The 113,939-nt window shown below is 69.3% G+C and carries 99 protein-coding genes and 1 pseudogene (1 of these 100 running past the window's edge); 40 read left to right on the top strand and 60 right to left on the bottom strand.

Annotated elements, in window-relative coordinates; all coding sequences use genetic code 11:
- Positions 1-579 carry the 5' portion of an S-(hydroxymethyl)glutathione synthase gene (gfa, locus tag DK368_RS15395; protein ID WP_114394856.1) on the bottom strand. 30 nt of this gene lie to the left of the window's left edge, so the window shows 579 of its 609 coding nt (coding positions 1-579); it begins with the start codon at positions 577-579; its stop codon lies beyond the left edge, outside the window.
- A 311-nt stretch (positions 580-890) separates the two neighbouring features.
- The gene (locus tag DK368_RS15390; protein ID WP_114394855.1) at positions 891-1,577 is read right to left on the bottom strand and encodes a fumarylacetoacetate hydrolase family protein; all 687 of its coding nucleotides are present in this window, start codon (positions 1,575-1,577) and stop codon (positions 891-893) included.
- A gap of 266 nt (positions 1,578-1,843) precedes the next feature.
- On the opposite strand from DK368_RS15390, the gene DK368_RS15385 reads away from it, so the two are divergent.
- Positions 1,844-2,530, top strand: a complete 687-nt coding sequence (locus tag DK368_RS15385) for a sensor histidine kinase (RefSeq protein ID WP_162306053.1) — start codon at positions 1,844-1,846, stop codon at positions 2,528-2,530.
- A 39-nt stretch (positions 2,531-2,569) separates the two neighbouring features.
- On the opposite strand, the gene DK368_RS15380 is transcribed toward DK368_RS15385, so the two are convergent.
- The 3 genes from DK368_RS15380 to DK368_RS15370 all read right to left on the bottom strand — a co-directional run bounded on the left by DK368_RS15380 (position 2,570) and on the right by DK368_RS15370 (position 5,604).
- Positions 2,570-3,646 carry a PA0069 family radical SAM protein gene (locus DK368_RS15380; protein WP_114394853.1) on the bottom strand — a complete coding sequence of 359 codons (1,077 nt, stop codon included), beginning with the start codon at positions 3,644-3,646 and terminating at the stop codon, positions 2,570-2,572.
- A gap of 90 nt (positions 3,647-3,736) precedes the next feature.
- Positions 3,737-4,630 (bottom strand): 5'-nucleotidase, lipoprotein e(P4) family, encoded by an 894-nt coding sequence (locus DK368_RS15375; RefSeq protein ID WP_114394852.1) that lies wholly within the window; start codon positions 4,628-4,630, stop codon positions 3,737-3,739.
- A gap of 77 nt (positions 4,631-4,707) precedes the next feature.
- The gene (locus DK368_RS15370) at positions 4,708-5,604 is read right to left on the bottom strand and encodes a LysR substrate-binding domain-containing protein (protein WP_114394851.1); all 897 of its coding nucleotides are present in this window, start codon (positions 5,602-5,604) and stop codon (positions 4,708-4,710) included.
- Between the two features lie 139 nt (positions 5,605-5,743).
- On the opposite strand from DK368_RS15370, the gene DK368_RS15365 reads away from it, so the two are divergent.
- On the top strand, positions 5,744-6,763 hold the full coding sequence (locus DK368_RS15365) for a YeiH family protein (RefSeq protein ID WP_114394850.1): 1,020 nt from the start codon (positions 5,744-5,746) through the stop codon (positions 6,761-6,763).
- Positions 6,764-6,807: 44 nt separating this feature from the next.
- Here the strand turns inward: DK368_RS15365 and hemN are convergent, their stop codons facing one another.
- Both hemN and DK368_RS15355 read right to left on the bottom strand, forming a co-directional pair.
- On the bottom strand, positions 6,808-8,160 hold the full coding sequence (gene hemN / locus DK368_RS15360; protein WP_114394849.1) for an oxygen-independent coproporphyrinogen III oxidase: 1,353 nt from the start codon (positions 8,158-8,160) through the stop codon (positions 6,808-6,810).
- A gap of 103 nt (positions 8,161-8,263) precedes the next feature.
- On the bottom strand, positions 8,264-8,458 hold the full coding sequence (locus tag DK368_RS15355; protein ID WP_114394894.1) for a hypothetical protein: 195 nt from the start codon (positions 8,456-8,458) through the stop codon (positions 8,264-8,266).
- A 103-nt stretch (positions 8,459-8,561) separates the two neighbouring features.
- On the opposite strand from DK368_RS15355, the gene DK368_RS15350 reads away from it, so the two are divergent.
- The 4 genes and pseudogenes from DK368_RS15350 (at position 8,562) to DK368_RS15330 (ending at position 12,053) form a co-directional block, all read left to right on the top strand.
- Positions 8,562-9,200: a ribonuclease HII gene (locus DK368_RS15350; RefSeq protein WP_114394848.1), complete on the top strand. Its 639-nt coding sequence runs from the start codon at positions 8,562-8,564 to the stop codon at positions 9,198-9,200.
- A gap of 97 nt (positions 9,201-9,297) precedes the next feature.
- On the top strand, positions 9,298-10,389 hold the full coding sequence (locus DK368_RS15345; RefSeq protein WP_114394847.1) for a site-specific DNA-methyltransferase: 1,092 nt from the start codon (positions 9,298-9,300) through the stop codon (positions 10,387-10,389).
- A gap of 77 nt (positions 10,390-10,466) precedes the next feature.
- Positions 10,467-10,667 (top strand): annotated as a pseudogene (locus DK368_RS22105) (transposase); the annotation flags it as partial.
- A 1,002-nt stretch (positions 10,668-11,669) separates the two neighbouring features.
- Complete coding sequence (locus DK368_RS15330) at positions 11,670-12,053, top strand: UrcA family protein (protein WP_114394845.1); 384 nt, start codon at positions 11,670-11,672, stop codon at positions 12,051-12,053.
- A 139-nt stretch (positions 12,054-12,192) separates the two neighbouring features.
- Here DK368_RS15330 and DK368_RS15325 read toward each other — a convergent pair whose 3' ends face one another.
- The 3 genes from DK368_RS15325 to DK368_RS15315 are packed head-to-tail and all read right to left on the bottom strand — an operon-like array spanning position 12,193 to position 16,815.
- Positions 12,193-14,472: a GumC family protein gene (locus DK368_RS15325; RefSeq protein WP_114394844.1), complete on the bottom strand. Its 2,280-nt coding sequence runs from the start codon at positions 14,470-14,472 to the stop codon at positions 12,193-12,195.
- Positions 14,469-15,725 (bottom strand): glycosyltransferase family 4 protein, encoded by a 1,257-nt coding sequence (locus DK368_RS15320; RefSeq protein ID WP_114394843.1) that lies wholly within the window; start codon positions 15,723-15,725, stop codon positions 14,469-14,471. Before DK368_RS15320 ends, DK368_RS15325 begins: the two co-directional genes overlap by 4 nt.
- A gap of 46 nt (positions 15,726-15,771) precedes the next feature.
- A complete protein-coding gene (locus tag DK368_RS15315) occupies positions 15,772-16,815 on the bottom strand; it encodes a glycosyltransferase family 2 protein (protein WP_162306052.1) in 1,044 nt (347 codons plus the stop codon).
- A gap of 432 nt (positions 16,816-17,247) precedes the next feature.
- Here DK368_RS15315 and DK368_RS15310 point away from each other — a divergent pair, with 432 nt between their 5' ends.
- From DK368_RS15310 to DK368_RS15295, 4 genes are all read left to right on the top strand, one after another.
- Positions 17,248-19,986: a type I secretion C-terminal target domain-containing protein gene (locus DK368_RS15310; RefSeq protein ID WP_114394841.1), complete on the top strand. Its 2,739-nt coding sequence runs from the start codon at positions 17,248-17,250 to the stop codon at positions 19,984-19,986.
- A 142-nt stretch (positions 19,987-20,128) separates the two neighbouring features.
- Complete coding sequence (locus DK368_RS15305; protein ID WP_162306051.1) at positions 20,129-21,322, top strand: glycosyltransferase; 1,194 nt, start codon at positions 20,129-20,131, stop codon at positions 21,320-21,322.
- 431 nt (positions 21,323-21,753) lie between these two features.
- Positions 21,754-22,776: a UDP-glucuronic acid decarboxylase family protein gene (locus tag DK368_RS15300; protein ID WP_114394839.1), complete on the top strand. Its 1,023-nt coding sequence runs from the start codon at positions 21,754-21,756 to the stop codon at positions 22,774-22,776.
- A 43-nt stretch (positions 22,777-22,819) separates the two neighbouring features.
- A complete protein-coding gene (locus tag DK368_RS15295) occupies positions 22,820-24,214 on the top strand; it encodes a sugar transferase (protein ID WP_205028256.1) in 1,395 nt (464 codons plus the stop codon).
- A gap of 15 nt (positions 24,215-24,229) precedes the next feature.
- Here DK368_RS15295 and DK368_RS15290 read toward each other — a convergent pair whose 3' ends face one another.
- From DK368_RS15290 to DK368_RS15265, 6 genes are all read right to left on the bottom strand, one after another.
- A complete protein-coding gene (locus DK368_RS15290) occupies positions 24,230-25,171 on the bottom strand; it encodes an NAD-dependent epimerase/dehydratase family protein (RefSeq protein ID WP_240002520.1) in 942 nt (313 codons plus the stop codon).
- Positions 25,168-26,178 (bottom strand): hypothetical protein, encoded by a 1,011-nt coding sequence (locus tag DK368_RS15285; protein WP_114394838.1) that lies wholly within the window; start codon positions 26,176-26,178, stop codon positions 25,168-25,170. Before DK368_RS15285 ends, DK368_RS15290 begins: the two co-directional genes overlap by 4 nt.
- 9 nt (positions 26,179-26,187) lie before the next feature.
- Positions 26,188-27,756, bottom strand: coding sequence for an MBOAT family O-acyltransferase (locus DK368_RS15280; RefSeq protein ID WP_114394837.1), 1,569 nt, complete (start codon positions 27,754-27,756; stop codon positions 26,188-26,190).
- Positions 27,757-27,799: 43 nt separating this feature from the next.
- Positions 27,800-28,048: an acyl carrier protein gene (locus DK368_RS15275; protein WP_114394836.1), complete on the bottom strand. Its 249-nt coding sequence runs from the start codon at positions 28,046-28,048 to the stop codon at positions 27,800-27,802.
- 56 nt (positions 28,049-28,104) lie between these two features.
- Complete coding sequence (locus DK368_RS15270) at positions 28,105-30,033, bottom strand: HAD-IIIC family phosphatase (protein WP_205028255.1); 1,929 nt, start codon at positions 30,031-30,033, stop codon at positions 28,105-28,107.
- A gap of 359 nt (positions 30,034-30,392) precedes the next feature.
- The gene (locus DK368_RS15265; protein WP_162306050.1) at positions 30,393-31,433 is read right to left on the bottom strand and encodes a glycosyltransferase; all 1,041 of its coding nucleotides are present in this window, start codon (positions 31,431-31,433) and stop codon (positions 30,393-30,395) included.
- 388 nt (positions 31,434-31,821) lie between these two features.
- On the opposite strand from DK368_RS15265, the gene rfbF reads away from it, so the two are divergent.
- From rfbF to DK368_RS15230, 7 genes are all read left to right on the top strand, one after another.
- A complete protein-coding gene (gene rfbF, locus DK368_RS15260) occupies positions 31,822-32,640 on the top strand; it encodes a glucose-1-phosphate cytidylyltransferase (RefSeq protein WP_476703852.1) in 819 nt (272 codons plus the stop codon).
- Positions 32,641-32,706: 66 nt separating this feature from the next.
- A complete protein-coding gene (locus tag DK368_RS15255; RefSeq protein WP_114394834.1) occupies positions 32,707-33,777 on the top strand; it encodes an NAD-dependent epimerase/dehydratase family protein in 1,071 nt (356 codons plus the stop codon).
- A gap of 9 nt (positions 33,778-33,786) precedes the next feature.
- A complete protein-coding gene (locus tag DK368_RS15250) occupies positions 33,787-34,353 on the top strand; it encodes a dTDP-4-dehydrorhamnose 3,5-epimerase family protein (RefSeq protein WP_114394833.1) in 567 nt (188 codons plus the stop codon).
- 5 nt (positions 34,354-34,358) lie between these two features.
- Positions 34,359-35,702 (top strand): DUF4910 domain-containing protein, encoded by a 1,344-nt coding sequence (locus DK368_RS15245; RefSeq protein WP_240002519.1) that lies wholly within the window; start codon positions 34,359-34,361, stop codon positions 35,700-35,702.
- Between the two features lie 52 nt (positions 35,703-35,754).
- Positions 35,755-37,023 carry a class I SAM-dependent methyltransferase gene (locus DK368_RS15240; protein WP_114394832.1) on the top strand — a complete coding sequence of 423 codons (1,269 nt, stop codon included), beginning with the start codon at positions 35,755-35,757 and terminating at the stop codon, positions 37,021-37,023.
- Positions 37,024-37,204: 181 nt separating this feature from the next.
- On the top strand, positions 37,205-37,552 hold the full coding sequence (locus tag DK368_RS15235; RefSeq protein ID WP_114394831.1) for a hypothetical protein: 348 nt from the start codon (positions 37,205-37,207) through the stop codon (positions 37,550-37,552).
- 88 nt (positions 37,553-37,640) lie between these two features.
- Positions 37,641-39,017, top strand: a complete 1,377-nt coding sequence (locus tag DK368_RS15230; RefSeq protein ID WP_114394830.1) for a DUF6745 domain-containing protein — start codon at positions 37,641-37,643, stop codon at positions 39,015-39,017.
- Positions 39,018-39,070: 53 nt separating this feature from the next.
- On the opposite strand, the gene DK368_RS21460 is transcribed toward DK368_RS15230, so the two are convergent.
- Positions 39,071-39,238: a hypothetical protein gene (locus DK368_RS21460; protein ID WP_155524594.1), complete on the bottom strand. Its 168-nt coding sequence runs from the start codon at positions 39,236-39,238 to the stop codon at positions 39,071-39,073.
- Positions 39,239-39,673: 435 nt separating this feature from the next.
- Between DK368_RS21460 and DK368_RS15225 the strand changes: the two genes are divergently transcribed.
- The 7 genes from DK368_RS15225 (at position 39,674) to DK368_RS22320 (ending at position 44,881) form a co-directional block, all read left to right on the top strand.
- Positions 39,674-40,372 (top strand): ABC transporter permease, encoded by a 699-nt coding sequence (locus tag DK368_RS15225; protein ID WP_114394829.1) that lies wholly within the window; start codon positions 39,674-39,676, stop codon positions 40,370-40,372.
- An 8-nt stretch (positions 40,373-40,380) separates the two neighbouring features.
- The gene (locus tag DK368_RS15220) at positions 40,381-41,103 is read left to right on the top strand and encodes an ATP-binding cassette domain-containing protein (RefSeq protein ID WP_114394828.1); all 723 of its coding nucleotides are present in this window, start codon (positions 40,381-40,383) and stop codon (positions 41,101-41,103) included.
- A gap of 53 nt (positions 41,104-41,156) precedes the next feature.
- The gene (locus DK368_RS15215; protein ID WP_114394827.1) at positions 41,157-42,005 is read left to right on the top strand and encodes an ABC transporter substrate-binding protein; all 849 of its coding nucleotides are present in this window, start codon (positions 41,157-41,159) and stop codon (positions 42,003-42,005) included.
- 30 nt (positions 42,006-42,035) lie between these two features.
- Complete coding sequence (locus DK368_RS15210; protein WP_114394826.1) at positions 42,036-42,950, top strand: helix-turn-helix transcriptional regulator; 915 nt, start codon at positions 42,036-42,038, stop codon at positions 42,948-42,950.
- A gap of 79 nt (positions 42,951-43,029) precedes the next feature.
- Positions 43,030-43,935 carry a formate dehydrogenase accessory sulfurtransferase FdhD gene (gene fdhD / locus DK368_RS15205; protein ID WP_240002518.1) on the top strand — a complete coding sequence of 302 codons (906 nt, stop codon included), beginning with the start codon at positions 43,030-43,032 and terminating at the stop codon, positions 43,933-43,935.
- On the top strand, positions 43,925-44,608 hold the full coding sequence (mobA, locus tag DK368_RS15200) for a molybdenum cofactor guanylyltransferase MobA (RefSeq protein WP_114394824.1): 684 nt from the start codon (positions 43,925-43,927) through the stop codon (positions 44,606-44,608). The genes fdhD and mobA overlap by 11 nt, the downstream gene beginning before the upstream one ends.
- A 150-nt stretch (positions 44,609-44,758) precedes the next feature.
- On the top strand, positions 44,759-44,881 hold the full coding sequence (locus tag DK368_RS22320; RefSeq protein ID WP_275668532.1) for a hypothetical protein: 123 nt from the start codon (positions 44,759-44,761) through the stop codon (positions 44,879-44,881).
- Between the two features lie 76 nt (positions 44,882-44,957).
- On the opposite strand, the gene DK368_RS15195 is transcribed toward DK368_RS22320, so the two are convergent.
- The 13 genes from DK368_RS15195 to DK368_RS15135 all read right to left on the bottom strand — a co-directional run bounded on the left by DK368_RS15195 (position 44,958) and on the right by DK368_RS15135 (position 57,664).
- Complete coding sequence (locus DK368_RS15195; RefSeq protein WP_114394823.1) at positions 44,958-46,211, bottom strand: molybdopterin molybdotransferase MoeA; 1,254 nt, start codon at positions 46,209-46,211, stop codon at positions 44,958-44,960.
- Positions 46,211-46,780 (bottom strand): molybdopterin-guanine dinucleotide biosynthesis protein B, encoded by a 570-nt coding sequence (gene mobB / locus DK368_RS15190; protein WP_114394822.1) that lies wholly within the window; start codon positions 46,778-46,780, stop codon positions 46,211-46,213. The genes DK368_RS15195 and mobB overlap by 1 nt, the downstream gene beginning before the upstream one ends.
- Before the next feature lie 65 nt (positions 46,781-46,845).
- A complete protein-coding gene (locus tag DK368_RS15185) occupies positions 46,846-47,796 on the bottom strand; it encodes an alpha/beta hydrolase (RefSeq protein WP_114394821.1) in 951 nt (316 codons plus the stop codon).
- Between the two features lie 159 nt (positions 47,797-47,955).
- Positions 47,956-49,029, bottom strand: a complete 1,074-nt coding sequence (locus DK368_RS15180) for a formate dehydrogenase subunit gamma (RefSeq protein ID WP_114394820.1) — start codon at positions 49,027-49,029, stop codon at positions 47,956-47,958.
- 51 nt (positions 49,030-49,080) lie between these two features.
- Positions 49,081-49,677: a formate dehydrogenase FDH3 subunit beta gene (gene fdh3B / locus DK368_RS15175; RefSeq protein ID WP_114394819.1), complete on the bottom strand. Its 597-nt coding sequence runs from the start codon at positions 49,675-49,677 to the stop codon at positions 49,081-49,083.
- A 15-nt stretch (positions 49,678-49,692) separates the two neighbouring features.
- On the bottom strand, positions 49,693-52,626 hold the full coding sequence (locus tag DK368_RS15170; protein ID WP_114394818.1) for a formate dehydrogenase subunit alpha: 2,934 nt from the start codon (positions 52,624-52,626) through the stop codon (positions 49,693-49,695).
- A gap of 19 nt (positions 52,627-52,645) precedes the next feature.
- Positions 52,646-52,870: a twin-arginine translocation signal domain-containing protein gene (locus tag DK368_RS15165; protein ID WP_114394817.1), complete on the bottom strand. Its 225-nt coding sequence runs from the start codon at positions 52,868-52,870 to the stop codon at positions 52,646-52,648.
- 122 nt (positions 52,871-52,992) lie between these two features.
- Entirely contained in the window at positions 52,993-53,682 is a 690-nt protein-coding gene (locus DK368_RS15160; RefSeq protein WP_114394816.1) for a TorD/DmsD family molecular chaperone, read from the bottom strand.
- A 334-nt stretch (positions 53,683-54,016) separates the two neighbouring features.
- Positions 54,017-54,811: a DUF3306 domain-containing protein gene (locus tag DK368_RS15155; protein ID WP_114394815.1), complete on the bottom strand. Its 795-nt coding sequence runs from the start codon at positions 54,809-54,811 to the stop codon at positions 54,017-54,019.
- Between the two features lie 15 nt (positions 54,812-54,826).
- The gene (locus DK368_RS15150) at positions 54,827-55,339 is read right to left on the bottom strand and encodes a DUF3305 domain-containing protein (protein WP_114394814.1); all 513 of its coding nucleotides are present in this window, start codon (positions 55,337-55,339) and stop codon (positions 54,827-54,829) included.
- A 33-nt stretch (positions 55,340-55,372) separates the two neighbouring features.
- Positions 55,373-56,395, bottom strand: a complete 1,023-nt coding sequence (locus DK368_RS15145) for a DUF6352 family protein (protein WP_114394813.1) — start codon at positions 56,393-56,395, stop codon at positions 55,373-55,375.
- A complete protein-coding gene (locus tag DK368_RS15140; RefSeq protein ID WP_114394812.1) occupies positions 56,392-56,928 on the bottom strand; it encodes a DUF6505 family protein in 537 nt (178 codons plus the stop codon). Before DK368_RS15140 ends, DK368_RS15145 begins: the two co-directional genes overlap by 4 nt.
- A gap of 1 nt (position 56,929) precedes the next feature.
- On the bottom strand, positions 56,930-57,664 hold the full coding sequence (locus tag DK368_RS15135; protein WP_114394811.1) for a biotin/lipoate--protein ligase family protein: 735 nt from the start codon (positions 57,662-57,664) through the stop codon (positions 56,930-56,932).
- A 123-nt stretch (positions 57,665-57,787) separates the two neighbouring features.
- On the opposite strand from DK368_RS15135, the gene DK368_RS15130 reads away from it, so the two are divergent.
- Entirely contained in the window at positions 57,788-59,806 is a 2,019-nt protein-coding gene (locus tag DK368_RS15130) for a 4Fe-4S dicluster domain-containing protein (RefSeq protein WP_205028252.1), read from the top strand.
- 28 nt (positions 59,807-59,834) lie between these two features.
- Here DK368_RS15130 and DK368_RS15125 read toward each other — a convergent pair whose 3' ends face one another.
- From DK368_RS15125 to DK368_RS15095, 7 genes are all read right to left on the bottom strand, one after another.
- Positions 59,835-60,146: a P-II family nitrogen regulator gene (locus DK368_RS15125; protein ID WP_114394810.1), complete on the bottom strand. Its 312-nt coding sequence runs from the start codon at positions 60,144-60,146 to the stop codon at positions 59,835-59,837.
- Positions 60,143-61,105: a sodium-dependent bicarbonate transport family permease gene (locus tag DK368_RS15120; RefSeq protein WP_114394809.1), complete on the bottom strand. Its 963-nt coding sequence runs from the start codon at positions 61,103-61,105 to the stop codon at positions 60,143-60,145. The genes DK368_RS15125 and DK368_RS15120 overlap by 4 nt, the downstream gene beginning before the upstream one ends.
- Positions 61,106-61,177: 72 nt before the next feature.
- Positions 61,178-62,509, bottom strand: coding sequence for a c-type cytochrome (locus DK368_RS15115; RefSeq protein WP_205028250.1), 1,332 nt, complete (start codon positions 62,507-62,509; stop codon positions 61,178-61,180).
- A complete protein-coding gene (locus DK368_RS15110; protein WP_114394807.1) occupies positions 62,496-62,702 on the bottom strand; it encodes a DUF6494 family protein in 207 nt (68 codons plus the stop codon). Before DK368_RS15110 ends, DK368_RS15115 begins: the two co-directional genes overlap by 14 nt.
- Positions 62,699-64,663 (bottom strand): molybdopterin biosynthesis protein, encoded by a 1,965-nt coding sequence (locus DK368_RS15105; RefSeq protein WP_114394887.1) that lies wholly within the window; start codon positions 64,661-64,663, stop codon positions 62,699-62,701. The genes DK368_RS15110 and DK368_RS15105 overlap by 4 nt, the downstream gene beginning before the upstream one ends.
- 31 nt (positions 64,664-64,694) lie before the next feature.
- Positions 64,695-65,891: a molybdopterin-binding protein gene (locus DK368_RS22315; RefSeq protein ID WP_114394806.1), complete on the bottom strand. Its 1,197-nt coding sequence runs from the start codon at positions 65,889-65,891 to the stop codon at positions 64,695-64,697.
- 16 nt (positions 65,892-65,907) lie between these two features.
- Entirely contained in the window at positions 65,908-66,255 is a 348-nt protein-coding gene (locus DK368_RS15095; protein ID WP_114394805.1) for a hypothetical protein, read from the bottom strand.
- Positions 66,256-66,530: 275 nt separating this feature from the next.
- On the opposite strand from DK368_RS15095, the gene fliG reads away from it, so the two are divergent.
- Complete coding sequence (gene fliG, locus DK368_RS15090; RefSeq protein WP_114394804.1) at positions 66,531-67,553, top strand: flagellar motor switch protein FliG; 1,023 nt, start codon at positions 66,531-66,533, stop codon at positions 67,551-67,553.
- Positions 67,554-67,619: 66 nt separating this feature from the next.
- Here fliG and DK368_RS15085 read toward each other — a convergent pair whose 3' ends face one another.
- The 5 genes from DK368_RS15085 to DK368_RS15065 all read right to left on the bottom strand — a co-directional run bounded on the left by DK368_RS15085 (position 67,620) and on the right by DK368_RS15065 (position 71,464).
- Complete coding sequence (locus DK368_RS15085; protein WP_155524593.1) at positions 67,620-68,030, bottom strand: hypothetical protein; 411 nt, start codon at positions 68,028-68,030, stop codon at positions 67,620-67,622.
- A gap of 83 nt (positions 68,031-68,113) precedes the next feature.
- The gene (locus DK368_RS15080; RefSeq protein ID WP_114394802.1) at positions 68,114-69,115 is read right to left on the bottom strand and encodes a branched-chain amino acid ABC transporter permease; all 1,002 of its coding nucleotides are present in this window, start codon (positions 69,113-69,115) and stop codon (positions 68,114-68,116) included.
- Positions 69,115-70,002, bottom strand: a complete 888-nt coding sequence (locus tag DK368_RS15075) for a branched-chain amino acid ABC transporter permease (protein ID WP_114394801.1) — start codon at positions 70,000-70,002, stop codon at positions 69,115-69,117. Before DK368_RS15075 ends, DK368_RS15080 begins: the two co-directional genes overlap by 1 nt.
- 15 nt (positions 70,003-70,017) lie before the next feature.
- Positions 70,018-70,719, bottom strand: a complete 702-nt coding sequence (locus DK368_RS15070; protein ID WP_205028248.1) for an ABC transporter ATP-binding protein — start codon at positions 70,717-70,719, stop codon at positions 70,018-70,020.
- On the bottom strand, positions 70,712-71,464 hold the full coding sequence (locus tag DK368_RS15065; RefSeq protein WP_114394800.1) for an ABC transporter ATP-binding protein: 753 nt from the start codon (positions 71,462-71,464) through the stop codon (positions 70,712-70,714). Before DK368_RS15065 ends, DK368_RS15070 begins: the two co-directional genes overlap by 8 nt.
- A gap of 284 nt (positions 71,465-71,748) precedes the next feature.
- Here DK368_RS15065 and DK368_RS15060 point away from each other — a divergent pair, with 284 nt between their 5' ends.
- Both DK368_RS15060 and DK368_RS15055 read left to right on the top strand, forming a co-directional pair.
- Positions 71,749-73,011, top strand: coding sequence for an ABC transporter substrate-binding protein (locus DK368_RS15060; RefSeq protein ID WP_114394799.1), 1,263 nt, complete (start codon positions 71,749-71,751; stop codon positions 73,009-73,011).
- Between the two features lie 220 nt (positions 73,012-73,231).
- On the top strand, positions 73,232-74,788 hold the full coding sequence (locus tag DK368_RS15055; protein ID WP_114394798.1) for a dynamin family protein: 1,557 nt from the start codon (positions 73,232-73,234) through the stop codon (positions 74,786-74,788).
- A gap of 325 nt (positions 74,789-75,113) precedes the next feature.
- On the opposite strand, the gene DK368_RS15050 is transcribed toward DK368_RS15055, so the two are convergent.
- Positions 75,114-78,605: an indolepyruvate ferredoxin oxidoreductase family protein gene (locus DK368_RS15050; RefSeq protein WP_114394797.1), complete on the bottom strand. Its 3,492-nt coding sequence runs from the start codon at positions 78,603-78,605 to the stop codon at positions 75,114-75,116.
- Between the two features lie 353 nt (positions 78,606-78,958).
- Here DK368_RS15050 and DK368_RS15045 point away from each other — a divergent pair, with 353 nt between their 5' ends.
- Both DK368_RS15045 and DK368_RS15040 read left to right on the top strand, forming a co-directional pair.
- Positions 78,959-79,267, top strand: a complete 309-nt coding sequence (locus DK368_RS15045) for a carboxymuconolactone decarboxylase family protein (protein ID WP_114394796.1) — start codon at positions 78,959-78,961, stop codon at positions 79,265-79,267.
- A 109-nt stretch (positions 79,268-79,376) separates the two neighbouring features.
- A complete protein-coding gene (locus DK368_RS15040; protein WP_114394795.1) occupies positions 79,377-79,850 on the top strand; it encodes an RNA pyrophosphohydrolase in 474 nt (157 codons plus the stop codon).
- A gap of 45 nt (positions 79,851-79,895) precedes the next feature.
- Here the strand turns inward: DK368_RS15040 and DK368_RS15035 are convergent, their stop codons facing one another.
- The 8 genes from DK368_RS15035 to DK368_RS15000 all read right to left on the bottom strand — a co-directional run bounded on the left by DK368_RS15035 (position 79,896) and on the right by DK368_RS15000 (position 88,389).
- Positions 79,896-81,044 carry a serine hydrolase domain-containing protein gene (locus tag DK368_RS15035; protein ID WP_114394794.1) on the bottom strand — a complete coding sequence of 383 codons (1,149 nt, stop codon included), beginning with the start codon at positions 81,042-81,044 and terminating at the stop codon, positions 79,896-79,898.
- A 116-nt stretch (positions 81,045-81,160) separates the two neighbouring features.
- Positions 81,161-82,171, bottom strand: a complete 1,011-nt coding sequence (locus DK368_RS15030) for a patatin-like phospholipase family protein (RefSeq protein WP_162306049.1) — start codon at positions 82,169-82,171, stop codon at positions 81,161-81,163.
- A 129-nt stretch (positions 82,172-82,300) separates the two neighbouring features.
- Positions 82,301-83,128, bottom strand: coding sequence for a ferritin-like domain-containing protein (locus DK368_RS15025; RefSeq protein ID WP_240002517.1), 828 nt, complete (start codon positions 83,126-83,128; stop codon positions 82,301-82,303).
- Positions 83,129-83,283: 155 nt separating this feature from the next.
- Complete coding sequence (gene atpC / locus DK368_RS15020) at positions 83,284-83,712, bottom strand: ATP synthase F1 subunit epsilon (RefSeq protein WP_114394791.1); 429 nt, start codon at positions 83,710-83,712, stop codon at positions 83,284-83,286.
- 173 nt (positions 83,713-83,885) lie between these two features.
- Positions 83,886-85,316, bottom strand: a complete 1,431-nt coding sequence (gene atpD, locus DK368_RS15015) for a F0F1 ATP synthase subunit beta (protein ID WP_114394790.1) — start codon at positions 85,314-85,316, stop codon at positions 83,886-83,888.
- Positions 85,317-85,367: 51 nt separating this feature from the next.
- A complete protein-coding gene (locus DK368_RS15010; protein ID WP_114394789.1) occupies positions 85,368-86,252 on the bottom strand; it encodes a F0F1 ATP synthase subunit gamma in 885 nt (294 codons plus the stop codon).
- Between the two features lie 47 nt (positions 86,253-86,299).
- Positions 86,300-87,829, bottom strand: coding sequence for a F0F1 ATP synthase subunit alpha (gene atpA / locus DK368_RS15005; protein WP_114394788.1), 1,530 nt, complete (start codon positions 87,827-87,829; stop codon positions 86,300-86,302).
- Entirely contained in the window at positions 87,829-88,389 is a 561-nt protein-coding gene (locus DK368_RS15000; RefSeq protein ID WP_114394787.1) for a F0F1 ATP synthase subunit delta, read from the bottom strand. The genes atpA and DK368_RS15000 overlap by 1 nt, the downstream gene beginning before the upstream one ends.
- 340 nt (positions 88,390-88,729) lie before the next feature.
- On the opposite strand from DK368_RS15000, the gene DK368_RS14995 reads away from it, so the two are divergent.
- On the top strand, positions 88,730-89,065 hold the full coding sequence (locus tag DK368_RS14995; RefSeq protein ID WP_114394786.1) for a hypothetical protein: 336 nt from the start codon (positions 88,730-88,732) through the stop codon (positions 89,063-89,065).
- Positions 89,066-89,123: 58 nt separating this feature from the next.
- Here the strand turns inward: DK368_RS14995 and DK368_RS14990 are convergent, their stop codons facing one another.
- The gene (locus tag DK368_RS14990) at positions 89,124-90,611 is read right to left on the bottom strand and encodes a lipopolysaccharide biosynthesis protein (protein ID WP_162306048.1); all 1,488 of its coding nucleotides are present in this window, start codon (positions 90,609-90,611) and stop codon (positions 89,124-89,126) included.
- A gap of 241 nt (positions 90,612-90,852) precedes the next feature.
- The gene (locus DK368_RS14985) at positions 90,853-91,776 is read right to left on the bottom strand and encodes a diacylglycerol/lipid kinase family protein (protein WP_114394784.1); all 924 of its coding nucleotides are present in this window, start codon (positions 91,774-91,776) and stop codon (positions 90,853-90,855) included.
- Between the two features lie 256 nt (positions 91,777-92,032).
- Between DK368_RS14985 and DK368_RS14980 the strand changes: the two genes are divergently transcribed.
- Positions 92,033-92,821 (top strand): UDP-2,3-diacylglucosamine diphosphatase, encoded by a 789-nt coding sequence (locus tag DK368_RS14980; RefSeq protein ID WP_114394783.1) that lies wholly within the window; start codon positions 92,033-92,035, stop codon positions 92,819-92,821.
- A complete protein-coding gene (locus DK368_RS14975) occupies positions 92,818-93,846 on the top strand; it encodes a glycosyltransferase family 4 protein (RefSeq protein ID WP_114394782.1) in 1,029 nt (342 codons plus the stop codon). The genes DK368_RS14980 and DK368_RS14975 overlap by 4 nt, the downstream gene beginning before the upstream one ends.
- 32 nt (positions 93,847-93,878) lie before the next feature.
- Here the strand turns inward: DK368_RS14975 and DK368_RS14970 are convergent, their stop codons facing one another.
- Positions 93,879-96,131, bottom strand: a complete 2,253-nt coding sequence (locus DK368_RS14970) for a primosomal protein N' (RefSeq protein WP_114394781.1) — start codon at positions 96,129-96,131, stop codon at positions 93,879-93,881.
- Positions 96,132-96,207: 76 nt separating this feature from the next.
- Positions 96,208-97,467, bottom strand: a complete 1,260-nt coding sequence (locus DK368_RS14965) for a Bcr/CflA family multidrug efflux MFS transporter (RefSeq protein WP_162306047.1) — start codon at positions 97,465-97,467, stop codon at positions 96,208-96,210.
- A 375-nt stretch (positions 97,468-97,842) separates the two neighbouring features.
- Here DK368_RS14965 and fsa point away from each other — a divergent pair, with 375 nt between their 5' ends.
- The 5 genes from fsa to DK368_RS14940 all read left to right on the top strand — a co-directional run bounded on the left by fsa (position 97,843) and on the right by DK368_RS14940 (position 101,840).
- Positions 97,843-98,526, top strand: a complete 684-nt coding sequence (fsa, locus tag DK368_RS14960; RefSeq protein WP_114394779.1) for a fructose-6-phosphate aldolase — start codon at positions 97,843-97,845, stop codon at positions 98,524-98,526.
- A gap of 173 nt (positions 98,527-98,699) precedes the next feature.
- Positions 98,700-99,422 carry a DUF484 family protein gene (locus DK368_RS14955; protein WP_114394778.1) on the top strand — a complete coding sequence of 241 codons (723 nt, stop codon included), beginning with the start codon at positions 98,700-98,702 and terminating at the stop codon, positions 99,420-99,422.
- Positions 99,419-100,372 carry a tyrosine recombinase XerC gene (locus tag DK368_RS14950; RefSeq protein ID WP_114394777.1) on the top strand — a complete coding sequence of 318 codons (954 nt, stop codon included), beginning with the start codon at positions 99,419-99,421 and terminating at the stop codon, positions 100,370-100,372. Before DK368_RS14955 ends, DK368_RS14950 begins: the two co-directional genes overlap by 4 nt.
- 114 nt (positions 100,373-100,486) lie before the next feature.
- Positions 100,487-100,777, top strand: coding sequence for a DUF4282 domain-containing protein (locus DK368_RS14945; RefSeq protein WP_114394776.1), 291 nt, complete (start codon positions 100,487-100,489; stop codon positions 100,775-100,777).
- An 82-nt stretch (positions 100,778-100,859) separates the two neighbouring features.
- Entirely contained in the window at positions 100,860-101,840 is a 981-nt protein-coding gene (locus DK368_RS14940; RefSeq protein WP_114394775.1) for a magnesium transporter CorA family protein, read from the top strand.
- Between the two features lie 78 nt (positions 101,841-101,918).
- On the opposite strand, the gene lpdA is transcribed toward DK368_RS14940, so the two are convergent.
- Positions 101,919-103,328: a dihydrolipoyl dehydrogenase gene (gene lpdA / locus DK368_RS14935; protein ID WP_114394774.1), complete on the bottom strand. Its 1,410-nt coding sequence runs from the start codon at positions 103,326-103,328 to the stop codon at positions 101,919-101,921.
- Positions 103,329-103,635: 307 nt separating this feature from the next.
- On the opposite strand from lpdA, the gene DK368_RS14930 reads away from it, so the two are divergent.
- Positions 103,636-105,087, top strand: a complete 1,452-nt coding sequence (locus DK368_RS14930) for a methyl-accepting chemotaxis protein (RefSeq protein WP_114394773.1) — start codon at positions 103,636-103,638, stop codon at positions 105,085-105,087.
- A gap of 70 nt (positions 105,088-105,157) precedes the next feature.
- Here DK368_RS14930 and DK368_RS14925 read toward each other — a convergent pair whose 3' ends face one another.
- From DK368_RS14925 to DK368_RS14910, 4 genes are all read right to left on the bottom strand, one after another.
- A complete protein-coding gene (locus DK368_RS14925; protein WP_114394772.1) occupies positions 105,158-105,361 on the bottom strand; it encodes a hypothetical protein in 204 nt (67 codons plus the stop codon).
- Between the two features lie 71 nt (positions 105,362-105,432).
- Positions 105,433-106,584, bottom strand: coding sequence for a PepSY-associated TM helix domain-containing protein (locus DK368_RS14920; RefSeq protein ID WP_114394771.1), 1,152 nt, complete (start codon positions 106,582-106,584; stop codon positions 105,433-105,435).
- 194 nt (positions 106,585-106,778) lie between these two features.
- Entirely contained in the window at positions 106,779-108,005 is a 1,227-nt protein-coding gene (odhB, locus tag DK368_RS14915) for a 2-oxoglutarate dehydrogenase complex dihydrolipoyllysine-residue succinyltransferase (protein WP_114394770.1), read from the bottom strand.
- Between the two features lie 49 nt (positions 108,006-108,054).
- Positions 108,055-111,003: a 2-oxoglutarate dehydrogenase E1 component gene (locus DK368_RS14910; RefSeq protein WP_114394769.1), complete on the bottom strand. Its 2,949-nt coding sequence runs from the start codon at positions 111,001-111,003 to the stop codon at positions 108,055-108,057.
- Between the two features lie 426 nt (positions 111,004-111,429).
- On the opposite strand from DK368_RS14910, the gene DK368_RS14905 reads away from it, so the two are divergent.
- Positions 111,430-113,757 carry a patatin-like phospholipase family protein gene (locus DK368_RS14905; RefSeq protein WP_162306046.1) on the top strand — a complete coding sequence of 776 codons (2,328 nt, stop codon included), beginning with the start codon at positions 111,430-111,432 and terminating at the stop codon, positions 113,755-113,757.
- The last annotated feature ends 182 nt before the right edge of the window (positions 113,758-113,939 follow it).

Raw genomic sequence — 113,939 nt, 5'->3', positions numbered from 1 at the left:
CGTATGGGAGGCGATCAGGTCCATCAGCGGCGGCGACAGGCAGTCATAGGGTTCCAGCCCCAGATCGTGCAGCCGGACCCGCACATCCTTCATCCGGTCCGGCGGGAAGCCGGATTCGATGATGGAGGAGACGAAGGCGGCGAATTCCGGGGCGCTCCAGCCGTCCTGGTCCGACAGCTCCGTATGCACGAAGTCCAGCCCATAGAAGGGATGCGCCGTGTTCTCGATGCGACCGAACATGTGGACGCCGCAGCCGGTGCAGGCATGGCGCTGGATGGCGGCGGCGGGGTCCACCACCTGCAGCTTCTCGGCATGGGCCGTCACCCGCACATGGTCCCGCGGCACCACGGCGATCATGGAGAAGGTGGCGCCGGACGGCTTCCAGCATTTGGTGCAGCCGCAGACATGGTTGTGGGCGGTGTTACCGCTGATGGTCACCTCCACCCGGTCCTGCGCGCAGTGGCAATGCAGCGTGCCGCCGGCGAAATCCGACCGCCCCGGCTTGACCCCGCCATCGACGGCGGGGTGGATATGGATATCGCTGGCCGACCTGCCGTCGGCATGCTGGTGCAAGACCATGTGCGTCCTCCCTGTTGTGTATTCGGCCTGTCTGAAGTTGGGCCTGGTCTGAGGTTGGCCGTGTGCGTGCGGCTGGTGAGTGCCGCCGGCTGGTCCCGTCTCAGAGCATGGTCGACCGCAGGGGGCAGGCAGGGCGGTAACACCCGAACCCGCCTGCTCCGCGGCCATTGTCGGGGTCTTCCCGGCTGTCGGAGCCTTTCCGGCCCTTCTGGACAACGACGGTAACAGGGGACCTATCGGGCCGCCATGGGCCGATGGTACTATTCCGGCCTGTGGCGGCCGGGCCGGCCGCCACAGGCCTTCGACACGGGTCAGACCACCCGGTTGCGCAGGCGCCCGACGCCGGCGATGGAGGCCTCAATCACGTCGCCCGCCACCACCGCGCCGACGCCGGCCGGGGTGCCGGTGAAGATCAGGTCGCCCGGCTGCAGCACGAACAGACGGGACAGGTGGGCGATGATTTCGGCCACAGACCAGATCATGTCGCCGAGATCGCCCTGCTGGCGCAGGGTCCCGTTGACCGACAGGGCGATGGCGCCGGTGGCCGGATGCCCGATCTCCGTCACCGGACGCAAGGGCGACACCGGGGCGGAATGGTCGAAGCCCTTGCCCACGTCCCAGGGATGGCCCTTGGCCTTGGCCTGGCCCTGCAGGTCGCGCCGGGTCAGGTCGTTGCCGACGCCATAGCCCCAGACCAGATCCAGCGCCTTCTCCACGGCCACATCGCGGCCCGTGGCGCCGATGGCGGCCACCAGCTCCACCTCATGGTGCAGGTTGGCGGTCCCCGGCGGATAGGGGATGTCCGCCCCGTCCGGCATGACGGCGTCGGCCGGCTTCATGAAGAAGAAGGGCGGCTCCCGCACGGGGTCGGCCCCCATCTCGCGGGCATGGTCGGCATAGTTGCGGCCAACGCAGTAGATCCGGCGCACCGGAAACCGTCCATCCCCACCGGCCACGGCAAGGCTCGGCTGGTCCGGTGCGGCAATGACGAAGCCCATGATGCTTCCCTCGTTAACGAATAGGCCGGGGCCAGCAAAGCCCATCCGCACCGGCGCGGCAAGACGGCTGGTGATCGCATCCGCGTGATCGTCGGGGATACCGCGCCGCCGCCGCCCTGAACCCTCTGGTAGGACATCCATCCGGACCCCGGACCCGCGGCGCGCGCTGTGGCATCACTGACCGGCACGGAGGCCGGCCGCACCGGTTGCGATCGTCTGCCTATGCGGAGGGAGTTCAGATGGGGAAGGCCGGGCAGTCTGTCTTGGTGGCACAGGGTCCGGAGGCCGGGCCCGACGATCCGGACATCCTGCGGGCGGAAATCGATCATCTCCGGCGGGAACTGGCCCGGAAGGACCTGCTGCTGCGGGCGGCCCTGCACCGGGCGCGCAGCACATCGGGGTCGATCACCAGCCTGATCAGCCTGCAGATGCGGGAAATGCGCGATCCGGCCGTGCGCGCCGCGCTGGAGCTGACGCGCAGCCGCATCGCCGCCATGGGCCGGGCCCACCGGCTGGTGTCGGACTCCGGCGACGGCAAGTCGCTGGATCTCGGCCGCCTGCTGCGGGATCTGGTGGGGGCCCTGGCCGAGGCGCTGGAGGCGGCGGAACGGCGCATCGCCATCCAGGTCACGACCGATGCGCCGGACATCCTCACCAGCGCGGCCATCCCGCTGGCCCTCATCGCCAACGAGCTGATCGGCAACGCCCTGCGCTACGCCTTCCGCGACCGGCGCAGCGGGCGCGTCCAGGTGGCGCTGCGCGTGGATGGCGGGCGCCTGACCCTGTCGGTGCGTGACGATGGCATCGGCATTTCCGACAAGACCCTGGCCCTCGGCAGCAGCGGCCTGTTCCTGGTGCGGTCCCTGGCCGCCGACCTGGGGGCCCGCCTCGACATCCTCCGCGACGAGGGCACGCTGATCACCCTGACCATGGCCGCCGACCGCGCCGTCTGATCCCGGCCGGACGCCGGTGCCTGCCGCCATCGGCATCCGTCAGAACAGGGCCATCTGCTCCCCCGGTTCCGGCGGCGGGCGGAAGCGGCTGCAATCCAGATCCCAGCCGCGGGCGGCGTAGCCCAGTCGCTTGCAGGCCAGATGGAAGCGGGCCCGCAACATCTCGGCATAGGGGCCGGTCCCCTTCATCCGCGTGCCCCATTGCGCGCGGTAGAGCGCGCCGTCGCGGCTCTGCCGCACCAGGCTCAGCACCCGCTCGGCCCGGTCGGGATAATGGGTGCGCAGCCATTCCGTGAACAGGTCGGCGATCTCCAGCGGCAGCCGCAGCAGGATATAGGCGGCCCGGCTGGCCCCGGCCGCCGCCGCCGCCTCCAGGATGGCCTCCAGCTCCTGGTCGTTCAGGGCCGGGATCATGGGGCTGGCCAGCACGGCCACCCGCACCCCCGCCGCCGTCAGCGCCCGGATGGTTTCCAGCCGCCGCGGCGGGGTCGCGGCCCGCGGTTCCATGCGCCGGGCCAGATCCCGGTCCAGGCTGGTGATGCTGACCGCCACATGGGCCAGCCCCTCCGCCGCCATCGGCGCCAGGATGTCCAGGTCGCGCAGGACCAGGGCTGATTTGGTGACGATGCTGACGGGCTGCCTGAAGTCGCGGCAGACCTCCAGCACCGACCGGGTGATGCGCTCCTCCCGCTCGGCGGGCTGATAGGGGTCGGTGTTGGCCCCCAGGGCCAGCGGCCGGCAGACATAGGTCCGCGACCGCAGTTCCCGCGCCAGCAGGGCGGCGGCGTCGCGCTTGGCGAACAGCCGCGTCTCGAAATCCAGCCCCGGCGACAGGCCGAGATAGGCGTGGCTCGGCCGGGCGAAGCAATAGATGCAGGCGTGCTCGCAGCCGCGATAGGGATTGACCGACTGGTCGAAGGGGATGTCGGGACTGTCGTTGCGGGCGATGATGCGGCGGGCCGTGTCCGTCTGCACCGTGGTGCGCACCGCAGCCTGCAGGTCGGCATGGTCGCTCCAGCCGTCATCGACCAGCACCCGACGCTCCCGCTCATAGCGGGAGCTGTCGTTGCTGATGGCCCCCCGCCCCTTCAGCGCCTGTCGCCGCAGCTCGTCCATGGCCACAGACTAACGGGCGGCGGACAAGAACACAACAGGAACAGAATGGCTGGAGGCTCCGGGCCGGTCCCTGGCGCCGGTCCCGCCGTCTCAGGGACGCAGGGCGCGTGTCGCCGGCTCGGGCAGGGCGTCCAGCCAGGCGCCGTAGCTGGGGTTGGGAATGACGATCCAGCGGGTCCGCCACAGATCCTCATGCGCGGCGGCCAGGCGCTGGCGCTCCTCCGGCCCCTGGCTGCGGGTCACCGGCATGAAGTCGCTGAACTGGTCGCCCACCGACATGACGATGCGGTGGGTGCTGGCCACTGTCTCACGCCGGCTGGCCTTCTCGCTGGGCCAGTCCTTCTTCTGGCCCTTCAGCATCAGGTCGGCCGGATCGACCGGACCCAGGCCGGCGCTGCGCAGATTGGCCAGCGTATCGGCCTGCTGCGGGCAGGCCTCCCCCGGCTGGGCGGCACGCGGACGGCACTCGCGGTTGGTGATGAAGACCACGCGCACCTTGCGCCGGCGCAGCTCGGCCACGAAATCCACGGCGCCCGGCATGGCCTTGGCCGCCCGCTCACCGACCCATTTGTCCCAGGAGTCCAGGTTGAAGGCGCGCTCGCCGGCCAGGATGGCGCGGGCCTGGGCCGGGCTGTTGTCCAGCACCGTCTCATCCACGTCGAAGATCACGGCCGGGGGCTTGCCGGCGCCGCCATCGGCCTGTTCCAGCGCCGCCGAGCCCGGCTCGTCAAGGGCGGCCGGCAGCCGCAGGGCCGCCAGGGCAAAGGATTGCCGCGACAACCGCTGCATCTCCTCCGACACCTGCATGAACAAGGTGGCGTTCAGGCGCGGATCGTTTGCGGGCGCGGCTTGCTCGGCGACCGGTGCGGCGGCCACCGGCGGCGCCGTCCGCACGGTATCGGCGGAACCGGAACTGGGGAGCAGGGCCAGAACGGCGGCGGCGGACGCGGCACCGCCGACCAGGACGGAACGGAACAGGGACATGGCTTTCAACGGTCAGTGACGGGAATAAGGGGCGACCATGCCCCTTTTGCTCAGGCCCCGTCCATGCCCATGGCGTCTCAGCCCGACCAGGGCGCCGCCTTGAGCAGCCGGATCATGGCCTCCGCCGCCTGGGTCCGGTGCCGCTCGCGGTGGGTCAGCAGCACGAAGCGCCGCAGCGGCAGGGCCGGCCCCACCACACGCAGCCGCCCCTCGGTCACCAGCGGTTCCACCACATGGATGGACAGGGCCGCCGCCCCGGCGCCGGCGGCCACGGCGGCACAGACCGCCTCGTTGGAGGGCAGTTCCAGCAGCACCCGCAGCGTCTCCGGCTCCTGGCCCAGCCCGCGCAGCGCCTGGACGAAGGCGGAGCGGGTGCCCGACCCCGGCTCGCGCATGACCCAGTCGGTGCCGCCCAGGTCGCGGGGCCGGGCCGGGTTGGGTTCGGCCGCCCAGGGATGGCCCGGGGCCACCACGATGACCAGCCGGTCGTCTGCCACCGGCAGAGCCTGCAGGGCTGGATCATCCACCTCCCCCTCCACCAGACCCAGATCGGCGCTGCCGTCATGCACGGCGCGGGCGATGGCGCTGGTGTTGCCCACGGTCAGCGACAGCGCGATGCCGGGATGCTGCTGGCGGAAGCGCACCAGCAGCCGCGGCAGCCAATAGCTGGCCACGGTCTGGCTGGCCCCCAGGGTCAGCCGGCCAAGCCGCAGCCCGGCCAGATCGGCCAGCAGCCGTTCCGCCCGGTCCACCCGGGCCAGCACCGCCTCCGCCTCGGCCTTGAACAGGCGTCCGGCCTCGGTCAGCGCCACCCGCCGCCCGACCCGGTGCAGCAGGGTCACGGCATGGCGGGCCTCCAGCGCCCGGATGGCCGCACTGACCGCGGACTGGGTCAGGTTCAACGCCTCGGCGGCGCGGGTCACATGCTCGCGCTCGGCCACGGCCAGGAAGATGCGCAACTGCTCCAGCGTCATGCTCGATCCGCGGCCATGCCGGTCCGGGGGGGCCGGACAATCATTCGATTTCTCCGATCATAACCACAAAAACGATGCGTTGGATTGCTGAATTGCCACAGCGCAGGGTGGCGCCGGTTCCGTCACCCCGAAGCATCTCATGCCGATCACATCCTCCCGTCCACTCGTCACCGGCCTTGCCCTTGCCCTGGCCGTCTCCGCCACAGCCCTTCTGCTTCAGCAGGCCCAGCAGGCCCTGGCCGGCCGGGTCTGGCTGGACGGGCTGGTGCTGGCCATCCTGGTCGGGACCCTGCTGCGCAGCGCCCGGCCCGGCCTGCGTGCCCATGGCGCCGGCATCCATTTCGCCGCCAAGCTGCCGCTGGAACTGGCCATCATCCTGCTGGGCGCCACGCTGGACACCCAGGCCCTGCTGGCGGTCGGGCCGGGGTTGCTGGGCGGCATCGCCATGCTGGTGGCCCTGTCGCTGCTGACCAGCTACGGCATCGGGCGCACGCTGGGGCTGGGCCACCGGCTGGCCCTGCTGGTGGCCTGCGGCAATTCCATCTGCGGCAACACCGCCATCGCCGCCGCCGCCCCCGTGGTCGGGGCCCGGGACAGGGAGACGACGGCGGCCCTGGCCTTCACCGCCGTGCTGGGCGTGGGCGCCGTGCTGCTGCTGCCGTTGAGTCAAGGCCCGCTGGTGTCCAGCCCCAGCCAGTACGGGGTGCTGGCCGGCCTCACCGTCTACGCCGTGCCGCAGGTGCTGGCGGCCACGGCGGCGGCCGGCGCCGTCAGCCTGCATCTGGGCACGCTGGTGAAGCTGGTGCGGGTCATGCTGCTGGGGCCGGTGCTGCTGGGGCTCAGCCTGCTGGGCAGCCTGGGCGGCGGGCCGCGCCGGCGCGTGGACGCGCCGCGCACGGCGCTGCTGCCCTGGTTCATCCTGGGATTCGCCGCCACCGCGGCTCTGCGCGCCGCCGGTCTGGTCCCGGCGGCGGCGGCGGAGCTGGCCGGGCTGGGCAGCCATGGCCTGACCCTGCTGGCCATGGCCGGGCTGGGCCTGAGCGTCGATCTGCGCACCCTGGCCGCCGCCGGCGGGCGGGTGGTCCTGGCCGCCAGCCTGTCGCTGCTGGCCCTGCTGGGGTTCAGCCTGGGGCTGATCGCGCTCTTGCACCTGCCCTGACGGAGACGGGGGAACCGGGGCGCAGGCCCCGGCCGCGCGGCCGCTCAGATCGCCTTGCTGTGCCGCCCGCCCTCGGGGTCGAGATAGGCGTCGAACAGGGCAGCCACGCTGCGGACAAGCGGCCGGGCCGCCTCGCGCACCTGGATGTGGGTGCCCCGCACCTCCACCAGCCCGTCCGCCACCAGCCGTTCCAGCTCCGCCGCCGCCGGCAGCACCAGGGCGCTGTCCAGCCCGTAGCGGCCCGCCACCGCGGCCACATCCACCTCGAACCGGCACATGACCCGCTCGATCAGCTCGGCCCGCAGCCGGTCCTCGACGCTGACGGCGAAGCCGCGGCCCACGGCCAGCCCGGTCTGCTCCACGGCCTTCAGATAGCCGGGCACGGGCACCACATTGGCGACGAAGCCCTGCGGCAGCCGCCCGATGGCCGAGGCGCCCAGCCCGATCAGCGCATCGGCCCCGTCGGTGGTGTAGCCCTGGAAGTTCCGGCGCAGCGTGCCGGTGCGGGCGGCGATGGCGATGGCGTCGTCAGGGCGGGCGAAATGGTCCATGCCGATCCGCACATAGCCGGCAGCCAGCAGCGCCTCCTCGATGGCCACAAGCTGGCGCAGCCGCTCGTCGGCATCGGGCAGGTCCACCTCCTCGATGCGGCCCTGATGGGCCTTGAAGCCGGGCATATGGGCATAGCCGAACACCGACAGCCGGTCCGGCCGCAGGGCGACCGCCTTCTCCACCGTATCCAGGCAGCTGGCCACGCTCTGGCGCGGCAGGCCGTAGATCAGGTCGAGATTGATGCCGCGCACGCCGGCGGCCCGCAGGCCCTGCACGGCCGCCGCCGTCTGTTCCGGCGGCTGGATGCGGTTGATGGCGGCCTGCACCGCCGGATCGAAGCTCTGCACCCCCAGCGAGGCGCGGGTGATGCCCCCCGCCGCCAGCACGGCCGGCATGGCGGCGGTCAGGGTGCGCGGGTCGATCTCGATGGCCAGTTCGGCATCGTCGGCGAAGCGGAAGCGCTGGCGCAGCCCGTCCATCAGCGCGGTGAAGGCGTCCGCCGGCATCAGCGTCGGGGTGCCGCCGCCGAAATGCAGATGCGTCACCCGCGGCCCGTCCGGCAGCAGCCCGGCCACCGTCTCGGCCTCCCGCGTCAGCCCGGCCAGATAGTGGCGGATCGGCTCGTCCTGGCGGACGATGGTGGTGTGGCAGCCGCAATACCAGCACATGGAACGGCAGAAGGGCACATGCAGATAGAGCGACAGGGTCGCCGTCGGCTCCAGCCCGGCCAGCCAGCCGCGATAGGTCTCGTTGGTCACCGCCGCGGAGAAATGCGGCGACGGCGGATAGCTGGTGTAACGGGGGACGCGCTGGCCGCGGTACTTGGCGACGAGGTCCGGATGCATGCTCTCACTCCTTGCGACGGGCGGGAGGATGCGTCGGTTGCCGAACAATCGCTTTGATCTGGCGCAATCCGCCGACCGATCGGCTGACAGGTCAGCCAGCGGGTCAGGCCGCCTGCTGCTGCGCCCGGTCTCCCAGCCTGGTGCAGGGAAGGGCCATGTCGCCCGCCCACTCCACACTGTAATCATCCTCGCCCAGACGGGCCGTGAAGCCGGGGCCGGGCAGATGGACATGGGGTGGATTGTGGTCCTGGGGGAACAGGCAGAGCGAACAGTTGCTGAAACGCCTGAGCGTCGGCACCACCCGCCTCTTACTTGTATAAGTATTTCTACATATAAATCAAAGGATGCAGATCCCACAATCCCCTTGCCGCCGGCCGGCCGCTGGGGCAAACCCCTGCCCCATGCCCGATCTCTCCCATGAACACCGTCTCGGCCATGCCTCCACCGCCCTTGTCTGCGGGGTGGACGAGGCCGGGCGCGGTCCGCTGGCCGGCCCGGTGGTGGCCGCGGCCGTGATCCTGCCCACCGGAACCGGCATTCCCGCCTGGTGCGCCGGCATCGACGACAGCAAGGCGCTGAAGCCGGCCCGGCGCGACGCGCTGTTCGACACCATCACCGCCAACGCCCTGGCCTATGGCATCGGCAGCGCCAGCGTGGCGGAGATCGACGAGATCAACATCCTCCAGGCCACCTTCCTGGCCATGCGCCGGGCGGTGGAGGCGCTGGGTCCGGCCCGGATGGTGCCGGCCGTGGCGCTGGTCGACGGCAACCAGCGCCCGCCCTTGCCGGTGGCGCGGGTGGAATGCCTGGTGGAGGGCGACGCGCTCAGCCTGTCCATCGCCGCGGCCAGCATCCTGGCCAAAGTGACCAGGGACAAGATCATGGGGGAACTGGCGGCCCGATACCCCGGATATGGGTGGGAGCGTAATGCCGGCTATGGCACCGCCCAGCATCGCGAGGCCATCCGGCGGCTTGGTGTTACGCCGGAACATCGGCGTTCTTTTGCGCCCATTTCGCAACAGCTTTCCCTAAGCGTCTGACTCCTCTGACTCTTCGCTTGAACTTTGCCGTTGACGGCGAGTCCGGCTCGACTCATTGTCGCTCCGATTCGCCCCCCGATTCGATGGCAAAAACACCATGGCCGAGACCCTTGCGACCAACCGTATCCTTGTCGGCGACTGCGTCCAGCTGATGCGCGATCTGCCGGCCGGCTCGGTCGACATGGTCTTCGCCGACCCGCCCTACAATCTCCAGCTCAACGGCGATCTGATGCGCCCCAACCACACCCGCGTGGACGGTGTGGACGAGGAGTGGGACCGGTTCCAGGATTTTCCGACCTATGACCGTTTCACCCGTGACTGGCTGGCCGCCGCCCGCCACACGCTGAAGGATGACGGCACGCTCTGGGTCATCGGCAGCTACCACAACATCTTCCGCGTCGGCAGCATCCTGCAGGATCTGGGGTTCTGGGTCCTCAACGACATCATCTGGCGCAAGTCGAACCCCATGCCCAACTTCAAGGGCCGCCGCTTCGCCAATGCGCACGAGACCATGATCTGGTGCAGCAAGTCGAAGGACGCCAAGTACTACTTCGCCTACGAGGCCATGAAGGCCCTGAACGAGGATCTGCAGATGCGCAGCGACTGGACGCTGCCGCTCTGCACCGGGGCCGAACGTCTGCGCGACGAGACCGGGCAGAAGGCCCACCCGACGCAGAAGCCGGAGGCGCTGCTCTACCGCGTCATCATGTCCTCCACCCGTCCGGGCGATCTGGTGCTGGACCCCTTCTTCGGCACCGGCACCACCGGCGCCGTGGCCAAGCGGCTGCAGCGCCGCTGGATCGGGCTGGAGCGTGAGCACCAGTACGCCCGCATCGCCAACGAGCGCATCGCCCAGGTGGAGCCGGTGGCCGAGCCGGACCTGCTGGAGGTGCCGTCGAAGCGCGCCCAACCGCGCGTGCCCTTCGGCAATCTGGTGGAGCGCGGCTATCTCCAGCCCGGCACCATGCTGTTCGACCAGCGCCGCCGCATCATCGCCAAGGTCCGGGCCGACGGCACGCTGGTGGCCCAGAACCACACGGGCGAGCACAAGGGCAGCATCCACCAGGTCGGCGCCGCCATGCAGGGCCTGCCGGCCTGCAACGGCTGGACCTTCTGGCACTTCCAGGAGGGTGGCCGCCTGGCCCCCATCGACGTGCTGCGCCAGAAGGTGCTGTCCGAGCGGCACTAGGGTCGAAACCCGCACAGCATGTTGAAATTGCGCTGAGAATGCGATTCCAAGGTGTTGATTAGGCCTTGGCGGAATGAATGCGGGAGAGTTGCTGGCTATCGGACGCGGCGTGGGCAGCGATTGAGCCGCACCTTCCCGAACACAGGTATTGTGCGCTGCGTGTTGATGACCGGCGCATCATCAGCGGGATCATCCACGTCCTGAAGAGCGGCTGCCGCTGGAAGGACTGTCCGCCAGAATATGGCTCCCCGACCACGGTTTACAATCGCTTCAACCGTGTGATCGCCACCCTCGCCGGCTATCTTGTTACCGGCAGGAGTGCAGCGATGCCGTTGGGACTGCTGGCCGGGGCAGGAACCGCTGTCATGTTGGCGGGAAAATTGATGGTCCGCGTTCAAGGCCGCTATTTTGCCGCCCGTGGTGCTGCCATTCGTGTTGCTGATACCGTGGCCATAGCTGTTGCTGTGTATTTTCTGCTCGATGCGCGGCCGTCCTGACCGGCCGCGGCACCGGCAGCCGCCGCCCCCCCCCCCCCCCCCCCCCCCCCGGGGGGGGGGGGGGGGGGGGGGGGGGGGTGGGGGGAGGGGTGGTGGTGGTTTGTGCGGCGGCGGCGGGGCGGGCCTGCGCGGCCGGGGTCCCGGCCGCCGCCCCCCCCCCCCCCCCGGCGCCTATGGACGATAGGGCTTCGCTTTACCTTTATCTTCACAGCGGCGGGTCGTGGCGGAGAGGGGACGGGAATCGTGGACTGGAGTGAGACTGCCCGGATCGATCTTCAGGCTGCCCGCGATCTGATTGCGGAAAGCCATCCCGGCGCCGCCCGGTCCCTGCGTCGCAGGGAAGTGGTACGGTGCCCGCGACGGGACGCCCCCTCCATTTCCAGAAATTATCACTAGAACAAAATAATATTATGCGCCAACCCAAATAGCGTCATCCCGCACAGGGTGAATCGCTGAACTCTTGTCATCGCCCTTACTGCCGTATACGCATCCGGCTGGGCTGAGTTTTTTTCTGCCATTTATCCGCGTTGCGGTTCATCCTGATCCGGCAAGAAAAGCCCCGGCCCGAGCGCCGCTGGGCGAAGGCTGCATAGCAGCCCGGGGCAACAAGCCCCACCTGTCCACCGCTTCTTCGCCGGCTGCCGTCCTGATGGCGGTCCGGGCGGCGGACCGATCGCGAGACCCGCGTCACCGGCACGACACCGACGTCCCGTGTGACGTGACACCAGATGAAACGCGGCGCCGGCCCGCGGGGATGGCGGCCGCCTTCCAGGGAGATGGACCATGCGCCCTCTGTTCGGCAGCGCCGTTCTGGCGCTCGCTCTGCTGTCCGCATCCGCTTCCGCCCAGACGCTCCCCGAGGTCGTCACCAGTGCGGGGCGTGACTACACCAACAGCACGGGTTTCCGACGGACTGTCGATATCCGCGACATCGATCCCTCCGCCCCGGATGCCCGGCGCCAGATTGTGCATCGGGTCCGCATGGCCGCCTGGGATGGATGCAGAGAGATCCACCGCGATGAACCACCGGCGCAGACCCTGGCGTCCTGTGGGATCTGCGTCCGGGCCAGCGTTGCCATGGTCCGCCCGCGGATCGACCGGCTTCTCGCCGATGCCAGCGCCGGCCGCCTGGCCGAAACGCAGGTGGCGCTGGTCGGGCAGCGCTGACCGGCAGCGAAGGGGGGCGCCGCCCGGCCGCGCCGTGCCGGCGGGACCTCCGGGGCGGTGCCGCGAAGACAGCCCCGGCGGGAACCCGCCGGGGCGTCGGTTCGGCCACAAGCGAACGCGGAGATCAGTGCGCGTAGTATCAGTCCGCGTAGTACTTGTTGGTGCCCTTCAGATAGGCCCCCGTATAATAGTCGGTAAAGAGGGCGTTGCGCTCGACATCGACCACGCTCAGCATCACGCCCATGACGTGGACGCCGGCATTGCGCAGTTCCTCCAGCGAGCGGATGGCCGTCTTGCGGTTGGTGGTCCTCCAGCGGCAGACGAACACGGTCTGGTCGGCCGCCGCCGCCAGGATCTTGCTGTCGCTCAGCGCCATGACCGGCGGGCAGTCGATCAGCACCAGATCATAGCTCTGCGACAGCTGCATCAGCAGCCGGCCGAAGTTCGGCGTGCGCAGCTGGGCGCTGCCGTCGAAGGCGCCGCGGCCGGCGGCGATGTAGCTCAGGCCGGTGGAGGCGTCGGTCTGCACCGTCTCGCCGATCTCGGCCCGGCCCAGCAGCAGATCGACCACGCCCACCTTGTTCTCGCCGCCCAGGCTCTTGTGGACGTTGGGGTTGCGGAAGTCGCAGTCGATCAGCAGCACCCGCTCGCCATGCATGGCGCACATCCGGGCCAGCCAGATGGTCAGGGTGGTCTTGCCCTCGTTGGCCAGGGACGAGGTCAGGGCCACGGTGCGGGTGCGGCCGCCGCGGGTGCTGAGCCAGATCTGCGAACGCAGGGCGTTGACCGCCTCCGCCGCCTGGGACAGCGGTTTCTGGATGATGTAATTGGCCACGGCCTTGTCGCCCTTGACCACTTTGCGCAGGTCGGGGACCAGGGCGATGACGGGGGTGCCGGTGGTGTTCTCCACCTGCCGCACGTCGCGGAAGCCGTTGTCCAGCTTCTCGACGATGCCGACCACGGCCAGCCCGGCCACGGTGGCCACCACCAGGATGCCCAGGAACAGCAGCTTCTTGCTGGCTCCGGCCGGGTCGGCGGGCACCAGGGCGCGGCTGATGATACGGGCGTCGGCCTCCATCATCTGGTGCTGTTCGCCGATCTCCTTCGACCGGGCCAGGAAGGTCTCCAGCAGGGTGCGGCTGGCCGTCGCCTCGCGCTCCAGTTCACGCAGCTTCACCAGGTCGCCGCTGATGTCGCCGGCGCGCCTCTCCACGGCGCTGAGATTGCCCTGCAGCGAGTTCACCCGGGCCTGGGCCGAATTGACCTCCGAGCGCAGGCCGGCCAGCCGGCGGCTGATCTCGGCATTGACCTGGGCCGTGGCGCCCTCCAGCTCGGCCTTCAGCGCCACCATCTGCGGATGCCGGTCGCCCAGGGACTGGGACAGGTCGGCCATGCGCCGCTGCAGCTCGGCCTCCTTGCCGATCAGCTCGCTCAACAGCGGCGAGGCGATGGCCTGCAGGGCGGAGATGTTGCGGCTGCCGGTGCCGGCGGCGGCCTGCGCCTCGTTCAGGCGGGCGCGGGCATCGGCCAGCTGCGCCCGGGCCTGGGACAGGTTGGCGTTGCTCTCCGAGATCTGCTGCTGGAGGATGGTGGTGTCGTCCTTGCCGGCCACCATGCCGGACTGGGCGCGGAAGCTCTCCACCGCCTGTTCGGCGCTGACCACCTGCGAGCGCAGCTCGCCGATGCGCTCCTCCAGCCAGGTCGTGGCCCGCTGGGCCGCCTGGTACTTGGCCTCGTACTGGTCCACCAGATACAGGTCGGCCACGGTGTTGACGATATCGGCCGACAGCTGCGGATCCGTGCTCTCATAGGCCAGCAGGATGGTGTAGGAGCGGGCGATCTGCGTCGCCGTCAGCGTCTGGGCGATGCCGGAGGCGATGGCCAGGGCCTTGGCCTGGCGGTCGTCCGGGAACACGCAGTAATCCGCCATGCCCAGGGCCGAGAACAGGCCGTCGCGGCCCCCCGCCCCCAACATGCCGCCCACGGCGTTGCACACCGACATGGCCCGCGTCGGCGTGTTGAACAGCGGATGGTCGACGAGATTGAGCTTGTTGACGACCTTCAGCGCCATCTCGCGCGATTTCAGGATCTCCACCTCGCTCTGGATGGATTCGGCCGTGCTGCTGATGCCCTGGACCAGTTCCTCCACGTCCAGCAGCTTGGGCCGCCGGCTCTCGATGAAGACCACGGCATCGGCCATGTAGGTCGGCGTCAGGTTCAGCACGGCCACCAGCCCCACCGTGCCCAGCAGCAGCAGGGTGCCGATGAACCAGCCGAGGCGCCGGCGGAAGATCCGCAACAGGCCGCTGAGGTCGAAATCCAGGGTATCGCCGGCGGCGGCCCGGGGGCCGCCATCCTGGCCGCGCACCACCGTGACGGGGGCGAGGCGGGCCGCCGGACTAGAGGTCTGCTGTGTCATGCCCGTTTCCGTGAGCTGGTCTGAACCTTGGGTTCCACATCGATGGGCTGGCCGCGCAGGCCGGCGAACAGGGCCAGCAGCCGGTCGCGGCTGTGCCGCCAGGCCAGGTCGCGCTCCAGCCGGTCCTTGCCGGCACCGCCGATGGCCCGCCGCCGCGGCTCGTCGCGCAGCAGGTCGATGATGGCGTCGGCGAAGGCCGCCGCTTCGTCCGCCGGCGATCCGCCATGGGGCACATAGTGCGCGCCATCCCCGGCCGACCGCCGCGTCTCCGTCAGGTCGAAGGCGACGATGGGCAGGCCGAAATGCATGTACTCCATGATCTTCGTGGCCGTGCTCTTGTCGGCATAGGGGGTGTAGGGGTTGGGATCGACCGCCAGATCGGCGGAGGACAGCACCCGGCTGATGGTGTCGTTGCCGACGCGGCCGGTGAAGGTGATGAGATCGGCCACACCGTCCGTGTCCGCCATCCGGCGGATGCGCTCATAGGCCGGACCGCCGCCCATCAGCACGCAATGCACGGCCCCCGGCCCCATCCGGTCACGGATGCGGCGCAGGCTGCGCAGCAGCACATCGACCCCGTCCTGCTCGCCGATCTCGCCCAGGAACGCCAGCAGGTGGCGGGCGCCCCGGCGCAGGCCGGGGTCCGGTGGCAGGATCTCGAAACGGCTGGGGTCGGGGGCATTGCGCACCACGACCACATCGGCAGCCGCCTTGCCGCCACGACCCAGGGCCACTGCGGCATAGCTCTCATTGGTGCTGATGACCTTGTGCGCCACGGCGAAGGTCATTTTCTCCATGAAGCGCAGCAGGGTCAGGAAGCCGCCCGACGCTTTGTTGAACTTCGCCGTGTACATCTCCGGCGACAGATCATGGTGATCGAAGACGATGGTCTTGCCCAGCAGCCGCCAGACGCCGGCGATGGGCCAGTAGATCTCGGGCGGATTGCACAGCACCAGCACGTCGAAGCCGCGGCCGCGCACCGCCACCACCAGCGACAGCCAGAGCAGGCTGAAGAAGCTGACGAGATATTCCAGCAGCAGCCCGGCCACCCCCTCGCCCTCGATACCCTGGCTGTAGCGGTGGATGGCCACCCCCTCCAGCTCCTCATAGGGCTTGGTCCATTGCCGGGCGGCGGGAGAGATGACGCTGACCGCATGCCCGGCCCGCTGCAGCGTCGTCGCGTGCTGCCAGACACGCCGGTCATAGGGAACCGGCTGGTTCTCGACATAGATCAGGATGGACGGAAGAGCCATGGTCGCTCCGGTGTCGCGGGCGCCGGCCGGCTGGCCGGGCCAGGCTTCAGGACAGGCGCGTGAAGATCTCGGTGCGGACGCGCGTCAACAGCGAGCCGCGATGGGCCAGGTCGGTGGTGCGGAAATAGGATCGGGTGGCCGCGGCCAGCCGCGTGTTCGGGTCGCGTGGCCGCCGGGACAGGCCCAGGCACAGGCGCACCCCGTCGCCGATGCCGCGCAGGGTCTGCGGCAGGATGCCATTGTACAGCCCCTTGGCGATGTAGCCGGCGGCGTAGAGCAGCACCTGTTCCGGCCGCCGGTTGTACTTGTAGGTGACGTACAGGCGGTTGCGCACCAGGTAATAGAAGCGCTCACCGCCCCAGTTGACCCGTGCCTCCGGCGCCACCTTGTGGCGCACGGTCACGTCGGGAGTGTAGCGGATCTCATAGCCCAGATTGACGATGCGCAGGCACAGATCCAGTTCCTCCCAGCAGAAGAACAGCCCGTCATCATAGCCGCCGGCCCGGTCGAAGGCGTCGCGCCGATAAGCGTGTCCGGTGCCGTTGAAGCGCGGCACCGCATGCGCGACCCTCTCATCCCGCTCGATGGAGCGCTTGGACACCCAGGTGCGCCGGTCGAAAGCGCCGGTGAAATAATTGACGACGCGGAAGGCCAGGGCGCCCAGCCCCGGATCAGCGGCGAACAGATCCGCCGCCCGCCGCAGCGCCAGCGCGTCCGGCAGGACGGCATCATTGTCCAGCGCCACCACCAGCGGGGCATGGCCCAGCCGCGTACCGATGTTGCGGCCGCCCGGCACGCCGGTATTGTGACCGACCTCGTGATAGACGACCCGGTCGGCATGGGCGTCGCGGTAGGCCCGCATGCCGGCCAGCGTTTCGGGCTTGCTGCCCTGGTCCACCACATAGACGCGCACATCCACCTGCCGCTGGGCCAGAACGCTGTCCAGGGTTTCGATGGTGTCGTCGAGACGGTCCCAGCACAGAACCACGACATCGATCTGCGGCAGGTTCCCCGTGGCTGCGCCTGTCGGCGCGCCTGCGGCATCCGGTGTCGGCGCGCCTGCGGCGCAGGGCCCGGCGAGGTCGGACATGGTCGGCCATCCCTTGGTCTTGGTCCAGAGCGGGGTTCTGGTGATCAACCCCCATCGCCCACGAAACGCGGCAACGGTCACCCTGGTCCCGCTCCACGCCCGCATTGAACCGGCAGGACACCCCCCGTCACAACGCCGCGAAGGCGTTAAATCGGGGAACCAAGCGGTAGCCCTGTAAGTATTTAGAAAGTCGAACCGAAATCTTCATATCCCGCCGACGGAGTAGCCGGTCCGGAAAGGTCACAGACATTTCCCGGCCTCAAAGCCACTCCACGCCTTGCCCGTTGCTGCGCCACAACGGATCGCGTGGATTTTATGCGTTTTCGCAGACTTACTCTCATCTACAGGATTACCACTTATAGGTCACAACGCCGATAGTGGTAACTCGATTAGCTTGACCGCGGTTTTCGGGACACAGCGGAGGAGCTGATTATGACCACTGTGATCACTTTGCGCTCCGGCGTGACGACACAGGAAATTCTGTCGGCCATCGAAAAGGCCGGCACTGACACCCGGATCGTCTTCCCCAAGGACGAAGTGATCCGGGTGGACCAGACGCTGGCCGTTGATCTCAACGGCCAGTCGATCACGGTGGATCTCAACGGCTCCACGCTGCAGCAGGGCGCCTCCATGGGCAGCGTGTTCAAGGTCATGGGCGGGCTGGAGACAACACAGGGCGTCTCCGCCGTCACGGCCAAGGGCGACCAGACCGCGGTCACCTTCAAAAGCGCACCCCAGAACATCCAGGTCGGCGACTGGATCAAGATCGGCGCCGACGACAAGCTGCCCGGCGGCACCCACACCAGCACCAACGCCGTGCGCATCGGCCAGGCCACCAAGGTCGTGGCCATCCAGGGCAACACCCTGATCTGCGAGCCGCCGGTGGAAGATGCCGGCCTCTACAAGACCAACATCCGCGCCGCCGCCTTCGAGCCGGGCGCCTTCGCCCTGCAGAACGGCACCATCAAGGGCAACGGCGTCAGCGGTTCGCCGCTGGTCAGCATCAACAGCACGGTCGGCCCGCAGGTGGACAAGGTGATGGTGCGGGACGGCGGCGGCCCCGGCATCGACTTCGTCAACACGGTCAATGCCAAGGCCACCAACGTGGCCGTCATCGATCTCAAGGACGATATCGCCAACGGCCATTACGGCTACGGTGTCCACTCCGCCCAGTCCTACGGCACGCTGGTGGACGGCATCTATGGCCAGAACACCCGCCACACCACCGACAACAACAGCGGGTCAGACCCCGCCAATTCCGACATCGTCAAATATGGCGGCGACCTGCACATGACCGTGCGCAACGCCGTCACCTATGACAGCAGCAGCGGCTCCTATTCCACCCATTCCGAGGCGAACCACACCCTCTACGACCATGTCTTCGCCTTCGGCGGCAGCCAGCTGGCCGTGCTGCGCGGGCTGGACGTGACCATGCAGAACAGCGGGGCCGACAGTTCCGGGCGCGGCGTGCAGCTGTTCCGCTATGGCGACAACGATGCCCAGCGGCTGACGCTGGACAACATCACGCTCAACGACATCAAGGACAAGACCGTCTACACGGCGGGCGCCGTCACGGACAGCAGCGTGACGAACTCCAGCTTCGACACCAAGATGTCCTACAAGATCTATGACAGCAGCGCGGTGGAGGTGGCCAACGTCGCCCAGAGCACCTCGGCCATCGGCGAGAACGATACCGTCACCGGCAGCGCCAAGCTGGACATCCTGCTGGGCGGTGCCGGAAACGACACCCTGTCCGGCCTTGGTGGCGATGATGTGATCTGGGGCGGTGTCGGTGCAGACACCCTGACCGGCGGCAGCGGCCGCGACCACTTCATGTACAATGACATCAGCGAGAAGGGCGACGTCATCACCGACTTCCAGACCGGCAAGTCCGGCGACGTGCTGGACCTGGGCGCCCTGATGGTGCGCTCCGGCCTGATGTTCAAGGATGCGGTTGGCGGCGGCTATCTCAAGCTGGTGCAGTCCGGCGCCGATACGCTGGTGCAGATCGATGTGGACGGCGGCGCCGGCAAAGGGGCGCCCGTGACCCTGACCACACTGAAGGGGGTGCAGGCCACGGCGCTGACGGCGGAGAACATCAACACCGCCATGGGCGGGACCGGCGGCACGCTGGTCCCGGCCACGCCCCCCACAACGCCGACCACCCCGACTACACCGACCACGCCCACGCCCCCCACGACCCCCACCACCCCCATGGCGCCGGATCTGCTGAAGGATCAGGCGGTGAAAGTTGGTGCCTGGTTCAAACTGGCGGTGCCCGGCTATGACAGTCTGGGCGCCGGCACCAAGGTCAGCATCGTCCAGGCCGATGGCGGCGATCTGCCCAGCTGGCTTGGCTTCGACGGCAAATACATCACGGGCCAGGCCAAAAGCTGGGACATGGGCACCCTGGACCTCAAGGCCGTCATCACCACCGCGTCTGGAACCAAGATGGCGGACGCCTTTGCCCTGACCGTCAACAGCACCGGCACCCTTCCGGCCGCACCGGGCACACCGGCAACGCCCACCGCTCCGACCACGCCGACGGTGCCCACCACCCCTACGGCGCCGGATCTGCTGAAGGACCAGGCGGTGAAAGTTGGTGCCTGGTTCAAACTGGCGGTGCCCGGCTATGACAGTCTGGGCGCCGGCACCAAGGTCGGCATCGTCCAGGCCGATGGCAGCGCGCTGCCCAGTTGGATCAACTTCGACGGCACGTCGCTCACGGGCCAGGCCAAAAGCTGGGACATGGGCACCCTGGACCTCAAGGCCGTCATCACCACCGCATCCGGCACCAAGGTCGAGGATGCTTTCAGCCTGACCGTGAACAGCACCGGCAAGCTGCCCCTGATCGCCGAGCCCGCCCCGCTGCCGGCGCCGGTTGCGCCTCCCGGCATCATCGCCGACATGGCGGTGAAGACGGGCAGCTACTTCAAGTTCGATGTGCCGGAGCAGAAGTTCGGCCATGACGCCACCCTGAAGCTGGCGGTGGACGGCAAGGACGGCCTGCCTTCCTGGATGAGCTACAATGGCGACCATCTGACCATGACGCCGAAAAGCTGGGACAGCGGTACGCACGAAGTGGTGGTGACGGCCTATGACGGCCACGACACCGTCATCGGCCACGACACCTTCCTGCTGCATGTCAACAGCAGCGGCCTGCTGCTCTGACAGGCCCGACGGCTCGCGCATCCCCCCGTTTCCCTGGCCCCGGCGGTTTCCGCCGGGGCTTCTTTCTTTCGGACGATCAAACGGATGCGCCATCGCGGACGCCCCGCTGTTTCCCCAGGATCAGGGAAAATGGAGCCCCGCCATGACCAAGTCCCCCCGCCCTCCCCTCGCCATGTATCTGCCGGACTTCGCCATGGGGGGCGTTGCCGCCGTGGTGCTGCGGCTGGCCCGCGGATTGGGCGCGCACGGCCTGCCGCCGCTGCTGATCGTCGACCGCGACCAGGGGGAATTGCGCGGCGAGGTGCCCGCCGGCTGCCCCGTCCTGTCCCTGGAGGCCGGGCGCAAGCTGGAGGCGCTGCCCCGGCTGGCCCGTCTGCTGCGGCGGCAACGCCCGCAGGTTCTGATCAGCCATCTGGGGCATGGCAACATCATGGCCACCCTGGCCGCCCTTGGCACCGGCACCAAGGTGGTGGCCTGCCAGCACAATGCCCTGTCGGCCCAGACAGCGGCCAGCGATTCGCTCTCCCATCGCCTCCTGCCCGGTCTCTACCGCTGGACCCAGCACTGGACGGCCGGCTATGTGGCCGTGTCCGAAGGAGTGGCCTGCGACTGGGCGGCCACGGCCTGCATCCCGCGGCGTCGGATCTGCACCATCTACAATCCGGTCGTCGATGAGACCTTCGCCGCGCGGGCGGCCGAGCCGGTCGAGGATCCGGCGTTCGGATCATGGTACAGCCCCGCAAACAGGGACCATCGGGTTCCCGTCCTGGTCTGCGTCGGCCGGCTTGAGGATCAGAAGGACATCCCCACCCTGCTGCACGCCTTCGCGCTGCTGCGCCGGCAGCGCGCTGCACGGCTGGTGCTGGTGGGCGACGGCAGCCGCCGCGGCGACCTGGAGCGGCTGGCCGCGGATCTGGGCATCGCCGGCGATGTCTGGTTCGCCGGCACCCGCGCCAACCCGCTGCCCTTCATCCGCCAGGCCGATCTGCTGGTCCTGTCCTCCCGTTTCGAGGGGTTCGGGCTGGTGCTGGTGGAGGCTCTGGCCTGCGGCACCCCCGTCGTCAGCACCAACTGCCCGCACGGCCCCGCTGAAATTCTGGAGGGCGGACTGCTCGGCGCCCTGGTGCCCGTGGGCGAGGCGCCGGCCCTGGCCAAGGCGCTGGAGGGCACCCTGGAGCAGCCGCCGGACCGCGCCGCCCTGCAACAGCGGGCCGCCGCCTTCACGGCGGAGGAAGCCACCGGTGCCTATCTCCGGCTGCTGCTGCCGCTTCTGGCCCCGCGCACGCGGACGGGCGAGCCCCGTTCGGCCGGAGCCACACTGCTTCCGGAGCGGTGATCGCCGCGCGGGGGATGGACAGACACCACCTCTCCTACCCCCATCGCCAGGGACAATCCATAATATTTCCCAATAACTCACCCGTTCAGGTGATTTTATGACCCCAAACCAGCCCTTTCTCGCGTGTAAAAGCAGTGCATTAGCGGATTAATTAGAAAACATATCACGACAGCCGTATCATCCCATTATTGGCACTGCGCCGCACAATCAACCTATATTACTGTTCGCAATCGCAGACTTATGCGATAAGGACGCTTCGTTCATTTGCATTTCCGCAACACAGAGCGAACGTTCTCACGACAAGCCGGATCAAACGTCGGAGCCGACCTGTTCAAGCGTGCATTGGCTGATCAGCGGGGATCACGCGGCCACGGCCCGTCCCTGCGCCAAGGCTGGCTCCGCGCCGACCATTCTTCGCTTCTGGAGGCCCCATGAACCGCAAGCAGTTGCTGTCGAAATTCACCGACCGGAAGCGATGCCTGGTCACCGGCGGGGCCGGTTTCCTCGGCTCCCATCTGTGCGAACGCCTGCTGGAGCAGGGGCACGAGGTGCTGTGCGTCGACAATTTCTTTACCGGCAGCCGGGCCAACATCGCCCATCTTCTGGACAATCCGCGGTTCGAGGTGATGCGCCACGACATCACCTTCCCGCTCTATGTAGAAGTGGACGAGATCTTCAATCTGGCCTGCCCGGCCAGCCCTGTGCACTACCAGCACGATCCCGTGCAGACGGCCAAGGTCAGCGTGCATGGCGCCATCAACATGCTGGGGCTGGCCAAGCGCACGGGCGCCAAGATCTTCCAGGCCTCCACCAGCGAGGTCTATGGCGATCCCACCGTGCATCCGCAGACCGAGGATTACCGCGGCAACGTCAATCCCATCGGGCCCCGCGCCTGCTATGACGAGGGCAAGCGCTGCGCCGAGACGCTGTTCTTCGACTATCACCGGCAGAGCGGCGTCAACATCCGCGTGGTCCGCATCTTCAACACCTACGGCCCGCGCATGCATCCCGCCGATGGCCGCGTGGTCTCGAACTTCATCATCCAGGCCCTGTCGGGCGAACCGATCACCCTCTATGGCGACGGCAGCCAGACGCGCGCCTTCTGCTATGTGGACGATCTCATCGGCGGCTTCCTGAAGCTGATGAATGCGCCGGACGAGGTGACCGGGCCCATCAACATCGGCAACCCGGTGGAGACCACGGTGCTGGAACTGGCGGAAACCATCCTGCGCCTGACCGGGTCCGCGTCCCAGATCGTGTTCCGGCCTCTGCCGGTGGACGATCCGATGCAGCGCTGCCCCGACATTACCCGCGCCCGCACCCTGCTGGACTGGGAGCCCCGGGTTCCCCTGGAGCAGGGCCTGCGCAGCACCATCGCCTATTTCCAGCGGGTCCTCGGCGTCAGCAGCCCGGCGGCTGGCCTGCAGGAACTGCCGCGCGCCGCGGCCGGCTGATACCGGCGGCGCGGAACGAAGGACGGGTAAGCGGAACGGCATGATGACACAGGCGCTTTCGACTGAAGACCGCGCGATCGACCAGGAACCGGTGGTCGTGGCGGAACGCCCGGCCCAGGGGCGGCGCGCACGCTATGGCCTGTTCCAGGTCAGCCAGTTCGGCATTGAACTGACCATGATGGCCACCCTCACAGCCCTGGTGTCCTGGCTGTTGCCGTCGCGGATATTGCCGGCCGATCTGGGCAGCGCCACCGCCGTGCAGAGCGGTGTCATGGCGGTGCTGCTGCTGCTGCCGGTCTGGCATCTGGCCCAGGGGCTGTACCGCAGCGGCGCGCCTGTGGCCGCCGTGCGGGTGCAACGGCGGCTGGCCGCGGTGGCGGCCGCCTTTTCCCTGGTCGCCGCCCAGGCGGTCCTGACCTCGTCCGGCCCGGCCGGGCTGTTGCTGCCGCTGACGCTGCTGCTGGTCAGCCTGACCGTCGGGCTGGTGATGGAGGGGATGGTCCGGCCCATGCTGGCCGGCCTGTTCCGCGCCCGGGTCCCGACCCTGCTGCTGGGCGACACCGGCTTCCGCCAGACCGGTGCCGATCTTCTGACGGCCGGAGCTGATTTCGGCGGCATGGTACTGGCGCGCGCCAGCATGGATGACACGTCCTTGTCCTGGCCGGATCCGGCCGGCAGGGGCAAGGCCATGCCGGCCGCGACGGGGCCGGTCACTGCCGTGCTGCTGCCGGCCCCGGCCCGTCCCGACGGGGCCATCATGGATCTGCACGATCTCGGCGGTTTCGTCGGCCTGGTCTATCGCCGGCGCCAGGCCAATCCGGTGGCCATGGCGGTGAAGATCGCCCTGGACAAGCTGGTGGCCGGGACCGCCCTGCTGGCCTTCCTGCCGGCGCTGCTGGCCATCATGGCGGCGCTGAAGCTCACCAGCCCCGGCCCCGTTTTCTACAGCCAGACGCGGATCGGCCAGCATGGCCGGCCCTTCCGCATGTGGAAGTTCCGCACCATGCGGGTGGATGCCGAACAGCATCTGCAGGCCTATCTGGACACCAATCCCGACGCTCTGCAGGAATGGAAGACCTATTTCAAGCTGAAGAAGGACCCGCGCATCATCCCCGGCGTCGGCAGCTTCCTGCGCAGATCCAGCCTGGACGAGCTGCCGCAGCTGTTCAATGTGCTGAACGGCAGCATGAGCCTGGTGGGGCCTCGGCCCTTTCCCACCTACCATCTCGACCAGTTCCCGCAGGACTTCCAGCGGCTGCGCGCGACGGTACGGCCCGGCATGACCGGCTTCTGGCAGATCTCCGCCCGCAGTGATGGCGATCTGCGGGTGCAGGAGGCGCTGGACAGCTACTATATCCGCAACTGGTCGATCTGGCTGGACCTGCACATCATCGCCACCACGCCCTATGCCATGCTGGCCAGCAAGGGCGCCTATTGAGCGCCAAGGCGGGATCTAAGGGCCGCACCGCCCGGCATAGGCCTCGATGGTGCGGGCCAGCCCGTCGCGCAGGCCGGTCGTGGCCCGCCAGCCCAGAAGCCGTGCCGCCGCCTCCGTCTCCGCCGCCCGCACCATCTCCAGCGGACGGTCGGCCTGCCCGCCGAACCGCAGCAGATCCGGCCGCCCGGTCAGCGCGCCGACCAGGGACAGGCAGTCGCGCACCGTCGTCAGCCGGCCCGTGCCGATATCGATGGAGGCGGCGCCGGGATCGGGGGCCAGCCCGGCCCGCACGAAGGCCTCCGTCACATCGTCGACATAGACCCAGTCCACCGGGCGCACGCCGCTGCTGAGGGTCGCCGGCGCGCCGCGCAGCAGCGCCAGGATGGTGGCCGGGATCACCTTGTAGTCCTTCTGCCCCGGCCCATAGGTCATCATCAGCCGCAGCACCACCGCCGGCAGCCCGTGCAGGGCGGCCAGCATGCGGGCATAGCCGGCCGACATCCATTTGGCCGCCGCATAGGGGCTGGAGGGGACGGCGCTGCCGGCCTCCCCCATGGGCTCCTCCATGCTGGCCGTCAGCACCAGCCGTCCGGTGCCGAAGCGGTGGACCGCCTCCATGACCAGCAGCGTGGCCATGACATCGTTGCGGATGCTGTCGGGGATCAGCGCGATTTCCCGCCCGCCGCGGCTGTCGCTGGTCAGGTGATAGACCAGGTCCGGCCGCGTCTGGGCGAACACCGCCTCCACCTGCGCCCGGTCGGCGGCATCGCCGCGCCAGGGCCGGATACCCGTCTGCCCGGCCCAGTGCTCCGGGCTGGCGCTGCGGGAGAAGGCGATGATTTCGGCCCCGGCCGCCGCCAGCCGCCGGGTCAGATGCGCTCCCAGGAAGCCGCTGGCGCCCACGACCAGCACCCGCCGTCCGGCCAGGTCGGCCTCATGATCCGTGCCCCCGCTCATTGCACCACCGCCGGGATCGGGCTGGCATTGGCGGCGCGGCTGGTCAGGTTGGGGGCGGCACCGTTGGGCGTTCCCCGTGCCTGCAGCCGGTCGGCGATCTGGCGGGACAGGCGCCGGACCGCCGGCCAGTGCAGGTGGAAGGCGTCATAGAAATCGGCCGGCCGGTAGCCGGGTTCGGTTTGCATGGCGATGACCTCGGCTTCGTAGGGGCGTAAATGCGTCCGCAGCAGCGACACCACCGCCTCGGTTTCCGTCCGCATGGCGGGATAGGCGGCGAAATAGGCGGGGTGGACGGGGGCGAAGACGACGACGTAATGGATGCCGCGCGCGGCCATGCGCCGGGCCAGTTCCACCAGCGGCGCGATACAGTCGCGCTCCACGGCGATGGGGCCGTAGAACAGGCCGCGATCCCGCTGGGATCCGATCGGGCCGCTGCCGAAATGATCCAGCGCCAGCTCACCCCCGCCCAGGCGCCGCTGCTGCGGCAGGTCCCTGGCCGTGCGCAGATAGCGGTAGGGCGCGAAGTAGCGGAGATAGAAGGGCAGCGCCGGGTCGCGGCCGAAGGCATAGGCGGCGGCGTCCTCGCGGTCGAACATCTCCGCCGGTTCGCTGTGGCACCGGCGGAAGTCGGGCAGGTTGGTGATCTGGATCACCGTGCGCACATTGGGAAAATGGTCGAGATAGAAATCGGCCACGAACCGGGTCTGGTGCGTCTTCAGGAAGGCCGTCCCGCCGTTCAGCACATGCGCCTCGCCGCCGGCCATCGCGACAAAGGCGCTGCCGTCGAACTGGCGCCAGGTCATGGACGAGCCGATGGCCAGCACCGTGGGGTCCAGGTCGGGCCGGGCGCGCAGGAAGGCCAGCTTCTCGTCCAGATGCTCCAGCCGGGTGATGGCCGGTGCCGGCACGCGGTCCGGCGCCAGCCCCAGCGCCGCATAATATCCGCCGGCCAGCAGCGCCAGTGTCCCGGCGGCACCGCCCAGCAATCCCACGAGATAGCGGTGCATGGCGGCCTCCTAGAAGGTGAAATACAGGAATTCCGTCGGATTCATCGACAGGGCCTGGATCAGGGTCAGACAGCCGATCACGCCCAGGGCAATGCCCTGGGCCAGCGTGGGCCGCCAGCGCGGAACCCCAAGGGACCAGCGTGGCCGCGGGGTCGGGACGTCCGGGACCGGAACCGGCGCCGGCTCATGGCCCAGCCGGTCGCGCCCCAGCCACTCCACGCTGTTGGGCAGCATCCAGACGATGGCGAAGCCGCCGGCCAGCAGGATCAGGCTCAGCTTCGGCAGGCGCAGCAGCTCGGCCAGCGACCCGTCGGGGCCCAGGCCGGCCATGCCGGTCAGCATGGTCATGGCCTGGCCGACGCTGGCCGCCTTGAAGAAGACCGAGGCCACGGTCACGCAGAAAAAGGTCAGCAGCACGCCGACCGGCCGGAACAGCCGGCCCGTTTCCGCGCCGATCCCCCGCCTCTGGCGGATGCTCCGCCAGCCATGGTTGATGGTCAGGTACAGCCCGTGCAACAGCCCGAACACCAGGAACTGCCAGCCCGCGCCATGCCAGAGGCCGGCCAGGGCCATGGTGGCGATGGTGGGCCAGGCCAGCAGCACCAGGAACGCGCCGGCGGAGGCCTGCTTCCGGCGCAGCAGCGGCTTGCCGGCCCGCAAGCGCCGCTTGGTCAGGGCCAGGACCATGGGGTTGTAGATATAGGCCGTGATCCAGCGCGTCAGCGTCATGTGCCAGCGCGACCAATAGTCGATGATGCTGGGCGCCTTGTAGGGGCTGTTGAAATTGATCGGCAGCAGGATGCCGAACAGCAGCCCCAGCCCCACCGCCATGTCGCTGTAGCCGGAAAAGTCGAAATAGAGCTGCAGCATATAGGCCAGGGCGCCGACCCAGCCCTGCACCAGCGTCGGCACGGCGCCGTCCAGGGCCGGACCATAGACGTCCAGGGCGACGGGCGACAGATTGTCCGCCAGCACCACCTTCTTGAACAGGCCGATCAGGAACAGCGTCAGGCCCAGGGTCATCCTGTCCGGCTGCGGCCGCGATGTTTCCGGCCGCTGGAACTGGACCAGCATCTCCTTGTGGTGCACCAGCGGGCCGGCGATCAGGTGCGGGAAGAAGGTGACGAACAGGGCATAGCGCCAGAAATCCGGGTCCTCCGAGGTGCCGTCATAGGCATCCACCAGGAAGGCGATCTGCTGGAAGGTGAAGAAGGAGATGGCCAGCGGCAGGATGATGTGCGGGATCGGCACATCCAGGGCCAGCAGCGTGGCGATGCTCTCGGCCAGGAAGCCCGCATATTTGAACCAGCCCAGCAGCGCCAGATTGGTGACGATGCCGAAGACCAGCAGCGGCGTGCTGGCCTGCCGCGCCAGCCTGCGTCCAACCAGGAAGTTGAAGACCAGCGAGCCCAGCAGCAGCGGCAGGAACTCCAGCCGCCAATAGCCGTAGAAGGCGACGGAGGCGCAGGCCAGCCAGATGATGGCGGGCCGGTGTCCGGCCACACGCCCGATCAGGAAGAAGCCGGTCAGCGTGACGGGCAGGAAGACCAGGATGAAGTCGGGCGAGTTGAACAGCATGTCCTGCGCACTCCCGGACAGGCGCCCCCGGCCGCCGGGGCGGTCAGGCGGCCGCCTTGCGGCGGGCGATCAGCCGGGCGAAGTCGCCCAGAGTGTGCAGCCCGTCGAGTTCCGACGCCTTGAACTTCACGCCGAAGCGCAGCTCGGCGGCGACGATGACATTGATGTGGTTGAAGCTGTCCCAGCCCGGCACATCCCGGGCCGACAGCTCCGGCCGGGCGACCAGGCCGTCGTCGTCGAAGACGTCGCGCAGGATGGCGGTCAGCCCGTCATAGATCTGTTGTTCGGTCATCGCAGAGGGTCCTTTGTTGGCAAGGGTCGGTTGCGGAGCACGGGCCTCACCCGGACTCAGACCGAAAGCGCCAGGGTGAAATGCCGGGGCTGCGGCAGGACGGCCGTGCGCAGGTCCAGGCTCCAGCCCTGGTCCTCCGCCGAAGCGGGCAGGGCCGTGAAGCCCAGGCCGGGATAGAAATCCCGCACCATCCCGTTCCGGGCCGTGGGCCGGTAATGGCCGACCAGCCGCTCCACACCCCGCCGGGCGGCGGACGCGGCGACCACCGACAGCAGGGCCTGCTCCACCCCGCGGCCCAGCACGCGGCAGCTCATCAGCCAGCTGTCCAGATCCAGCGTCCGCCCATCCTCGACCCGCCGGCCGATGACGACGGCGATGATGCCGTTATCGCCGAAACGGTCCTTCAGCCGGGCGGCAAAGGTCAGCACGTCCGGGCTGTCCCGCAGATCCCGCACCTCCGGCTCGGTGTAGCGGCGCGTGGTCAGGTTGAACTGGTTGGTCTTGTTGATCAGCTGCGTCACCCGGGCCAGGGTGACCGGGGTGACGGGCTCCACCGCCAGCACCATGTCCAGATCGCGCAGGAAACTGTCCATGTCGGTGGCGGCGGCCTGTCCCTGCCGCCGCTCGGCATTGGCCTGGTACTGCCGTGTGCGGCCGGCATCGTCGGCGGTGAAGGCCACCGGCTCGAAATAGCCGGCATCGGCCAGGGTCTGCCCATAGAGTTCCGGCGCGTCGGGCACCTCCGGCACGGCCACGGCGGGCAGGCTGCGCCGCATCAGGTCGCGCTCCACCGGGTTGTCGTCGAAGAAGACCAGACTGTCGATGCCCAGCTCCAGATCGCGGGCGATGCGGCGCAGGGCGGCGGGCTTGTCCTCCCAGTTGGCTTCGAAAGCGGCGATGTCGCTGCGCGTCAGCACCATGTCGGGATGCTCGCGGAAGACGGCCTCGGCCACCGCGGGCGAATTCTTGGAACTGACGGCCAGGATGACCCCCCGGCGCGACAGCTGGCGCAGATGGCGCTGGAAGGCGACGAAGGCCTCGCCGGCGGCGCTGCCCTGGCCCAGCACGATGCCGCCCAGCCCGTCATCGCCGATGACGCCTCCCCACAGGGTGTTGTCCAGGTCCAGCACCAGAACCTTGCGCGACAGGCCGCGCAGCGACGCCAGCACCCGCCCCACCTGCTCGCCGTACCAGGGCGCCGCCGCCGGAGAGATGGCCTGCTTGGCATGGTGCCACAGGCGTGCATCGCCCACGCTGCGCCGGCCGATCTCGGCCAGCGACCGGCCCAGGTCCAGCAGCAGCACCCGCTCCCGGGCCGCCGCCCGCACCAGGGCTTCGTCCAGCCGGGCCGCCAGCGCTCCCGGCGCCGCCGGCACCAGCCGCTCGAAATGGCCGAAGGCCGGCGGCTCGGCCAGGGGCATCAGCTGCTGCAGGATCACGGCCCCCGTGCGCTCCCGCGCCGTGCGCCACAGCCCCACCATCTCCTCGGCGCGGGCGGCCAGGGCGGTGTCCGCCTCCTCCGCCGTGGCCGACAGCGGCAGGTCGGGCAGCAGCTCCGCCGGATCGACGGCCAGCAGGATCACATCCGGGCGCTGCCGGTGCAGGTCGGCGGCGGGGTCGAGGATCTGCTGCCGCCATTGCCCATAGGGGGCCTGCCAGCAGCGGACCCGCAGCCCCCGGCGCAGGCCGGCCACGCGGATGGCGGGCAGCAGATGCTCCAGCGTCCCGGTGCCCAGCACGGCCAGGGTCAGCTCCGCACCCCAGGCCGCGTCCGGCAGACCCTGCACCGCCCGGTCCAGGGTGCGCGTCTGCAGGAAATCCAGGCGCTGATTGGCCAGCATCCGGGCCGTCCCGGCGGCGGCGCCCGCATCTGCATTCCCATCGGCGCCCTTGGCGGCAGCCGCGCGCAGCGCCGTCACGGCGGTGGAGAACTCCACCGCTTCCGGCAGCCAGTACAGGTCGAGGGTCGATGTCGGCAGGGTCATGGCGGCACGATCCTGGTGGAAGACAGCTCTGGTCCGGCCGGGGCACATATCGCCCCGTCATCCCCCGCCGGGACCCGTGTCCACGGCAGGCGGATCTCCCGCCCCCCCGGCGAAGGGGGGACAGCCCCTGAAATCAGGGCCCCTGATCTCAGGGTGGCGTCATCTCTGACACCGGCAGGACTGCGGCAGATGCGGTCATCATCGTGACGTCCGGTGAAGTCGAAGGGATTTTACCGTTTGCCGGGAAGGAAACGCAGCATCCAGGGGAGTCGGCGCGAACTCATGCAGGGGAACCCCGGCGGGCAGAGGGGGTACGATCCCTGACCTTCGCAATAGGGCTAAGGGCGCCCTCCGCCGTTTCACACCCCCGCGGCTCGTGCCGGGCGCTCGTGCGGTCGCGGGCGCGGCCGGGCGTTGGCAGGGGTGGCCACCGGCGGCAGCCCCGGCCCGGCCAGATGCTGCGTCTCCGCCAGCAGCGCCGGCTCGGCGGTGGGCGGGATCCGGGGGCGGAAGAACAGGCCCGCCACCGTGCCCGACAGCACGGTCCAGGCAGCCAGCGGCTTACCCTGGACCAGGGCCTTGAACACCAGCCGGGTATTGTCGATCAGGGTCATCAGCGCTTCCGCCGGCGGATAGAAGCGGCGGCGCAGATAGAGGGTGTTGCGGAACAGCAGACGCATGCGCCGCAGCCGGGCCGGATCGGTCTCCGTCAGCGGATGCAGCGGCCGGGAAATGGCGCGCAGATGCACGGCCTTGCTGCCGGCCAGCATATAGGCGGGCCGCTGTTCGGTGATGCGCAGGGTGAAGTCGCTGTCCTCGCCCCACATGAAATAGTCGGGCGGTGTTGGCGGGAAATCGCGCAGGGTCGAGCGCGGGAACAGGTTGGAGATCAGGGCGGAGCGGCGGATCTTCACCATCCCATGGTCCATCTTCTCGGCCCAGGAGGCATAGTCCTCGTCGCTGTCGCGCCAGGCGATCTCCGGCGTGTTCATGGGCCGGCCATCGGGGGCGCGGACACGGCTGCACAGGAAGCCGATCTCCTCCGGGCTGCGGAATTGCGTCCGCGCCGCCTCCAGCAGCAGCTCCAGTGCCGTGGAATCGGGCAGGACATCGTCATCCATGACCCACAGCCAGTCGGCTCCGCCGGCATAGGCATGCGACATACCTTGCCAGAAGGCGCGGGCCGGCCCCCGATTGACCGCGAAGCGCAGATAATCGGTGTCCCGCGTCAGCAGGCCGGCCTGGCACATGGCTTCGAAACTGCCGTCGGTCGAGCCGTTGTCCAGGATCACGATCCGGTCCGGCGGCCGCGTCTGGGCCTGAATGGCCGCCAGGCATTGCGCCAGCACGTCCTTGCGGTTGAAGGTGACGACCACCGCAGCGACCACGCCCGTGCTCATGACTCCCCCGGTTCCCGATCCCCTCTCTGGGCCTGCAACGCAGCCCGATCGGGGGGGAGCATAGCGACGCCCTATCGGCATCTGGGGTGGAAAGGGGGAGCACGGCCCGGCGCACCCGGCTTACTCCGCCGCCCCGCTTCCATGGCCGCGGCGGGCGGACCGGCGACAGGCCGCCCGATCCCCCGATGGATGAGCCCATCCGCTCCGCATTTTTCCAAATAAAGGGCAAGTCTTCTCGGTTGGCGGCACTGCCCACCCCGATCGGGGCACAGAACAGAATACGCCGAATACGCCGGTGCGGACGGCGCGTTTTCACGGCATAGCTGCTGGACCGGAGCACGGCCCGACGTTTTGCGCCGTCCATCTGCGCGTCAACAGACCGGGGGACATGATGAAGGTGGTTATCCTGGCCGGTGGATTTGGCACCCGCATCAGCGAGGAGAGCCAGATCCGGCCGAAACCGCTGGTCGAGATCGGCGGACGCCCGATCATCTGGCATATCATGAAGATCTACTCGCATTACGGATTGAACGACTTCGTCATCCTCTGCGGGTACAAGGGCGAGATGCTGAAGCAGTATTTCCGGGACTTCATGCTGTCCACCGGGGATGTCGTCTTCGATCTGGCCCGCAATGCCATGACCATCGTCCCGCGTGAGGTCGAGCCCTGGCGCGTCACCCTGGTCGATACCGGCCAGGCCACCATGACCGGCGGCCGTCTGAAACGGGTGGCCCACCTGCTGGACGACACTTTTTGCCTGACCTATGGCGACGGCGTCGGCGATGTCGATATCGCCGCCCTGATCGCGCATCACCGTAGCGGCGGGCACCTGGCCACGGTCACCGCCGTGACCCAGCCCGGCCGCTTCGGCGCCCTGCATCTCGTCCCCGGCGACCCGCTGGTCCAGGGCTTCCGCGAGAAGGGGCCGGAGGATGGCGGCATGATCAATGGCGGCTTCTTCGTGCTCGACCCGCGCGTCATCGACCTGATCGACGACGACCAGACCGTGTGGGAGCAGGAGCCGCTGGAACGCCTCTGCGCCATGAACCAGCTCCAGGCGTTCCGCCATCACGGCTTCTGGCAGCCCATGGACAGCCTGCGGGACAAGATGGTGCTGGAGGATCTGTGGAAGTCCGGCAAGGCGCCCTGGAAGGTCTGGGACCGCGCCCCGGCCCCCGATGCCGCCCGGCACGCCCGCACGGCCTGACGCCCCCCGCGCCGGCGGTGCGCCGGTGCTTCCCTTTCCCGCAGTCCCTGTTCTGGGAGGATCGACGTGAAGATTCTGGTGACGGGTACCGATGGCTATATCGGGGCGGTGCTGGCCCCCCTGCTCCAGGCCGCCGGCCATGAGGTGACGGGGCTGGATGCCGGCTTCTACCGGGGCGGCTGGCTGTTCGACGATCTGTGCGACCGGCCGCGCACGCTGACCCGCGACATCCGCTCGGTCACGGCCGACGATCTGCGCGGCTTCGACGCCGTGGTGCATCTGGCCGAGCTGTCGAACGATCCCCTGGGCGCCCACAATCCCGAGATCACCTACGACATCAATTTCCGCGGCAGCATGACCGTGGCCCGGGCGGCCAAGGCGGCGGGCGTGCCGCGCTTCGTCTACGCCTCCAGCTGCTCCGTCTACGGCGCCGGCAACGACGACATCAAGACCGAGGACTCCGCGCCCAATCCGCAGACCGCCTATGCCGAGTGCAAGGTCCGCTGCGAGCAGGGGTTGGCAGAACTGGCCGGCGACGGCTTCATCACCACGGCCCTGCGCAACGCCACCGCCTTCGGCGCCAGCCCGCGCATGCGCTTCGACATCGTGCTGAACAACCTGTCGGGCCTGGCCTGGACCACCGGCCGCATCGCCATGACCTCGGACGGCAGGCCCTGGCGGCCGCTGGTGCATGTGCGGGACATCTGCCGTGCCATCCTCTGCACCCTGGCCGCCCCGGCCGAGGCGGTGCGTGGCCAGATCTTCAATGTGGGCGACGACGCCCAGAACTACCGCGTGTCGGAGATCGCCGAGATCGTGGCCGCCGCCTTCCCCGGCTGCGAGATCAGCTTCGGCCCGCCCGGCCCGGACAACCGCAGCTACCGCGTCTCCTTCGCCAAGATCCACAGGCATCTGCCGGATTTCCGCTGCGACTGGTCCGCCGAGCGCGGCGCCCGCGAGCTGTACGGCATCTTCAGGCGCATCGGCATGAGCAGGGAAACCTTCGAGGCTCCGGCCTTCACCCGCATCAACGCGCTGAAGCAGCTGGTCGCCTCCGGCCAGCTCGACCCGGTCTTCCAGTGGCGCGGACTGGACGAGACGCCGGCCGCGGAACCGCGGATGCAGGCGGCGGAATAGGGGCGGGCGATGCGGTTCGAGCCTCTGCCCATCACCGGGGCGGCCCTGGTCCGGCTGACGGTGCATCGGGATGGCCGCGGCGGCTTCGCCCGCACCTGGTGCGGCGACAGCTTCCGGGCGGCCGGCATCGACTTCACCCCCGTCCAGGGCAACAGTTCCTGGACGCGGGGCCGGGGCACGCTGCGGGGCCTGCATTTCCAGCGCGCCCCGCACGCCGATGCCAAGGTGGTGCGGCTGGTGTCCGGCCGCATCCACGACATCATCGCCGACCTGCGGCCGGACAGCCCCAGCTTCGGCCGCTGGCACGCGCTGGAGCTGTCGGCGGACAGCGACGCCATGCTCTACATCCCGCCCGGCTGCGCCCACGGCTTCCAGCTGCTGGAGGAGGAGGCCGGGGTGGAATACCTCATGGGCGCCCGCTATGTGCCCGACCTCTATGACGGCTGCCGCTACGACGATGCGGCCCTGGGCCTCCGCTGGCCGCTGCCGGTGACCCAGGTCTCGGACAAGGACCTGTCCTGGCCGCCGCTGGCCGGCCGCATGCCCGGCTTCCCCACGCATCAGGCCGCGGAGTGACGCCCATGGATGGTCCCGCCCTCTCCCCGCCCCCGGCCGCCGACAAGGATATCGGCGCCTGGATGCACGCCCTGGCCGCCGAGCTTTACCCCATCTGCCGCAGCCTCACCGGCGCGGGCGTGCGCCGGACCCTGGGCCGCGTGGCGGCGGAGATCCCGCTGACCCTGCACGAGGTGCCCAGCGGCACGCCGGTGCTGGACTGGGCGGTGCCGAAGGAATGGACCATCCGCGGCGCCCGGATCGAGACGCTGGACGGGCGCCGGCTGGTGGATCTGCGCGACCACGCGCTGCATGTGTTGAATTACAGCGGGCCCGTGGACGCCGTGGTCAGCCGCGCCGACCTGGCGGCCCATGTCCACACCCTGCCGCAGCAACCGGACCTGATCCCCTACCGCACCGCCTATTACGCGGAGACCTGGGGTTTCTGCCTGCCGCATCGGCTGTGGGAGGAGATGACCGACCCGGAGTACCGCGTGGTCATCGACAGCACGCTGGCCCCCGGCCACCTGACCTATGGCGAGCTGCACATCCCCGGCGAAACCGGCGACGACATCCTGCTGTCGGTCCATGTCTGCCATCCCCAGCTGGCCAACGACAACCTCTCCGGCCTGGCGGTGGCCACCGCGCTGGTGAAGCGGGTCCTGGAAACCCCCGGCCGCCGGCTGGGTCTGCGCCTGCTGCTGCTGCCGGCCACCATCGGCGCCATCACCTGGCTGGCCCGCAACGCAGAGGCCGCGGCCCGCATCCGCCACGGGCTGACGCTGAGCTGCGTCGGCGATCCCGGCCCGGTCCATTACAAGCACAGCCGGCGGGAAACGGCGGACATCGACCGGGCCATGGCCCATCTGCTGCGCCATGCCGGGGTGGAGCACGGTCTGCTGCCCTTCAGCCCCTACGGCTATGACGAGCGGCAATATTGCTCGCCGGGCTACGACCTGCCGGTGGGCTGCTTCATGCGCGGCGTCCACGGCACCTTCCCGGAATACCACACCTCCGCCGACAATCTCGACTTCATCACCCCCGCCGCCCTGGACCAGTCCTACCGGCTGCTGGCGCAGCTGCTGGACCTGCTGGACGCCGATGTGACCTATGTCCGCCGCGACGGCCGCGGCGAGCCGCAGCTGGGCCGCCGCGGCCTCTACCGCCAGATCGCCGGCCAGAAGGAGCAGGGCCGGTCCGGCGGCGGCCTGGACCAGATGGCCGTGCTCTGGGTGCTGAACCTGGCCGACGGCCGGCACAGCCTGCTGGACATGGCCGAGCGGGCCGGCCTGCCCTTCGCCACGCTGAAGGCCGCCGCCGACGCCTGCCTGGCCGCCGATCTCATCATCCCCGCCGGCACCGCCGGCTGATCCCTTCCCCGCGCCGCCCCCAAGGGGGGGCTCCGACCGTTTGAGGACAGACATGAGCGCCATCACCCAGTGCCGGTCCTGTGGCAGCACCCATCTCCTGCCCCTGCTCGATCTCGGCCGCCAGCCCCTGGCCAATGCCCTGGTGGATCTGGACAGGATCGACCAGCCCGAGGATCTGTTCCCGCTGGAGGTCTGCTTCTGCACCGGCTGCGCCCTGGTGCAGGTGACGGAGACGGTGCCGCCGGAGGTGCTGTTCGGCCGCGACTATCCCTACTTCTCTAGCTTCTCCCCGGCGCTGCTGGCGCACAGCCGCGCCCACGCCCTGGATCTGGTGGAGCGGCGCACGCTCGGACCCGGCACCCTGGTGGCCGAGGTGGCCAGCAATGACGGCTATCTGCTGCGCAACTTCGCCGCCGCCGGCATCCCGGTGCTGGGCATCGACCCGGCCAGCGGCCCGGCGGCGGCAGCCCGTGCCATCGGCGTTCCCACGGTGGAGGATTTCTTCAACCGGACCCTGGCCGAGCGTCTGGCCGCCGAAGGTTACAAGGCCGATGTCATCCTGGCCAAGAACGTGCTGGCCCATGTGGACGGCATCAACGAATTCGTGGCCGGCTTCGCCGCCCTGCTGAAGGATGACGGCATCGCCGAGTTCGAGTTCCCCTATCTGCGCGACCTCATCGAATCCTGCGCCTTCGACACCATCTATCACGAACATGTCTTCTACTACGCGCTGACAGCGCTGGAGCCGCTGTTCGGCCGGCACGGGCTGCATCTCAACGACGTGGTCCGCCTCGACATCCATGGCGGCTCGCTGCGGCTGACGGTCAGCAAGAATCCCGGCCGGACCGCACGGCTGCAGACCCTGATGGACGAGGAGCGCCAGCTCGGCATGCACGAGGAGGCCTATTACGCCTCCTTCGCCCGCCGCGTGGCCGCCGTGCGCGAGAAGCTGCTGGCGCTGGTGGCGGACCTGCGCGGCCAGGGCAGGCGCATCGCCGCCTATGGCGCCGCCGCCAAGGGCGCCACCCTGCTGAACTATGCCGGGCTGACGCGGGCGCAGCTGGATTTCGTCGTCGACCGCAACACCCACAAGGTGGGCAAGGCCATGCCGGGCGCCAAGCTGCCGATCCGCCCGGTGGAGGACCTGCTGACGGAGAAGCCGGACCATCTGCTGATCCTGGCCTGGAACTTCGGGCGCGAGATCATGGAGCAGCAGCGGGCCTATGCCGACCAGGGCGGCAGCTTCATCCTGCCGATCCCCGAACCCCACATGGCCCGGCCCGGCGACAATGCGGCCGTCGGGCCGGTGGCGGCCGAATAACGGGGCGACGGGACGGCAAGGCCGGGTGGAGACGCCGGGCGGGCATTCCCCGCCCGTCCAGGTTACCCCGCGTGCCCCGGAAGGCAGGGCGGGCATTGGGGCGCATGCTCCTGTTTAAGAACAACAAGCGACCGGTACCCGGCCGACCGACCTTCCCTTTCTTGCCCTGTGGAGATGCGTCATGGTCATGCCCGTCCCGACCCGCCCTGTTCAATACCGTCAGGGCGACGTCCTGCTCACCCGCATCGACAATCTTCCGCCCACGGCACGGCCCCTGCGGCCGGAGCAGGACCGTGTGGTCCTGGCCTATGGCGAGGTCACCGGCCATGCCCACGCCATGGGGGCGGCCCGCGTCTGCTATTTCCGCGACGATGGCGGCCGCCGGGCCTTCATCCAGGTCAGCGGCGACGGTCCCACCGCCCTGTCGCACGAGGAACACCGGACCATTCCCGTCGAGCCGGGCCTCTATGAAGTGACCCAGCAGCGCGAATACGAGCCGAAGGCCCAGCCCCGCGCCATCGCCGACTGACCATGGGCCGGCTGGCCATGGGCCGACTGACGATGGGCCGACTGATGGGTCAGCCCGAAAACGGGGGCGGCGGCCAAGGGGACCACCGATGGTGATGGAGGAAACGGGCCGGCCTGTCGAAGGCCCGCCGCCCGTCTGGCCGGACCACACGGCCTGGCGTGACCGGCTGGTCTGGCGCACGCGCAGCAGCCGGACGGCGGCCGAGGCCGCCATCCGGGCCGCCTATGAAGCGGCCGACCTGCCCCCGCCCAGGGCCATCCTCTGGGCCGGCGGCCCGCGGGACGCCCGGACCCTGCTGGAGCGCACCGCCTGGCGTCGCATGGGACCCTGGCTGCTGCTGGTCCTCGGCCTGCTGATCGCCGCCATGCCGCTGATGGAAACCCGTCCCGGCCTGGACGGGCTGCGGCTGGAGCTGCCGCACGGTGCCCTCATGGTGCTGGGGCTGGCCTTTCTCACCGTGCTGATCTTTGCCCAGCTGCTGTCCGGCGCCCTGGCCGGCCCCGGCCGGCTGACACCCTGGCTGATGATTCCCGTCCTGGTGGGGCTGTCCTGCATCGGCCTCGGCGCCGTGATGCAGGGAGACCTGTCGCTGCCGCCGCTGACGGCCCTGGGCGGCCTGCTGGCCCTCACCGCCCTGATCCTGTTGACGCTGCCGCGGCCGACCCGGCTGCACGGCACGCCGCTCCTGTTCGGCCGCAGTGCCGGGCCGCGGCTCAGCCGGGCCTTCCACCGGCTGCTGGACCGCACCCGCCGCACCGTCCACCCCGCTCCCTACGGGCTGGAGCTGGGGGACCGCATCTCGGCCTTCGTGCGGCTGCTGGCCGTGGTCTGTCCCCCCAGTTTCGACACGCCGATCGCCTTCTATGCCCTCGACCGGCTGGTGCGGATCACGCTCGCCCCCGAACGGACCGGCGATGCCGAGCGGCGGCTGGCCGCCTTCGCCGACCTTGCCTGGCGGGTGGACGGGCTGTGGAGCTTCACCGGCGTGGCCATCGCCATGGAACCGCCGGTGGAGGTGCATCTCGATGAGCGCGGCCGGTTCCATCGGGCCGACGGGCCGGCATTGCGCTGGCGCGACGGGTCGGCCCTGTTCGCCATCGACGGCCGCTTCGCCAGCGATCCCTCGATCCTGGTGGCACCGGACGAGCTGACGGTGTTCCAGATCCGGCACGAGCCCGATCCCGGTCTGCGCCGCGCCCTCATCGCCCAGTACGGGCCGGAACGTCTCATGCGCACCCTGGGGCGCCGGGTCAGTGTCGATGCCGTGGGCGAACTCTGGCGCATCGACGATTTCGACGGGGAGCCGCTGGTCATGGTGCGGGTGCTGAATTCCACGCCCGAGCCGGATGGCAGCTACAAGCCCTATTGGCTGCGGGTTCCGCCGGGAACCGCGGGTGCCCATGCCGGCATCGCCTGGACCTTCGGGCTGACACCGGGCCGCTACGCCCCGCAGATCGAAAGCTGAAACAGGCCCTCTTCCCGCATGCCCGTCCCGCGCCGGGCCGGCGGGGGGCAGGCTCACAGCAGGGCGTTCAGGCACAGCACCATGATCAGCGCCACCGACAGCACGGTCGTGGTTTCGACCAGATCGGTCATGCTGGGCATCGCATCCCACAGGCGGGCCAGCCGGCCCTGCGGCGCACGGATCTTGGCGGATTTCGGCGTGGTCAGCGTCAGGATGGTCATCGGTCGCGTCCTCATGTCCGGGTTGGCGGCGCCGTCCGCGCCTGTCCGACAAAAAGCAAGAGGCGTGCCAACCGCCGGAAGCCTCGGTTTTCCTTGAAAAATTCAGACATGCTGGGGGTGGGGCGCGACAAAATGACGGCCCCCCGCAGCAAGTCGCGGAAACCACCACCCGCCTGTCCGATGGGCGCCGGCCTCCGTGTCCGGAACCGGACACCCCTGTCCGGGAACGGACAGAACGCATGCGCGCATGCGTGCGGCAGTGAACGGCCCGCCGTCATGGCCGGTCTTGCATTTTTCCCCATTTCCGCCACGTCCTCCCGTGCAAGGGAGTTCTTGCGCAAATCCTGGAGTTTATGCAGGGTCCTGCAGGATTGACGGCAGGGCAGGCAGGCCCGGCCGGGGACCTGATCGGGCGGGGCGTGATCGGGGGCGAGTATGGGTGACGCCTTTGCGGCGGCGCTGGCGCTGATTGCCGGCGCGGACGAGACGCTGGTGGAGATCGTGCTGCTGTCGCTGCGCGTCACGCTCAGCGCGCTGCTGCTCGCCTGCGTCGTCGGCCTGCCGCTGGGGGCGCTGCTGGGCATCGTGCGCTTTCCCGGCCGCGGTCCCGTGGTGGTGCTGATCAACGCCCTGATGGGATTCCCTCCGGTGGTGGCCGGACTGCTGGTCTATCTGCTGCTGTCGCGCACCGGCCCGCTGGGGGCGCTGGGCCTGCTGTTCACCCCCGGCGCCATGATCCTGGCCCAGTCCATCCTGATCCTGCCCATCGTCACCAGCATCACCCGCCAGGTGGTGGAGGATCTGTGGGCCGAATATGGGGAGCAGCTGCGCTCGCTGGGGTCCGGCCGCCTGCGCGCCGTGCCCACCCTGCTGTGGGACGGGCGCCATTCGCTGGTGACCGGCGTGCTGGCCGGCTTCGGCCGCGCCAGTGCCGAGGTGGGGGCCGTCATCATCGTCGGCGGCAACATCGCCGGCCACACCCGCACCATGACCACCGCCATCGCGCTGGAGACCTCGAAGGGCAATCTGGCCCTGGCCCTGGGGCTGGGCCTGATCCTGATGCTGCTGGCCCTGGCCATCAACGCCGCGGCCTATGGCGCCGGCCGCGCCGCCCGCCGCAGTGCCGGGCTGTGAGGTCGCCCATGCGCGCCGATCCCGCCATCCTGCCGCTGGAGGTCGCCGATCTGGGGTTCCAGGCCGACGGGCGCTGGCTGCTGCGCCAGGTCTCCTTCCGCATCGAGGGCGGGCGCAGCATCGTCCTCGGGCACAATGGCGCCGGGAAAAGCCTGATGCTGCGCCTCTGCCACGGGCTGCTGACCCCGGCGGAGGGGCAGGTGCGCTGGCGCGGCCCCGGCGGCGGCGACAGCGTGCGCAAGCATGCCATGGTGTTCCAGCGTCCGGTGCTGCTGCGCCGCTCGGCGCGGGACAACCTGCTGCACGCCCTGGCCCTGGCCGGGTTGGACCGGCGCAGCCGCGCCCTGCGGGCCGATGCGGCGCTGGACCGGTTCGGCCTCGCCGCCCTGGCCGGCCGCGCCGCCCGCGTGCTGTCGGGCGGCGAACAGCAGCGTCTTGCCATCGCCCGCGCCTGGGCCGTCCGGCCGCAACTGGTCTTCCTGGACGAGCCCACGGCCCATCTCGATCCCGCCGCCACCCGGGGGGTGGAGGCGGCGCTGGAGGTGTTCCGCCAGGAAGGCACGGCCGTGGTCATGACCACCCATGATCTGGGCCAGGCCCGCCGTCTGGCCGATCAGGTGCTGTTCCTGCATCAGGGCCGCCTGCTGGAGCAGACGCCGGCCCCCCGCTTCTTCGACACGCCCCGGACACCCCAGGCCGCCGCCTTCCTGCGCGGCGAGCATATCGACTGACCACGCGCTCACCACACCCGCCGTCAACGACAACCAAGACCGAGGGACCCACCATGTTCCGCACCCTGACCCGCCGCCATCTGCTGGCCCTTGCCGCCGCGACCGGCTTCGCCACCGCCGCCCTGACCGGCCCCTCCGCGGCCCTGGCCGCCGACAAGCCCTTCATCACCGTCGCCTCCACCACCAGCACCGAGGCGTCGGGCCTGTTCAAGCATCTGCTGCCGGCTTTCACCGCCAGGACCGGCATCGAGGTGCGCGTGGTGGCCCAGGGCACCGGCCAGGCCCTGCAGACGGCCAAGGACGGCAATGCGGACGTGGTCTTCGTCCATGACAAGAAGGCCGAGCTGGAGTTTGTGGCCCAGGGCTTCGGCGTGAAGCGCCAGGATGTGATGTACAACGACTTCATCCTGGCCGGCCCCAAGGCCGATCCCGCCGGGATCAAGGGCGGCAAGGACATCGTCGCCGCCATGAAGACCATCGCCGGCAAATCAGCCCCCTTCGCCAGCCGCGGCGACGACAGCGGCACCGACCGGGCTGAGAAGCGCTTCTGGAAGGAGGCCGGCGTCGCGCCCAAGGGCGACTGGTACCGCGAGCTGGGCGCCGGCATGGGCCAGACGCTGAACACCGCCGCCGCCATGGATGCCTACACCCTGTCGGACCGCGGCACCTGGCTCAGCTTCACCAACCGCCAGAACCTGGAGATCGTGGTGCAGGGCGATCCGCGCCTGTTCAACCAGTACGGCGTCATCCTGGTCAACCCGGGCCGGCATCCCACCGTCAAGGCCAAGGAAGGCCAGGCTTTCATCGACTGGCTGGTGTCCAAGGATGGACAGGCCGCCATTGCCGACTACAAAGTGGGCGGCGAGCAGCTGTTCTTCCCCAATGCCGCCTCGGGCTCCTGATCCCGGGGCATCCTGCCTGACGGACCCGCCATGGCCCCTTCCGCCCCGACCGACTACCTCACCGTCAAGGAGGTCGCCGACCTTCTGCGCCTCAAGGAGCGCAAGGTCTACGATCTGGTGAAGGAGGGGCGGATTCCCTGTCTGAAGGTGACGGGCAAATGGCTGTTCCCCAAAGGGCAGGTGGAGCATTGGCTGTCCAGCGGCCGCCGCGCCCTGGACAGCGCCGGCGCGGTCCCGGCGGCGCGCCCGGCGGCACCGGCCATCGTCGCCGGCAGCCGCGATCCCTGGCTGGACTGGTGCATCGCCCAGTCCGGCTGCGGACTGGCCACCATGGGCGGCGGCAGCCTGACCGGGCTCGACGCCGTGCTGGCCGGGGAGGCTCTGGCCGCCGGCATCCATCTGCTCGACGCCGCCAGCGGCGGCTACAACGCCCCCTATCTGGAGGGGCGGGGCGGCACCGACGGGTTGGTGCTGCTGGAATGGGCCAAGCGCGAACAGGGCCTCGTCCTGCCCCCCGGCAACCCCAAATCCGTCCAGGGGATCGCCGATCTGGCCCGCCCCGACATCCGCACGGCCCTGCGCCCGGCGGAAGCCGGCGCCCATGTGCTGCTGCTGGCCCTGCTGGACCGTGCCGGCCACGGGCCGCAGGCGCTGACCACGGACGGCACCATCCAGGCCAGCGGCTTCGAGCTGGGGCTGGCCGTGCTGGACGGCCGCGCCGACACCGGCCTCGCCACCCGGGCCGTGGCCCGCCGCCTGCACCTGGATTTCCTGCCCCTGGCCTGGGAACGGTTCGACCTGCTGGTGGGCCGCCGCGACTATTTCGAGCCACCGATGCAGACCCTGCTGCACTTCGCCCGCGGCACCGCGGCGGTGGCCAAGGCGAAGGACCTGTCGGGCTACGACCTGACCGGCCATGGCAGCGTTCGCTGGAACGGCGCCTGACGCCCCTGCCCTGTTGACAAGCGGCGGCGGCTTGGCCTCCCCTGACCCTGTGACCATCGCCTGGGGAAAGCGCCTGCCCGTGTCCTGTCCGACCGATTTCAGCGGCCGCCTGCCGGCTTTCCTCGTCCGGCCCGCGCCGGATGATCCGCGCCTGACCGAAACCGTCAGCGGCATCGACCAGACCGGGGCGGCGGTGGACGCGGCGGTCACCGTGGAACGGCCGCTGACGCTCTATCTCAACGGGCAGGAGATCGTCACCATGATGACGATCGGCGACCATCCCGAGGATCTGGCCCTGGGCTATCTGCTGAACCAGAACATGCTGCGGCCGGACGATACGGTCACGGCGGTGCAGGTCGATCCGGAGTTGGATGTGGTCGTGGTGCGCACCGAACGGCGCACCGACTTCGAGGAAAAGCTGAAGAAGAAGACCCTCACCTCCGGCTGCGCCCAGGGTACCGCCTTCGGCGACGTCATGGAGAAGTTCGAGACGGTGCGGCTGGCGCCGGACGCGCGCCTGCGCACCTCCTGGCTCTACAGCCTGCTGCATCAGATCAACACGGCCCCCAGCCTCTATCTCACCGCCGGGGCCATCCATGGCTGCGTGCTGGCGCAGGAGGACCGGCCGCTGGCCTATATGGAGGATGTCGGCCGTCACAACGCCGTGGACAAGATCGCCGGCTGGATGTTTCGCCACCGGGTTCCGGCCGATGACAAGATCTTCTACACCACCGGCCGCCTGACCTCGGAAATGGTGATCAAGACGGTGCAGATGGGCATTCCCATCCTGGTCAGCCGCTCCGGCTTCACCGCCTGGGGGGTGCAGCTGGCCCGTCAGGCCGGGCTGACCCTGATCGGCCGCGCCCGTGGCAAGCGCTTCGTCGCCCTGTCCGGGGCCGGGCGCATCGTCTTCGATGCCGACCCGGCCTATGCGGAGGAGGAGTCCGCCCGTCACCGCCGCAAGGGAGGCCGCGATGAGGACTGACAGCACCAGGCTGGTGGGCGTGCTGCTGGCCGGCGGGCTGGCCCGGCGCATGGGCGGCGGTGACAAGGGGCTGAACCGGATCGGCGGCCGCTCCATCCTGGAGCGGGTGGTGGCCCGCCTGCGGCCGCAGGTGGAGCTTCTGATCCTCAACGCCAATGGCGATCCCGCCCGCTTCGCCGGGCTGGAGGCCCTGCGCGGCCTGCCGGTGGTGCCCGACGGGCTGCCGGGCCATCCCGGCCCGCTGGCCGGCATCCTGGCGGCGCTGGACTGGACGGCGGCGCAGGCGCCCGAGGCCACCGACGTGCTGAGCGTCCCCACCGACTGCCCCTTCCTGCCCCGCGATCTGGCCGCCCATCTGGCCGGCGCCCGCGACGGCGCCGGGGCCGAACTAGCCTGCGCCCGCTCCGGCCCCTTCCCGAACCGCGGGGTCGAGGACGGCAATGACGACTGGCAGGCCCATCCGGTGGTCGGCCTGTGGCCGGTGGCGCTGCGCCACGACCTGCGCCGCGCCCTGGTGGAGGAGGATCTGCGCAAGATCGACCGCTGGACCGCCCGCTACAGGCTGGCCTATGCCGATTTCCCCGCCGATCCGGTCGATCCCTTCTTCAATGCCAACCGGCCGGAGGATCTGGCCGAGGCCGAGCGGCTGCTGGCCGCCCATCCCCGGCTCTGACACCAGCGGCCGGGCGCGCCGGATCGTTCCGTCGCGTCACCGACCGGCGGACCGAACCTTTCGTGCAGCCTTGTCGCCGGCGGCGGCGCCCCCTATGATCCAGGCAAACGGGCGCAACCGCCCCGCCCTGCTTTCCCCGGGAGTTCCGCCATGAAGGCTTTCCTGACCGCCATCGTCGTCGCGCTGGGCATGGCTGCCGGCGCCGCCCTGATCCTGGGCGAGGTGCAGAAGCCCGCCGAGGAGGGCTTCGCCACCCAGGGCGTGCGGCTGTAACCCCCGCCCCTGACGGCCCCGCCCGTCGGCGGGGGCCGGGTGAGGGGAAAGCGGCGGCAAGCCGGGCCGGTCCCCGCTACAGCAGCAGCCCCAGCGGCAGGCAGCACAGGGGATCCCCCGGCGCCACGCGGGTACACTCCTCCGGCAGTTCCACCAGCGCATCGGCGGCCACCATGCTGGACATGATGCCGGCGCCCTCACGCGGGAATTTCACGGCCTCCAGCGTGCCGTCCGCGGCCGTGTGCAGCTGCACCCGCACATATTCCCGCCGGTCCTTCTTCTTCCTGTAATCGAAACCCGCCCGCACCGGGAACCGCGGCGGGTCCAGCGGTTCGGCCCCCTGCAGCCGCTGCACCAGCGGGCGCACCAGGCAGAGGAAGGTGACCATGACCGCCACCGGATTGCCGGGCAGCCCGGCGAAGGCCGTCTCCCCCACCTGCCCCAGCGCCACCGGCCGGCCCGGCTTGATGCCGACGCGCCAGACATGCAGGCGGCCCTGGGCCTCGACCGCCGCCTTGACATGGTCCTCCTCGCCGGTGGAGACGCCGCCGCTGGTCAGGATCAGGTCATGGTCCGGGGCGGCGGCGGCCAGGGCGGCGGCGATGCCGTCGCGGCTGTCGCGCAGGATGCCCAGGTCGGTGACGCGGCAGCCCATGCGGGCCAGCAGGGCGGCAAGGGTGAAGCGGTTGCTGTCATAGATGGCCTGCGGCGGCCGTTCCCCGCCCGGCTCGGCCAGCTCGTCGCCGGTGGAGAAGATGGCGACGCGCAGGGGCCTGCGCACGGGCAGCACCGTCAGCCCCAGGCTGGCCGCCAGCCCGATCTCCTGCGGGCGCAGGCGCCGGCCGGCCGGCAGCGCCAGGCTGCCGCGGGCCACATCCTCGCCCGCCGCGCGGGCATTGGCGCCGCGTTTCAGGCCGGGGCGCAGGATGACGCGGTCGCCGTCCAGCACCGCATCCTCCTGCATCATCACCGTATCGAAGCCGTCCGGCATGGGCGCGCCGGTGAAGATGCGCACGGCTGTGCCCGGCGGCGCCGGCCCGTCCAGCCGCTGTCCCGCCGCCACCCGCGCCGCCACCGGCAGCGCCGTCTCCCCCGCCGCCGCCAGATCGGCGAAGCGCACGGCATAGCCGTCCACGGCGGAATTGGCGAAGGGCGGCACATCGACCGGGGCGATCAGATCCTCGGCCAGCACCCGGTCCAGGCACTGGCGTAGCGGCAGCCGCTCTTCCGCCGCCACCGGACCCAACCGGCCACGGATCAGGGCGACCGCCTCGTCCAGCGGCAGCAGCGGCCCGCCGAAGGCGAAGCAATCATCGCTGAGCTGGGCCATCAGCCCGCCTCCCCCGTTCCCGACCCCGCGTCGGTCCGCCCAAACTTGGTCAGGCGGACGTTGGTCAGCCCGACGTTGGTCAGGATGAAGTCGGCGATTGCCTCCACATCGTTGAGGTCCAGCACCGGCAGCGCACAGCCGGGGATGGGGCCGTCACTGGCCACGGCGACGATATGGGGATCGTCCGGGTGCAGCAGCGGCTTGCCGTTGGCGGCGCGCCAGATCTCCAGCTTGGGATGGCTGTCGCGCTTGAAGCCTTCCACCAGCACCAGATCCACCGGCGACAGCTTGGCCACCAGCTCGGCCAGGGTCGGCTCGGGTGCGCCGCGGTTCTCATGCATCAGCGCCCAACGGTTGGCGGAGGACACCAGCACCTCTGTCGCCCCGGACATGCGGTGGACATAGGAATCCTTGCCCGGCTGGTCCACATCGAAAGCATGGTGCGCATGTTTCAGGGTGGACAGGGTGAAGCCGTGGGCCAGGATGGCCGGGATCAGCTTCGCCATCAGCGTGGTCTTGCCGCTGCCGCTCCAGCCGGCCAGACCGAAGAGTCGGTGTATCTGGGTCATGATGCGATCTGGGTCATGGTCCGCCCAGTCTAGCCCGGAAGTCCCCGCCCGCACCATGCGGGCGCTCAAACAGGCGGCAGTTTTTCCAGGAAGCCGGTGAGGACCGGCATCAGGCCGGGATGCAGGGGCCGCGACGGATCACCATAGGCGGCGATGTTGGCGGCGCGGTCGGCGGGTGCCGTCTTCAGCACATGGTTCATGCCGTCCAGCATCACCGCCGTGGCATCGGGACGGGCGGCGGCCAGGGCGCGGAAGTCCGCAGCCCCCACCAGCAGGTCGGTGCTGCCGCCGACGATCAGCACCGGCAGGCGCAGATCCGCCAGCAGGGCGGCCGGATCATGGCGCAACCAGCTGATCATATAGGGCTGCACGCTGGGCCGGTAGAGCATGGCCAGCGGCGGCGGCACCTCGGCCACCGTCTTCCCCTGTTCCAGGCTGGTCAGGATGCTGTCCGCCTGCGCCCGCAGGTCCGGGGGCATCGGCGCGGCGGCCAACTGCGCGCGGATCACATCGCCCGCCTTATGCCCGGCCCCGTTCAGCAGAACCAGACCGGCGAGCGGCACCCTGCCAGCGGCGGCCGTGGCGATCAGGGCGCCTTCGCTGTGCCCCAGCAGCACGATGCGGCGGACACGCGGCTGCTGCCGCAGCCACCCGGTCCAGGCCACCAGATCGTCGACATAGGTATCGAAGCGCAGGTCCTGCTCCACCGCGCCGGCGGCCGCCGAGGCGGCAATGGCCCGCTTGTCCATGCGCAGGCTGCCCCAGCCCGCCTGGGCCAGCCCCTCGGCCAGCAGCTTCAGACTGTCGTTGCGCATCTTGGGATTGTTGCCATCCCGGTCGGTCGGACCGGACCCCGCATGCAGGATGACCACATCCATGGGACCATCACCCGGCGTGGTCAGCAGCGTCCCGAACAGCGCACCCGTGGGCGTCGACAGCTGCACCTCCGCGGCTTGCACCGGATGAAACAGACAACCGACCAGCAGAAGCAGAAGCACCAATGGACGCCGGAGCATGATCACGACCCTGAGGTGAAGACCGGCCGACGATGCACTTTTTTTTCGGAGGTCCGTAAATACCCGATTGCGGCACCCGATCATCCGCCCCCCCCCAGCGAAACGGGCGCCGGGGTCTCCCCCGGCGCCCGTCTGGCGGACCCCACCGCTGGCTGCGGCCTATTCGGCGGCCACGGGATGCGGCTTCGGCGGATCGTTGCGCGGCCCCAGCATGTCCTGCACCCACAGATCATGGTGGGCGCGGGCCCAGTTGAGATCGACCTCGCCCGACCCCATGGCGGCGAACGCCCCCTCCATGCCGACGGAGCCGATATAGATGTGGGCCAGCACGATGGCGATCAGCCCGACCGCCACCACGGCGTGGACGATCTGGACCAGATGCATCCCGTCCATGCCGGTGAACCAGAAGGGGAACATCAGCGTATAGCCGGTGACGGACAGCAGCGCCCCGCCCAGCACCACGCTCCAGAAGATGCCCTTCTGGCCGGCATTGAAGCGGTGGGCATGGGGATGGCCCTTGCCGACCAGACCGCCGCCCTGCTTCAGCCAGTCGATATCCCCCCTGTCGGGAATATTGTCCTTGACCCACAGGACGAACATCAGGATGACGCCCAGGGTGAAGGGGAAGGACAGGTAATTGTGCGCGAACTTGCCGGCCGCGGACAGGGCGGTGAAGGTCTCCGGCCCCACCAGCGGCAGCAGCAGCGTGCGGCCGAAGGCGATGTTCAGGCCGGACAGGCCCAGGATGATGAAGCAGCTGGCGCTCAGCCAGTGGGCGAAGCGCTCGAAACCGTTGAAGCGGCTGATGGTCTCCCCGGCCTGCCCCTGCTCCATGCGGATGCGGCCGCGGATGGCGAAAAAGCCCATCAGCACGACCAGCATGCCCAGGATGATGACGCCGCCGATAACCGGCATGTCCTCACGGCGGAAGTCGCGCCATGCCTTGCCTTCCGGCTGGATCAGCAGGGCGGCCTTCTTGTCGGGGATGCTGACGCGGCCGGCCACGTCGCCCTTCAGCTGCTGGAACAGCTGCACCTCCTGTTCGGAGATGCTCTGCGGCTGCTGGCCGGTGGGGGTCTGCCCCAGCACGGGTGCGGCGGACGGCGCGGCGGCTGCCGCCGCGGTTGCCGCCGTCCCGGTCTGGGCCAGGGCTGGTGCTGACGCCAGCAGCGGCAAGGCCAGAAGTCCGGCGGCCAGGCGGGTAACCGTGAGGCGGGTGAGCTTGGTGATCATGGGTATCCTCCATCCCGCCCCTGTCCCCGGGGGGAAAGGGGCGGCGCTGCCTCAGGCCGCGCTTGCATCCTTGTAGGCCACGGACCAGCCCCAGGCGCCGGTGCCATAGCCGCGGGTCACCACGCGCTCCTTGTAGATGGAGGCGATGATGTCGCCGTCGCCGGCCAGCAGGGCCTTGGTGGAGCACATCTCGGCGCAGAGCGGCAGCTTGCCCTCGGCCAGGCGGTTGGCACCGTACTTCTCATACTCCGCCGGGGTGACATCGTCCTCCGGCCCGCCGGAGCAGAAGGTGCATTTGTCCATCTTGCCGCGGCTGCCGAAATTGCCGAGCTGCGGATACTGCGGCGCCCCGAACGGGCAGGCATAGAAGCAGTAGCCGCAGCCGATGCACAGATCCTTGCTGTGCAGCACCACCCCGTCGGCCGTGGTGTAGAAGCAATCCACCGGGCAGACGGCGGCGCAGGGCGCGTCCGTGCAGTGCATGCAGGCCATGGAGATGGAGCGCTCGCCGGGCGTGCCGTCATTGATGGTGACGACGCGCCGGCGGTTGATGCCCCACGGCACCTCATGCTCGTTCTTGCAGGCGGTGACGCAGGCGTTGCACTCGATGCAGCGCTCGGAGTCGCAGAGGAATTTCATCCGTGCCATTGTTCGTCCCTCCGCTTACGCCGCCTCGATGCGGCACAGCGTGACCTTGGTTTCCTGCATGAAGGTGGCGGGATCGTAGCCATAGGTGGTCAGCGTGTTCACGCTCTCACCCAGCACGATCGGATCGGTGCCCTTGGGGTAGTTGCCGCGCTGGTCGGCCCCCTGCCAGAAGCCGGCGAAGTGGAAGGGCATGAAGGCCACGCCCTTGCCCACGCGCGCGGTGACAAGGGCCTTCATCCGGGCCTTGGCGCCGTTCTCCGGCCCATAGACCCAGACCATGCCGCCGTCGCGGACGCCCAGGCGCCGGGCATCGTCCACATTGACCTCGACGAACATGTCCTGCTGCAGCTCGGCCAGCCACTTGTTGGACCGGGTCTCCTCGCCGCCGCCCTCATATTCGACCAGACGGCCGGAGGTCAGCAGGATGGGGAACTTGTCCGCCAGCTTCTGCTCCACCGCCTTGGTCTGCACGGTGCGGCCGATGTTCAGCACGCGGAAATCGCGGCTGTCGTCGCGGGTCGGATACTGGGCCACCAGATCCGGGCGGCTGGTGTAGATCGGCTCGCGGTGGACCGGGATCGGGTCGGGCAGGTTCCAGGCCACGGCGCGGGCCTTGGCGTTGCCCATGGGCGAGCAGCCATGCAGCAGCGCCACGCGCTGGATGCCGCCGGACAGGTCGGTGGTCCAGGACACGCCATCGGGGCTGGCGCCGCCGACGCGCTGGATCACGGCCAGCTCCTCGGCCGTCAGGTCGCTGTCCCAACCCAGCTTCTTCAGCATGCCGTAGGTGAATTCGGGATAGCCGTCCTCGATCTCGGAGCCGGCGGAATAGCTGCCGTCGGCCAGCAGGCTCTCGCCGTTGCGCTCCACGCCGAAGCGGGCGCGGAAGGCGCCGCCGCCCTTCATGACATGCTTGGAGGTGTCATAGAGCACATGGGTCCCGGGGTGCTTCAGCTCCGGCGTGCCCCAGCACGGCCAGGGCAGGCCGTAATAGTCCCCGGCCACCGGGGAACCCTCGCGGCCCAGCAGGGTTATCTTGTCGAAATCGGCCTGATGCTTCATGTGCAGCTTCAGGCGTTCCGGCGACTGGCCGGTATAGCCGATCGACCAGCAGGAGCGGTTGATCTCCCGCAGGATGTCCTCGGGCTCGGGATGCACGCCGTCGACCTTGATGTTCTTGAACATCTGGTCGGCGAAGCCCAGCCTGCGCGACAGCAGGTACAGGACCTCGTAATCGTCCTTGGACTCGAAGATCGGCTTCACCACCTGCTCGCCCCATTGCAGCGAGCGGTTGGAGGCGGTGCGGGACCCGGCCGTCTCGAAATTGGTGCAGATCGGCAGCAGATAGGTGCCGTCCCTGCGGTCGGACAGGGCGGCGAAGGTGGTGGGGTGCGGGTCGGCCACGACCAGCAGCTCCAGCTTCTCGATGCCGGTCTTGACCTCGGGCATGCGGGTGACGGTGTTGCCGCCATGGCCGAAGACGACCATGCCGCGGATCAGGTCCGGCTGGTCCACGTCCTTGGCCTCGTTCAGCACGCCGTCGAACCAGCGGGTCGTCGGGATGCCCTTGGCCTCCATCAGCTTCTTCTTGGCATCGCGCGGCATGTCCGCCTTGCCGAAGCGGTTCAGCAGATACTCGTAATCAACCTCCCAGGCGCGGGCGAAGTGCTTCCAGGCCCCTTCCGCCAGCCCGTAATAGGCGGGCAGCGTGGTGACATCCAGGCCCAGGTCGGTGGCGCCCTGCACGTTGGTGTGGCCGCGGAAGATGTTGGCGCCGCCGCCGGCCACGCCGATATTGCCCAGCGCCAGCTGCAGGATCGACAGGGCGCGGACATTGGCCGTGCCCACGGTGTGCTGGGTGATGCCCATGCACCAGATCAGGGTGCTGGGCTTGTTCTTGGCCATGATCTCGGCGATGCGCCGGACCTGCTCACCCGGCACGCCCGTGACCCGCTCCACCTCGGCCGGCGCCCATTTGCCGACTTCCTTGCGGATCTCGTCCATGCCGTAAACGCGCTGGCGGATATATTCCTTGTCTTCCCAGCCATTCTCGAAGATGTGCCAGAGCATGCCCCAGATCAGGGGAATGTCGGAGCCGGGGCGCAGCCGCACATATTCGGTGGCGTGCGCCGCCGTGCGGGTGAAGCGCGGGTCCACCACGATCATCTGGGCGCGGTTCACCTCCTTGCCGCGCAGCACATGCTGCAGCGACACCGGGTGCGCCTCGGCGGGGTTGCCGCCCATGATCATGATGGCTTTGGAATTGTTGATATCGTTGTAGCTGTTGGTCATGGCGCCGTAGCCCCACGTGTTCGCCACGCCGGCGACGGTGGTGCTGTGGCAGATGCGGGCCTGGTGGTCGACCGTATTGGTGCCCCAGAAGGCCGCGAACTTGCGGAACAGATAGGCCGCCTCGTTGGTGAACTTGGCGGAGCCCAGCAGGAACACGCTGTCCGGGCCGGAGGCGTCGCGGATGGCGGTGAGCTTGCTGCCGATCTCGTCGATGGCCTGGTCCCAGCCGATGCGCTTCCACTCGCCGCCTTCCAGCTTCATCGGATATTTCAGGCGGCGGTCGCCATGCACCAGCTCGCGCACCGAGGCGCCCTTGGCGCAATGGGTGCCGATATTGATCGGGCTGGTGAAGCTGGGCTCCTGCCCCGTCCACACGCCGTTCTGCACCTCGGCGGTGACGGTGCAGCCCACGGAACAGTGGGTGCAGACGTTCTTCCTGATCTCGGTGGGGACGCCGGGAATGGTCGGGCCGGCCTCGGCCTTGCGCACCGTGGTCAGGGACAGGGTGCCGACGGCGGCCAGTCCGCCCGCCGCCAGACCGGACCGGCGCAGGAAGCTGCGGCGGTCCACCGGGGCGCCAGCGACGCTGGCGAAGGCATCGGCGATACGGCTGCGGGACGCGGACGGCCGCGGCGCGGCGCTGCGCTTGATCAGCATGGGTCGTGCCTCCCCGATCTCAGTACCGGTTGGTCCGGTAATAGGCTTTGACGTGCTCGGTTTCCCGATAGCGGGCCTTCGTGCGCTCCGCCCCGGTTTCCTTGGCCTGGGCCGGGCCGGCCGCCAGCAGCGGCGCGGCCACGGCGGCCCCGGCGGCCGTGCTGCCCAGCGCCCGCAGGAAGTCGCGGCGCTCCAGCCCGGAACCTCCGGCCGTGTCGTCCGCCTGACCGTTCTTGACCGACATCGTCCTACCCTCTCCCTGAAAACCCGCCGCGGCCGTTCCGGCCTTTGAACGGCGGGCGCCGGCCGGGTCCGAACCCCGGATCCTTGCCGGCCCTGACACACGAATACGTCCTGGCCGCCCTCTCAGGCCGCCAGGACGAAGGCTTGCGCCTCGATCTCCATGAACAGCCGCCCGATGGCCCCCACCGGGGCATAGAGCGCGGCGCCCTCGGCCCGTTCCAGATCGGCGAAGAAGCGGCCGGCCCAGGGGGCGATGTGGCGGTCGAAGAACTGGCGCTGCTGCGGCAGACCGGCCGCGAACTCCCCGGCGATCAGCCCGGCCATCATCTCGGCCAGACTGGCCATGTGGTCCTCGGGGTCGGACGATCCCTCCGCGCGGCCGATGCCCAGGCGCGCCATGTCGGCGCGCAGCCGGGCCAGCGGCTTCTCGTTGAGGAAGCCGGTCAGATAGAAGGAGGCATAGGGGACAAGCTCCCCGCGCGCCACCCCGATGAACAGCCGATGGTATTCACGCTCGGCGGCATGGGGCGTGGCGGTGGCGGCCCGCCGGGCCAGCTCGCTCAGCGCCATGCCCAAAGGAGAGGCATCGCCTGACAGGGCGGACAGGCGGCGCAGCAGATCGGCATCGGGCGCCGCCGCCAGCAGGCCGCCCAGCAGCGACCAGAGCCGGGCGCGCAGCAGGTCGGCCTCGTCAAGAACGGGCCGGGCAGCCGCAGCCGATGGCGCCGCCGGTGCAGCAGCCGGTGCCGCAGCCGGTGCCGCGGCCGATGCGGTGCGCGCAAACGCGGCACGATTGTCCGGCGCGTCCGACACGTCCCCTTGCCTCCCTCGATCATCGCCAGAAATGGACATCAGCACGGGCTTCCCGGTCTGCGAAAGCGGTTCTGCCCAACAGACAGGCATCAGGCCCGTATCATGAAGATGTTAGTGCGACAAAAAACGTCAAGGCAAGGGGCTTTCGAGGTTAATGCTTCGTTCAGCAAAATACCGCGCGGCCGCGCACCAAGTTAATAATGGCTCGCAGTAAAATTTGCATGTTTCTGCAAAGTCTTTCTTTGGTTTCCACCAATGACGGGATGCAACGGGCCGGACTCCGACGGAACGGCAACTACGTCAACGGCCGGTCGCGGACACGCTGCCGGCGGCATCACCGCGGCACAGCCCCACCATGGCGGCGGCGGCGCGGCGGGGTCCCGGGCGGAGCGGCCTCGACCGGGACGGGGGCGGCCGCTGGAACCGGCGGCACAGGCGGCACCGACTGCGGCAGGGGCGGCAGCACAGCCGGAGCGGATGCGGGCGGAGCGGACGCCGGCAGCGGTTGCGGGCGGGACAGGTCCGGCTCTCCCGGCCCGGTCTCCTCCGCCGGTCCCGCGGACGGGCGCGCCGGCTCATCGTCCCCCCCGGCGGCGGCTGCCGTCTCCGGCCCGGATTCGGCCCCGGGCCGCTCGCCCGTCATCCCGTCCATGGTCTTGAACAGGGCGTCCACCGCCTTCTTCACATCGTCGGTGGGCAGCAGCTGGCCATAGCCGGGCGCGTTGAAGTCCCAGTCATACTCGGCGAAGGTCCTGTAATTGGCGATGGCGGGGTCGGCGGCCCACAGCTTGCGCAGAGCGGCGTTCTTCAGCGCCGTCGGCACGCCCTTGCGCAGGAACTGGGTGAAGTCGCTGTCGGCCCCCAGGCTGTCGATGGGGGGCAGACTGTCCAGATCGACGCTCTCCTCGGCCGCTGCACCGGCCGCCGGCACGGCCCCGGCCGCCGCCGCGTCCGCCGCGCCCCCATCCGGTGTTCCCCGGGCCGCCCGGCCCTGGACCGGCGTCCCCTCGCCCGCCACCGGCCCCACTCCCGCCACCGGCGGTGCCGGCGGTGCCGCCGGCCGGGGCGCCCGCGCGTCGCGCTTCAGCCGCGACCAGCGGGACAGGAAGCTGCTCTCATCGTCGCTCATCGCCGGCTCCGGGCGTTACAGGTCGCCGCCGGGACCGCGGCGCCGTCCCATGGCCAACGCTTCCGGGTCGGCCTTGTCGCGCTTGCGCTTGAACCGCGGCCGCTCCACATGGTGCGTGGCGAAGAAGGCGGCCACCCAGTCGCGCACCAGCGCCGGCATCGGCACGGCCTCCATCAGATCGTCGCCGCTGTCGGCATGGGCATGGGCCTCGCCGGCATCGACCGTGGCCAGCAGCAGCGCCCACCCCGACGGCGTCTCGCCCCGGCGCAGCACCACATAGACGGCCGGGGCCTGGCTCTGCACCGCCGGCTCATAGGTTTCCGTCTCGGCCGAATACAGCGTGATGTCGGCGGTGCCGGCATAGAAGGTGGTCACGCCGTCCACCTCGGACAGCACGGTCCAGGGCGGCGTCTGCGGCGATCCGGGCAGCACGCCGGCGATGCGCCAGACCCAGTCGGCCCAGCGGCTGGCGGCGGGCCGCCGCTCCACCACCACCCCCACCGGCATGCGCTCCACGACCATGCCCATCGGCCTTCTCCCTCCGGCGGTCCGCCGCCGGTCTCAATTGGCGCCGCCCTCGCGGAACGGCAGGTTCAACAGCAGGTTCTGCGGCTTCAGCCGCAGGGTCCTGGCCCCGGTCATGGCCATGGCCAGATAGACCGGCCGCCCGGCCACCCGCTCCAGCATGTCGCCGGGATCGGCGAAGTCCAGCCGGAACAGCGACAGCACCCGCGCCAGATCGGCCTGGGGCACGTCTTCCCCCCGCCACATGGCATTGAGGCTGCGGCTGGCCTCCCCGTCCAGCCCCACATGCCAGACCCAGCGCGCGTCGCGGATGGTCTGCACCGGCTGGATGGAGACGCGGACGCCGGTGAAATGGGCGACCCAGCGTTCCAGCACCCGCGCCAGCGCGTCCAGGCCGGGCCGGGTGAAGGCCACGTCCAGCACCATGTCGAAGCGGTCGGACCGCTCCCAGTACTGGTCGGCGCTCTCGGCGTGCAGCACATCCAGATCGACGCTGCGCGGCGCCGTGCCGGCCTGGGCCAGCAACTGGGCCAGAGTGCCGAAGCCGCCGGTGGTGGCCCGCTGCTCCACCACCTCCTCGTCGGCCAGCAGGATGCCCCCCTCCTGGATCGACACGCGCTGGGCCCGGAACAGGCATTCCGCCGCGCGCAGCAGCAGCGGATCGGCGCAGCCGTCCAGCATGTTGCGCAGGATCAGATGCACCAGCTGGTCCAGGAACAGGGCCGGCACCCGGCCGACCCCGCCGCGCATCAGCCCCAGATAGGCGGCCTCCAGCGTCGGCTGGGCCAGCAGCCGGTCGCGGAAACCCAGCCAGACCGCGTAATTCTCCCGCCCGTCCGCATCCTCGATGGCGGCCAGCGTGGCCTCGTCCACGCGCAGGGTCGGGTCGGCCAGCAGCGCCTGATGCAGCGCCCGTTCCCGCGGGCCGGACTCCGGCACCGGGGCCATCTCCGGCCGCGCCAGGAAGGCGCGCAGGAAATCCGGCGTGGCCACCAGCCCGCCATTGTCGGCCCTGTCCAGCAGATGATGGCCGGAACTGATCCAGAAATCGCGGCTCACGCCCCATCCTCCTTGCCGCCTTTGCCGGCGGCATTCTGTTCCGTATCCGGAACAATCGTCCAGATGCGGGCATGATCCCGCTCGCCGGGCGGCGGCACCACCCGGAAGGCCTCGCGGATCTGCCCGTCCGCCTCCACGCGCCGCGACACGGCCAGCAGCGTGCCCGGCGGATGCTCCCGGCACAGCTCGGCGGCGAACGCCACCTCCTCCGCCGCCGCCGCCCGGGCCATCTCCGCGGTCGGGCAGCCGAAATCCTCGACCAGCCGGCGGGCCAGCGCCCGCACCGCCGCCGCCGCCTCGTCCGCCGTGGCCGTGGCGACGGTGACCATGGTGGACCAGCCCAGACTGTCCAGGCCCAGGAAGCCGTTGCTGAAGGCCTGCCGCCGCTTGCCCGTCAGCGCCGCCGGGTCCCCGCCCAGGAAGGCGAAGGCGCCGGACACGGCCCATTCCCCCGGCTCGGCCGCCATGTCGAACACGAAGCGGTCGGAGGCGTCCAGCCGCAGCGTGCGGGGCAGCGTGCGCGCCGCCTCCATCTCAGAGCGTCCAGCTCGGGCGGGCCTGGGCCGCCGCCAGGCTCTCCCGCCGGGGCCTGGCCGATCCCGGCTCCAGCAGCAGCAGATCGCCCGTGAGCGGGTCCAGCCCGTGGCGCACGGACCCCCGGGTCCGGGCCGGCGTCAGCCGCGTCAGCCAGTCCTGCGCCAGCGGCTCGAACCCCTCCTCCAGGAAGCGGCTGACATGCAGCAGCAGGTGGCGGCTGAAGGATTCCAGCAGCGGCAGCGGCTCCACCGCGCCGAATCCCTCCTCATACAGGGCCGTGCGCTCCGGCGTGCGGCCGGGATCGGTCAGGTCGGCCGGAAAGGACAGGCGCAGCTGCACCCCGGCCACCAGCCAGTCCGGCACCGCCGCCTCCGTGCTCAGGGCGGCGGCGGTCACGGCCACGCCGCCCACCAGCGCCCCGTCCACCAGGATGCGGTCGGGCCAGTCGAATTGCGGGTCCTTCTGCGGCGGTCCCAGCGTGCTCAGCGCATCGGCCATGGCCAGCATCATCACCGGCCCGATGCCGCGGGCGCGGGCCAGCGGCAGCTCCGGCTCGAACACCACAGCCACGTCGAACCGGTCGGGGCGGGTGCCGTAGACCAGGGTGGCGGCCCCGGCTTCGGCCTCAGCTTCGGCCACGGCCCGCAGCAGCGCATCCGACGGGCCGCAGCACACCGGCTGGAACGGCGGCGGAAGGCTGACCACCGGCGATGCGGCGGGCAGTCTATTCATTTATGCCATCCTCCCAATTGTCGGCCGGCGCAATATCTGTTCTCTAGGTGAACAAGACAAGGGACCTGGCCGGACCGGCGCCGGGCCTCTGCACCGACGTGGAAGCAAAGGGACGCGCCCATCATGAAGTTGAACGGCCGCACGGTGCTGCTGTGCTCCTGTGAAGGCACCATGCCCCTGGATGCCGCCGCCCTGGGCAAGGCCTGCGGACAGGCCGCCCCCACCCTTTCCCACCAGCTCTGCCGCGGCGAGCGGGACCGGCTGGCCCGGGCGGCGGGGACCGCCGGCCCGCTGCTGATCGCCTGCACCCAGGAACGCGCCGTGTTCGAGGAGACGGTGGAGGAGGTCGGCGGCGACCCGGACGCGCTGACCCTGGTCAATATCCGCGAGCGCGCCGGCTGGTCGGCCGAGGCCGCGGCGGCCACGCCGAAGATCGCCGCTTTGCTGGCGGAGGCGACGCTGACCCGGCCGGAGACGCCCCTGGTCGGCCTGACGTCGGAGGGCGTGGCCCTGGTCTATGGCCGCGACGAGACGGCGATCGAGGCCGCGCGCCAGCTGGCCGACCGGCTGGATGTCACCGTGCTGCTGGACCGGCCGGGCGCAGTGCTGCCGCCCGCCAGCACCGACTTTCCCGTGCTGAAGGGCCATATCCGCATCGCCAAGGGCCATCTCGGCGCCTTTGAGATCATCGTCGACGATTATGCCCTGCCCGCCCCCTCCTCCCGCCGGGCGCTGGCCTTCGGCCCGTCCCGCGACGGGGCCAGCAGCCGCTGCGACCTCATCATCGACCTGACCGGCGGCACGCCGCTGTTCTCCGCCGCGCACAAGCGTGACGGCTATCTGCGCGCCGACCCCGGCAGCCCCGGCGCGGTGCAGGCCCTGCTGGCCAGGGCCGCCGATCTGGTCGGCCAGTTCGACAAGCCGAAATATGTGGATTACCGCGCCGACCTCTGCGCCCATGGCCGCAACCGGCGCACGGGCTGCACCCGCTGCCTGGAGGTCTGCCCCACCGGTGCCATCACCCCCGACGGCGACCATGTGGCGCTGGACCCGTTCATCTGCGCCGGCTGCGGCAGCTGCCATGCCGTCTGCCCCACCGGCGCCGCCAGCTACGCGCTGCCGCCGGCCGACACGCTGCTGGAGCGGCTGCGCACCCTGCTGGAGACCTACCACACCGCCGGCGGCCGCGATGCCGTGCTGCTGGTGCATGAGGCCGAGCATGGCGCGCCGCTGATCGACCTGCTGTCGCGCTGGGGCGACGGGCTGCCGGCCCGGGTCATCCCCGTCGCCGTCAACGCGCTGACCCAGCTGGGCATCGAGTTCTTCGCCGCCGCCCTGGCCTATGGCGCCGCCGAGGTGCGGCTGCTGGCCTCCACCCGCCCGCGCGACGACATGCTGGCCACGGCCAAAGTCCTGGGCCTGGCGGAGACGGTGGCCAGCGGGCTGGGCTACGGCTCCGGCCGCTGCGGCATGCTGGAGGCCGACGATCCCGACGCGCTGGCCGGCCTGCTGGCGGCCCTGCCGGCACGGGCGGGCGGCAGCGCCCGTCCCTTCCTGCCTATGGGCGACAAGCGCGCCCTGATGAAGCTCAGCCTGCGCCAGCTGCACGCCGCGGCGCCTGCCCCGGTGGAGGTGCTGCCGCTGCCGCCGGGCGCCCCCTTCGGCACGCTGGACATCAACGTCGATGGCTGCACCCTGTGCCTGGCCTGTGTCCAGGTCTGCCCCACCGGCGCCCTGTCCGACAATCCCGAGCGCCCGCAGCTGGCCTTCACCCAGGATGCCTGCGTGCAGTGCGGCCTGTGCAAGGCCACCTGCCCGGAGAAGGTCATCAGCCTGCGCCCGCAGCTGGATTTCACCGGGACCGCCCGCAGCGCCGTGCCGGTGAAGGAGGAGGAGCCGTACCACTGCATCAGCTGCGGCAAGCCCTTCGGCACCAGGGCCACGGTGGAGAAGATCGTGTCCAAGCTCCAGGGCAAGCACTGGATGTATGCCGGCGCCAGCGCCGGGCTGGGCGACAATCCCATCGACCGCGTGCGCATGTGCGCGGACTGCCGCGTCGTCGCCCAGGCCAGCAGCAGCATCGATCCCTATGCCGGCCCGGACCGCCCCCGCCCGCGCACAGCGGAGGATTACAAGGCCTGACCGGGCCAGTGCGGCGGCAAGCCCCCGCTCAGAACTTGCCGCCGCGCACCACCTCGACCCGGCTGCTCATCAGCAGCAGCCCGTGGCTTTCCAGCAGCGGCTCCAGGGCGGCGACCAGGGTCTGGGCCTTTTCCTCGGCCATCAGCGCCATGAACAGCAGCTTCGACTGGGCGCCGGTCACCTGATCCTCGCTCCAGCGCCCGCCGGCACCGCTGCCGCCCAGGGCGGGGAACAGGGTGTAGCTGGTCACGCCGGCCGCCGCGGCCAGGGCGGTCAGGCGCGGCAGCAGCGGCGCATCCACCAGCACTTCGATCTTGCGGCGGGGAACGGTTCCGGTCATGGGCTGGCCATCCGCAGGGCAAGGGCGGTGTAGAGCGGGAGCCCCACCGTGATGTTGAAGGGGAAGGTCACCGCCAGGGACATGGCAAGATAAAGCCCCGGATCGGCCTGGGGAAGGGCCAGGCGCATGGCCGCCGGCACGGCGATGTAGGAGGCGCTGGCCGCCAGGATGCCCAGCGCCGCCGCCGATCCCGCCTCCAGCCCCAGCGCGCTGCCCAGCAGCACGCCGATGCTGCCATGGACCAGCGGGAACAGCAGCCCCAGCAGCGCCAGCCGCGCCGTCAGCGCCCGCGCCTCGCGCAGGCGGCGGGCGGCCACCAGCCCCATATCCAGCAGGAACAGGCAAAGGACGCCGCGGAAGGCCGTCTCGAACACCGGCGCGATGGGGGCAAAGCCGGGCTTGCCGGCCACCAGCCCGATCACGAAACTGCCGGTCAGCAGCACGACCGAGCCGTTCAGCAGCGTCTCATGCAGCAGGGCGCCCTTGGGCTGCGCCTCGACCCGGGCGGCGCGGCGGGCCAGCATCAGGCCGACGATGATGGCCGGCGTCTCCATCAGCGCCAGCACCGCCACCATATAGCCGGCCGGCGGATGCCCGGCGCTGGTCAGCACCTCGGCCCCGGTGACGAAGGTGACGACGGAGACCGAGCCGTAATGGGCGGCGACCGCGGCGGCATTGACCCCGTCCAGCCGCCCGAACAGGCGCAGGGCGGCATAGGCCGGCAGCGGCAGCAGGCAGCTCAGCGCCAGCCCGGCCGCCGCGGCCAGGGCCATGTCGGTGGACAGGCCGCTGGCCGCCACCTGCACCCCGCCCTTGAGGCCGATGGCCGCCATCAGATAGAGCGAGATGCCCTTCGCCACCGCCTCGGGAATGGCCAGATCGGAGCGGGCGAAGGCCGCCGCCGCGCCCAGCACGAAGAACAGGATCACCGGAGACAGCAGCGCATCGATCCCCGCCATGGGTCCTCCATTTGCAACCTGCGCAGGATTGACCATGACCGGCCGCCCCTTGTCCAGAAGCCGTGCGCAGGGTCACCGGCCCGCCCCGGCCCGCTTGATGAAGGCGATCAGGGCCGCCCGCTCGGCCGGGTCGGGGATGGTCTGCACCGGCATCTTGGTGCCGGGGGTGACCGTGTCGGGGCCGCGGGCGAACAGATCGTCGATGGCCGCCTCGGTCCAGACGATGTGGCCGCTGCGGAAGGCCGGGGAATAAGGGTAGCCGGGAACGGCGCCCATGGGCCGACCGATGACGCCGTACAGCGTCGGCCCCGCCCGGTTGCCCCCGTCCGGTGTCAGCGTATGGCAGGCGGAACAGCGCTTCCACAGCCGCTCCCCCACCGGGTCTGCGGGCAGTCCGGCCTCGGCCGGCAGGGCGCGCACGGCCACCGGCGCATCGCGTTCCCGCCCCGTCTCCAGGCTCCATTGCCGGATCATGCGGTCAGTGCCGCCGGCCAGCACCGTGCCGCCATCGGCGGAGAAGGCCACGGCCCACAGCGGTCCGCGGTCGCCGCCCAGGCGCCAGCGCACCGCCTGTCCCTGCCACACCGTCACCGCCCCGTCGATGCCGGTGGCGGCCAGATGCGGGCCGGACCAGGCCAGCGCCAGCAGCGGCCCCGGCACCGGGGCCGTCAGCACCGTCTCCGGCCCGGTCTCCGGTCCCGGTGCGGCCGCCCGGCCCCCCGGCAGCGGCCAGATCCGCACGGCACCGTCCGCCCCGGCGGCGGCCAGCCTCGTCCCGTCCGGCGACAGGGCCAGCGCATGGATGGCGGTGCCGCTGCCGGCCAGGGTCGCCAGTGCGGTTCCGTCTGCCACGCGCCACAGCCGCACGGTCCCGTCGGCCCCGGCGCTGGCCAGCAGGGTGCCGTCGGGGGTGAAGGCCACGGCATCGACCGGCCCGCGGTGCCCCTCCAGCGTGCGGATCGCCGCCCCCGTCTCCAGGTCCCACAGCCGCACGCTCCGGTCCCAGGCGGCCGAGGCCGCGCGGCGGCCGTCCGGCGACACCGCCAGCGCCACCACCCGGCCGGCATGCCCGGTCAGCCGCCGGACCGGCGTGGCCCGGTCGAAGGACCACAGGGCCAGGCTGCCATCGTCGCTGGCGCTGACGAACCCGCCCGGCACCGGCGCCACGGCGTTGACCGCCGCGTCATGGCCATAGAGCACGGCCTCGGCCGCCCCGGTCTCCAGGTTCCAGCGGATCACCGAATAGTCGAAGCTGGCGCTCAGCAGCGTGTGGCCGTCCGGGGTCAGGGCCAGGCCGCGCACCGGCCCGCCATGGCCGACGAATTCCGCCGCCGCCGGCCCCGCCAGCAGCGCCAGCGCCGCCGCCAGGACGGCCGCGAGAGGACGCCGCCTAGTCCAGCGCAATCTCGTCCACCACCTCATGGGTCAGGCCGGCCGCCTCCACCGTCAGCACCATCCGGGCCTTCAGCGTCTCGCTCCCGCTCAGGCGCCCCTCGGCCAGGGCCTGGGCCACGGCCTGCTCGATGGCGCGCTGGCTGGTCACGCCCACCTGTTTCAGGAATTTGCGCAGCTCGATGTTGAAGACATCCTGGTTCATGTCGGCTCTCCCGGTTTGAAGCCCAGCGCGGCCAGACGGCCGCGCATGCCGGCTTCGGTCAGCAACGACAGGAACCGTTGCACCGCCGGCCTGTCGCGCCGCGCCTGCGGCACCACGAAGTCGTACTGCTCGTCCTGCACCGGCAGGAAGCCCAGCCCATAGTCGCGGGCCACCGTGTCGATGGCCATGCCCCAGTCGGCGCGGTCCTGGGCCACGGCGGCGGCCACGGCATTGTGGGAGCGGGCCTGGTTCCAGTAGCCCGGCGGCCGCACCCCGGCCAGCAGCCGGTCCAGCAGGATGCGCGTGCCGGCCCCGGCATTGCGGTTGACCATCAGGCAGTCGGGATCGGCCAGCGCCGCCCGCACCGCCGCCGCCGCATCCTCCTGGCCGGCGAAACGGGGATCGCCGGGCCGGAACACCAGCCCCTGCCGCCGGCCGTAGCCGCGCACCAGCTCCAGCCCCGGCGCCAGGAAATCGACATTGTAGCGGCCGCTCTGCGGGTCCATCAGGTGGATCGGGGCCAGATCGCACTCGCCGCGCCGGGCCGCGGCCAGCCCGCCCATGCTGCCCACGGCCAGCAGCCGCACCGACAGGCCGGGCAGCGCCCCCAGCAGCAGGTCCAGCCCGACGCAATGGCTGCCGATGATGACCAGATCGGCCGGCTTCAGGTCATGGCCGATCAGCTGGACCGTGACCCGTGTCCCGGCCTCCACCATCTCGGTCTGCGCCGGCACGGCGAAGAAGCCGTCGGCCTGGGCGAAGCCGGTGACGGCGCCCGACCCCTTGGCCAGGGGATAGGCGGCCAGCCCCGCCTCGGTCCGCACCAGCCCGGCCATGACATATTCGGTGCGGCCCCGCTCCGACGGCAGGCGCAGCGGCAGCACCGCCTCCACCGTCTCCGCCGCCGCGGCCGGCAGCCCGGCCAGGGCCCGGATCACCGGGGCCACGAATTCATGGAAGGTGAAAATGGCGCTGGTGGGGAATCCCGGCAGCAGCACCAGCGGCTTGCCCTCGACCACGGCCAGACAGACCGGCTTGCCCGGCTTGATGGCCACGCCATGCACCAGGATGCCGGGCGGCCCCAGCCCGGCGATGATGCGGTGGCTGACATCGCCCGCCCCCTTCGAGGTGCCGCCGGACAGCAGCAGCAGATCGGCGCCGTCCAGCCCCTGCCGCACCCTGGCCGCCAGCACCGTCTCGTCGTCGCCGGCGATGCCCAGCGGCACCGGCTCGCCCCCGGCCTCGCGCACGGCGGCGGCCAGGATGGCGGCATTGCTGTCATAGACGGCGCCCGGCCGGATCGGCTGGCCCGGCGCCACGATCTCGTCGCCGGTGGACAGGATGGCGACCCGGGGCCGCCGCACCGCCGTCACCTCCGCCTGGCCGATGGCGGCCAGCACGCCGATCTCGCGGCTGGTCAGCCGCTGTCCCCGGCGCAGCACCGTCTCGCCCCGGCCGATGTCGCTGCCGGCGGACGCGATGAACTGGCCCGGTGCCGCCGCCCGGCGCAGATGCAGCCACAGCCCGTCCGCCGCCTCCTCCAGATCGGTGTGCTCGACCATGACCACGGCGTCGGCCCCGCGCGGGACCATGCCGCCGGTGGCGATGACCGTGGCCGTGCCGGCGGCCACCGCGCCCGTGGGCGCCACACCGCAGGCCAGCACCTCCGGGTTCAGGCGCAGCCGCACCGGTGCTGTGTCCGAAGCCGTGGCCGTATCGGCGGCGCGCAGGGCGAAGCCGTCCACGCCCGAACGGTCGAACAGCGGCACGTCCACGCCGGCCCGCACATCCGCCGCCAGCACCCGGTCCAGGGCGGCATCCAGCGCCACTGTCTCGTGCCGCGGCGTCAGGTCCAGATGGGCATGGAACCGGCGCGTGGCCTCCTCCCGGTCGACCACGGCCAGGAACTGCTCCTGCCGGGCGGCGCGGCGCAGGAAGGCGCCGGGATCGGACTCGGACATCACATGCATCCCCAACCTGACACCGCCGGCGTCACAGATCCGCGGCATCGAACAGATGAACCTCCACCGGGGTGCCGGGGGCATAGCCCTCCGCCGCCGCCGGCACCAGCACGAAGCCGTCGGCCTGGACCAGCGTACCCAGCCCGAAGCCCAGCGGCAGCGGCAGCACCGACTGTCCGGCCAGCCGCACCGGCACCAGCTCCACCACCCCGATCTCAGAGGTCAGCTTGCGCCCGCCCAGCGGCAGGCGCACCCGCCGGTGCGGCAGGGCCGGGTCCAGCCCGGCCAGCCGGCGCACGGCCCGCCCGGCCAGCAGCTCATAGGCGGTCAAGCCCGCCGCCGGGCTGCCCGGCAGCAGCAGGACCGGCACCCCGTCCACATGGCCGGCCCCGGCCAGTTCGCCGGGCCGCAGGGCCACACCCTGCCAGTCCAGCTCCCCCACCCCGGCTAGCAGGATGGCTGACCGGTCCAGCGAGCCGGGGCTGGCCCCGCCGCAGACCAGGATCAGGTCGGCACCGGGATCGGTCAGCGCCGCCCGCAGGTCCACCGGCTGTCCCGCCCCCGCCGGCCGCACATGGCGCTCCAGCACGCCGCCGTCGCGGGCGATCAGGCCGGGATAGAGCAGCCCCGCCGCATCGACACTGTCCGGCAGCGCCGCCGGGCCGGCGGCGACCAGATGCCGGCTGGCGGAGATCAGGCGCACCCGCGGCTGCGGCCGCACGGGCAGGCTGGACAGGCCCAGCGCCGTGGCCAGCGTCAGATCCATGCTGCGCAGCCGCCGGCCGGCCTCCAGCACGACGGCGCCCGCCGCCACATCCTGTCCCGGCCGCTCCACCCCGTCGCCGGCGGCCAGATTGGCCAGCACCTCCAGCACGCCCCCGGCCAGCTGGGCCAGATGCAGCGGCAGCACGGCGTCGGCCCCCGCCGGCAGGGGCCAGCCCGCGGTGACGGGCAGGACCGTGCCGGGCAGGCAGGCCATGTCCGGCATCTGCAATGTCAGGGTGGCCGGGTTGTAGGCGCTGGCGCCGACACTGTCCTCCGCCCGCAGGGCGAAACCGTCCACCGCGGCCCGCGCCGCCGGCGGCAGCGCCAGCGGGGCCGCCACGTCGCGCGCCAGCACGCGGCCCAGGGCCGCGGCGGTCTCCAGCTCCTGCGGCCGGTCCAGGGGCCGCTGCCGGATCAGCTGGTCGAGGGCGGTCTGGGCGGCCGCGAGCGGACGGGTCTGCATGGCGGCCTGCCGGGGGTCAGGCGACGGGCTTGACGGCGATGGTGGTCAGGGCCTGGCGCACCTGCTCGATGCCGGCATCGTAGTTCTTCTCGTTGCAGGCCTTGTTGCCGGCGGCCAGCAGGTCGCGGGCCGCCTTCTTGGCGTCGTCGGCGGCCTTGCTGGGGCCGATGGCGTCGTTGAACTGGGCCACCAGGGTCTGGCACGCCACCGCCTTGGGAATATCGGCCTTGGCCGCCGGCTGCTGGGCCAGGGCTGGCGCCGCGGAAAGACACAGGACCGACAGAAGCAGGCCGGCCAGGGCGGCCTTCTGCGGGGCGGCGGTACCCGGAACGGGTCGGGCGGCGGTGCGCACGGACATGGACATGCTCTCGATCTCCCTTTCGCCGCCGGCCGTCCCGGTCCGGTCGGGTGGCAGCGATCATGGCGCCCGATCCCGCCCCTGGCAAGGGCACCCGCCCGGGGCCGCGTCCGGCCGCATGGTTAATCCCTTGTTCAGCAGCGCCGGCGCAGGATGGGGGCGCGGGGATGGCTGCCGCCGTCCTGACCGTTCGCAGTGGATTCACCCCGCCGTCCGGGTGTGTTAGCCTGCGGCGCTAACCCCGTTCGGAGTACCGGCCCAGCGCCGCAGGAGTTGCCCCCATGGCGATGCGAGTTCGCGAAGACTATCGCGGTCTGACCGGGCCGGAAAAGGCTGCCATCCTCATGCTCGCCCTGGGGGAGGAGATCGCGTCCAAGCTGTTCTCCCTGATGGGCGATGACGAGATCAAGGAGCTGTCGCAGACCATGGCCAATCTCGGCTCGGTCAGCTCCAATCTCGTGGAACGGCTGTTCGTGGAGTTCGCGGAGCAGATCAGCTCCACCGGCTCGCTGGTCGGCACCTTCGATTCGACCGAGCGCCTGCTGACCAAGGTCCTGCCCAAGGACAAGGTCGACCAGATCATGGAGGAAATCCGTGGTCCCGCCGGCCGCACCATGTGGGACAAGCTGACCAACGTCAACGAGCAGGTCCTGGCCAATTATCTGAAGAACGAATATCCGCAGACCGTCGCCGTGATCATGTCGAAGATCAAGGGCGACCATGCCGGCCGCGTGCTGCAACTCCTGCCCGAGAGCTTCGCCATGGAAGTCATCATGCGCATGCTGCGCATGGAGGCGGTGCAGAAGGAGGTCATCGACGACATCGAGCGCACGCTGCGCACCGAATTCATGTCGAACCTGGCCCGCACCAACCGCCGCGACGCCCACGAGATGATGGCGGAGATCTTCAACAGCCTGGACCGCAACACCGAAGCCCGCTTCCTGGCGGCGCTGGAGGAGCGCAACCGCGACAGCGCCGAGCGCATCCGGGCGTTGATGTTCACCTTCGAGGATCTGTCGAAGCTGGACCCGGCCGGGATCCAGACCCTGCTGCGCAGCGTGGACAAGCAGAAGCTGGGGCTGGCGCTGAAGGGCGCCTCGGACACGCTGAAGGACCTGTTCTTCACCAACATGTCCGAACGCGCGGCCAAGATCATGCGCGAGGACATGGCCTCCATGGGGCCGGTGCGTCTGCGCGACGTGGACGAGGCGCAGATGTACATGGTGCAGCTGACCAAGGACATGGCCGCCCGCGGCGAAATCGTCATCGCCAGCGGCAAGGGCGAGGACGAGCTGGTCTACTGATCCCCGTCCCCCTGATCCCCGTCCCCCTGATCCGCGTCGGCGCAATCCGCACCGGGGGGATCGGCGTCAGGGGCGCGCCGGCTCCACCTTCGGCACGGGAACGCGGGTCGTGACCGGATCGGTCGGGAATGTCGGCTGCACCGCCGCCAGATCGCGCGTGTCGGCCACGACCTCCCGGCCCAGATCCACCAGATCGAAGCGGTCGGGCAGACCCGGGGCCGGGCAGGAGGCCGAGCGCAGCCGGATCATGCGCCTGTCGGGCAGCGGCCGCTCCCAGGCGAATTCCTCGCAGTGCCGCCCGTCGGGGACCGTCACCATGCGGCCGGTGGCATAGCCGGCATAGTTGCCCACGGCGCTGCCCGGTGCCGCACCGAAACGCTGCGGCGCCACCGGCGGCGGGACAGGCGGCGGCGCGGCACAGCCGCCCAGACCCACCCCCAGCACCATGCCCAGCAGGACCATCCGTCTGCACCGCATGCTCCACTCCCCCGCCCGGTCCAGGACAGGGGATGCCACCCCTTTGTGGCGAAAACCGGCCCATTGGGGGGACGCGCGCCGGGCTACAGCCGCACCTTCAGCCGGTGCGCGATCTCGCCCATGATGCCGCGGCGGAACAGCAGCACGCAGACCACGAAGACCGCGCCGATGACCACCGTCACCGGCAGGCCGGTGGCCGCCAGATAGTTCTGCAGCATGACCACGACGAAGGCGCCGACTGCCGGCCCGCTCATGGTGCCGATTCCGCCCAGCAGCGTCATCAGCACCACCTCGCCCGACATCTGCCACTGCACGTCGGTCAGGGTGGCCAGCTGGAACACCAGCGCCTTGATCCCGCCGGCCAGCCCGGCCAGCATGGCCGACAGCACGAAGGCGCCCAGCTTGTACCGGGCCGTGTCGTATCCCAGCGAGATGGCCCGCGCCTCGTTCTCGCGGATGGCCTTCAGCACCTGGCCGAAGGGCGAATGCACCACGCGGTGGATGAACAGCACGGCGCCGACGAACAGGGCCAGCACGGTGAAATACATGGCCGTCGGGCTGTTGAGATCGATCAGCCCGAACAGCGCCCCGCGCGGCACGGCCTGGATGCCGTCCTCGCCGCCGGTGAAGGGCGATTGCAGGAAGACGAAGAACACCATCTGCGACAGGGCCAGCGTGGTCATGGCGAAATAGATGCCCTGGCGGCGGATGGCCAGCGCGCCCACGGCCAGCCCCATGACGCCCGCCGCCGCCATGCCGGCCAGCAGGGCCAGCTCCGGCGTCAGGCCCCAGACCTTGGCGGCATGGGCGGTGACATAGGCGGCCCCGCCGAAGAAGGCGGCATGGCCGAAGCTCAGCAGCCCGCCATAGCCGATCAGCAGGTTGAAGGCACAGGCGAACAGGGCGAAGCACAGCGCCTTCATCAGGAAGACGGGATAGACCAGGAACGGTGCCAGCACCAGCAGCACCAGCACGGCACCGGCCAGCACCGGCAGGGCGCGGTCGGCCCGCGACCGGGCCGGCACGACGCTGACCGTCACCGGGGCGGCGGCCTTGGCTTCGCGTCCCGTATGCTCGGCAACCATCAGGCGGTCCTCCCGAACAGGCCGGCGGGCTTCACCAGAAGCACCAGGGCCATGATGACGAAGATCACGATGTTGGCGGCCTCGGGGTAGAAGACCTTGGTCAGCCCCTCCACCAGCCCCAGCCCGAACCCGGTCAGCACCGCCCCCAGGATCGAGCCCATGCCGCCGATGACCACCACGGCGAAGACCACGATGATGAGGTTGGACCCCATCAGCGGGTTGACCTGGTACATGGGCGCCGCCAGCACCCCGGCGAACCCGGCCAGCGCCACGGCCCCGGCGAAGGTGACGGTGACCAGCCGCGGCACATTGATGCCGAAGGCCTGCGCCAGCTGCGGCTTCTCGGTGGCGGCGCGCAGATAGGACCCCAGCTTGGTGCGCTCGATGGCGTACCAGGTGCCCAGACAGACGATCAGGCTGATGACCACCACCCAGGCCCGGTATGTCGGCAGATACATGAAGCCCAGATTGGTGCCGCCCTGCAGCAGGGCCGGCACCGGATAGGGCTGGCCGGACACGCCGTACCAGTGGCGGAACAGCCCCTCGATCACCAGGGCGACGCCGAAGGTCAGCAGCAGCCCGTAGAGCGGGTCCATCTTGGCGATGCGCTTCAGCATGGTGCGCTCCAGCGCCACGCCGATGCCGGCCACGGCCAGCGGCGCCAGGATCAGGGCCGGCCAGTAGCCCAGCCCCAGCTGCTGCGACAGCAGCAGGGCGACGAAGGCCCCCACCATGTAGAGCGCGCCATGGGCGAAGTTGATGACGCCCAGCATGCCGAAGATCACCGCCAGCCCCAGACTCAGCAGGGCATAGAAGGCCCCGTTGATCAGGCCCAGCAGCAGCTGGCCGAACAGCGCCTGGGGCGGGATACCGATCAGGTCCATCATGGCTGTCCCCTTCCCCTAGACGCCGAGATAGCGGGCCAGCGTGTCGGCTTGCGCCTCCAGCTGGTCATTGGGGATCATGTCCACCACCCGCCCGTCCTCCATGACGTAATGGCGGTCGGCCAGGGTGGCGGCGAAATGGAAGTTCTGCTCCACCAGCAGGATGGTGAAGCCCTTGGCCTTCAGCCCGGCGATGATCTGCCCGATCTGCTGCACGATGACGGGGGCCAGCCCCTCCGTCGGCTCGTCCAGCAGCAGCAGGCGGGCGCCGGTGCGCAGGATGCGGGCGATGGCCAGCATCTGCTGCTCGCCGCCGGACAGTTTGGTGCCCTGGCTCCCGCGCCGCTCCCGCAGCCGCGGGAACAGGGCATAGACCTCCTCCGTCGTCAGCCCGCCGGGCTTCACCTCCGGCGGCAGCAGCAGATTCTCCTCCACCGACAGGCTGGCGAAGATGCCGCGGTCGTCCGGCACATAGCCGATGCCCTGGTGGGCGATGCGGTCGGGCCGCCGCCCGATCAGCTCCGCGCCCTGGACCCGGATCGAGCCCTCCTGGCGGTCCAGCAGGCCCATGATGGCCTTCAGCGTCGAGGTCTTGCCCACGCCGTTGCGGCCGATCAGGGTCACCACCTCGCCATGGTCGACCGTGAACTCGACCCCGTGCAGCACATGGCTTTCGCCGTAATAGCCGTGCAGATCGTGGACGCGCAGCATCTCATGCATGGCCGGTCCCCATATAGGCTTCACGCACCTCCGGGTTGGCGGAGACCTCGGCATAGCTGCCTTCGGCCAGGATCTCCCCCCGTTGCAGCACGGTGATGCGGTCGGACAGGTCGGCCACGACCGACAGATTGTGCTCCACCATCAGCACCGTCCGGCCCGCGGCCACGCGGCGGATCAGGTCGGCGGTTCGGCCCACATCCTCATGCCCCATGCCGGCCATGGGCTCGTCCAGCAGCAGCACGTCCGGGTCCAGCGCCAGGGTCGTGGCGATCTCCAGCGCCCGCTTGCGCCCATAGGACAGTTCGGCCGCCGGCACCGCCTCGTGCACCAGCAGGCCCACCTGCTCCAGCAGATCCCGCGCCCGCTCGTTCAGCCCGTCCAGGATGCGTTCGGACCGCCAGAACTGGAAGGTGGTGGGCGTCTTGCGCTGCAGGGCCACCCGCACATTCTCCAGCACCGTCAGGTGCGGGAATACGGCCGAGATCTGGAAGGAGCGGACCACGCCGCGCCGGGCGATGGTGGCCGGCGGCACATGGGTGATGTCGTCGCCGTGATAGAGGATCTGGCCCGCCGTCGGCGTCAGGAACTTAGTCAGAAGATTGAAGACCGTGGTCTTGCCGGCCCCGTTGGGGCCGATCAGCGCATGGATGCTGCCGCGACGGACCGTCAGGTCCAGGTCCTTCACCGCGGTGAAGCCCTTGAACTCCTTGGTCAGCCCGCGGGTCTCCAGGACGTAGTCCGTCATCGTCCCCCCCTGTGCGGGTTTGCCACCGGCTTTCGTGCCGGCTTCGCTGCCGGGCCCGCCGTGGCGGACCCGTCGTTTCCTTCCCTGTTCGCCCATTAGGCCGCAAGGCGGGGATCGCCGCAAGCACCCTTCCGCGCCCCGGACATGAAAAGTGATTCATCTTGCAGGATCAGCCGTCTGTCCCCTTGGAAGCCGGGCCGGCCTTGGGCATAGTTGGCGCTCGACAGGGGCCGACCGGACGCCGGCGCAAGAACCCCTGCGTTCCACCACGGGAGGAGACGCGCATGCGCACATCTTTTGCGACGACCCTGCTGGCCGGTGCCGCCCTGGCGCTGGTCGGGGGGCTGGCCGGCGGACCGGCCGGTGCTCCGGCCGCCTGGGCCCAGGCGGCGGGCGCCGGGATTTCCGGCGATGTGGTCAAGATCGGCATCCTCAACGACCAGTCCGGCCCCTATGCCGATTTCGGCGGCAAGGGCTCCGTCGCCGCCGCCCAGATGGCCATTGCCGATTTCGGCGGCACGGTGCTGGGCAAGAAGATCGAGCTGGTCAGCGCCGACCACCAGAACAAGCCCGACATCGGTGTTTCCGTGGCCCGCCAGTGGTTCGACGCCGAGGGCGTGGACATGATCGGCGAGCTGACCACCTCCTCCGTGGCCCTGGCCGTGCAGGAACTGGCCAAGGAGCGGGGCAAGGTGGATATCGTGGTCGGGGCCGCCACCTCGCGCCTGACCGGGGATGCCTGCTCCCCCACCGGCTTCCACTGGGCCTACGACACCTATTCCCTGTCGCGGGGCACCGGCGGCGCCGTGGTGCAGTCCGGCGGCAAGACCTGGTACTTCCTGACCGCCGACTATGCCTTCGGCCACCAGCTGGAAAAGGACACCGGCGAGTTCGTCAAGGCGGCCGGCGGCAAGGTGGTCGGCTCGGTGCGGCATCCGCTGAACACGGCCGATTTCTCCTCGTTCCTGTTGCAGGCCCAGTCCTCCGGTGCCCAGGTCATCGGCCTGGCCAATGCCGGCACCGACACCACCAACGCCATCAAGCAGGCGGCCGAGTTCGGCATCACCCAGGGCGGCCAAAAGCTGGCCGGCCTGCTGTTCACCCTGACCGACGCCCACGCGCTGGGCCTGCCCACGGCCCAGGGGCTGACGCTGACCGAGGGCTTCTATTGGGACCGCACCGACGAAAGCCGGGCATGGTCCCAGCGCTACTTCGAGAAGATGCAGCGCATGCCCAACATGATCCAGGCCGCCACCTATTCCTCGGTCCTGCACTATCTCAAGGCCGTGCAGGCGGCCGGCACCGACGAGGGCAAGGCCGTGGCCGCCAAGATGAAGGAGCTGCCGGTCAAGGACGTGTTCGTGGGCGAGAATGGCGGCAAGGTCCGCGCCGACGGCCGCATGACCCATGACATGTACCTGTTCGAGGTCAAGAAGCCCTCGGACAGCAAGAAGCCGTGGGATTACTACACGCTGGTCCGCACCATCCCCGGTGACGAGGCCTTCCTGCCCCTGGACAAGAGCGCCTGTCCGCTGGTCAAGGGCTGATCCCACCCCTCCCCGGCCGCCCGCGCACCGGCGGCCGGGGGGACGGCATGCCGACCCCCTGCACTGCCGTGACCGGTCACGATCGCGGCGGACATGGCCGAATTCGTTCGCAGATGGGCACACCGCGGGCTTTCGCGCGTTCATCCTTGTGACGGGGCCGATCGGGCCTGTCCGTCCCGGCCGGTCCGGGGCGTGGGCGACAGACGGGGACCCGCGAGCCATGGCCAACGCCGCCACCCTCCGCATCAAGAATCTGCGCAGCCATCTGGGGGCCGAGAATCCCGACCTGGTGCCTCTGGTCGATGCCTATGCCCGCATGGACGGGGTGCTGCGGCGGATGCGCCTGTTGCAGCGGGAGGAGACGCTGACCAACCGCATCGGCTGGTGGCCGGTGGTCAGCGCCGTCGGCCTCTACTCCTCCGGCAAATCCACCCTCATCAACGACCTGCTGGGGCAGACGGTGCAGCGCACCGGCAACCAGGCGGTGGACGACAAGTTCACCGTGCTCTGCCACGGGACCGAACTGCGGGAACTGCCCGGCACGGCCCTGGACGCCGATCCCCGCTTCCCCTTTCACGCCATGGGCAACGAGATCGAGAAGGTGGCCCCCGGCGAGGGCAAGATGGTGGACCGCTATCTGGCCCTGAAGACCGTGCCCAGCGACCGGCTGCGCGGGCTGATCCTGGTGGACAGCCCCGGCTTCGACAGCGACAAGTACCGCGATGCCACCCTGCGCCTGATCGACCATATCCTCGACCTGTCCGACCTGACGCTGGTGCTGTTCGATGCGCGCAAGCCCGAGCCGGGGGTGATGCGCGACACGCTGGACAAGCTGGTGGCCCGGGTCAAGGACCGGGCCGACGCCAACAAGTTCCTGTTCGTGCTGAACCAGATCGACGCCACCAGCCGCGAGGACAATCTGGAGGAGGTGGTGGGGGCCTGGCAGCGGGCGCTGGCCAGCGTCGGCATCGCCGGCGGCCGCTTCTATTCCGTGTTCAGCGAGAAGGCGGCCGATGGCAGCACCGTCACCACCCGCCTGCGTGAGATTCGCGCCCGCGACATGGAGGAGATCGCCCGCCGCATCCGCGAGGTGCCGTCGATCCGCGGCTACCGCGTGGCCAACGGGCTGGAGGCGGTGTCCAAGGACCTGCGCGAGGAGGTGGTGCCGCTGCTGACCCGCGCCCTGAAGCGCTGGCGCACCGTGGTCAATGGCGTGACCTGGGCCGCGCTGGCGGCGGCGGTGGCCGCCGGGCTGCTGCTCTGGCTGTTCTACGGCCCGCCGCCGGACCTCATCTTCGACAGCCCCTGGCCCAGTCTGGTGGCGGTGGGGCTGCTGCTGGCGGTGCTGCTGATCCGCCAGGTCACCGCCCGCTTCATGACCCGGCGGCTGGCGGCGGAGCTGCCGGCGCTGTTCGGCGGCTTCCAGCTGCGCCTGCGCGACGCCTTCGTCGCCTCCACCCGCTGGGCCCTGCTGCGCAAGCGGCCCAAGGGCTGGAGCGGCTGGACCGAACGCCGCCTGCGCGGCATCCATGACACGGTGCTGGCGGAGGTGCGCAAGCTCAACGACCGCTTCGCCCGCCCCGGCGCCCCGCCCGCGTCTGCTCCGGACGGCGAACCCGTTCCACGGACGGCCGACACCCCCGCCCCGGTCCCCCGCGCTCCGGACCGCCACGCTCCCGACCGCCACGCTCCCGACCAGCGCCCGACGGACTCCGGTATTACGGTCGTGCGCGACGACCGGGCAGGCCAGAACCGCCCGGGCGCCGCCCTGCCCTGACTGCGCGCCGCCAACGCATCAGCCCCTGCCCCTAGTGGACAAAAATCCTATTTCGTGCTTCCCTGATCTGGACCGCCTGACGGCGGCCCGGATCTTGGACAGGGTGAAAAGACAGGCGGACGGCGCGGCAAAGGCGACAGGAGACGAAAATGTGGACCCATGTCACCTTAAGGACCACAATCCCATAAAATCAGCGGCTTGCGGCGCAACACCCGTCACCTTAGCGTCACCTTAAGGTTACGTTAGTCGCCTTTGCGTCGCCCCGGGGTTACCTTTGCGTCGCCTTTGCACGGCCAGTGTCACTGCCGGTCGGGATGGCCGCGGCCTATTCCGCCGCCTGAGCCACCGGCGGCGCCGGGGGGCGGCGCCAGGCGGAGAGGAGGTCGGCTTCGCGGGCCTTGGCCTTGGCCAGGTTGGCTTCCTTGACGTGACCGAAGCCGCGGATGGCGTCGGGGATGGTGGCGATCTCCACGGCCAGGGCGTAGTTGGCCGGGGTCAGGCCGGACAGCAGCTCCTCCACCACGGCGCGGTACGCCTCGATCAGCTGCCGCTCCATCACCCGCTCGGGATTGCGGCCGAACGGGTCGAGCCGGGTGCCGCGCAGGCGCTTCAGCCGGGCCAGGATGCGGAATCCGGTCAGCATCCAGGGACCGTATTCCTTTTTCACCAGCCGGCCGCTGGCGGGATCGCGCGGGGCCGTGGCCGGCGGGGCCAGATGGAACTTCAGGCGGTAATCGCCCTCGAACTGGCTGGCCACCTGCTTCAGGAAGGACGTGTCGGTGTAGAGGCGCGCCACCTCGTACTCGTCCTTGTAGGCCATCAGCTTGAACAGGGCGCGGGCCACGGCGCGGGACAGATCCTCGCGGCCGGGCGCCAGGGCGGCCTCGCGCGCGCGGACCTTCTCCACCAGGGCGCGGTAACGGGCGGCATAGGCGGCGTCCTGATAGCCGGTCAGGAACTCCACCCGGCGGGCCAGCATCTCGTCCAGCGTGTCGGACACGCGGCGGTGGGCGGTGAGGTCGCCGTCCGCGGCCTTGGGGAAGGCGGCCTCCAGCACGCGGGGCAGGTCCAGGGCGGCGCGGCGGCCCCAGCGGAAGGCATCGGTGTTCATCTTCACCGCCGCCCCGTTCATCTCGATGGCCTTCTCGATGGCGGCGGCCGAGGTGGGCACCAGCCCCTTCTGCCAGGCATAGCCCAGCAGGAACAGGTTGGTGGCGATGCTGTCGCCGCAGAGCGCCGTGGCGATGCGGGTGGCATCCAGGGTGAAGACGCGGTCGGCGCCGCCGACCGCCTGGCTCACGGTGCGGGCCAGGCTGTCGCCCGGCACGGTGGCATCGGGGTTGGTCAGGAAGGCGGCGGTGATGGTGTCGGTATGGTTCAGCACGGCGCTGGTGCGGCCGGCCGCCATCTTCGACAGGGCGTCGGCATTGGCCGCTACCACCAGATCGGCGGCCAGCACCAGATCGGCGCCGCCGGCGACGATGCGGTTGGCATGGATCTGGTCCGGGCGCTCGGCGATGCGCAGATGGCTGGTGACGCTGCCGCCCTTCTGGGCCAGACCGGCCATGTCCATGGCGGTGAAGCCGCGGCCCTCCAGATGGGTGGCCATGCCCAGGATGGCGCCGATGGTGACGACGCCGGTGCCGCCGATGCCGGTGACCAGGATGTTCCAGGGCCGGTCCAGCACGGGGATCGCCGGTTCCGGCAGATCGCCCCAATCGGCGCCGCCGGCCGCGGGCCTGGGCTTCTTCAGCTGCCCCCCCTCCACGGTGACGAAGCTGGGACAGAAGCCCTTGAGGCAGGAGAAATCCTTGTTGCAGCTGGACTGGTCGATCTGGCGCTTGCGGCCGAATTCCGTCTCCACCGGGGTGACGGACAGGCAGGAGGATTGCTGGGAGCAGTCGCCGCAGCCCTCGCACACCAGCTCGTTGATGACCACGCGCTTGGCCGGGTCGGGGAACTTGCCGCGCTTGCGGCGGCGGCGCTTCTCGGCGGCGCAGGTCTGCTCATAGATCAGGATGGAGACGCCGGGCACGGTGCGCAGATCGCGCTGCACCTGGTCCAGCTCATCCCGGTGGTAGATTTTGGTGCCGTGGGGCAGGCCCTGGCCCAGCCCGTACTTCTCCGGCCCGTCGCTGACCACGACGATGCGGGAGACGCCCTCCGCATCCAGCTGCTGGGCGATGTCGTGTACGGACAGGGTGCCGTCCACCGGCTGGCCGCCGGTCATGGCCACGGCGTCGTTGTAGAGGATCTTGTAGGTGATGTTGACCTTGGCGGCCACGGCGGCGCGCACCGCCAGGATGCCGCTGTGGAAATAGGTGCCGTCGCCCAGATTGGCGAAGACATGGGTGTCCGTCACGAACGGGGCCTGGCCGACCCAATGCACGCCCTCGCCGCCCATCTGGCTGAACAGGTCGGTGTTCCGCCCCATCCAGGTGACCATGTAGTGGCAGCCGATGCCGGCCAGCCCGCGGCTGCCCTCGGGGATCCTGGTGGAGGTGTTGTGCGGGCAGCCCGAGCAGTAGAAGGGCGTGCGTGCCACCGTGGCGGCCGCGGTGGTGCGGGCCTGCTGCGCCTCGATGCGGGCCAGCCGCTCGGCGATGTGGGAGTCGGGGCCGAAGCCCAGCAGGCGCTGGCCCAGCACCCGGGCGATGTCGATGGGGTTCAGTTCCGCCTTCTCGGTAAAGAGCGGCCGGCCGGTCTCGTCGGTCTTGCCCAGGATGCGGGGGCGGCGGGACCAGTTGAACAGCTGTTCCTTGATCTGCGCTTCCAGGACGGCGCGCTTCTCCTCCACCACCAGGATCTCCTCGGTGGTCTCGGCGAAGGCCTGGATGCCCTGGGGCTCCAGCGGCCAGGCCATGGCCACCTTGTAGATGCCGAGGCCCAGCCGGCGGGCCATGGCCTCGTCGATGCCCAGCTCTTCCAGGGCCTGACGCACATCGAGATAGGACTTGCCGATGGTGACCAGCCCCAGGCGCGGCCGCTCATGTCCGAACACCACCCGATCCAGCCGGTTGGCGCGGGCGAAGGCGCGGGCGGCCGGCAGCTTCCAGTCCAGCATGCGCGCCTCCTGGATCAGCGGCGTGTCGTGCAGGCGGATGTTCAGCCCGCCGGGCGGCAGGGCGAAATCCTCGGGCTCGACGATGGACAGGCGCTCGGGATCGACCTGGACGATGGCCGTGGTGTCGATGGTGTCGGCGATGGCGGTGAAACCGACCCAGAGGCCGGCATAGCGGCTCAGCGCCCAGCCGATCAGGCCGTAATCCAGGAATTCCTGCACGCCGGCCGGATTGATGACCGGCATGAAGGCATGCATGAAGGCCTGGTCCGACTGGTGCGGCAGGGTGGAGGATTTCGAGGCGTGGTCGTCACCGGCGATGGCCAGCACGCCGCCGAAGCGGCTGGTGCCGGCGAAATTGGCATGCTTCAGCGCATCGACGGAACGGTCGACGCCCGGCCCCTTGCCATACCAGATACCGAAGACGCCATCGACCTTGGCCCCGCCCCAGAGATTGACCTGCTGGCTGCCCCAGACCGCCGTGGCTCCCAGCTCCTCATTGACGCCCGGCTGGAACTGGATGTTGCCGTTGGCCAGGAAGCGCCGGGCCTGCCACAGCGCCTGATCATAGGCGCCCAGCGGCGAGCCGCGATAACCCGAGATGAAGCCGCCGGTGTTGCGCCCGGCCGCCCGGTCGCGCTGCCGCTGCAGCAGCGGCAGCCGCACCAGCGCCTGGGTCCCGGTCATGAACACCCGGCCCTTGTCGAGGGCGTACTTGTCGTCCAGCGATACGGTGGCCAGCGTGCGGTCTGCCATCGTCGACGTCCCCTTCCCTGTGGCGGGCCTTCTGGCCACACCCGTCCCTGTTATCTGGGGCAGATGGTAGGGGAGAAAATAGGTCAATGCCACTGACTTATTTTCAGTCCGAAGCAGCGCAGCAACCGTCGTGGATCGTGCAAAAATCCGGTGCAATGATCCGATATATTGCTGCTGCGGTGCGGCTTTGCGCCGCAGCGCTGATTCCAGCGCCTCTGCCGGGATCGCAGATGTGCGTCCGGTGGTCTCCGGGCTGGCGAAAGACGGGGTTGGCGGCTCCCCCGGTCCCGGCCACTGTGGACAACTGGCCGGCGACGGATACGGCCGGAGGAACAACCCTGGAGGACACGCCGATGTACGACATGCAGAACATCAAGAAGCTGGGCACGCTGGGCAAATTGGCACCGGAGGCCATGGAGGCGTTCAAGGCCTTCGACCAGGCCGCCCTGGCCGACGGGGCCATCCCCCGGAAATACAAGGAGCTGATGGCCCTGGCCGTGGCCCTGACCACCCAGTGCCCCTATTGCCTGGAGATCCACCGCAAGGCGGCCCTGGCCGCCGGCGCCACCGAGCAGGAAATGGCGGAAACCACCTTCCTGGCGGCGGCCCTGCGCGCTGGCGCCGCCGTGACCCACGGCACCCATCTGGTGGATCACGGCTGAGGCGCGGACTACACTGCGGGTGGGGATGGGCACTGGTGCCCATCCCCTCACCACTCCCACGACCGCCGGCCCCGTGGCCTGCCCTCTGCACCTGATTGGACCCGCGTTGATGACCGATGCGCCCCTTCCCTACCGCCGCAATGTGGGCATCATGCTGCTGAACCGGGCCGGACTGGCCTGGGTCGGGCGGCGCAAGGACACGCCCGATGCCTGGCAGATGCCGCAGGGTGGCATCGACCCGGGTGAGGACCCGCGTACCGCGGCCCTGCGCGAACTGGAGGAGGAGATCGGCACCGCCCGGGTGGCGGTGCTCGGCGAAACGGCGGGCTGGCTGCGGTACGAGTTCCCGCCGGAGCTGCAGCGCAAGGGCTGGATGAAGCGCTTCGCCGGGCAGGAGCAGAAATGGTTCTGCTGCCGCTTCCTGGGCCGGGATGCCGACATCAACCTGGAAACCGAGCATCCCGAGTTCGATGCCTGGCGCTGGGTCCCGGTGGAGGATCTGGTCGGGCTGATCGTGCCGTTCAAACGCGCCATCTACGAATCCGTGGTGGCGGAGTTCCGCCCGCTGGCCATACCGGGCTGACGGCCCGGACCGGGGCCGATCCCACCCCGGAGGCTTGCCAGGCAGTTACGGCTGACGCAGCAGGCGCAGACGGTCCATGCCCTCCGCCGTAGCTGCTTCGCCGGCGGAACCGCCCACATTGGTGGCCAAGGCCATGGCATAGCCGCGGCCCGGCACCACCCGCGCCGTCAGCATCCACAGCGTGTTCGATCCGGCATGGCCATAGGCCGGCCGGCCGCCGGCCCAGTCGGGCCTGCGCACGCCCCAACCCAGGGCATAGTCGGATAGGCCTGGCGTCAGCAGCCGGCGCCAGCTGTCGGCGCCGAGGAAGTCGTCCTTGCCATCGGCCCCGTCCAGCACCCGCTTCAGGAAGCGGCCATAGTCGCGCAGGGACAGGTGTACCGTCCCGGCCGGGCCAAGGGCCGGCGGATTGTCGGCCTTGCCGCCGGCCGGATCCATGGGCGTGACGCCGGTCAGCCGCGACAGCAGGCCGGCCTGATGGCCCCAGGGCTGGTCGCCGCCGGTCGGGGCACCGAAGCCGGCGCTGTCCAGCCCCAGCGGCTGGAACAGCTCCGTGCGCATGAGGTCCTCCCAGCTGCGGTCGGTACGGCGCTCCAGCATGGCCCCGGCCATGACGTAGCTGGCATTGGAGTAAGCCCAGGCACTGCCCGGTGGCGTGACCGGGCTCGCCCCCGTCACCTCCCGCACCAGGGCCAGACGCAGGTCCGGCAGGGGCCGGTCGTTGCGCCAGAAATCGGCCCAGACCGACAGGCGGGAAATGTCCTCCGGCACACCGGCCCGCATGCCCAGCAGCATCTCCAGCGTCACCGGTGCCCAGGCCGGCTGCATGGCGGCGGCAAGGTCGGGAAAGACCTCCGCCAGCGTGGTGTCCCAGCCGATGCGGCCCTGCTCCACCAGCCGCGCCGCCAGGACCGCCGTCATCGCCTTGGTGTTGGAGCCGATATGCCAGAGGTCATCCGCCGTCACCCGATCAGGCTGGCCGCGGCGGCGCAGGCCGGTGGCGGCCACCTCGACACGGCCATCGGCATGGACGATGGCGGCCCCCAGGGCCGGTACGCCGTTGTGGCTGCGGATCAGCTCCAGCTCGGCCTCCAGCCCGCCGGCGGAGACCGGTTGCCCTTCCTCCGCCAGCCCGAGACCGGGCCTGGCCAGCAGCAGAACCCCCAGCACCGCCAGAAACCGCCCCACGCCCATTGACCCTACTCCCGCGCCGAGAACCACTAAGGATCGTGCAAAGGTGGTCAGCCGCAGCCAGAACGCAAGAGGCGGAGACGAAAGAGGCGACGATGCCCGGGCCGCGGCGCCGCGGATCAGCCATGGACGGCCAGCCAGGACTCGGCCTGAGCCCTGCCGAGGGACTTCAGGGCGATGAGATGCTCCAGATCGGCGCGCAGCCCGTCGGCCCCCAGGGCCGCCGCCGCATGGGCATCGATGGCCAGCCGTTGCAGGGCGCCGGCGCGGCCCAGACGGGCCAGTGACTCGTCGGCCCGCTCATATTCATCCTCCAGCGCCCGGCTGAAGACGATCTGGCTGAGACGGGCCTGGATTGCCGGAGCGGTAACCGGTGTTTCGCCGCTCCCGACGGGCAGAGCCTGCACCAGCAGGATGGGAGAGCCGGCCGGCAGCAGCGGCCGGATCGGCGGATTCAGGGTGAAGCCACCATCCCAGTACGCCTCGCCCCCGATCTCCACCGCCCGGTGCAGCATGGGCAGGGTGGTGGAAGCCAGCAGTGCGTCAAGATCGATGTCGTCATTGTCGAACAGGCGGGGCCTGCCATCACGGACCCGGGTGGTGGAGATGACCACCCGAGGCGCGTCGGCGCGGCGCAGGGCGGTGAAGTCCAGCTCCTCCTCCAGAATGGTGCGCAGGGGATTGAGGTTCAGCGGATTGAGCTGATAGGGCGACAACAGACGGGAGGTGAGTCGGAAGGCGGTGGAACCAACGCTCCGGGCCAAACCGGCCCCCGGCAGGTCCAATCCCAGCAGGCCGCTGCCGGCGGTACCGACCCGTGTCCAGATGCGGGCCAGGCGGTCGCGCGCACCCTCGGCTCCGCCCGCAGCCCAGCCGGTGGCGAGCGCCACGGCATTGACCGCGCCGGCACTGGCCCCGGTCAGGCCCAATGGCTGGAAGGCCCGCTCCTCCAGCAACCGCTCCAGCACGCCCCAGGTGAAGGCACCGAAGGCGCCGCCCCCCTGCAAAGCCAGAGCCAGTCCGCCGGCGGGTGGGGCCAACGGGAGGGGCGCCGACGGTGCTGCGACCGGCGCAGCATTGGCCGCCGTGATCCGCCGCGCCCAGCGGCGCAAGACTCCCAGGAGTGCCATGGATACGCCCCCGCCGGCTCCCAGCGGCATGACGTCATGCCGCTGCCGGGTTCACACTGTGGCGGTGGGCGCAGGCGGCAGCAAGCGGGAAAGACCCCGGGACCGGGGCCTCTGTCCTGACCGCCGATATCAGGCCGCCAGCCTGCCTTCGGCACGCTTGCGCATGCGGTTATAGGCGAACTTGGCCGCCATATCATGCAGCCAGCCCTGAGGCTTCAGACCACTGGCCTTGAACACCATGGCCACCATGCGGTCGAGATGCTGCGGGCGGTAATAGCTGTAGGCCAAGCGGGTATATTCGCTGTAGTTCTCCGCCCGGTCATAGGGACGAGTCCAGTGGTTGGCCGCATAATAGGCGTAGGACAGCTCGTCGTCCTCCGTCTCATTGATGCGCGACAGGCTGATCCACAGGCGCTGCAGCCGGCCCAGCTTCTCCTGCTCCAGATAGTGCTTGAGGTAGTCGTAGAACAGCTTGTAGTGGCGCAGCTCGTCCGCCGCGATCAGACGGCAAATCTCCTTGAACACCGGCTCCTCCGTCGAGTCGCCCAGCGCCAGATAATAGCTGCTGGTGCCGGTCTCGACGATGCAGCGGGCCACCAGTTCACCGGAGCGGGAACCGCGTGTGGACGCGGTCTGCTCGGTTTCGATCTTGTAGCCGTCGCGGAAGCGCTTCACCGCATCCTGAAAATTCCAGCTGGGATCGATGCGCTCGGCCCAGCGGCCCAGGGCCTCGCCATGCTGCACCTCTTCCACCGCCCAGTCGCGGGCCACCTGCTGGAACTCGGGGTCGTCGTGGAAGACGTTGCAGAGATACTCGGCGTAGATATGGCCGTTGTACTCGACCAGAGCCGCAGCCTTGGCCACCCGCAACGTCTCCGGCGCAACCTTGGACGGGTCCAGTGTGTCCCAGGGGAGTTCGTCGATGGTCCAGTGCTTGTAGGCCATGTTCCGCGCCATGCCGTTGTTACAGTTTGAAGTCAGCTCGTTTTAACAGGCTGCGACCGGTTTGCACTCCGCCAGATTGGGATGCAGATCAAAAAAAGCAACAGGGCAAAAAACAAACGGGGGCGTTGTCGCCCCCGTTCCGAATACACATCCCGGCGAAGGAGCGATCAGTGCAGAACGGTGCCCTGAAGGTCCAGCTTGGCCTGGGCCACGGCGGCTTTCTGCTCGGCAGCCTTGCGCTCGGTCTCACTCTGGGCCGCATCGGCCTCGGCGCGGGCCGCCTGCAACGCCGACTCCAGGGCCGCACGGTCAAGGCCGCGCAGCGTGTCCACATCACCGGCTTCCTCGGCCAGCACGGTGACGCGGCGACCGGTCACCTCGCAGAACCCGCCGGCCACGAAGATGCGGCGGCTGATGGTCGTCATGTCGTTGTCGTAGACGTCGATGACGCCCGGCTTGATGGTGACGATCATCGGCGCGTGGTCGGGCAGCACGCCCAGCATGCCATCGGCGCTGGGGACGACCACCATGAACACCGGCTGCGACACCAGCAGCTTTTCCGGCGACACCAGTTCGAACTCAACCTTGTCGACCATGGCTCAACCCTCAATCCTCGGTCCCGCCGTCCAGAACAGAGACCGGCCGCGGGCCAGTCCCCGGGCCGGCGCCGGGTAGAAAAAACCCTCTCCACCGGGGGAGAGGGAGAACACCCGCCCCCGGACCGGGGACGGGAGGGCGGACCCGCCGTAGCAGGCCCGCCCGTTCCGACTTACGCCGCTTCGGCGGCCATCTTGCGGGCCTTCTCCACGGCCTGCTCAATGGTGCCGACCATGTAGAAGGCGGCTTCCGGCAGGTGGTCGTACTCGCCGTTGACGATGCCCTTGAAGCCCTTGACCGTGTCTTCGATCGACACCAGCACGCCCGGAGTGCCGGTGAACACCTCGGCCACATGGAAGGGCTGGGACAGGAAGCGCTGGATCTTGCGGGCGCGGGCCACGACCAGCTTGTCCTCTTCCGACAGCTCGTCCATGCCCAGGATGGCGATGATGTCCTGCAGCGCCTTGTACTGCTGCAGCACCTGCTGGACCTTACGGGCCACGCTGTAATGCTCTTCACCGACGATGCGCGGGTCCAGAGCACGCGAAGTGCTGTCCAGCGGATCCACGGCCGGGAAGATCGCCATTTCGGCGATGGCACGGCTCAGCACCGTGGTGGCGTCCAGGTGGGCGAAGGAGGTGGCCGGCGCCGGGTCGGTCAGGTCGTCGGCGGGCACGTAGATGGCCTGCACCGAGGTGATCGAACCCTTCTTCGTGGAGGTGATACGCTCCTGAAGCGCGCCCATGTCGGTGGCCAGCGTCGGCTGGTAGCCCACCGCGGAGGGAATACGGCCCAGCAGCGCCGACACCTCAGCACCCGCCTGGGTGAAGCGGAAGATGTTGTCGACGAAGAACAGCACGTCCTGACCTTCCTCGTCGCGGAAATACTCCGCGAGGGTCAGGCCGGTCAGGCCGACGCGGGCACGGGCCCCGGGCGGCTCGTTCATCTGCCCGTAGACCAGGGCCACCTTGGAGCCCGGGCCGTCGGTCTTGATGACACCCGACTCGATCATCTCGTGGTAGAGATCGTTACCCTCACGGGTACGCTCACCCACACCGGCGAAGACCGACACGCCACCATGGGCCTTGGCGACGTTGTTGATCAGTTCCTGAATGGTCACGGTCTTGCCGACGCCGGCACCACCGAACAGGCCGATCTTGCCGCCCTTCAGGTACGGAGCCAGCAGGTCGATGACCTTGATGCCGGTGACGAGGATCTGGGCTTCCGTCGACTGCTCGGCGAATTCCGGTGCCTCGCGGTGGATCGGATAGAGCTTGTCCAGGACCACCGGGCCACGCTCGTCCACCGGCTCACCGATGACGTTCAGGATGCGACCCAGCGTGTGCGGGCCGACCGGCACAGTGATGGGGGCACCGGTATCGGTGACCTCCTGGCCGCGCACCACGCCATCGGTGCTGTCCATGGCGATGCAGCGGGCGGTGTTCTCGCCCAGGTGCTGCGCCACCTCGAGCACCAGGACCTTGCCGTCATTATGCGCATGCAGGGCGTTCAGGATCGGCGGCAGATCACCAGGGAACTGCACGTCCACGACGGCGCCCAGCACCTGCGTGATACGGCCGACCGCGTTGCTCGTAGTAGCCATGGGGTAAGCTCCCTCGGAACCAAACGTCTCGTGTTCGTCTCGTAAGACCGGTTACACCGCCTCGGCGCCGGAAATGATCTCGATCAGCTCTTTGGTGATCGAGGCCTGGCGCGTGCGGTTGTAGACCAGAGTCAACTTCTTGATCATGTCGCCGGCATTCCGGGTCGCATTGTCCATGGCGGTCATCTGCGCGCCGAAGAACGATGCCGCGCTGTCGAGCAGCGCCGAGTAGATCTGGACGGCCAGATTGCGCGGCAGCAGATCGGCCAGGATACTCTCTTCGCTCGGCTCGAACTCGTAGACGGGCTTGGCCTCGGTCGAGGCCGCCGCCTGCGCTTCCGGCGCGGCAAAGGGCACGATCTGCTGATGCGTCACCACCTGGGTGATGGCCGACTTGAACTTGTTGAAGATCATCGTGGCCACGTCGAACTCGCCGGCCTCGAACATCTCCAGGATCTTGGTGGCGACGCGGTCCGCATCGGCGAAGGACAGCCGGCGCTTGCCCACCTCCTCGAAGGAGGCGACGATCAGCGTCGGGAACTCGCGGCGCAGCACGTCGCGGCCCTTGCGGCCCACGGTCAGCAGCTTCACCGTCTTGCCCTCGCCCTGAAGCTGGACGATGGAGCGCTTGGTGGCGCGGACGATAGAACTGTTGAAGCCGCCGGCCAGACCGCGGTCCGCAGTCATGACCACCAGCAGGTGGACCTTGTCGGAGCCCGTGCCCGCCATCAGACGCGGACCGCCGGCCCCTGCCGCCACATTGGCGGCCAGAGACCCCAGCATCCGACCCATGCGCTCGGCATAGGGCCGGCCGGCCTCCACCTGCTCCTGGGCGCGGCGGAGCTTGCTCGCCGCGACCAGTTTCAGGGCGGAGGTAATTTTCTGCGTCGACTTGACGCTGGCAATCCGGTTTCGGATGTCCTTCAAGCTCGGCATGACGGCCCTACGCTTTCACACAGCCCGTGGGATCGGGTCTTGTCCGATCAGGCGAACATCTTGGTGAAGTTGTCGAGGAAAGCGGCAAGCTTGCCCTCGATCTCCTTGCTGATGGCCTTTTCGGTGCGGATGGCAGACAGGATGTCGGCACCCTTGGTCCGGATCTCGTCCAGGAAGCGCGCCTCGAAGCGGCCCACATCCTCGGTCTTGACCTTGTCCAGATAGCCCTTCACGCCGGCGAAGATGGCAACCACCTGCTCCTCGACCGGCATCGGGTTGAACTGCGGCTGCTTCAGCAGCTCGGTCAGCCGCGCACCACGGTTCAGCAGGCGCTGGGTGGTGGCGTCCAGATCCGAAGCGAACTGGGCGAAGGCGGCCATCTCGCGGTACTGGGCCAGTTCCAGCTTGATGGTGCCGGCAACCTGCTTCATCGCCTTGACCTGGGCTGCCGAGCCGACGCGCGACACCGACAGACCAACGTTAATGGCCGGACGGATACCGCGGTAGAACAGGCCGGTTTCCAGGAAGATCTGACCGTCGGTGATCGAAATCACGTTGGTCGGAATGTAAGCCGAAACGTCGCCGGCCTGGGTCTCGATGACCGGCAGGGCGGTCAGCGAGCCGGAACCATGATCGTCGTTCAGCTTCGCAGCGCGCTCCAGGAGACGGGAGTGCAGATAGAACACGTCACCCGGATAGGCTTCACGTCCCGGCGGACGGCGCAGCAGCAGCGACATCTGACGGTAGGCGACGGCCTGCTTGGACAGATCGTCATATACGATCACGGCATGCATGCCATTATCGCGGAAGAACTCGCCCATCGTACAGCCCGTATAGGGCGCAAGATACTGCAGCGGGGCAGGCTCGGAGGCCGTGGCCGCGACGACGATGGAGTATTCCATCGCGCCCGACTCCTCCAGCTGCTTCACGATCTGGGCAACCGTGGAGCGCTTCTGGCCGACGGCCACATAGATGCAATAGAGCTTCTTCGACTCGTCGTCGCCGGCATTGACCTTCTTCTGGTTGATGAAGGTATCCAGGGCGATGGCGGTCTTGCCGGTCTGACGGTCGCCGATGATCAGTTCACGCTGGCCGCGCCCGATGGGCACCAGCGCATCAATGGCCTTGAGGCCGGTCTGCATCGGCTCATGCACGGACTTGCGCGGAATGATGCCCGGGGCCTTCACTTCCACGCGCTTGCGCACGACGTCGGTCAGCGGCCCCTTGCCGTCGATCGGATTGCCCAGACCGTCCACCACGCGGCCCAGCAGGCCACGGCCCACCGGCACCTCGACGATGGCGCCGGTCCGCTTCACGATATCGCCTTCCTTGATATCGCGGTCGGAACCAAAGATCACCACACCGACATTGTCGGTTTCGAGGTTCAGGGCCATGCCCTGCACCCCGCCGGGGAACTCGACCATCTCGCCGGCCTGAACCTTGTCCAGACCATAGACGCGCGCGACACCGTCGCCGACCGACAGCACCTGGCCGACCTCGGCCACATCAGCCTCGGTGCCGAAGTTCGCGATCTGCTGCTTCAGGATCGCGGAAATCTCAGCGGCGCGGATTTCCATTATCCAACCCCTTTCATGGCGAGTTTCAGCTTGGTCAGCTTCGTGCGCACGGAGCTGTCGATCATGCGCGATCCGACCTTAACGATCATGCCCCCGATCAGCGCGGGATCCACGCTCACATCGACGGCCACCTTGGCGCCCATGGATTGGCGCAGCGCGCCGGTCACAGCCGCCAGCTGATCCGGCGACAGCGGCCGCGCCGCCACAACGAAGGCAGTCTCCTGACCACGCCGCAGCGCCAGCTTACGCAGATATCCGTCGATCATGCCCGGCAGGGAGAACAGGCGACGGTTTTGCGCCACCAGACCGACAAACTTGCGGACCAGATCCCCCATCCCGGCCGCCTGCAGCACCGCACCAATGGCACGGCCCTGCTCTTCGCGGGTGAGCAGCGGGCTGGAGACCAGACGCCGGAGATCGGCGCTTTCGGCCAACATCTGCCTCAGAGTGGCCAGATCCTGGGCCGTCGGGTCCAGAACCTTCCCCTCGTCCGCTAGGTCGAACAGCGCGGTCGCATATCGCGCCGCAAGTCCGGATACGCCTGTTCCTTCGGCAGCCACCTGGAACCTCGGTTTGTCCGCAGACCTGAATGATTTCAGGACTTTAGCAATAATCGGGCACTCCGGGGAGGGACCCCCCCGGCGTTGAGCGAGCGAGCATGTAACACAGAGGCCGCGGCGGTGCAACTGCAACACAGGCCCGAACCGCACGCGAACCGTGAAATCCGGATGCATCCGGAGCACTGGCGGAGGAGTGCGGCGTGGCACCGCCCACTGGCCCCGACCTATCCATTCGACATGACGGCGGGACGCTGTTCTGCCCTCCGCCTTAAGCGCCCCTTAATCCTTGCAGCCGCACTGTGGTCCACAGCAACACCTCTTGCCGGATGGTCCCTTCGCCATGACCGTGGTCCCCTTTACCACCGCCCGTTTCACCCCTGCCGACCTGGCCGAGTGGAACACGGTCGCCCAGCCGAAACTGGCCCGCGGCCTATGGGAAGCGGTGGAGCGCAGCTCCGGCCCGGACTTCGACCGGCTGGTGGTCCGCTTCCCCAATCTGGAGCGTCCGGTGTTCCGCTTCGAACGTGATCGGCGCGGCACCTATCGGCTGCTGTTCAATGACCGGCGTGGCTGGTACGAGATCGGCTCCGGCAGCACCGCCGAGGATTGTCTGGCCGTCTGGAAGGGCCGCCTACCCCGCACCGAAACCAAGGCCGCCGAGGCCCAAACAGTCTGATGCCGCTTGCTGCGGTGCGGCAAGATGCTGCGCCGGGTAGAGGCACTGTCGGGGCGCGTTATTCGGCCGCGAGGGGACGGCGGGGTCCCAGTGCGCTGCGAACGAAGCCAAGAAGCCGGGTTAATGGCCCCCGATCGACCAGCCCCACCATCATGATATAGAGGACCGACCCGACCAGGGTCAGCAGCAGGATGGCCTCGGCGTTGCCAAGCCATGCCGGACTGTCGGCACGGGCGGCCATCAGCGCCGCCGCCATCAGGCCGGAGGCCAGAACCGGCAGCAGCGCGGGCAGCATCTGGTCCGACACCGGGATGCCGGCCACGCGGGACACCACCAGGGCATTGAACGGGACAACGGCCACGAATCGGGCCGCCCAGGCCAACATGGCCGCCAGGGCTCCATAGGGGCCAGCCAGGAGCAGCAGGCCAAGGCTGACCGCCAGCCCCAGCACATTCTGCCAGGCCAGCAGGCCAGGTCGGCCCACCGCGGTCAGGGCCACTGTGCCGAACTGGCGCAACAACTGCACCATGGCGACGACACACAGCACGCGGATCAGCGGCACGGACGGTTCCCAGACCGAGCCGAGGCAGACGGCCACCACCTCCGGCGCCAGGGCGAACAGGCCGGCGAACAGCGGCTGGGTCACCAGGGCGGCCAGTTCGGTGGCCTCGCGGAAGCCGCGCACCAGGGCCGCACGATCACTTTGGCGGCGCGCGAACAGCGGCAGTGCCAGTTGGTGCAGGGCCGATCCCAAGAGGCCGCGTGCCGTGTCGACGACGCGCATGGCCACGGTGAGATAGCCCACCGCCGTAGTGCCCAGTATCAAGCCCGCTGCCAGCACGAACAGACGCAGATTGGCCTGCCAGAGGAAACCGGCGGTGAAGGCTGGCAAAGCGAAGCGCAGCAACTCCAGTAAATGTCGTTGGCTGACACGCAGCTGCAGGCGGTGTGGCGGATGCAGACAAAGCGCCAGGGCCGATCCGGCCGTCATCGCCACCTGCTGCGCCACCAGGGCCCAAACGCCGAAGCCGGTGAGAGCCAGGACCAGACCAGCCACCGCGCCGGCCATCCGGCCCGCCAGGGACCGGGTCGCCACACGCTTGAATGCCAGGTCCCGCCGCAGCAGCGCCGCCAGCACCCCATTGACTCCGGCGAAAGGCAGGCAGAGCGACATGACGCCCAGAACGGGAGCCAGTCCCGGCGCGGCGAAAGACTGCTCCAGTGCCGGCCCGGCCAGCCAACAGCCGGACATCAGCGCCACGCCGGCACCAACACTGGTCCAGAAGGCACTGTCGGCATGGGCAGCGTCCAGGTCGGGGCGTTGCACCAGCGCGTCATGGAACAGCATCTCCACCGCCGCATAGAGCAGAAGCACGATGCTGAGGGCCAGTCCGGCCACGCCGAACTCCTGGGGCCCGATCAGCCGGGCCAGGATCAGGAGCGTGGCGAAGCTGATCAGCGAGACGCCCCCGCTTTCCAGCGCCACCCAGACGAGATTGCGGGCGGCGGCGGCGCGATTGCTGCTGCGGACGGGCAGACGTGGCATCACAGGACACCCCATAGGGCTCGAACGGGTCGGAAGACGGGCAATGGCTGCCCCGGACGCACGACCTGCGCAGGCACGGCCTTGAACATCCCGTCAACGCAGTCGGACCCCTGGGTAACATCGCACTGCAGCACAGGGTTCACGATGCACCCTTTTTGTCCCCGATCCCTAGAATGCAAACAGAGGGGTTACCGGGTCTTCCGTTCCGCCAGTCCCCGTCGATGGGATCAGACCGGACAGCTTAGGCCAGCACCTGAAGGGGGAAGGGGGCGATCTCCGCCGTCAGCGGCAAACGGGCGATGATGTCGCCATCCCCCTGTACCGGCTCCCCCGCCGGGCCATCGATACGCACACGGATGGCCGTGAGGACACGCACGTCCGCCCGGCGCACCGTGCCCCCCAGCACCAGACTGGTGGCATAGGACAGGGCCGCCAGCCGACCCGGCCGCAGGTAAAGACAGAGCTGAAACTGCGCCCGGGCCAGATCGGCCTGCGGCGCCAGCACGAAGCGGCCTCCATAGAAATGGCCGCGGCAGAGGATGACCGAGGCGGCCCGGTACTGCTCGCTCCACCCGTCGGGCCGTGTCACCTCCACCGCATAGTCCAGCCCCGGCCCCCGCAGGATCCCGGCCCAGCCGCCCAACACATAGGCGCCGCGGCCGAGTCGGCGTTTCAGCGCCGGATCCATGCCAGCCACCACCCGCGCATCCAGCCCGACTCCAGCCATCTGCACGAACAGCCGGCCATTGGCCCGGCCCAGGGCGATGCTCCGCGGCGGTGCCTGCACCAGCCGCAGGGCCAGATCGGCCGGTTCCCGCGGCAAGCCCAACTCCGCCGCCAGCACATTGGCCGTCCCCAGCGGGATGATGCCCAGCGGCAAGGTAGGCGGCCCCGACCTGGCCAGCCCATTGACCACCTCGTTGATGGTGCCGTCGCCACCGGCGGCCAGCACGGCGTCAAATCCCAATGCCGCCGCTTCGGCCCCAGCGGCGGTGGCCAGCCGCTCAGCATCACCAGCGCCAGCGGTCTCGCGCAGTTCCAACCCGGCCCCGAGGGCACGTAGCGCCCCCAGCGTTCGGGGCAGCAGGCCCGGCCGGCGCAGGCCCGCAGCAGGATTGTGGATCAGCAGGAAGCGGCGGGACCATGGCGGAACATCGGATAGCATAGGGAGAACTCGCCGGGCGAAGAGAGCAACGAGGGAAGCGATAGTTAATGATTATGACGAATAAATTACTTATTCATTGCACATCAATTTCTGGTATGAGAAATTTCAGAGAAGACAATAGATAGTGACGCCAGAGGGTTTGTCCAGAAACCATAACCCCTGTATACCGGCCTCAACTTGAGGGATGACAGATTCTCGTCTTTGGCCGCCATCCGGACAAAGACGGCTGGGACGAGATATTCAGGGGAGTCTGGATATGGAGCAGGAGCAGGGCATTACCCGCTACCGCAGCATCTGGCTGTCGGACATCCATCTGGGGACCCGCGGCTGCCAGGCGGACTATCTGCTGGATTTCCTGCGCCATACCGAGTCCGACTATCTGTATCTGGTGGGCGACATCGTCGATGGCTGGCGCCTGAAGAAAGGCTGGTTCTGGCCGCAGAGCCACAATGACGTGGTGCAGAAGATCCTGCGGCGGGCGCGCAAGGGCACCCAGGTCTTCCTGATCCCCGGCAACCATGACGAGGCCTTCCGCGAGTTCGTCGGGCTGCAGTTCGGCGGGGTCACCATCCTGGAGGACACCATCCACATCGCTGCCGACGGCAAGCGCTACCTGATCATCCATGGCGACCAGTTCGACGCAGTGGTGCGCTATGCCCGCTGGCTGGCCTTCATCGGCGATGCCGCCTACACCACGCTGCTGGGCATCAATACGCTGTTCAACACCGTGCGCCGCAAGCTGGGCTTCTCCTATTGGTCACTGTCCGCCTATCTCAAGCACAAGACCAAGAAGGCGGTGGAGTTCATCGGCGACTATGAGACGGCGCTGACCGACGAGGCGCGGCGGCGGCAGGTGGACGGCGTGATCTGCGGCCACATCCACCATGCCGAGATGCGCGACATGGACGGCGTTCTCTACGTCAATGACGGCGATTGGGTGGAATCATGCACCGCCTTGGTCGAGCACGCCGACGGTCGGCTGGAAATCCTGCGCTGGGCCGACATCATGCGGGCCCGTGGCGCCACGATGAAGGCGGCGGCGTGAGGCTGGTCATCGTCACCGACGCCTGGCACCCCCAGGTCAACGGTGTCGTCCGCACCCTGACCACCACCGTGGCTGAGTTGGAGCGGATGGGCCACAGCGTCACCGTCATCGGGCCGGACCGCTTCCGCACCCTGCCCCTGCCCTCCTACCCCGAGATCCGTCTGGCCCTGCGGCCGGCACGGGCATTGGCGCGGCTGATCGAGGAGGCGCGGCCGGAGGCCATCCACATCGCCACCGAGGGGCCGCTGGGCTTCGCCGCCCGCACATACTGCCTGAAGCGGCAGATCCCCTTCACCACGGCCTACCACACCCGCTTCCCCGAATATGTGCGTGACCGGGCGCCGGTGCCGCTGGCGCTCACCTATGCCCTGGTGCGGCGCTTCCATGCCCCGGCCCATGCAGTCATGGTGGCGACCCCCAGCATCGAGGCTGACCTCAAGGCGCGCGGCTTCACCCATATCCGCCGCTGGTCCCGCGGCGTGGACACCGACCTGTTCCATCCGCGCGACAAGGGATTCCTGGATCTGCCACGGCCAGTCTTCCTCTATGTCGGCCGGGTGGCGGTGGAAAAGAACATCGAAGCCTTCCTGGCACTGGATCTGCCGGGGTCCAAGCTGGTGGTGGGCGACGGTCCGCAGCGGTCGGCGCTGCAGGCCCGCTATCCGGAGGTGACGTTCGCCGGCGCCCGGCAGGGTGAGGATCTGGCCCGGCATTACGCCGCCGCCGACGTTTTCGTCTTTCCCTCACGCACCGACACCTTCGGGCTGGTGCTGCTGGAGGCGCTGGCCAGCGGCCTGCCGGTGGCCGCCTATCCCGTACCCGGCCCGTTGGACGTCATCGGCACCAGCGGCACCGGCGTGCTGGATGCGGATCTGCGCTCAGCCAGCCTGAAGGCGCTGGAACTCGACCCGGCCCGCTGCCGTAACCATGCCCTCACCTTCTCCTGGCGCGCCTCGGCCGAACAGTTCCTGGCCAATCTGCGCCCGCTGGACCCGGAAGAGGCGTCGCACATCCAGGCGGCGTGAGGTGGACGTGGGAAAATCCGGCTGCCCGTCTGTCACATAAAGCTGTAGGGATCGATGTCCACCTGGACACGGATCTGGGCCGGGATTTCCACCCGGGCCAGCCAGTCGGCCAGGATCGGTTGCAGGGGCAGCTGCTTCGGCCCTTTCAGCAGCAGGCGGCGACGGTGGCGCCCGCGCAGCACGGCCAGCGGCGCCGGGGCGGGGCCGAGGATGGTCAGCTCCGCCCGCTCGCGCGGGGCGGTCCGGCCCAGACGCAGAGCCACCTGATCCACCAGCCGGTCGTCCTCGCCCGAGACGATGAGGGCGGCCAGCCGCCCGAACGGCGGCATCTCCAGCATCTGCCGGCCCTCCACCTCCTGGGCCAGGTAACTGTCGCGGTCATGGGCGGCCAGGGCCTGCATCACGGGATGCTCGGGCATGTGGGTCTGCAGGAACACCCGTCCCGGCCGGCTTTCGCGCCCGGCCCGGCCGGCCACCTGATGCAGCAGCTGGAAGGTGCGCTCGCTGGCGCGCAGATCGCCGCCGGACAGGCCGAGATCGGCATCCACCACCCCGACCAGGGTCAGCAGCGGGAAATGGTGGCCCTTGGCCATGACCTGGGTCCCGATCATCAGATCGACGGCATGGTCCTTGACCTGTTCGATGGCCAGCTGCATGGCGCGGGGGCCAACCAACGTGTCGCTGGTCAGCACGGCGGTGCGGGCATCGGGGAACAGCTCCGCCACTTCCTCCGCCACCCGCTCCACGCCGGGGCCGCAGGCGACGAAGCTGCCCTCGGTGCCGCAGTTCGGGCACTCGTCCGGCGCCCGCGCCGTGTAGCCGCAATGGTGGCATTGCAGCCGCTTGGTCAGCCGGTGCTCCACCAGCCAGGCCGTGCAGTTCGGGCATTGCAGCCGGTGACCACAGGCCCGGCACAGGGTCAAGGGCGCATAGCCCCGGCGGTTCAGGAACAGCATGGCCTGTTCCCCCGCCGCCAGCGTCTCCATCAGGGCGGCCTTCAGCACCGGGCTAAGCCAGCGCCGGGCCGGCGGCGCCGCATCGGGTTTGCGCAGATCGATCAGGGTCACGTCCGGCAGCTGGGCCCCGCCATGGCGGGCCGGCAGATCGATGCGGCCGTAGCGCCCCTGCTCGGCATTGGTCAGGCTCTCCAGCGAGGGCGTGGCGCTGACCAGGACGATGGGGATGCGGCCGAGATGGGCGCGGGTCACGGCCATGTCGCGGGCGTGGTAGATCACGCCCTCCTCCTGCTTGAAGGCGGCCTCGTGCTCTTCATCCACCACGATGGCGCCGAGCGCGGGATAGGGCAGGAACAGGGCGGACCGGGCGCCCACCACCACCCGCGCCTCGCCATGGGCCACGGCCCGCCAGGTGTGGCGACGCTGTTGGCCCGACAGGTCGGAATGCCATTCGGCCGGACGCACGCCGAAGCGCCGCTCGAACCGGTCGAGCCACTGGGCCGACAGCGCGATCTCCGGCAGCAGCACCAGCGCCTGCCGCCCGCTGCGTAGGGCCGCCGCCACCAGTTCAAAATAGACCTCGGTCTTGCCGGAACCGGTGACCCCGTCCAGCAGGGTGCAGGAATAGCCGCCCTGCTCCACCGCTGCCCGCAGGACATCGACGGCGGCCTGCTGCTCGGCGGAGAAGACCGGACCGGGCCGGTCATGATCGGGAACCGCGAAGCGCGGCAGGCTGCGCATGGGCACAGGCAGCAGCACCCCGGCATCGGCCAGCCCGCGCACCACCTGGGGTGTGCAGCCCGCCTCCTCCGCCAGATCGGCGGCCGGGCGCGGCATCCCCTCGCATGCCGCCAGCACCTCCAGGATGCGGCGGCGGGCCGGGGTCAGGCGCAGATCCGCCGGAGCGCCGCCCTCGGCCAGACGATAGCCGGTCAGCAGGCGCGGCTCCTCCAGCGCGGCGGAGACGCTGACGGCCATGCGCAGCACGGCCCCCGGCTGGCTCATGGTATAAGCGGCCACCCAATCGATGAAGCGGCGGCTGACCTCCGGCATGGGCGGCAGATCGAAGCGGCGCAGAACCGGCTTCAGTTTCGCATCCGAAACGACTTGTCCTTCGGGTTTCGGCAGCGCCGGCCCCCAGACCACGCCGAACAGGCGGCGGGGTCCCAGCGGCACCTCCACATAGGCGCCATCGGGCAGGTCCATGCCGTCGGGCACGCGATAGTCGAACGGCTCGGGAAAGGGCAACGGCAGCAGCACGCGCACGCGGTGTGCGGGCGCATCCTCCGCCGTCAGGGCAAATCCCGTCTCCGCTCCCGCCTCTGCCACGCCATCCTCTCGTCCCTGCGCCGTCCTGCCGGTGGTAGCATTCTCCGGCCCCGGACGGAACCGGGGCCTGGCAGCATCAGGCGATCCGGCCCAGCAGCAGCCGGTTGACCGCCACCCCGGCCAGACCGCAGGCAGCGATGATGGCGCACATGGCCAGCGGCGTACCGGTGCTGAGCAGGCCCACGGCACCGCCGACCAGGGCGCCCAGGCTGAGCTGGATGGTGCCGGCCAGGGCCGAGGCGGCGCCGGCCATGGTCGGGAACTTCTCCAGCGCCGCGGCCATGCCGTTGGCCCCGACCACACCAGTGGTGGCGAGATAGAAGAACAGCGGCACGGCCACGCCGGCGATGCCGCCCGCCCCGCCGCCCCAGATCCCGCTGCCGCCGCTGGCCAGCAGCACCAGCCCCAGTACCGCAGCGGCCTGGGTACCCCGGCGCAGCAACAGTCCCGGCCCGTGCCGCATCACCGCTCGGGCGTTGAAGCTGTTCACCGCCATCATGCCGATGACATTGACGCCGAACAGGAAGCCGTAATAGCGGGCCGGAACCTGGAAATACTCGATATAGACGAAGGGCGTGCCGGAAATGTAGGCGAACATGCCGGCATAGACGAAGCCCGAGGACAGGGTGTAGCCGAGGAAACGGCGGTCGGCCAGCAGCAGCCCATAGCCGCGCAGCATGGCCAGCGGCCCGGCACTGCGGCTGCGGCGGGCGGCGGGCAGCGTCTCGGCCAGGGTGGCGAGGCCCCCCAGGGCCAGCAGGGCGAAACCGACCTGCACCCAGAAGATGGTGCGCCAGGTGGACAGTCCCAGCACCTGTCCGCCGGCCAGCGGCGCCAGCATGGGCGCAACCCCCATGACCAGCATCATCAGCGACAGGGTGGCGGCGGCGCGGTCACGCGTAAAGCTGTCGCGCACCATGGCCCGGGCCAGCACCGGGGCGGCGCATGCACCGATCCCCTGCAGGAAGCGCCAGGCGCTGAGATGGTCGACATCACTGGCCAAAGCACAACCGGCGCTGGCCAGCCCGAACAGCAGGATGCCGGCCGCTGCCGGGCGCTTGCGGCCGAAACGGTCGGCCAGCGGCCCCCAGACCAGTTGGCCACCACCAAACCCGAACAGGAACCAGGAAAGGGTCATCTGCACCGTGCCCTGTCCCACCCCGAATTCACGGGCAATGACGGGCAGGGCCGGCAGATACATGTCGATGGCCACCGGCCCGAAGCTGGTCAGCAGGGCCAAGATGGGAATGAACCAGGGCTTCAGCGCCGCTGCGTCCGGCTGTGCCGCCTGCGTCACCGTCTCTCCCGCTACCGCTTCGCCCACCCCGCCAGCCATGCCCCGCCCCGCTTGGTCCTCACAGGCCATGGCATGTAGCAGCGGTAACCGGTCGCAGGCAGGGCGGCGACCGCGATGCAGCCATGCAGCGGGGGATACGGGCCGCCCGGTCGTGACCATCCTTGATGAGATGCAGTATTTCAGTTCTGAGGAGTTCAGCGTCCTGATCCGGTCGGTCCACCGTAGCCACCGGCGACAGCTGCCGATACTGATGATCGGCACCGGTCTGTCACTTCCCCGGTCTGAGCTCCCGTGTCCCACGCATGGCTGGGACGGAAGATGGCCTGTCCTCTCGACTCCACCGACCCACACGCGGTAAAGGAGCGCCAGATCCGCCGGCGCCTCCGGGCGCCCCAGCCTTGCAGGACCCGCCCCATGAAGTTCTTCGTCGATACCGCCGACCTTGCCGACATCCGCGATCTGGCCGCCACCGGCCTGCTGGACGGCGTCACCACCAACCCGTCGCTGGTCGCCAAGGCCGGCCGCAACTTCATCGACCTGATCGCCGAGATCTGCGAGGTGGTGCCCGGCCCGGTCAGCGCCGAGGTCGCCTCCACCGATTTCGAGACCATGCTGAAGGAAGGCCGGTATCTGGCCCGGATCGCGCCGAACGTCACGGTCAAGGTGCCGCTGACCCCGGCCGGCTTGAAGACCTGCCGCGTTCTGGCCGACGAAGGCACCATGGTGAATGTCACCCTGTGCTTCTCCGCCGCCCAGGCCATCCTGGCCGCCAAGGCCGGCGCCGCCTTCGTCTCCCCCTTCGTCGGCCGTCTGGACGATATCGGCCAGAACGGGCTGGGGCTGATCCAGGAGATCGTCGAGATCTACAACAACTACCCGGCCTTCACGACCGAAGTGCTGGTGGCGTCCATCCGCAACCCGACCCATGTGGTCGAGTCGGCCCGCATGGGCGCCCATGTGGCCACCATGCCGCCGTCGGTCATCCGCCAGCTGGCCAACCACCCGCTGACCGACAAGGGCCTGTCCCAGTTCGTGGCTGACTGGGCCAAGACCGGCCAGGACATCCTCAGCCAGCCCCTGCCCAAGCGCGGCGAATAAGTCACAGTGCGGCGGGCCGGAAGGGACCACCCCTTCCAGCCCGTCCCCGGTGCAGCAACTGGCATGCTAGACAGCAGGGAACCGCACACGCCCGGTCCGCTCCGACCAGGGAAACCATGGGAGGAACCCCCATGGCAGACGGCGGAAGGGAACGCCAAGGGGGGATTGACGGCATGATCCGCGAGTCCGGCCAGACCACCAGCCCCCTGGACGATGCGCTGACGGCGGAGGATGTGGCCGCCTTTTTACGCGACCACCCGGATTTCCTGGTTCATCACCCCGAGCTGATCCCCCATCTGGTGCCGCCCGCTGTCGATCGCGGCCAGGGCGTGATCGATATGCAGGCCTTCCTGCTGGAGCGGCTGCGCGGGGAGGTCGGACGCCTTTCCGACCAGCAGCGCGAACTGATCGCCACCACCCGCGCCAACATCAACAACCAGAACCGTGTCCATGCCGCCGCCCTGTTCCTGCTGGACAGCGGCAGCCTGGCCCAGCTGATCCAGGCCATCGGCACCGATCTGGCCGTGCTGCTGGATCTGGACGTGGCCGCCCTGGCGGTGGAGAGCGTGCCGGAAACGGTGACCCCCATCGACCGCGCAAGGCTGCGCCTGCTGGAATCGGGGGGCGTCGCCCGTCTGCTGGGCCGGCGCCATGTGCTGCTGCGCAGCGACATCCAGGGCGGAACAGACCTGTACGGCCTGGAGACGGTGCGGTCCGACGCGCTGGTGCGCCTGACCCTGCAGCCGGAGGCACCACCGGCCCTGCTGGCGCTGGGCAGCCGCGAACCGGACATGTTCCATCCCGGCCAGGCCACCGAGCTGCTGCAGTTCCTGGCCCATGTGGTCGAGCGCTGCCTGCGCTGCTGGCTGGTGGCCCGGGACGGCCCGCCGCCATGACCAAGCCAGCCGCCGCCTTGGGCTTTTCCTGCGCCGCCGACCTCGATGAGACCATCGGGCGCTGGCAGCGCTGGCTGGCCACGGAGAAAGGCTGCGCGCCGCTGACCCTGCGCAGCTACACCACCGATCTGGCCCAGTTCCTGGCCTTCATCACCGATTACCGCGGCCGGCGGCCCTCGCTGAACGACCTGGGAGCGCTGACCCTGGCCGATTTCCGCGCCTGGCTGTCGCACCGCGCCGGCGACGGCGCCACCGCCGCCACCCGCGCCCGCGGCATCGCCGGGGTGCGCAACCTGTTCCGCTGGCTGGACCGGGCCGGAATCGTCCACAACCCGGCCATCGGCACCCTGACCGCCCCCAAAGTCAAACGCCCGGCCCCGCGCCCCCTGGCCGTGCCCGACGCCACCAGCCTGCTGGACGAAGCGGCCCTGGTGCCGGAGGCACGCTGGGTGGGGTTGCGCAACCGCGCCCTGTTCACCCTGCTCTATGGCTGCGGCCTACGCATTTCCGAAGCGCTGGCCCTAAACCGGGCCGACCTGCCGGCCGGGGCGGCGACGGTGCGTGTACTGGGCAAGGGATCGAAGCAGCGGCAAGTGCCGGTGCTGCCTGCCGTCCATTCGGCGCTTTCGGCCTATCTCGACGCCTGTCCCCATGTCACCGGGCCGGACGGGCCGATCTTCGTCGGAGTCCGTGGCGACCGGTTGAATGCCGCCGTGACCCGCAAAGCCATGCAGACCCTGCGCGGCCTGTTGGGCTTGCCCGACAGCGCCACCCCCCATGCCCTGCGCCACAGCTTCGCCACCCACCTGCTGGGCAGCGGCGCCGACCTGCGCGCCATCCAGGACCTGCTGGGCCATGCCAGCCTGTCCACCACCCAGCGCTACACCGATGTGGACGCCGAAACCATGCTGGCGGTCTATGACAAAGCCCATCCCCGTGCGCGGCGGTAAGCGGATACCGCAAATGCGGAGTCCGCGGTGGACGGATGCTGCACTGCGGCGATTGGCATTGCGGAGTGATCCTGGCAGGATGAACCCTCAACAATTTCGGGGGGACATATCCGAATGTTTGGATTTACTTTCAAGGACCTCTTCCGCTTCGACAAGATGATCGCGGCGGCGCTGATCAAGCTGATCTACTGGATCGGGCTGGTGCTGGGCACGCTGGGGGCCATCGGCAGCTTCTTCGCCGCCTTCACCGGCTATGGCGGCGGGCTGGGGCAGGCGCTGGCCGTGCTGGTCGGCTGGGCGGTCGGCGTGCTGTTCTGGCGGCTGGTCTGCGAGGCCTGGATCGTGCTGTTCGGCATCTATGAACGGCTGGGCGAGGTAAAGGCCGTTCTCAGCCAGGGCCGGTGACACCCGGACACCCCGGGGCGTTTCATCCGGGCGATTTCATGCCCGGTCGTGCGAACGGCCGGGCACCTGACCAGGGACCGGAATGCTGACCTTCCATGCTTTGGCCCAGGGCTGTCTGGTGCCGGTACAGTCCACCATCATTGGACCGGATGTGCTGTGGGTCGATCTGCACAATCCCACGCCGGACGAGGAGACGCTGCTGGAGCAGCAGATCCATCTGGATGTGCCGACGCGGGCCGAGATGCGCGATATCGAGGCGTCGTCGCGCCTCTATGTGGAACGCGGCATGCTGATGATGACCGCGGACCTGGTGGCCAATGCCACCGGCCCCGACCCGCAGATCGAGCCGGTGACCTTCATCATCACACCGCAACGCCTGATCACAGTGCGTTATTGCGAGTTGCGGTCCTTCGCCCTGTTCCTGCAAGGGTGCAGCCGCCAGCCCATCCCGCGGCCGGATCCCTGGGCGGTGCTGCTGGGCCTGCTGGAGACGGTGGTGGAACGGCTGGCCGAGTCGCTGGAGCGGGTGGGCGATGATCTCAATGACTTGACCCGCCGCATCTTCCGCAAGCGCGGCAACCACATCGCCAGCGCGGCCCAGCCGCGGGCCGACCTGTCGCTGATGCTGGAACGCATCGGCCAGCACCATGATGTCGTGTCCAAGGTGCGCGCCAGCCTCCTGACCCTGTCGCGGCTGGCCGGCTTCGTGCTTCAGCGGCGCGAGGCTCAGCGGCTGACGGCGGAAACGGTCGCCCGCCTGGAAGCGCTGAAGGTGGATCTGGCCTCGCTGTCGGAACATGACGGCGTGCTGTCGGCCAAGGTGGACTTCATGCTGGACGCCACGCTGGGTCTGATCAATGTCGAGCAGAACGGCATCATCAAGATCTTCTCGGTGATGTCCGTGATCTTCATGCCGCCGACCATGGTTGCCAGCATCTACGGCATGAATTTCGAGTGGATGCCCGAACTGAAATGGCCCTGGGGCTATCCGGCGGCGCTGCTGGTGATGCTGGCGGCCGCCGTCCTGCCCTACCTGTACTTCAAATGGCGGCGCTGGCTGTAGGGGGCGCCGGACAAGGGGGGGGTGACCGGAGGGAACCCCGATCGACCCCGATTCCCCGTCCCGATCCGGGCAGCCCGATCAGATATGGATCGGGCGGCCGTCCACGGCCAGGCAGGCCTCCTTGATGGCCTCGGTCAGGGTCGGGTGGGCGTGGCTGGTACGGGCCACATCCTCGCTGCTGGCGCCGAACTCGATGGCCAGCCCCAGTTCCTCGATCATGTCGCCGGCATTGGCGCCGATGATATGCGCGCCCAGCAGCTTGTCGGTCTTGGCATCGGCCAGGACCTTGACGAAGCCCTCGGTCACCTGCATGGCACGGGCGCGGCCGTTGGCGGTGAAGGGGAACTTGCCGACCTTGTAGGCGATGCCGGCTTCCTTCAGCTGCTCCTCGGTCTTGCCGACGCTGGCGATCTCCGGCCAAGTGTAGACCACGCCGGGGATGGCGTCATAGTTGATGTGGCCGGACTGACCCGCCATGACCTCGGCGGCCACCACGCCCTCCTCCTCGGCCTTATGGGCCAGCATCGGGCCGGCGATGACGTCGCCGATGGCCCAGATGCCCGGGACGTTGGTGCGGAAATGATGATCGGTGACGACACGGCCGCGGTTGTCCAGGGCCACGCCCACCGTGTCCAGCCCCAGCCCCGCCGTATAGGGGCGGCGGCCGATGGCCACCAGCACGATGTCGGCCTCCAGCGTCTCGGCAGACCCGCCCTTGGCCGGCTCCACCGTCAAGGTCACCGTCTCACCCTTTACGGTGGCGCTGGTGACCTTGGTGCCCAGCTTGAAGGCCAGCCCCTGCTTGCCCAGGATACGCTGGGACTGCTTGGAGACCTCGGCATCCATGCCCGGAAGGATGCGGTCCAGGAACTCGACCACGGTGACCTGGGCGCCCAGACGCTGCCAGACCGAGCCCAGTTCCAGCCCAATGACGCCGCCGCCGATGACGACCAGACGGCCCGGCACCTTGTCCAGGTCAAGCGCCCCAGTGGAGCTGACGATCTTCTTCTCGTCGATGGCCACGCCCGGCAGCGGCATGACATCAGAGCCGGTGGCGATGAGGATGTTCTTGGTGGTGACGGTCTCGGCCGAGCCATCCTCCTTGGTGACCTTCACCACGCCGGCAGCCTCGATGCTGCCCTTGCCGATGAAGCGCGTGACCTTGTTCTTCTTGAACAGGAATTCGACGCCGCCGACATTGGCGGCCACCACGCCGTCCTTGTGCTTCATCATGGTCGGCAGGTCCAACTCGACGCCGGCGACCTTCACGCCAAAGGACGCCAGGCTGTGCTTGGCCTCCTCATACTTCTCCGACGCCGTCAGCAGCGCCTTGGACGGGATGCAGCCGATATTGAGGCAGGTGCCGCCCAGGGTCTTCCGCATCTCCACGCAGGCCGTGCGCAGGCCCAGCTGGGCCGCGCGGATGGCGGCCACATAACCGCCGGGACCGCTGCCGATGACGACGAGGTCGAATTGGGTGTCAGCCATGGAAAAACCGTCCGTGTGGATGTGGCCGGAAAGGCCGGGAAAGGATAAGTGCGACTTTATGACAAGGGGGCGTGCCCATGTCCACATACCGCCCCTGGTTGCCTGCCGTGGTCATAGGTCATGGCTGTCCGCCCGGCCGGGACCGGGAGTCACCCGACGGAGCTCCCCTCCCTACCAATGGCTATCTATCCGCCTGATCGGAATGAGGGGAGATTAATCGATAAGCAACGACACAAATGCTAAGGGTCGCCGGCGCAGACGTGCCGATTCGATCACAGGCACGGGTCCGTTCAGGGGGAATGACATCATGGCGGATGGGTCCTTTACCGTTCCGGGTCTGGGGCCGAAGCCGGCGCCGGGGGCCAGCACGGGATCCGGGGCACAGGCCGTCACGGCCGTGGCCGAACTGGCGCAGGAGGTGGGCAGCCTGGGCGTCGCCATCGCCGACGTGGCCGGCCATGTGGACGATGTCAGCGGCCGCATCAGCGCCCAGGCCATGGTTTTCGATGCCTTGCGCCGCGATGCCGCCGGCATGACCCGCGGGACCGGCCATGTGGCCGAGGCGGTTCAGGCGGCCCGCGCCGCCACGGCCAGCGCCCGCACCGAGGTCCAGGACAGCCGCGAGCAGGTCGACCGGGCCCTGGGCGACATCCGCGCCCTGACCGAGGATGTGAGCGGCATCGAAGGCCAGTTGGGCGGGCTGACAGCGGCGCTGAACCGGGTCGGCAAGGTGGCGCACGAGATCAACACCATCGCCAAACAGACCAACCTGCTGGCGCTGAACGCCACCATCGAGGCCGCCCGCGCCGGAGCGGCGGGCAAGGGCTTCGCGGTGGTGGCGCAGGAGGTCAAGGCCCTGGCCAACCAGACGGCCCGCGCCACCGAGGAGATCGACGCCACCCTGCGCGATCTGACGGAGCAGGTGAAATCGCTGGCCAGCCGCGGTGCCGCCAGTGTGGCCAAGGCCGCTTCCGTTCGCGCCGACACCAACCGGCTGGGTCAGGTGATGCAGACCATGGCCGTGGCCATGGGCGAGGTGGATACGCAACAGGACCGCATCGACAGCGCCACCCGCAGCATCGGCAGCACCATCCAGGCGGTGGAGCAACGCATCATGGACATGGCGGCGGGCGTCAGCCAGTCCAGCGGCAGCCTCAATCAGGCGCGCGACCGGCTGAACGGGCTGCTGGCCGCCAGCGAACGGCTGATCGGCCACACGGCGAAGCTGGATGTGGACACGGTGGACACACCCTTCATCCGCGCCGCCTGCGACACGGCCGCCCGCATCGGTGCCGCCTTCGAGCAAGCGCTGGCCGAGGGCCGCATCAGCCAGGCCGACCTGTTCGACAGCGAATACCGGCCCGTGGCCGGCAGCGACCCGGCCCAGGTGCTGACGCGCTTCACCACCCTGAGCGATACGCTGCTGCCGCCGCTGCAGGAGCCGGTGCTGGCCCTGTCGGACCGGGTGGTGTTCTGCGCAGCCGTTGACCGCAACGGCTATCTGCCGACGCATAACCGCAAGTTCAGCCAGCCACAGCGGCCCGGCGACTCCGCCTGGAACGCCGTCAACAGCCGCAACCGCCGCCTGTTCAACGACCGCGTCGGGCTGGCGGCCGGGCGCAACACCCAGCCCTTCCTGCTGCAGGCCTACCGCCGCGACATGGGCAACGGCAACTACGCCCTGATGAAGGACGTCTCGGCCCCCATCCTGGTGCAAGGGCGCCATTGGGGCGGACTGCGTATCGCCTACAGGGTGTGAGCTGGAGCAACGTAGGTGGTAGGGATAGGCGTAGCGCCCACCCGCGACTACCGCTCCGTTTCCCCACCCGTCAGCAGCGTCGCAGAAGCAGGGCCCAGCCGATGACGGCAACCGGGACCAGCAGGGCGGCCCAGGACACCAGATCGAGCAGCCCGTTGCCCAGCAGGGCGGCGACCAGTCCCACCAGCGTGACGGCTGCGATCAGCGCCGGCATGGCGAAGATGGTGCGCAGTCCGGCCGGCCGGGACAGGGAGTTGGGCCGGCCAGCCGGCATACGGCGGGCAGCCGTTCGGCCGGCCGGCCGGGCGGCTCTTTGAGCGATCTGTTGGGCGGGCGGGCGCATGCTCATCGGCCGCCCCCCGCCGTCAGCGGTGCGCCGCCGGCTTCCAGTTCCAGCACACGCCGGTTCAGGCTGGTGCGCCGACGGCCGAGCCAGAGATAGACACCGCTGCCCAGGATGACGATGGTGACGGCATCCAGCACGGCCCAGAGGATCTTCAGCGGCAGCCCGCCATAGTCGCCGAAATGCAAGGGCTGCGAAAGGCGCAGCGCCGTCATGTACCAGGGCATATGGACCACGGCCGTCAAGGCACCGGTCCGGGCATCGACCAGGGCCGGGGTATGCAGTTGCTCCGTGAGCGGCGTCGCCCCCTTCAGCCAGACGGCGTAATGGTGGTTGCTGCTAAAGAGTACGCCGGGAAAAGCCACGAATTGCGGCCGGTTGCCCGGTGCGGCGGCCAGGGCCGTATCGATGGCGGCCTGGACCGAGGAGAGCGTTGCCGGCACCGGCTCGCCGGCATAGGGCGCCGTCAGGTCCGCCAGCGCATAGCCGCGCCAGTGATCGACCAGCGGTGTCGCCAGGGTGTTGATGACCCCGGTCAGTCCGACCACCGTCGCCCACATCAGGGTGACGATGCCCAGCATATTGTGGAGGTCCAGCCATTTCAGCCGGGGACTGCGCGAGGCGCGCACAGTCCCGAAGGGCACCTTGCGCATAAAAGGCGCATAGACCACCACGCCGGAAAGCAGTGACAGCACGAACAGGACGCCCATGAAGCCCAGGAACAGCTCGCCCGGCAGGCCGGCGAACATGTCCTTGTGCAGGCGCAGGATGATCTCCATCACCCCGCCCTCATGCGCCGGAACCGGCTTGGCTGTGCGCAGATCCATGGGTTGGAAATGCATCTGGTCGGCAGTGGCCGTGACCCGGGGGCCGGAGGTGAGATTCACCACCGGGCGGTCTTCGTCGAAGCTGAGATAGAGCGGCACATCGCCGCGGCGCAGGGCAAGGGCCGCCGCCACCGTCTCGTCCAGCGACTTCATCGGCGTGCCATCCGGCACCGCGGGCAGGGCCTGCTCCCCTTCCAGCAGCTGGTCGATCTCATCATGGAAGATCAGGGGCAGGCCGGTCAGGCACAGCAGCAGCAGGAACAGGGTGCAGATCAGGCTGGTCCATTTATGGACGAGGTACCAGGCCTTGATGGTGCGTTGCTGCATGGTCGCCGTTCCCGATCATGGTGCGCCCGCCCTGGCCCCCGTCAATAGTCAGCCGGGCACAAAACTGCAAGTCATTATCATCAGCACATGCATGCAATTGCATGCCGGATGGGCAGACAATGGCGGCGCGACGACATAAAAAAAGCCCCGCCGGTCGCCCGGCGGGGCTTCGGACCCGGAACGGGCCGGACCGATCAGGCCTCGAGCAGGATGCGCTCGGGGTTCTCGATGCATTCCTTCACGCGCACCAGGAAGGTCACGGCCTCGCGGCCGTCGATGATGCGGTGGTCATAGGACAGGGCCAGATACATCATCGGCCGCACCTCGACCTTGCCATTGACCACCACGGCACGGTCCATGGTCTTGTGCATGCCCAGGATGCCGGACTGCGGCGTGTTCAGGATCGGCGTCGACATCAGCGAACCGTAGACGCCGCCGTTGGAGATGGTGAAGGTGCCGCCCGACAGCTCGTCCAGGGACAGCTTGCCGTCGCGGGCCTTCTTGCCCAGCTCGCCGATCTTCTTCTCCACACCAGCGAAGGACAGCTCGTCGGCGTCGCGCACCACCGGCACCACCAGACCCTGCGGCGTGCCGACGGCGACGCCGATGTCATAGTAGTTCTTGTAGACCAGATCGGTGCCGTCGATCTCGGCATTGACGGCCGGGATCTCCTTCAGGGCCACGATGCAGGCCTTCACGAAGAAGGACATGAAGCCCAGCTTCACGCCGTGGCGCTTCTCGAAGCTGTCCTTCAGCTGGTTGCGCATGGCGATCACGTTCGTCATGTCCACCTCGTTGAAGGTGGTCAGCATGGCGGCCGTGCTCTGCGCTTCCTTCAGGCGCTCGGCGATGCGCTGGCGCAGCCGGGTCATGCGCACCCGTTCCTCGCGGTCGGCGCGGGCGCGCGGACCGGTGGCGACGGGGGCAGGACGCGGTGCCGGGGCGGCCGGCTTCGGCTGCTCCAGATGCTGGATCACGTCACCCTTGGTCACGCGCCCGTCCTTGCCGGTGCCGGCGATGGCGGCGGTGTCGACCTTGTTGTCCTCGGCCAGCTTGCGGGCCGCGGGCATGACGCCGGCACCAGCAGAAGGGGCACCAGCGGCGGCGGGCGCCGCAACCGCGGGAGCGGCCGGAGCAGCAGCGGGAGCCGGAGCGGCGGCCGGCTTGGCTGCCGGGGCGCCGGCGCCCTCGGCGATGCTGCCCAGCAGCGCGCCGATGGTGACGTTGGCACCTTCGTCCGCGACGATCTCCGCCAGCGTGCCGGCGGCGGTGGCGTTGACCTCCAGCGTGACCTTGTCGGTCTCCAGCTCCACCAACGGCTCGTCAACCTGAACCGCCTCGCCCACCTTCTTGAGCCACCGGGCGACGGTTGCTTCCGTCACCGACTCGCCCAGGGCGGGCACCTTGATTTCAGTCGCCATGACTTCGGGCCTTCGTGTTTGTCGTTTCCGTGAGAATTCCGAACGCGGCTCAGACCGTCAGCGCATCGTCCAGGAGCTTGGCCTGCTCCTGGTTGTGGCGCTTCAGCAGGCCGGTGGCCGGGGCAGCCGAGGCAGCGCGGCCCACATAGACCGGGCGTCCGGCCTTGTGGCTGATACCGGTCAGCACCTTTTCGATGCGGCGGTCGACAAAGAACCAGTAACCCTGGTTCTCCGGCTCCTCCTGGCACCAGACCACGTCGGCGTTGGGGTACTTGCCCAATTCGGTCGCCAGCGTATTAGCCGGGAAGGGATAGAGCTGCTCCAGCCGGACGATGGCGATGTCCTTGATGCCGCGGCTCTCGCGCTCCTGCAGCAGGTCGTAATAGACCTTGCCGGTGCAGAGCACGACACGGCGCACCTTCTCGCCCGCCACCATGTCGGCGGCGGTTTCGCCGATGACGCGGTGGAAGCTCTCGCCGGGACCGAAATCCTTCAGGTCGCTGACGCAGAGCTTGTGGCGCAGCAGAGACTTCGGCGTGGCCAGGATCAGCGGCTTGCGGAAGTCGCGGCGGATCTGACGGCGCAGCGCGTGGAAGTAGTTGGCCGGGGTGGTGACGTTGCAGACCTGCCAGTTGTCCTCGGCCGACAGCTGCAGGAACCGCTCGACACGGCAGGAACTGTGCTCCGGCCCCTGGCCTTCCATGCCGTGCGGCAGCAGCAGCACCAGACCGGACATGCGCAGCCACTTCGACTCGGCCGAACTGATGAACTGGTCGATGATGACCTGGGCACCGTTGGCGAAGTCGCCGAACTGCGCCTCCCACAGCACCAGCGCATGGGGCTCGGCCAGGGAGAAGCCGTACTCGAAGCCCAGCACCGCCGCCTCGGACAGCGGGCTGTCATGCACCTCGAAGGTGGCCTGACCGTCCTTGATGTGGTTCAGCGGGACATATTTGTCCTCGGTCGTCTGGTCCACCAGCACGCAATGGCGCTGGGAGAAGGTGCCGCGGCCCACATCCTGGCCCGACAGGCGGACGGGGGTCCCCTCCAGCAGCAGGGTGCCGAAGGCCAGCGCCTCGCCGGTGGCCCAGTCAATGCCGGTACCGGCCTCGATCACGGCCTCGTGCTTGGCCTTGAGCTGGCGGGCGATCTTGTTGTTCAGGTCGAAGCCGGCCGGCACCGTGGAGATGGCCTGGCCCACCTGCTTCAGCACGTCCGTCTCCACCGCGGTACGGCCGCGGCGGTCATCGTCGCTGGCGGTGGTCAGACCCTGCCACTTGCCTTCCAGCCAATCGGCCTTGTTGGGCTTGAAGCTGGTGGCGGCCTGGAACTCGGCCTCCATCTGCTCATGGAAGCTCTTGGCCATGGCGTCCGCCTCATCGGCGGTCAGCACACCCTCGCCGACCAGCTGCTGGGCATAAAGCTCACGCGTGGTCGTCTGCTTGCGGATGGCCTTGTACATCACCGGCTGGGTGAATGCCGGCTCATCGCTTTCATTGTGGCCCTGGCGGCGGTAGCAAACCACGTCCACCACCACATCCTTCAGGAAGGTCTGGCGGAATTCGGTGGCGATGCGGCTGACATGGATGACAGCCTCGGGATCATCGCCGTTGACGTGGAAGATCGGGGACTGGATCGACTTGGCCACTTCCGTCGGGTACGGGCCGGACCGGCTGTACTGCGGCGCCGTGGTGAAGCCGATCTGGTTGTTGATGATGAAGTGGATGATGCCGCCGGTGCGGTAGCCCTTCAGCTCGGACAGCAGCAGCGTCTCCGGCACCAGCCCCTGGCCGGCGAAGGCGGCGTCGCCGTGCAGCAGAATGCCCAGAACCTGATAACGGCTTTCGTCCGACGGCGGCACCTGGCCGGAGACCTGGCACTGCTTGGCACGCACACGGCCGCAGACCACCGGGTTCACCACTTCCAGGTGCGACGGGTTCGGCGACAGCGACAGATGGATGGTGTTGCCGTCGAAGTCCCGGTCACTGGACGTGCCCATATGGTACTTCACGTCGCCGGAACCCTGCACATCCTCGGGATTGGCCGGGTTGCCCTGGAACTCCGAGAAGATGGCCTTGAACGGCTTGCCCAGCACATTGGCCAGCACGTTCAGGCGGCCGCGGTGGGCCATGCCCAGCACGATCTCCTTCAGACCCAGCTGACCGCCACGCTTCAGCACCTGCTCGATGGCGGGGACCAGGATCTCACCGCCCTCCAGGCCGAAGCGCTTGGTGCCGGTGTATTTGAGCTGCAGGAACTTCTCGAAGCCTTCGGCGGCGGTCAGGCGCTGCAGGATTGCCTTCTTGCCGTTGGTCGTGAAGTCCGTCTGGTTGCGGATGCCCTCGATGCGCTCCTGGATCCACCTCTTCTGCTCGGGATCCTGGATGTGCATGAACTCCACGCCGATGGAGCCGCAATAGGTCTTCTGCACCGCATCGACGATCTGGCGGAGCGTCGCCGTCTCCATCCCCAGCACATTGTCGATGAAGATCGGGCGGTCGAGATCGGCGTCGGTGAAGCCGTAGGAGCGGTAATCCAGCTCGGGATGCTCGGCCCGCTTCTCCAGATGCAGCGGATCCAGCTTGGCCTGCAGATGGCCGCGCACCCGGTACGCGCGGATCAGCATCAGCGCGCGGATGCTGTCCAGCTGTGCCTGGCGCACCTGCTCGGGCGTGATGCCGGATGCGGCCGTCTTGTCGCCCTTGCCCGCGTCGGCCTTGCCGGCGCCCTTGCCCTTATCGCCGCCCTTGGCGGGCTGAGCGGCGTCGGGATCGGCGGCGCCGATGACCTTGGCGTCGGACTTGGCCCAACTGGCGCCCTGGAGCTCGGCCAGGATCTCCCGCCCGTCATCGCCCAGTTCGGCGAAGAAGCTCTGCCAGCCGGCGTCCACCGATGCGGGGTCCTGCTGGTAGCGGGCGTACAGTTCGGCGATGAAGGTCCCGTTCGTTCCGAACAGGAAGGAATACCGCTCAGACGGTGCTTGGTCGTAGGGAGCCATGGGATGTCCGGTCGGAACGCCCGCCGCAGGACGCGGACAGGCTATGGGCAAGGGCTTGCAAAACCACGTCGGTTTTACTTGAGCGTCCCCGGTGCTTCAATATGCAGCAGCGCGGAGGCAGCCTCCCGCGGCAAGCGCAGGTAGACAGCAGCCCACAGAAGCTGTAAAGCGCCGGATGGCCCGCTGGTACAGATAATGCGTGCGGGTTAATATTCCAGGAAATTCCCGATCGTCTCCGGTGGCCGAAGCGTTTCCGGCGCCGACCCCGCCCAAAGACTGCCCCGCAGGGGCGGTGCCCGGCCAGCCATGCGCATGCCCGGCAGCGCCTGCTTGATCCGATTGAGGGAAAATCAAAAAGATTTACGCGCGCAGCGATTTTGCCGGTGCTATCCTCGCCACCCGTCACAGGGGAACAGGGAGGAAGGCATGACGCGGATGTGGACGCAGGTGGGGGCTGTCTGGGGTGTCCTGGTAACAGTGCGGTTCTCCCTGGTCTTCACCTTGCTGTTCCTGGTCGTGATGCTTGGCGCCGGGCAGGCGCGTGACCTGCTGTGGTTGGTCGGAGAGCAGGGCTGGTCCTGGCATGGGGCACCGTCGTTACTACTGGCAGCCCTGTTCTACGCCGTCAATGCTTGGTACTGGGCCCGCATCGCCGTCTATGCCCGCAATGCACCCTCCGAAAGATTGACGCCGGTCGCCCGTTGGCTGGAACGCCACCTCCCCCGACTCCTGGGCAGCCTGCCTCTGGTCGCCCTGGCCTGGAGCCTGTGGTCCGCGGTGGAGCGCAGCAATGCCGACATGGCCCCGCGGACAGTGGCGCAATTGCACCAACTGGCATGGGTTGCCCTGGCTCTGGCCATCCTCTTCTATGGCTTCACTCTGCTGCGCCGCCACCTGCTGGTCGGAGACTGGCAGGCGGAACGCAACCATACCATACGGCTGGAACGGGCCGCCGCGATAGCCGAGGCGGCACCTCAGCCGGGTGCGGCTGTCTCCACCGCCTATTCGGCCACATGGGGCCGCGGCTCCGTCGATGCCGGCCAAGATCCCAGGCCGGTTGCCCGTGCCTTGCCCTTTCGGGCCCTGCCACCGCTGACCCGGGTCCTGATCCGGGCTTTCCTGCCGGCTTTCGTCGGCGTCGTGCTGTTGACGGTGTTGTTGCCGGCCGGATTCGGCCGATTTTGGGGAACGGCTCCGCTGTTTCTGGTCTGGGGTGGCGGTTTCGTCGGCGTCGGCAGCGCGCTGTCCTATTTCAGCAGCCGGACCGGCGTCCCCTTCATCCTCTGGAGCCTGTGCCTGGCCCTGGTCTTCGGCGCGCTGGGCTGGAACGCCGACCACCAGCTGCGTCTGGCGGAAGTCCAGGGCGATGTGCCGGCCCCGGCTGTGGAGGGATTCGCGCGCTGGTTCGGTGCCCGCGCCGACGAGATTGCGGCCCGCGGGGCCGACGATCCCTATCCCGTGGTCATCGTCGCCTCGGCCGGCGGCGGCATCCGTGCCGCTTACTGGACCAGCTACAGCCTGGCGCGGCTGACCGATGCCAATCCTGCCCTGGCCCGCCATGTGCTGGGTCTGTCCGGCGTGTCCGGCGGCAGCGTCGGCATCGGCGCCTATGCCGCCAGCCTGATGCTGGACGGGGACCGCACCACCGATCCTGCACAGACGGCGCCGGCGCAGGTGCCGTCCTCGCACACGGCGCGCGTGCTGGACTATTACCGGGCCGAGTTCCTGTCGCCGCTGCTGACCGGCTTCCTGATCCCCGATCTGGCCCAGCGCTTCCTGCCGGTGGCGGTGCGGGTCGGCGGAACGCCGCTGCTGGACCGCGCCCGCGGTTTCGAAATCGGTCTGGCCCGCAGCCCCGGTGCCATCGCCGGCCCCTTCGACCAGCCCGTGGCCCGGCTCTATGCCGACGGGGCCACCACGTTGCCCTATCTGTTCTTCAACACCACCCAGGTCCAGAGCGGCCGCCATGCCGTCATTGCGCCGCTGCGCCTGGACCCGGCCCTGTTTCCCGGCATCGTCGATCTGTCCTGCCTGACGCCGCGGCTGCGTATGGCCACCGCCGCCCACACCAGCGCCCGTTTCCCCTATCTCAGCCCGGCAGGCGAGGTGGAGTGGCAGATGGCGGCGGACTGCCCGTCACCGCCGCCGGAGGGATTCGACTGGCTCTATGTGGATGGCGGCTATTACGACAATTCCGGCACGCTGACGGCGCTGGGCATCGCCCGCACAGCCCTGGCCGCCTATGCCGCCGCCGGCCGCGCCAATCCGGCGCTGACTCCGGAGAAGATCCGCCTGGTCTTCCTCTATGTGGCCAATGACCCGGAGATGACGCCGCTGCCGCCGGCAGTGGCCCGGACCCCGGTCGGGCCGGCAGCGGGCGCGGCGCCGGCCACGCCCCCCTCCACGGCATTGCAGGATTTGACGGCTCCCATCACCACCATCCTGTCGGTGCGCAGCACCCTGGGGCAGGAGGAGCTGATCGGCTTCAAGCGCCGGGTCGATGGCCGCACCGTGCTGGACGAGGCACCCTTGACCCACCCCATGCAATTCCTGATGCTGCGCCTGCCGGCCAGCGTGCCGGACGTGCCGTTGGGCTGGGTGCTGTCGGACCTGTCGAAGCGGGAGATCCGCGACAGCCTGGACCGCTGCCCCGGTGCCGGCCTGCCCAACGATGTGGCCGCGGCGGAAACGGCCGGCATCACGCCGGCGGCGGAAACCTGCGCCGCATGGTCCGCCCTCTCGCGGCTAAGGTGATGGGGCCACTAGAGCAGTTTCCGAGCGACAGGAATCGTGAGGGATTCCCATGGGGCTGATTTTGTGATTCATGCTGCTGGCTGGGTATGGAGGCCAGCCTGCATGGGTCTTGGGCTTTCGATGGATCTGCGCCGTCGGGTGGTTGCGGCGGTGCTGGACGAGGGAATGAGTTGCCGGGGCGC

The organism is Oleisolibacter albus (assembly GCF_003336875.1).
In the GTDB taxonomy this organism is placed as follows: domain Bacteria; phylum Pseudomonadota; class Alphaproteobacteria; order Azospirillales; family Azospirillaceae; genus Niveispirillum; species Niveispirillum album.
This window is presented reverse-complemented; position numbering and strand designations above follow the sequence as displayed.

Bases quoted from the DNA above. Each gene is read 5' to 3' on its own strand.
- DK368_RS15225 (WP_114394829.1), top strand. From the start codon at position 39,674: ATGGGTGACGCCTTTGCGGCGGCGCTGGCGCTGATTGCCGGCGCGGAC.
- DK368_RS15375 (WP_114394852.1), bottom strand. From the start codon at position 4,630: ATGTCCCTGTTCCGTTCCGTCCTGGTCGGCGGTGCCGCGTCCGCCGCC.
- DK368_RS15380 (WP_114394853.1), bottom strand. From the start codon at position 3,646: ATGGACGAGCTGCGGCGACAGGCGCTGAAGGGGCGGGGGGCCATCAGC.
- DK368_RS15330 (WP_114394845.1), top strand. From the start codon at position 11,670: ATGCGCCCTCTGTTCGGCAGCGCCGTTCTGGCGCTCGCTCTGCTGTCC.
- DK368_RS15130 (WP_205028252.1), top strand. From the start codon at position 57,788: ATGAAGTTGAACGGCCGCACGGTGCTGCTGTGCTCCTGTGAAGGCACC.
- DK368_RS15290 (WP_240002520.1), bottom strand. From the start codon at position 25,171: ATGAGCGGGGGCACGGATCATGAGGCCGACCTGGCCGGACGGCGGGTG.
- DK368_RS14940 (WP_114394775.1), top strand. From the start codon at position 100,860: ATGCTGACCTTCCATGCTTTGGCCCAGGGCTGTCTGGTGCCGGTACAG.
- DK368_RS15035 (WP_114394794.1), bottom strand. From the start codon at position 81,044: ATGGGCGTGGGGCGGTTTCTGGCGGTGCTGGGGGTTCTGCTGCTGGCC.
- fliG (WP_114394804.1), top strand. From the start codon at position 66,531: ATGGCGATGCGAGTTCGCGAAGACTATCGCGGTCTGACCGGGCCGGAA.
- atpD (WP_114394790.1), bottom strand. From the start codon at position 85,316: ATGGCTACTACGAGCAACGCGGTCGGCCGTATCACGCAGGTGCTGGGC.
- DK368_RS15155 (WP_114394815.1), bottom strand. From the start codon at position 54,811: ATGAGCGACGATGAGAGCAGCTTCCTGTCCCGCTGGTCGCGGCTGAAG.
- DK368_RS15070 (WP_205028248.1), bottom strand. From the start codon at position 70,719: ATGCATGAGATGCTGCGCGTCCACGATCTGCACGGCTATTACGGCGAA.
- DK368_RS15065 (WP_114394800.1), bottom strand. From the start codon at position 71,464: ATGACGGACTACGTCCTGGAGACCCGCGGGCTGACCAAGGAGTTCAAG.
- DK368_RS21460 (WP_155524594.1), bottom strand. From the start codon at position 39,238: ATGACCATCCTGACGCTGACCACGCCGAAATCCGCCAAGATCCGTGCG.
- DK368_RS15095 (WP_114394805.1), bottom strand. From the start codon at position 66,255: ATGTCCATGTCCGTGCGCACCGCCGCCCGACCCGTTCCGGGTACCGCC.
- DK368_RS15305 (WP_162306051.1), top strand. From the start codon at position 20,129: ATGACCAAGTCCCCCCGCCCTCCCCTCGCCATGTATCTGCCGGACTTC.
- DK368_RS15025 (WP_240002517.1), bottom strand. From the start codon at position 83,128: ATGGCGCGGAACATGGCCTACAAGCACTGGACCATCGACGAACTCCCC.
- DK368_RS15050 (WP_114394797.1), bottom strand. From the start codon at position 78,605: ATGGCAGACCGCACGCTGGCCACCGTATCGCTGGACGACAAGTACGCC.
- DK368_RS15325 (WP_114394844.1), bottom strand. From the start codon at position 14,472: ATGACACAGCAGACCTCTAGTCCGGCGGCCCGCCTCGCCCCCGTCACG.
- DK368_RS15310 (WP_114394841.1), top strand. From the start codon at position 17,248: ATGACCACTGTGATCACTTTGCGCTCCGGCGTGACGACACAGGAAATT.
- DK368_RS15185 (WP_114394821.1), bottom strand. From the start codon at position 47,796: ATGCTCCGGCGTCCATTGGTGCTTCTGCTTCTGCTGGTCGGTTGTCTG.
- DK368_RS15265 (WP_162306050.1), bottom strand. From the start codon at position 31,433: ATGAGCACGGGCGTGGTCGCTGCGGTGGTCGTCACCTTCAACCGCAAG.
- DK368_RS15150 (WP_114394814.1), bottom strand. From the start codon at position 55,339: ATGGGCATGGTCGTGGAGCGCATGCCGGTGGGGGTGGTGGTGGAGCGG.
- DK368_RS15365 (WP_114394850.1), top strand. From the start codon at position 5,744: ATGCCGATCACATCCTCCCGTCCACTCGTCACCGGCCTTGCCCTTGCC.
- DK368_RS15270 (WP_205028255.1), bottom strand. From the start codon at position 30,033: ATGACCCTGCCGACATCGACCCTCGACCTGTACTGGCTGCCGGAAGCG.
- DK368_RS14995 (WP_114394786.1), top strand. From the start codon at position 88,730: ATGACCGTGGTCCCCTTTACCACCGCCCGTTTCACCCCTGCCGACCTG.
- DK368_RS15105 (WP_114394887.1), bottom strand. From the start codon at position 64,663: ATGTCCGAGTCCGATCCCGGCGCCTTCCTGCGCCGCGCCGCCCGGCAG.
- DK368_RS15295 (WP_205028256.1), top strand. From the start codon at position 22,820: ATGACACAGGCGCTTTCGACTGAAGACCGCGCGATCGACCAGGAACCG.
- lpdA (WP_114394774.1), bottom strand. From the start codon at position 103,328: ATGGCTGACACCCAATTCGACCTCGTCGTCATCGGCAGCGGTCCCGGC.
- DK368_RS15345 (WP_114394847.1), top strand. From the start codon at position 9,298: ATGGCCGAGACCCTTGCGACCAACCGTATCCTTGTCGGCGACTGCGTC.
- DK368_RS14950 (WP_114394777.1), top strand. From the start codon at position 99,419: ATGACCAAGCCAGCCGCCGCCTTGGGCTTTTCCTGCGCCGCCGACCTC.
- DK368_RS14905 (WP_162306046.1), top strand. From the start codon at position 111,430: ATGACGCGGATGTGGACGCAGGTGGGGGCTGTCTGGGGTGTCCTGGTA.
- DK368_RS15245 (WP_240002519.1), top strand. From the start codon at position 34,359: ATGGATGGTCCCGCCCTCTCCCCGCCCCCGGCCGCCGACAAGGATATC.
- atpA (WP_114394788.1), bottom strand. From the start codon at position 87,829: ATGGAAATCCGCGCCGCTGAGATTTCCGCGATCCTGAAGCAGCAGATC.
- hemN (WP_114394849.1), bottom strand. From the start codon at position 8,160: ATGCATCCGGACCTCGTCGCCAAGTACCGCGGCCAGCGCGTCCCCCGT.
- DK368_RS15165 (WP_114394817.1), bottom strand. From the start codon at position 52,870: ATGTCGGTCAAGAACGGTCAGGCGGACGACACGGCCGGAGGTTCCGGG.
- DK368_RS15230 (WP_114394830.1), top strand. From the start codon at position 37,641: ATGGTGATGGAGGAAACGGGCCGGCCTGTCGAAGGCCCGCCGCCCGTC.
- DK368_RS15210 (WP_114394826.1), top strand. From the start codon at position 42,036: ATGGCCCCTTCCGCCCCGACCGACTACCTCACCGTCAAGGAGGTCGCC.
- rfbF (WP_476703852.1), top strand. From the start codon at position 31,822: ATGATGAAGGTGGTTATCCTGGCCGGTGGATTTGGCACCCGCATCAGC.
- DK368_RS14920 (WP_114394771.1), bottom strand. From the start codon at position 106,584: ATGCAGCAACGCACCATCAAGGCCTGGTACCTCGTCCATAAATGGACC.
- DK368_RS15030 (WP_162306049.1), bottom strand. From the start codon at position 82,171: ATGGCACTCCTGGGAGTCTTGCGCCGCTGGGCGCGGCGGATCACGGCG.
- DK368_RS15080 (WP_114394802.1), bottom strand. From the start codon at position 69,115: ATGGTTGCCGAGCATACGGGACGCGAAGCCAAGGCCGCCGCCCCGGTG.
- DK368_RS15060 (WP_114394799.1), top strand. From the start codon at position 71,749: ATGCGCACATCTTTTGCGACGACCCTGCTGGCCGGTGCCGCCCTGGCG.
- DK368_RS15085 (WP_155524593.1), bottom strand. From the start codon at position 68,030: ATGCGGTGCAGACGGATGGTCCTGCTGGGCATGGTGCTGGGGGTGGGT.
- DK368_RS15315 (WP_162306052.1), bottom strand. From the start codon at position 16,815: ATGTCCGACCTCGCCGGGCCCTGCGCCGCAGGCGCGCCGACACCGGAT.
- DK368_RS14910 (WP_114394769.1), bottom strand. From the start codon at position 111,003: ATGGCTCCCTACGACCAAGCACCGTCTGAGCGGTATTCCTTCCTGTTC.
- DK368_RS15040 (WP_114394795.1), top strand. From the start codon at position 79,377: ATGACCGATGCGCCCCTTCCCTACCGCCGCAATGTGGGCATCATGCTG.
- DK368_RS15125 (WP_114394810.1), bottom strand. From the start codon at position 60,146: ATGACCGGAACCGTTCCCCGCCGCAAGATCGAAGTGCTGGTGGATGCG.
- DK368_RS15140 (WP_114394812.1), bottom strand. From the start codon at position 56,928: ATGGAGGCGGCGCGCACGCTGCCCCGCACGCTGCGGCTGGACGCCTCC.
- DK368_RS15110 (WP_114394807.1), bottom strand. From the start codon at position 62,702: ATGAACCAGGATGTCTTCAACATCGAGCTGCGCAAATTCCTGAAACAG.
- DK368_RS15285 (WP_114394838.1), bottom strand. From the start codon at position 26,178: ATGCACCGCTATCTCGTGGGATTGCTGGGCGGTGCCGCCGGGACACTG.
- DK368_RS15370 (WP_114394851.1), bottom strand. From the start codon at position 5,604: ATGACGCTGGAGCAGTTGCGCATCTTCCTGGCCGTGGCCGAGCGCGAG.
- DK368_RS15045 (WP_114394796.1), top strand. From the start codon at position 78,959: ATGTACGACATGCAGAACATCAAGAAGCTGGGCACGCTGGGCAAATTG.
- DK368_RS15300 (WP_114394839.1), top strand. From the start codon at position 21,754: ATGAACCGCAAGCAGTTGCTGTCGAAATTCACCGACCGGAAGCGATGC.
- DK368_RS15275 (WP_114394836.1), bottom strand. From the start codon at position 28,048: ATGACCGAACAACAGATCTATGACGGGCTGACCGCCATCCTGCGCGAC.
- DK368_RS15180 (WP_114394820.1), bottom strand. From the start codon at position 49,029: ATGATCACCAAGCTCACCCGCCTCACGGTTACCCGCCTGGCCGCCGGA.
- DK368_RS22315 (WP_114394806.1), bottom strand. From the start codon at position 65,891: ATGCAGACCCGTCCGCTCGCGGCCGCCCAGACCGCCCTCGACCAGCTG.
- DK368_RS15010 (WP_114394789.1), bottom strand. From the start codon at position 86,252: ATGCCGAGCTTGAAGGACATCCGAAACCGGATTGCCAGCGTCAAGTCG.
- DK368_RS14930 (WP_114394773.1), top strand. From the start codon at position 103,636: ATGGCGGATGGGTCCTTTACCGTTCCGGGTCTGGGGCCGAAGCCGGCG.
- DK368_RS15195 (WP_114394823.1), bottom strand. From the start codon at position 46,211: ATGGCCCAGCTCAGCGATGATTGCTTCGCCTTCGGCGGGCCGCTGCTG.
- DK368_RS22320 (WP_275668532.1), top strand. From the start codon at position 44,759: ATGAAGGCTTTCCTGACCGCCATCGTCGTCGCGCTGGGCATGGCTGCC.
- DK368_RS14945 (WP_114394776.1), top strand. From the start codon at position 100,487: ATGTTTGGATTTACTTTCAAGGACCTCTTCCGCTTCGACAAGATGATC.
- DK368_RS15215 (WP_114394827.1), top strand. From the start codon at position 41,157: ATGTTCCGCACCCTGACCCGCCGCCATCTGCTGGCCCTTGCCGCCGCG.
- atpC (WP_114394791.1), bottom strand. From the start codon at position 83,712: ATGGTCGACAAGGTTGAGTTCGAACTGGTGTCGCCGGAAAAGCTGCTG.
- DK368_RS14955 (WP_114394778.1), top strand. From the start codon at position 98,700: ATGATCCGCGAGTCCGGCCAGACCACCAGCCCCCTGGACGATGCGCTG.
- DK368_RS14925 (WP_114394772.1), bottom strand. From the start codon at position 105,361: ATGCCGGCTGGCCGGCCCAACTCCCTGTCCCGGCCGGCCGGACTGCGC.
- fsa (WP_114394779.1), top strand. From the start codon at position 97,843: ATGAAGTTCTTCGTCGATACCGCCGACCTTGCCGACATCCGCGATCTG.
- DK368_RS15170 (WP_114394818.1), bottom strand. From the start codon at position 52,626: ATGCTGATCAAGCGCAGCGCCGCGCCGCGGCCGTCCGCGTCCCGCAGC.
- DK368_RS14985 (WP_114394784.1), bottom strand. From the start codon at position 91,776: ATGCTATCCGATGTTCCGCCATGGTCCCGCCGCTTCCTGCTGATCCAC.
- DK368_RS15280 (WP_114394837.1), bottom strand. From the start codon at position 27,756: ATGCTGTTCAACTCGCCCGACTTCATCCTGGTCTTCCTGCCCGTCACG.
- DK368_RS14965 (WP_162306047.1), bottom strand. From the start codon at position 97,467: ATGGCTGGCGGGGTGGGCGAAGCGGTAGCGGGAGAGACGGTGACGCAG.
- DK368_RS15120 (WP_114394809.1), bottom strand. From the start codon at position 61,105: ATGGCGGGGATCGATGCGCTGCTGTCTCCGGTGATCCTGTTCTTCGTG.
- odhB (WP_114394770.1), bottom strand. From the start codon at position 108,005: ATGGCGACTGAAATCAAGGTGCCCGCCCTGGGCGAGTCGGTGACGGAA.
- fdh3B (WP_114394819.1), bottom strand. From the start codon at position 49,677: ATGGCACGGATGAAATTCCTCTGCGACTCCGAGCGCTGCATCGAGTGC.
- DK368_RS15075 (WP_114394801.1), bottom strand. From the start codon at position 70,002: ATGATGGACCTGATCGGTATCCCGCCCCAGGCGCTGTTCGGCCAGCTG.
- DK368_RS14990 (WP_162306048.1), bottom strand. From the start codon at position 90,611: ATGCCACGTCTGCCCGTCCGCAGCAGCAATCGCGCCGCCGCCGCCCGC.
- DK368_RS15350 (WP_114394848.1), top strand. From the start codon at position 8,562: ATGCCCGATCTCTCCCATGAACACCGTCTCGGCCATGCCTCCACCGCC.
- DK368_RS15320 (WP_114394843.1), bottom strand. From the start codon at position 15,725: ATGGCTCTTCCGTCCATCCTGATCTATGTCGAGAACCAGCCGGTTCCC.
- DK368_RS15235 (WP_114394831.1), top strand. From the start codon at position 37,205: ATGGTCATGCCCGTCCCGACCCGCCCTGTTCAATACCGTCAGGGCGAC.
- DK368_RS15135 (WP_114394811.1), bottom strand. From the start codon at position 57,664: ATGAATAGACTGCCCGCCGCATCGCCGGTGGTCAGCCTTCCGCCGCCG.
- DK368_RS14980 (WP_114394783.1), top strand. From the start codon at position 92,033: ATGGAGCAGGAGCAGGGCATTACCCGCTACCGCAGCATCTGGCTGTCG.
- DK368_RS15390 (WP_114394855.1), bottom strand. From the start codon at position 1,577: ATGGGCTTCGTCATTGCCGCACCGGACCAGCCGAGCCTTGCCGTGGCC.
- DK368_RS15220 (WP_114394828.1), top strand. From the start codon at position 40,381: ATGCGCGCCGATCCCGCCATCCTGCCGCTGGAGGTCGCCGATCTGGGG.
- DK368_RS15250 (WP_114394833.1), top strand. From the start codon at position 33,787: ATGCGGTTCGAGCCTCTGCCCATCACCGGGGCGGCCCTGGTCCGGCTG.
- DK368_RS15240 (WP_114394832.1), top strand. From the start codon at position 35,755: ATGAGCGCCATCACCCAGTGCCGGTCCTGTGGCAGCACCCATCTCCTG.
- DK368_RS15055 (WP_114394798.1), top strand. From the start codon at position 73,232: ATGGCCAACGCCGCCACCCTCCGCATCAAGAATCTGCGCAGCCATCTG.
- mobB (WP_114394822.1), bottom strand. From the start codon at position 46,780: ATGACCCAGATACACCGACTCTTCGGTCTGGCCGGCTGGAGCGGCAGC.
- mobA (WP_114394824.1), top strand. From the start codon at position 43,925: ATGAGGACTGACAGCACCAGGCTGGTGGGCGTGCTGCTGGCCGGCGGG.